The organism is Vibrio sp. 03-59-1, from assembly GCF_013114135.1.
Classification (GTDB): domain Bacteria; phylum Pseudomonadota; class Gammaproteobacteria; order Enterobacterales; family Vibrionaceae; genus Vibrio; species Vibrio cortegadensis.
In genome coordinates, this window is record NZ_VTYA01000001.1 from 230,685 (window position 1) to 346,027 (window position 115,343).

Sequence of the window (115,343 nt, forward strand, 5' to 3'; positions counted from 1 at the left end):
CTCAATCGCCCGCTACGCTGGGGACGAATTCATTATACTGCTCTATGATGTGCGTTCAGAACAAGATTTAAACCAAATACTGCATCGTATTTGTCACCTGTTTGATCATGATTACAATGGCCACGAACGTATCAATAGCTTAACAGTCAGTGTCGGAGCTGCCATATTTCCTCAAGATGCTGAGGATTTACCTGAACTCACTCGTTGCGCAGACAAAGCCATGTACGCAGCAAAACATTCAGGCAAAAACCGCTTTAGTTTTTATCAAAACTGCATTCCTGACAGTCTCAACATTGCTGACAATCACGAAAAAAATTATCACAGTTTGCCCGTGTCCCAAATATCAGAAACACATAATGTGGTATCAATGAAAAAACGCTAACGTGTCATATACATTACCCAGAGAGAGAATGCTGCGATAACCACCAACCAAGCCACATATCTTATGTGATCTGGTTTATTCGGTTTTCGCTTGATAACAGGCCTCATTGCTGTGACTTTTGCTTTCTCAATAAAGCTAGATTGCTCGAATCCGTATCGACGCTTATCCGCTTTATTTGCAACTTGCGCAAATCTCTGCCTTTGATCTGTTGTGAAGTCATTACTCATGTCATAACTGCTGCTACTATCATTGTGTTTTGCTTGTACAGCCATATACGCCTCCTCGAGTCGATTCCACCAATACATAAGTATAGTAAAAAAACCGCCACTCAGTTCATTCAAAAAAGTTGAACAAGATACTCAGAAATCCAACGTGCTCTTCCCTTCATCAATTCTTTACACTTCTTTCATCAAAGAAACATTCAGGAGTGCATCATGTCTACACCAAGAACTATTCAAAGTATCATCCCATCTCAGGCCACTTCTGACGGGGATGGGGTTAAAATTCATCGTGTTGCTGGGTTCAATAATGCAAAATTCTCGCCATTTTTAATGGTGGATGAATTAAAGTCGGATCAACAAGCGGATTACATAGGTGGTTTTCCGCCGCACCCACACCGTGGAATAGAAACTCTCACCTACATGCTCAATGGCCATTTTCAACATAAAGATCAGATGGGAAACATCGGTCAGCTCATGAGTGGCGGGGCTCAGTGGATGGCAGCAGGGCGCGGAGTGATCCACAGTGAAATGCCGATTATGGAAGAGGGACAGTTGCATGGTTTTCAAATTTGGATCAACCAACCATCCCACGACAAGATGAAGCCTGCTCAATACCATGATTTTCAATCAGATTCGATAACAGAACATCAGAAATCAGGCCTCGGACTGATCCGCGTCATTTCAGGAAACTTAAACGCTAATAGCCAACCATTAGCTGGGCCGTTAGATAAAACAGGCGTTCCTGTTACCGTCGCGGATTGGCGTTCAGATAGCGGAGACCAGGTCAAATTAGAAACAAACCCTACACATAACATGATGATTTTTATCTATAAAGGGAAAATATCAATTGGTGACAGAAGTGTAGATCAAGGGGAGATGGCGCTATTGACTCATGGTGAATATGCCCAACTAACGGCCAACGTAGATAGCGGTGTTCTAATTTTCTCAGGTCAACCTATCAATGAACCCGTTGTCCACTACGGCCCATTTGTGATGAATTCATTATCCGAAATAGAGCAAGCCATACAAGATTACAACTCAGGGGCTTTCGAACGCTATTAATTTTATTTTGAGAGTCAATTTAAGACGCATAACGATGACATTCCACTGCCAACGATTATTTACCGTCTTATACCACGCTCGCTATGAGCGTGGTTTTTTTCTCTCTACAAGCGACGCTATCGGCAGAAATTATAAATATTCACACAGATAGGCAGTCGTCACTTCGACTTTCAAATCAAATGATGAATCACCTGTGACATTAAATGATTCGCCTGATGAAAATGTCGTCCATTCATTTTCACCTGCGCGTTGTATTGTTAACGCACCTTTTACGACCGTCATTTTCTCTGGTGCCGCCGTCCCGAATGTATATTTCCCAGGAGCCATCACGCCTACGCTACTTGTCTCATCTTGTTGAGTAAACGCCAATGATTTAACATTGCCCTCAAAGTAGATATTTTCCTTAATCATATGCTTTCCTTGTCCTATTTGAGCGATTGTTTCGATGTGAATTCAGGTTGTATCTGATTTTTTATCCGTAAACAAGTATTTCAATCGACTAATCTTTCAGCGAGACACATTGCGTTACCCTTATTATTGAGCACTATGTCAATATTTTTACAAGGTTATCTTGTTATTCAGCTCAATGATTAACAAGCTATACTAAGGCATCTACCGCACAATACCGCTCTCAACGTCCAGTGCGCACAAGCAGGATCTCCATGACGAAAACACCTAAAACAAAGGCAACGCGCTCATCCATTTTCCTTATTCGCGTCTGCTTCATTTTATTTGGCAGCGCTGTGTTTTCAGTGACTTGTTATTTTCTCTTTTCATCCTATCAGGATCACGTCAATCCTGAACAGATATATGGTGACTGGATTGAAATTGGCGCTCCAAAATATCAAACCGATATACTGAATTTTTCTTCGAAGGGTTTCACACATAACCATCGATTAATCAGCACTAAATTTGATTATGATGGCAAAAAAATCCATATTAAAACCAACGCAGGTGAAACCACCTACGAACTATCAGGCACTTTTTCTTCACCACAACTATTGAGAATTGTTCCTCGTAAACCGAGAGTGACTTTTATTAAAAAAGGCTACGAACATACTATCGAGGATGATCAAAGTAATGCGATACAAAGCAGAGGAAAGGCGCTTTCTGAGCACTTCAATGCATCGAAATAGATCGATTCAAACGTTACAAATGTCCCATCCAATAATGATTGGATGGTGATAGCCTATGAATATTTCAAATTAAAACAGTATCAATTTAGTACCTTTAAATCAGCGATTTATTTTTAAGACCGTCAATTAAACTTGGACTGAAGATAAACTTTCTTATGCAAAAACATGTTTGCAGGTTTCTCTTTTTTCCGCCTCACTCGAAAAGCATTTTAATTTTTCGCCTAAAAAATAAAGTATCTCAAATACTAGCCTTGATGTTCTTCAATATCTGAAAAACAGCTTATGTTTCTTCCAAGAATACCCCTGTATTCCAAGTTCCATTTTTTGGGAATACCGTTTTCTTGGACGTTCTTATTCAAGGGATGAGATAAATATTATGAATCGTTTTACTTTGTGCGCAGCAAGCATTGCCACTGCTCTTTCAAGTGCAGTAATAGCGGCACCTGCTACCCCGAGCATTGATATGTACGGCTCGAATAACCTACAATTTTCAAAAATTGAACTCGCAATGGAAACCACTTCTGGCTACAACCAGATGGTGAAATACCACGACTTAGCCACCATTAACGTTAAATTTAATCAGTGGAGTGGAAGTTCTGGCGATACTTACAAAATCTACTTTGATGGCATTGAAGTCGCGACGGGGCCAATTAAAGGCAGCCAAACAACGGCCAGCTTCCAATACGGGAAAGGTGGTTTGTATCAAATGGAAATTGAGGCGTGTGACGCAACAGGGTGTAGTCGTAGCGCACCTGCTGAAATTACCATTGCAGATACAGATGGATCGCACTTAAAACCATTAACAATGAATACCGATCCGAACAATAAGTCATACAGCACGGATCCAAACACAGTAGTTGGTACTTACTTTGTTGAATGGGGTATCTATGGTCGAGACTATACAGTAGACAACCTTCCGGTCGATAATCTCACGCATATTTTATACGGTTTCATTCCAATTTGTGGGCCTAACGAATCAGTAAAAACCGTGGGAGGGAATAGTTACAACGCCTTAATGACAGCTTGTAACGGAGTCAACGATTACGAAGTGGTCATTCACGATCCTTGGGCTGCATTTCAAAAAAGCTTCAAACAAGCAGGCCACGAATACAGCACGCCGATTAAAGGTAATTACGCCATGATGATGGCGATGAAGCAGCGCAATCCAGATCTTAAAATTATTCCTTCAATTGGCGGTTGGACGCTTTCCGATCCCTTCTTCGACTTTACAACCAAAGCCAATCGCGACACTTTTGTGGCTTCTGTTAAAAAATTCCTCATTACATGGAAGTTCTATGATGGCGTTGACATCGACTGGGAATTCCCTGGTGGCGGTGGTGCCGCGCCTGATCTAGGCGATCCAGTGAATGATGGTCCGGCTTATGTCGCTTTAATGCAAGAGCTACGCACCATGTTAGATGAGCTTCAAACGGAAACAGGCAAGAGTTATGAGTTAACTTCAGCGATCGGTGTGGGTCACGATAAGATCGAGGATGTTAACTACGGTGAGGCGATCCAATACATGGATTATATCTTTGCCATGACTTACGATTTTTATGGTGGCTGGAACAATGTATTAGGTCATCAAACCGCTCTACATTGCGGAAATTTCATGTTGCCAGGCCAATGCGATGGCTCAGGTGTCGATGAAAATGGAGAAGCCTTTAAAGGCCCAGCCTATACGTCAGACAACGGTATTCAACCGCTATTGGCGCAAGGCGTACCAGCGAATAAGTTAGTTCTTGGCGCTGCCATGTATGGCCGAGGTTGGGAAGGCGTAATGCCATCTAGCCTGACAGATCCGAACGATCCAATGACAGGCGTAGGTAACGGCAAGCTCAAAGGGAGCACCGCTCAAGGCGTGTGGGAAGATGGTGTCATTGATTACAAAGGGATCAAAAACCATATGCTTGGAGAAAACAGCCAAGGTATTAATGGTTTTGAGTATGGTTATGATGAAGTTGCAGAAGCTCCCTACGTTTGGAACCGTTCTTCAGGTAAGCTCATCACATTTGATGATGCACGCTCAGTTAAAGCTAAGGGAGCCTACGTTCGTGACCTAGGATTGGCCGGACTATTTTCTTGGGAAATCGACGCTGATAACGGTGACATTCTAAATGCGATGCATGAAGGGTTAGCGGGTGGTTCAACGATTCCTCACAACAAAAAACCCATCGCTGATGCAGGGATTGATCAAACCCTGATAGGTCCAATCACAGTAACTCTTGATGGCTCTTTGTCCAAAGATATGGATGGCACTATCCGCACTTATGAGTGGAAACAGATATCGGGTGAGACAGTAACATTAACGGATGCTAACCAAGCAAAAGCAAAGTTTGCCATTGATGAAGTCAGCCAACAGCAACGCTTAGTCTTTACTCTCACGGTCACCGACAATGAAGGCGCAACGGCCATTGATGAGATCGTCGTGACAGTTAACCCTAAAAACACAACCCCGATCAATACTCCGCCAGAAGCTAAAATTTCGGCACCAGCATCCGTCAACGCTGGTGATTCCGTTATCATTGATGCTTCAGCCTCAAGCGATGCGGATCAAGATGTACTCAGCTTTACTTGGACGATACCACCAAGCATTAATGCGACGGTTCAAGGGGATAAAGTGATTTTCACTGCCGCAGAATATGCCCAAGACACACCGCTAAACTTTACTGTTAACGTGAGTGATGGTGTTGCGAGTTCATCAGCCTCGGTTTCTGTCATCGTTCTCAAAAAGATCACTGATGGTGGCGATACCTGTACCAACCTTTGGGATTCATCAGCGATATATACTGGTGGGAATCAAGTGACACACGACGCGAAAACATGGGAAGCAAAATGGTGGACAACAGGTGAAAACCCAAGTCAATCAGGTAAGTGGGGAGTATGGAAGCTCATTGGGGAAGCAAACTGCTCTGTCTCTAAATAGCGAAATGGCTCGCTAACGTTTTGTAGCGGTCAAATAAAGCCTAACGGCATCACTGTCGTTAGGCTTTTCTCTATTGAGTCGATGAACGCTAAATTAACTTATCGAAACTCTCCATCACCTGTTGGCACTTCATAACGCGCCCATGACCTTGCCCTTGAGTCGTCACAAGCGTTACTTTTTCCATTTCATTGGCTGCCTGCTTCGAGACTTCATGCTTAGTAAACCTATCTTTCTCATCATGGACGATATACGTGTGCGCCTCTCTCTGACGGAGTTTTTGCAGTGGATCGATAGATTGAAGTGGGTAGTGATATTGCTCTTGTAACTCAGACACAATCGCTTCAAATAGCTTCATTGAGTAGCCAGATCGAGCCACACTGCCAAACAAGTTATCCAAATAATCAAGCACAGGCGCAATTAATAACATAGGCACATTTTGAATCTTCGCGTGGCGACACTCTAAAGCCGATGCCGTTCCCATGCTGTGTCCAATCACACCAGCTACGGGTTGTTCTGTTACGCTATCAAGAACAGCTTCAAGTCCATTCACAAATGCGGGAATATGCCCATAAACACCATCGCTGCCGCCATGCGCAGGATGATCATAAGCCAAAGCAGTAAACCCTTTGCTCGCGATATGCTCCATTAGCGGATAAAACTGACTCGCCGTTCCAGACCAGCCATGAGTTAACACCCATACAGGGCCAGCGCCTAGGGTATACGTCTTTAACGTCCCTTCCTTACTTTCGACTTCACTGCATACTAACCCTTTCGGTTGGCTGTTTTTCGCTTCTGTTCTAGCTGGGGTTAACAGTAATTTACGCGCCGTTTTTTTTGCATGACTAGGCGCCACTGTATGATGCAACCGAGTAGTCACGTTGACTAAAGTGCGCTTCAAACTGAACTTGCCTGAGGTGTTAAAATATATTTTTTCGCTCATTTATGTGCCTTATCCTTTCAGCCTATGAACAAAAACAAGATCAATTTAAAAGAACGACCGTGCTTTTTATGAAAATTAAAAAAGGAGGTAAGCCTCCCTTACATTATAATTTATGTTGGATGTCGCAAGTGCCTCTATTGGGGAATTTTCCAACTAGAAATCAAACGCTCTACCCCTTCCCAAAAGTGACGCTGGCTCACGTCTTCTCCTTGCAAAGAGTAAAATAAGTTGGCGCTGAGGTATAAACCATACAATTCAAATGTGGCTTGCTGTGGATCTAAATCAGCACGAAATTGCTGATTATCAACCCCCTTTTCTACCTGAATGGTTAAGTAATGAATCCATGTCGCGATGGATTTTTGCAATGCTTGTTGAATGGCACAAACATCCGCTCCGGCATCTTTCCACGCATCGATAAACATACAGCTACCTTGAAAAGAGTGATTCCATCCCAGCCAATTTTTGAGCAAGCTTTTTAATTTAGCCTCAATATTGTCATCACCCAGTAGCCTCGCAGGCGCTATCACCCGCTGGGTAAAAATCAGATTAGAGAATTCCAACACCGACAATTGCAGGTTTTCTTTAGAATTAAAGTGAGCAAAAAGACCACTTTTAGACATCCCGCACTCTTTGGCTAACTCGCCAATGGTTAAACTTTCTAATCCATTCTTACTCGCCAGTTCAAATGCGCAATTGAGAATATGATCTTTGGTTACTTTACCTTTACTCATCATTATCCAGACTTATGTTTACACTCCATTTTTAGCACGTTCGTTCTTTTTTGCCAATTATTTTTTATCATGATGCTCTAACGACTGTTTCGCATTCGGTTTACGCGCAAGATCTCTTGCTAAGATCAACGCCAAACCAAATATTTGCAAAAACAGAGCGATATTTTTATAAAAAGCCATGTTGTCGCTCGTCACTTGCATCAACTCAGCAACCGCAACATTATCAAGATAGAAGTCATCAATTCGGTCACGCTGAGTTTGTTGTGCTAAGTTAATGAGCGTCATTATTTCAGATAGATTTTCAATGCTAATTTTAGGCACTTCCTTCCCAACCCAAACCGCCAGTTGCCCGCGTAAAACTTCATCCAATACCGAACTGGTAAAGGCAGACTCTAAATCGGTTTTATCCACATGCAATAAGATTGATTCACGCTTGCGTTCTAATGTTTCAATGCTATTCCAAGAAAGCTGAATCGAATACATGTTACTTTCTTTCTGCTCAGCAAGTTGTGCAAGTTCCGCAGATTGTTTATCCAAAACTAAGCTAGACGTAATAATCGCAAGAATGTTAAGGATCAACCCAAAAAGCACTATCACCCATGCTGGTGGTATTCTCATCTGCGTTTTCCTCCTCACTTCTACCACAACTTCTCAAACGGCAAATAAACAATATTCAAAACGATCAAGCTCACCATCGCTAAAAAAGTCAGTTTCATGCCATTCACCCGGCCCGACATCTTCTCTTTCAATAACCCTTTCGCATGCATCACGCGCCCTATCACGAATACCACTCCTACAAGATGCAGCAGCCATGAAGGCGCACCGTTAAACTCAACCAGAGCCATCAAAATAAGCGTAATAGGAATATAGTCCATTGCATTACTTTGCGCCGATCTAGCGATTTGTAACCCTTCTACTCCACCATCCGAATACGCAACTTTGTTGCTGCGTCTCTGTTTAATAACTTCTATCGCCAGCCAAATCATAATGCTGGCTAATATGGAGGCGTAAAGTGCTGTGATCATGCATTAATCCTATCTGTTTTTATGTAAGTTAACGTTAAGTTCTACTTGAGTTATGAATTCGAAGCAATAAAAAACCCAACCGAAGTTGGGTTTTGTCGTCATTCAGATTTAAAGTCTAATACGATATATTTAGCACTTTTTGTAGAAGACGGTCGATAACGGTGGGATACGAAGTGATAGCGACTGCGCTAAGCCTTCACTTTCAATCGCTTCCGTTTGAGCCGTTTGCATCACCTCAAAGCCACTACCATTATATTTCGTGTCATCGGTATTCAGCAGTAATTCGTAGCTATGATCCGTCGGTACACCAAGGCGGAACGCTTCGTGGGGTACTGGCGTAAAGTTACTGATCACAAGTACTCGCTCACCAGATTCACTGATACGTTCGTGAGCTAAAATGCTCGCTTCTTCTGCGTCTTGAAGTCTCCATTCAAACCCTTTTGGGTCAAAATCTTGATCATGCATTGCCGCTTGCTCTCGGTACAACATATTCAGATCTTTAGTCAGCGTCTGCACACCTTGATGGCGAGGGTAATCGAGTAAGAACCACTGCAATTGGTCATCGTGATTCCATTCAGCAGTTTGACCAAATTCCGCCCCCATAAAGTTAAGCTTCTTACCCGGTTGACCGTACATATAACCCATGTACGCACGCAAGTTAGCCGTTTGCTGCCACTCATCGCCAGGCATTTTATTATGGATTGAACCTTTACCATATACGACTTCATCATGAGACAAAGACAGAACATAGTTCTCGCTATGAGCGTAAACAAGCGGGAACGTGATGGTATTATGGTGGTATTTTCGGTTAATAGGATCTTCTTGAATATAAGAAAGGCTATCGTGCATCCAACCCATATTCCACTTAAATCCAAAGCCTAAGCCTCCCATAAAGGTAGGCGCAGAGACACCCGGGAACGCAGTCGATTCTTCAGCAATCGTCATCACATTCGGGAAGTGCTTGTACACTTCTTCGTTCATCCATTTCAGGGTTGCAATCGCATCATAGTTTTCGTTGCCACCATCTTGGTTCGGGATCCACTGGTCATGGCTACGTGAATAATCCAAGTAAAGCATAGACGCTACCGCGTCTACACGTAGGCCATCAATGTGGAACTGATCAACCCAATAGAGTGCATTCGACACTAAGAATCGACGGACATGTTCACGACCTAAATCGTATATGTATGAATTCCAATCTTGGTGCCAACCTCGACGAGGATCTGGATCATGGAACAGTGGCGTTCCATCAAAATTAGCCAAACCATGATCATCCGATGGGAAGTGAGCTGGAACCCAGTCCAGCACAACGCCAAGGCCTGCTTGGTGACATTGATCGACGAAATATTTGAAGTCATCAGGTGAACCAAAACGACTGGTAGGTGCAAATAAACCAACCGGTTGATAACCCCAAGAACCAAAGAATGGATGCTCAGAAACGGGCATTAATTCAACGTGTGTGTAACCTAAACCTGTCAGGTATGGAATAAGCTCTGCGGCAAGATCTCGATAGTTTAAGAACTCTCCATTCGCATCGCGCTTCCATGAACCAGCATGCAGTTCATAAAATGATAACGCTTCTTTGCGTTTCTCAGTTACTGGGCGGTTTTGCCACTGTTCATCTTGCCACTCATAACGGTCATGGTCATAAGTAATAGATGAAAATGATGGGTATTGCTCTGAATAAAAGCCCCATGGATCGGCTTTATGAGGTAGACCTTCACCATTTGGACCTTTCAGCTCAAATTTGTATTGAGCACCTTCCTCAAGGTTTGGAATAAACAGTCCCCAGATGCCGTAATCTAAACGCTGCATTGGAAAACGACGACCATCCCACGAGTTAAAGTTACCCACTAGACTCGCTGCCGTAGCATGCGGAGCATAAACTAAGAAACGTGTACCTGAGATCGATTTACCATCACGCTCAAGAGTAATGAATTGCGAACCCATTTGCTTGTACATCTCTTTAGGCGTATGAAGCGCTTCATACTCGGCATACAATTCATGGTACTGATATGGATCATCGAGAATCTGCTCGGTACCCGACCAATCAATGGCTAATTGATAATGTGTAAAACGCAGATCACGCTTACTCTTAAGAATAAAGCCACTCTCTTGATCGCGTTCTAATTCAATTCGAGGTTCCTTGTCGATGACTAACTCAACTTTATTTGCGCCCGGAATCCAAACTCGTAATGCACCATCCTCTGGCGAAATAAACGGGCCTAAAAAAGAAAACGGGTCAGCAAACGAAGCTTGAGAAAGTTGACTGTATGTTTGTTCTTGCTTTGAAATAGTTGTTATTTTCAAAAACTCTCTCCCTAACCAAACTTCAAAAAATATTAAAATTATATATAAAAAATGCCCGCTAAATGTGCGGGCATTATAACGACAATCCATTTTACAGGACTACGCTTCATGATAGAGTGACCAAAGCGATAGTTTCGCCTGCAACCGCAGGAAACTACTGGTATTTTGTCTTATCGCACTCTATTCAATCATCTTATTTGCTCGCTTTACTGCGCACTTCTGTCAAACGTGAAGAGATACGATTTACGTCTTCACGACTGAACACTTCATCTAGGTTCATTGTTAGCTTACGACGCCAGTTAGGGTATTCATTAACCGTACCCGGAATGTTTACAGGCTTGTCCATTTCTAACCAATCTTCAAGTTGAACGCTAAGCAATGTTGAAGAACCAGCACCAACATGAACTTGCAAAGCTTCACTTAAATATGAATCCATAGGGACTTGGCTTGCATCACGGCCAACACCTTCAGGCAAGAAACCGTGCCATGCTACAGAATCTAGAATACCTTGCTTGCACTCTAAACGGTCACTAAATAGTGTTTCAAGCTGAGCTTCATCTGGATACAAACCGATTTCACGACCAGTTTTCAGATCATCACAGTGCCAGAATCCGCGAAGCGTTGGCATATCATGCGTACATAGTGCCGACATTGATTGTGACGCATAGTGCTCAGGTGAAATAAACCCGCCATCTTCTGCTGTTTCGAAGAAGAAGACTTTGTACGAGTGAACACCGGCATCAGCAAGAATATCAACGATTTCATCAGGAACGGTACCTAAATCTTCGCCAATTACAGAACACTGGTAACGGTGAGATTCAAGAGCAAGGATCGCAAGCATGTCTTGTACTGAGTAGTACATGTATGCGCCTTTGGTCGCGTCTTCACCTTTTGGAATCCACCATAGGCGTAACAGACCAAGTACATGGTCAATACGCAACGCACCACAATGTTTCATATTTGCACGAAGCAGTTGAACGTATGCGTCGTAGCTAGTCTCTTCTAACACTTGTGGGTTTAGCGGAGGTAAGCCCCAGTTTTGGCCTAGTGGTCCAAGAATATCCGGTGGAGCACCGATGCTTGCATCCATGACTAGGTTGCCATTATCAGCCCAAGTTTCAGAACCTGAATCAGCAACACCTACAGCAAGGTCACGGTACAGACCTACCGCCATGCCTTTCTCTTCAGCAAGTGCTTGAGCTTCATTGATTTGAGCGTCAGCAAGCCATTGTAAGTACATGTAAAGTTGTACTTTATCCTGGTTGTCAGCAATGAACTTCTGTACAGCGCTATTTTCAAAGCGACGGTATTTCTCAGGGAAGACAGGCCAGCCCCACATATCCGAATTCTCAGCATGTAATTCAGCATGTAGCGCATCAAACGCTGCTTGATGAATTAGGCTTTCACCACCAAGTTCGATGAAGTCTAAGAATGCCATTGCTCGTTCAGTGTTTTTATCTAAATGACGAGTTTTGAACTCATTAAATAGAAGCGGTAAAACACTCATTTTTAGAGCTGCAACTTCTGTGTAGTTTACCCAATGAGATTCGCGCGCTTTTTGTAAACGCTGTTGGAAATCGGCACTGCCTACTTGTTGCTGAGCTTCTGCACTCAACGCAAATTCAGGTACTGAACTCACATCGATGTAGAGAATATTTAACCAACGACGTGAAGATGGGCTGTATGGACTCGCCCCTTCAGGGTTCGCTGGAAATAGTGAATGAATTGGGTTTAAACCAACAAAATCACCACCACGTGATGCAATGTCGCTAACCAACTGTTTTAGATCGCCAAAATCACCAATACCCCAGTTATGCTGAGTGCGTAAGGTGTATAGCTGAACACTTGGTCCCCACATCTTCTTACCATTTTCAATGGCAGTTTGTTTGAAACAAGATTTAGGTGTAATAATCAGCGTCATCACATAAGGTGTTTTACGACGCTTACGATTAATGATTAATTTATGATATCCCCATGCCAAATCACTTGGCAATGCAAACACTAAAGGGCCACCCTCTGCGCGTTCATCGCGAACAACTTGTGATTGAAGATAGCCTTCAAGTACCTCTCCTTGTTCGGTTTCTAAACGCCAGCTAAACTCACTTTCACGAGCACTAACACCTAGATTCAAAGCCACCTCTACTGGCTCACCGTCACGCAAAACAAGAACTGGGTCAATTACGTCTTTTTTGTGTTTTTTCTCTGCTGATTTCAACAAATTTTGATCATTTGTGGTGTCATAGCCTAGCGCAGCTAACAAGCTCAAAATTGTCTCATCAGATACAGCCGCTTCGTCGCCCCACGCGCTTACATAGCTATCGGCAAGATTCGCCATTTCCGCGACTTGTTTTAATACTGATTGTTCTTTCATCGCTCTCTCCGAAGGTACTTCTTTCGCCTTCACTTTTGTAGGGTTAAAACTATCTATTGGTCTTTCTTTTTATAATGACAATTGAAATCAATGTCAGAAAAGCCAAGGCAACAATGGTTACCTTGGCTTCTTTCTATTAGCGGTTTACTGCTTCTAGTTTCCAGATGTTGTTCACGTAGTCGCGTATTGAGCGATCTGACGTGAATTTACCAACCAATGCCGTGTTAAGAATCGCTTTCTTAGCCCAACCTGCTTGGTCTTTGTACTGCTTGCCCATATCTTCGTGAGCTTGAACATAAGATGCAAAGTCCGCAAGACATAGGTAAGGGTCACCACCATCTAGCAGGCTATCAAATGTTGCACGTAGAAGACCTGGTTGACCTGGAGTGAACTCTTCGCCAGTCAGTAAATCTAACGATGCTTTCAGTAAAGGGTCAGCATTATAGTAATCGTATGGGTTGTAACCCTGAGCTTTCAGAGCTTGAACACCTTCAACTTCTAGGCCGAAGATGTAGATGTTTTCATCGCCAACTTCTTCACGAATCTCAACGTTCGCACCATCCATCGTACCGATAGTTAATGCGCCGTTTAGAGCCATCTTCATGTTGCCCGTACCAGAAGCTTCTTTACCTGCAAGTGAAATTTGCTGAGAAACGTCTGCTGCAGGGATGATGATTTCAGCCATGCTTACACGGTAGTCAGGGATGAATACCACTTTAAGCTTGTTACCGATGCGAGGATCGTTGTTGATCTTCTCTGCAATCTTGTTAACCGCGAAGATGATCTCTTTCGCTAGGTGATAACCCGGTGCTGCTTTCGCTGCGAAGAAACATACGCGTGGCTCACACTCGAAACCAGGTTCGTTAAGAATACGGTGGTACAGAGATAGAATGTGTAGCAAATCTAGATGCTGACGCTTGTATTCATGTAGACGTTTGATTTGCACGTCGAAGATAGCGTTAGTATCAAGTTCGATACCCATGTTTTCAGAAACCCAATCAGCAAGGCGCTGTTTGTTTTCTTTCTTAACAGCCATGAACTCTTTTTGGAATTTCGCGTCTGTTGCAAACTTAGCGATGCCTTCAAGCTGCTCAAGTTTAGCAGGCCACTCAGTGCCGATCTTACCAGTAATTAGCTTAGATAGGCCTGGGTTACAGAACTTCAACCAACGACGTGGTGTGATACCGTTCGTTACATTAGTCAGTTTACCTGGGAAGATTTCGTTGAACTCAGGGAACAAGTCTTTCTTAACCAATTGAGAGTGCAGTGCTGCTACACCGTTTACTTTGTAAGAACCAATCACACATAGGTTTGCCATGCGAACCATACGGTGGAAACCTTCTTGGATGATAGAAAGCTTCGCTTGCTTCTCACCGTCACCAGGCCACATCTTGCGAACTTCTTGCATGAAGCGGTGGTTGATTTCAAAAATGATTTCCATGTGACGTGGAAGTAGGCGTTGAATCAGTGATTCAGACCACGTCTCAAGTGCTTCTGGAAGTAGTGTGTGGTTCGTGTATGCGAACGTGTGAGCACTGATTTCCCAAGCTTGGTCCCAAGATAGACCTTTCTCATCGATTAGGATGCGCATCAATTCAGGAATTGCGATCGTTGGGTGCGTATCGTTAAGCTGAATCGTTTCTTGCTTAGGCAGATCTTCTAGAGAGAAACCTGCTGCTTCGTGACGACGCAGAATATCTCGAACAGACGCTGCTGAGTGGAAGTACTGCTGCATCAGACGCAGTGTCTTACCTTTCTCGTGGTTGTCGTTCGGGTAAAGTACTTTAGTGATGTTACCTGCATCGATGAGCGAGTGTTGCGCTTCGAAGTAATCACCGTTGTTAAAGCTTGCTAGTGAGAATGGTGCAATTGCCTGACATTCCCAAAGACGCAGTGGGTAAACCGTGTTTGATTCGTAACCTACGATAGGTAGATCCCAAGGCATTGCTTTTACTTCCATACCTGGAACCCAAGTACGTACTTCTTTACCGTCAATGAATTCAACGTCTACATGACCGTAAAAACCAATGTGTTGTGCTAGCTCTGGACGAGCAACTTCCCAAGGGTAACCTTCAACACCACGCCATGCGTCTGGTGCTTCTTGTTGACGACCGTCTTGGAAAGACTGTTTGAATAGACCGTATTCATAGTGAAGACCGTAACCTACTGTTGGGTATTCTTGAGCGGCACAAGAATCCATGAAACAAGCAGCTAGACGACCAAGACCACCATTGCCTAGTGATGGGTCGCGTTCTTCTTCTAGAAGGTCAGTTAGATTTTGGCCTAACTCTTCCATAGCACCTGTAATTTCTTCATACAGACCCATGCTGATAAGGTTGTTACCTGTCAGACGGCCAATCAAGAATTCAAGCGATAAATAGTTTAAGCTTTTTGCATTTTTAATCTTTTCATCGTTCTCTGTTTCTAACAAATCGAATGTTGTTAGTTCAGCAAGCGCACGGCCCATTGCTAGATACCATGAACGGCTATCGGCAGTATCTACTGTTGTTGCGTATGTTGCTGATAAATGCTTTTTAACACTTTCTTGGAACGACACTTTGTCGAATTTTTTTTGTTGAGTAGGTTTCATTACCAAAGTCTCACTGTAGTTTTTAATCCATCTGTGCCATATCTTGCACGCTCTCTTATAACTAAGCATCCTCCTAGTTTTGCTCGATACAAGGAGGAGGAGTCAGGGCGTAGAGGGCGTACTAGCACCTAGTTAGTGATCTAAATCCCATGTTGATTACGAATCACTAATATAGGAGTGATTGCGATCACACCAGCTACGATTTCACTCTATTAAAACTTGATGAAATTTCTGATTTGACCTCTAAAAACAATTATTAAATATGCCATTCGGATCACGCTTAGAACTCGGATATTACATAACTTGCATAACTTCTCGCGCAAAAGTAGTGCCCGAATAATATTATAATGCAAACATTAGGTGATAAGGTTCACAATTAAAGGGCGTAGATGCACCAAAAACCACCAAGGCGTCATAATTACGAAGTGGATCAAAGTCTGTAGACTTTTTAATCCAGTAATATTCTAAATAGAACGTATTTTCGAAGTATTTTTATAGACTTTGTCTAACAATAATAACCAACCCTTACAGGCTGAATTAAAGACATGTGGATTCCTTCAAAATTGACTCGTCCCGGACGATTGCATAACGCTATAGTGAGGCCGAGAGTATTAGACCTCCTGCAACAAGCGCCTTTCTATAAGCTTGTTCTGTTTCGCTCTCCTGCTGGTTATGGAAAAACAACCATGGCTGCACAATGGTTGTCAGACAAACCTAATGTCGGTTGGTACAGCATTGACGATAGCGACAATGATACCTTTCGCTTCATTAACTATTTATTGCAGTCGATAAATAAAGCGACACAACAATCCTGTCCTAACTCGCAAGTGTTAGCTGAGCGCCGTCAATTTTCGTCTTTGCATTCACTCTTTAGCGAAGTATTCGCAGAGATGTCCACTTTTCACCAAGAGTGCTACCTCGTACTGGATGATTATCACTTAATCACCAATGACGAGATCCACGAAGCCATGCGCTTCTTCTTGAAACACATGCCAGACAATCTCACTTTAATTGTGACCAGTCGCGCGACCCCACCTCTTGGAACGGCCAATCTACGCGTTCGTGATCTAATGATTGAGATAGGTAATGAGTTACTTGCTTTTGATACTGAAGAGACTACGAGGTTTTTCAATCAACGAGTCACCGATGGGATTGATGATGCCACTGCAAACAATTTACGCACTTATGTAGAAGGTTGGCCTTCAGCACTACAGTTAATCGCTTTACAAGCCCAGCATCAAAAACGCACACTTGCACAATCAGCTGAATCGGTTTCTCAATTTAGCCACGCTCATTTATGGGACTATTTAGTCGAAGAGGTATTTGACCTTTTAGATCAAGATACACGTCACTTCCTAATGCAATGTTCTGTTCTTGATCATTTCAATGATGAACTCGTTTGCGCTCTCACACAGCGTGATGATGCTCTAGGGATGATTGAATCTCTGAACCGCTACGGGTTGTTCATTTACCCATTAGAAGGTGAACATAACTGGTATCGCTTCCATAACCTTTTCGGAGAGTTCTTGTCACACGAACGCCAAGCGCGAATTCCACAACAAGAACAAGATCTACACCGAAGTGCAGCCAAAGCGTGGTTAAAACTCGAAACACCACATCAAGCTCTAAATCATGCGCAAAAAGCCTATGATGGGGATTTGATCGCACATATTTTAACGACTTACGGTTGGAAGATGTTCAACCAAGGTGAGTTAGCGGCTCTTGAGTCTGCAATCAAAAAGCTAACCAAAGACCAGTTATACAGTGATTCTAAACTGTCGATTCTTCAGGCATGGTTAGCGCAAAGCCAGCACCGTTATGATCAAGTTGGGACTCTTTTAGCCGAAGCAGAAGCAGAGAGAAAAGAGCGTAATATTGAGCTAAACACACAACAGCAAGGCGAGTTCAATGCCTTACGAGCGCAAGTAGCGATTAACAGTAATAATCCTCAACTCGCATTAGAAATGGCAGAACTGGCACTCAGCCAACTGGATAGCACCATCTATCGCAGTCGTATTGTTGCAACATCCGTTGTTGGCGAAGTGAACCATGTGCTGGGCAACCTAAGCCGAGCATTGCCTATGATGCAGCAAACGGAAAAACTGGCGCGTCAATACCAAGTCTACCATCAAGCACTGTGGGCAATTTTACAGCAAAGCGAGATATTAATTGCTCAAGGTTATGTCCAAGCGGCATTTGAACTTCAAGAATCAGCATTTAAACTCATCGAAGAGCATCAGCTTCAACATGTTCCTTTGCATGAGTTTCTACTGCGGGTTCGAGCGCAAGTTCTGTGGTGTTGGAACCGTTTAGATGAAGCTGAAGAGTGTTCATATAAAGGACTCGACATCTTAGGTAATCACTCTCCAAGTAAACATCTACATAGCTATTCAATGCTTGCTCGAATCTCAATTGGGCGAGGTGAACTAGACAAAGCATCACGCTTTATCGATCAAATTCTACATTTGCTGAAGCAATCAACCTATCACGTAGATTGGACAGCGAACGCTTCACTCTCTTTGCTTTTATATTGGCAAGCGAAAGGGAATAAGCAAGCGATACAAGAGTGGCTCGATACCGCCGTTCGTCCAGAAAAAGCGAGCAACCATTTCTGTCAACTGCAATGGCGTAATATTGTTCGCGCACACATTAGCCTGGAACAGTACGACCAAGCGCAAGCTGCATTAGACTTTCTCACTCAAGAAGCCCTTGATTCAAATCTGATCACAGATACAAACCGCAACTTAATCGTTGAGGCAGTACTTGCCGTTCAGTTGCAAGAGGAAGATCGCGCCAAGGCGTTGGTGAAAGAAGCCCTGAGCATGACCAATCAAACTGGCATGATTGGCAACTTCTTAGTTGATGGCGCTACGATTGGACATCTACTTGAGAAACTCAGCAATAAACTTGAACTTGGCGATCTAGAACGTCACCGTGCTCAACAGTTAATGAAAGACATCTCGACAACTCAAAGAAGCCGTTCGGTTCACTTTGATGAAGAGTTTATTGAAAAGCTGATCAACCACCCTAATATTCCTGAGTTGGTTAGGACAAGTCCTCTGACCCAGCGGGAATGGCAAGTTCTTGGCCTAATATATTCAGGTTTCAGTAACGAACAAATTGCTCAGGAGCTTGATGTAGCCGGAACAACGATCAAAACCCACATTCGAAACCTATACCAAAAGCTCAATATAGCGAACCGAAAAGAGGCGATCAGTACCGCTGAAAACTTGTTGCAGTTGATGGGATATTAACTCGAAATAAACTAAAGTAGATGTAAACATAAGGCTGGTGCGAAAACATCAGCCTTTCTAATAAGGAGATAAAAATGAAAAAAGCATTGATCGTATTGTTCATGGCAGGACAATTAATGGCATGTACCGAAGTCGGCAGTAAAGAGTGGTGTCAAGATATGCAAGATAAACCTAAAGGCGATTGGACAGCGAATGAAGCTGGAGATTTTGCAACACACTGTATTTTTTAAACAAGCGCACGTCACCCGCTTATTCAATCGATCTTTAAGCAAAAAGCTCTGTTAAAAAATAGTTCTGTTAAAAATAGATCTTTAAGTAAAGCTACAGGCAAAAAAATAGCCAATCGCAAAAAGTGGCAATTGGCTTATATATACTGTGAACAAAATTTATTCACTAACAACGTCAGTTGGCTAGGTGACCCTCGGCTTAAGAAGGGTCGATATAGATTATGCAGTATATGTGCCAATTATTAAATACCCATTTTTAGTAGTATCTCCCAATAAATCAATTTTTCTTATTCTTTTTTTGCAAACTGCATTCCTATTTTGCGAACCGTTTCAAAAAGCAATGCATTCAGTTGCTATGACTCAATGGTGAGCACAAAGCCAACATCCTCACCTTATTCATATTTTTTCTACACGAATATTTGTATACTGCTCAGCACTCTTATTTAACTAGTTAAAGTAATGAACTACTTAACCACTTTTTTTAAAGGTATGGCGATGGGGGCGGCCGATGTTGTTCCTGGCGTTTCTGGCGGTACGATCGCATTCATCACCGGAATATATGACACCTTGCTTGAAAGCATTCGCCGAATAAACCCAAGCGTGTTTGGACTATGGCGACGAGAAGGCTTCAAATCTGCATTTGCTCATGTAAATGGATTATTCCTAATCTCTCTTTTTGGAGGCGTTCTCACGAGTATCGCCACATTAGCAAAATTAATTTCATGGCTACTTGTCACTCACCCAGTGCCCTTATGGTCCTTTTTCTTCGGTCTCATTCTGGTTTCTGTCTTCCATATCCTTAAACAGATAGAGAAAAGAGATGTCACGAGATTTATGTTTCTACTACTCGGTGTCATTTTCGCCTACAGCATAACGGTTATCAGCCCGCTTCAACTTGAGCCAACAAGCCTCAATGTTCTGTTAGCAGGTGCGATTGCGATATGCGCGATGATTCTGCCGGGTATCTCAGGCAGTTTTATTCTGCTATTAATTGGAATGTATACACCTGTACTCGCGGCTGTAAAAGGCTTCCAAATCGACGTACTTGCGTTGTTCTTAACTGGTTGCGTACTAGGATTACTTACGTTTTCTCACGTATTATCTTGGCTATTAAAATCGTTTAGAGATTTCACATTAATATTCTTAACAGGATTGATGATTGGAACCCTACCAAAAATTTGGCCTTGGAAAGAAACCATTAGTTGGCGTATCAATTCGAAAGGTGAAGAGGTGCCTTTAATTCAGCACAACCTCTCCCCTTTTGATTTCGAATCAGTGACAGCTCAGCCTTCCCAATTAGTACTCTCCATTGTGATGATGTGCTTCGCGATAGGGTTAGTTCTTGGACTAGAAAAGTTTGCAGAGCGCAACCAAAATTCATAACCCCAATGATTAAAAACAAGCGGAGCTATAGGCTCCGCTTTTTCTTTCTGACCGTCACCACAAATTTTTCCATAATTACAGTCACCTACAATTAGCTGTGATAGCATCTACTTTTATAGAATTACACGTGATGCTCTAACATGGCTTCTGATTCATCGGTCAACGCTTCCTTCTTACAACATCCAGCGACAAAAATCATCGGCATCGCTCTCGCGGTGGGCATCGGTTTTTTTGCCTCTGATCTCTCTAAACTTGTCTCTCAGCCAAAAACAAAAATGATTGATGACTACTGTATGGTCACGACTCAAACTTGCTTGCAAAACCAAGTAGGTATGACGCTCAGCCGAGACGCTGCGCAACCTTTACTTCCTACGGTGTTTAGAGTCGAATGGCCAAATACTGATGCTTCTCAGCTAGTCCTAAACCTGCAAGGGGTTGAGATGAATATGGGGACTGCTCGATTTAGCCTCGCCAAAATAGCCGACGGAATTTACCAAGGGGAGATTATTCTTCCTATCTGCACCATTGATGAGATGACATGGGTAGGCGAGCTTACCGATGGAAAAACTACCGTTTACCCTGCATTAAGGATGAAAAGATGAGCCGAAATTGGTCACTAATACTCGTTGTTGCGTTTGCTCTTGGCTATGGTGTCAAAGCCTATTTAGATGGACAAGCGTCTATTCGTTTAGAACAGCAACAAGCCGCAGCAGAACAACAAGCAGCCAATACCGTATTATTTGGGAAAGATAATCAAGAAGTCGCTATTTTCGATCCTCAAGATCCGCGCATTCGTATTGTCTATTTTGGCTTCACGCGCTGCCCTGATGTTTGCCCTACATCATTAGCGATGTTATCTGGCGCTCTCAATGAAATAGATCCACAGCAGCAATCCCAACTGCGCCCTATCTTCATCTCTCTCGATCCTGAACGAGATGCCGCTGATGACTCATTCAAATATGCGCAATATTTCCACCCAATGATTGAAGGGCTATCGGCCCCTCTAGAGATCACGACAACTCTTGCTCATCACTATGGAGTGATCTTCCGGAAAACAGAACTAGAAGGTTCTCAACTTGAATATACGCTGGATCACAGCTCTTACTTCTATTTCTTAAAACCCGATGGAACGCTAATCAAAAAAGTGCCACATACGCTTTCTCCGGCGCCAATCGTGGAAGCGATAAACACTCTGACCCAAACCTCTTCAGAAGGATAAATATCAATGAAGCTCAAAACCCTACTTTTGACAGGACTATTACTCAGCCCTCTTGCTCAAGCTAATATGGACATCATGACTCATCACCCTTATGCACGAGCAACACCACCAACGGCTGTGAATAGCGCGGTATTTGTCTCTCTGATGAACCACACAGATATCGATCGTGTGCTTGTTTCTGCCACAACACCTGCAGCAGGAAAAGTAGAACTGCATGATGTGATAAAAGATGGCGACATGATGAAAATGCGTCAGGTTAAGCAGATCACAATACCAGCAAACCAAACTGTTGAACTGAAACCTGGTAGCTTGCATATCATGTTATTCGACTTAGCTTCACCATTAACGGAAGGCAGCAGTATTGATGTTGAACTTACTTTTGCCAATGGTGAAAAACAGACCATGCAAGCTCCAGTTAAAAAAGTAATGAGTGGAATGAAGCACCATTAATACAGTGAAAAATTTCAACAAAGGGCTGGTTTATCCCGCCCTTTTTGCTATGCTTTGCGTGCAATAATTAATCTTAAATTTTTGGAGGAATAATCATGATTGTATTGAAAACGACTAGCCAGGCAGAAAAGCAGAAGTAATTGGTAACGACGCACTCAACCCATGGTTTTTAACTAAACGCTATAACGTGTGCTCAATTTTTAAGCTGTTCAAATCAATCAACAGTTTATAGACATAAAACACTTCACCTCTTCTTTTCTTTGCCCGGTCACTTAACCGGGGTCCGACATATTTCGAATTCGACCCTAACATTTTTCTAAGACGTAAATGTTCGTATTTTCACGTCTGGGGTATACGTAATAATGAATTCTAATCTAAATTTATCTCATCCAATGTCCTTACAACAACTTGGATGGCAGCCTGTTTTTCAGCAACAACTGACGCTCGAAGACTACGAATCAAATGTCATCGCGCGCATTACCGCGCATCACAGAAGCAGTTATACATTAGCAACAGAGCAAGGGGAATTATCCCTTCCAATCCATCAAAACCAGCCACTAATGACGGTTGGAGACTGGATCATTCTGGACGCCAACCAACAATTTCTTAGGTTACTAGACCGACAGTCACTGTTTAGCCGAAAAGCCGCTGGCAGCAAAGTGGCTGAGCAATATATCTCAGCCAACATCGATACGGTCTTCATTGTTGTTTCACTCAATAATGATTTTAACTTAAGTCGAATTGAACGTTATTTGGCAATGACGAATGAAGCTCAGGTCGAATCTGTGATCGTATTGACGAAAGCAGACCTATGCGATGATGTGGAAGCAAAATGCCAACAAGTTCAAAATCTAGACCCTATGCTTATGATTGAAAGCGTGAATAGCCTTGATCACGCCAGCGTTCAAACCTTGAATGCATGGTGCAAGTTAGGACAAACCGTCGCGTTTATGGGCTCTTCTGGGGTTGGCAAATCGACCTTAGTGAATACCTTGATGCAAAGTGATGATCAAGAAACGGGCGGCATTAGAGAGGACGACAGCAAAGGCCGACATACCACCACATCCCGCTCACTCCACTGTATGCCAAACGGTGGGTTACTGCTGGATACTCCGGGAATGAGGGAGCTTCAATTAGCCGACTGTGCTGATGGGGTCAGTGAAACGTTTTCCGATATAGAAGCGTTAACAAAGCAGTGTCGCTTCTCTGATTGCCAACATCAGACCGAACCTGGTTGTGCGGTACAGAAGGCTTTGGAATCAGGGGAACTAGAGCAGCGTCGTTTAAGCAACTATTTAAAGTTGCTCAGAGAACAAGCTCGTAATGGTGCTACACTCGCTCAGCAACGAGCCCACTATAAACAGTTAGGAAAAATGTACAGAAATGTGCAATCAGAAAGCCGAAGTAGGAAGAAAGGCTTCTAGAGCAGCACTCTCTGTCACTATATCGGCTAGCCTTAACCCGCTAGCCGACATTGAGCCAATCACTATTCGGCTAAACCCCATGAATGACGTCTAAATCGACAAACGCCCCTTCAGCGCAATAAAACACTCAAATAAATCATTTTATCAACATTTAACACCCAAAAAATCAACATAAGATAAGCTTTTATCCCATATTCAATAAAATCCTAGACACAAAATTTTGTGTAGTTAATATGTCAGATATTCAGTTAGCAAATAACTGAAATACTATAAAACTTATAAATTAACTTAATTGCAGGGATATATATGCAAAACAACAACCTTATCGCCCGCTTTGCCCGGGGCAATCTGGTACTTCAAATACTCGCCGGTATCGTTCTCGGTGCAGTACTTGCTAGTGCTTCTCCTAGTAGCGCTCAAAGTGTCGGCTTACTGGGTAGCCTTTTTGTCGGAGCATTAAAAGCGGTTGCACCCATTTTAGTCTTCATTCTTGTTGCTGCTTCGATCGCTAACCAAAAGAAAAATCAACACACGCATATGCGTCCAATTGTTGTTTTATACCTTTTTGGCACCTTTGCTGCTGCATTAACCGCTGTTCTAATGAGCTTCATGTTCCCAACCACTTTGACACTGGTTGCGGGCGCAGAAGGCACAACACCACCACAAGGCATCGCGGAAGTTTTAAATACTCTACTGTTCAAACTTGTCGATAACCCAGTAAATGCGTTAATGAGCGCTAACTATATTGGTATTTTGGCGTGGGCAGTTGGGCTTGGTTTAGCTCTTCACCATGCATCAGATACAACCAAAGCCGTCTTTGAAGATTTAAGCCACGGCGTATCACAAATCGTCCGTTTCATTATTCGCCTAGCGCCATTTGGTATCTTCGGTTTGGTTTCTTCAACGCTTGCTACGACCGGTTTTGAAGCACTTGGTGGTTACCTTCAACTACTGTTCGTATTGCTTGGTTCAATGGCGATCATTGCACTCGTGGTTAACCCGATCATTGTGTATGTAAAAACCAAAGAAAATCCATACCCTCTGATTTTCCAATGCATTCGTGAAAGTGGTGTCACTGCGTTTTTCACTCGTTCAAGCGCGGCTAACATTCCTGTCAACATGGCGTTATGTGAAAAGCTTAAGCTAGATGAAGATACTTACTCTGTATCCATTCCTCTAGGTGCAACAATCAACATGGCAGGCGCGGCAATAACAATCACAGTGCTAACCCTTGCTGCTGTTCATACAATGGGTATTGAAATTGACCTACTGACGGCGATACTACTGAGTGTAGTTGCCGCAGTATCTGCTTGTGGTGCTTCAGGCGTTGCAGGTGGCTCACTACTGCTTATTCCATTAGCTTGTGGTTTATTTGGTATTTCAAACGACGTAGCAATGCAAGTCGTCGCGGTTGGTTTTATCATAGGTGTGATTCAAGACTCTGCTGAGACGGCGCTAAATAGCTCAACAGACGTAGTATTCACTGCTGCGGTATGTAAATCAGAGCAAAAGAAAGCGGCTCAATAAGTTAGCCGATAAATATGAAAAAGAGAGCATTTTGCTCTCTTTTTTTGGTTTCTAGTTTGAACACTTCTAATTAGTTTGCGATTTATCTTCAGCCGAATAATCGCTATTGGGTAGAAAATCAAAACTAACATCGAAAGCAGACTTATTAACGTCGTCACTTTCGACAACTACATTATCAACAGGCTGCATATCTTCAGAACTTAATTTTTCAGGGAAGAACTCTTCTCGCTTATACAACTTATTCAATGCTCGAATAATCGAGTGCTTAGGGGCAGCCCCTTCTGTTAACTTTTTCATTAACGGCTTTGAAAGAGTTTGAAGCCCCACGACCGTTTCCACATCAATGATCCCACCAACCACATCCCTTGCTGCCCGTGCTGGTTCATAACCGAAGTGAGCCGAAAGAAATAGCCATATATACGCAATCGCATTGCCATTCGCGCCGTGTTCACGCCATGCCTCACCGGCATGATACATCGCTTCATAACTTCCTTTTTCAGCGGCTAGCTCTAGCCAGTAACACCCTTTTGTGTGGCTTTTTTCAACACCGATACCATGCAGATAGTTCAAGCCTAACTTGATACGACCGTTACTATTCCCTTTATTTGCCGCAAGCTGATACCACTCAGAAGAAGCCACTGGTGATTTATTCATGTTCTCTTTAGACATACTCCAATCGCCCATAAAAAGCATTGCCTCAACATTGCCTTCATCAGCCACTTCTTCAATAACAGAGACACCTTTAGGTATATTTTTATCGGTGCCTCGCCCACCTATTAGGGCTTTGCCTGCTTCATATTTTGCGTGCTTATCACCATCAGCCGCAGCGATGCTTAATCTCCAAAAATTAGCCTGCTCTTTCAAGATAAGGTCATCTTTTACACGATCACTGATTCTAACCACACCGTACATGCCGCTTACATTGTCCAATTTAGCCGCTTTGTTGTACCAGTACAGTGCTTCTTTCAAATTTCCTCGTTCTGCTTCTTTAGCCAAAAACAAAATCGTTGGTACATGCCCAGTTTCAGCTTTGAATACTCGTTCTTGTTGCTCTTGCTGCTTTGCCTTTTCAATCGCTTTACGATAAGCCACTTCTCTCGCTTTGCGTTCTTGTTCGATTCTCTGCTTTCTTAAAGAGAGAGAAACCAACCAAACGAACACCAGCACTAAAGAAAGCAATGTCGCTCCAATCGCAATTCCCATCGTACTCATAAATATCATTCTTTTATGGTTATTCAGCACTACTGCTTAAAATCTCTTAAACAGAACGTAATCATTAGTTTTATAGCGGCTCGATTATATAAAACTTGAGCATTATTCACTCATCTATTTGTACAAACAGCACTCAATTATGCAATAAAAATTGAAAACTGAGACCTCAAAGCTAACCCTACGCCCCTAAAGATGAATAAAGGATGATTTATCCGAGAATAAATTTCGCTAGCCTAAAATCACTAACAACAAACAGTGGCTTACTTTCAATAACTTACCCAAAGATAATGCATACCTCCAGCCTATCCGTAGGCTCGGTGTAATTAATTCATGAAATTGGGTTAAAGCGATGAAACACAAGGTAATATCAAATATGAAAAACAACAAATTCTCGATTTATCAAGTCTTCACTCGTTTATTTGGCAATACATCAACGACCAATCAGCCATGGGGAACGGCGGCACAAAATGGAATTGGAAAATTCAGTGACTTTACCCACACGGCACTATCTGAAATAAAATCGCTCGGAATAACCCATATCTGGTATACCGGAGTACCCCACCATGCTGTGATTCAAGACTATCAAGATTATGGCATCAGCAATGATCACCCTAGCGTTGTCAAAGGACGGGCAGGATCTCCGTATGCTGTCAAAGATTACTACTCCGTAAACCCTGATTTGGCTGACGATCCTGCTCAACGAAATCAAGAATTCGATCAACTCATCGAACGTAGCCATCAACATGATTTAAAAGTGGTCATTGATATTGTACCGAATCACATTGCTCGTCAGTACAAAGGGTTAAATAACCCAGAAGATGTGAAAGACTTCGGCTATGACGATGACACAAGCGTCGAATATAACCGCCATAACAACTTTTATTACATCCCAAAACAAGCATTTCAACTACCTGACATCCCAATGCAATTTTTACCTCTCGGCGGAGAAATACATCCTTCCTTACACACACCGTTCAATGAGTCTCCAGCCAAATGGACAGGAAATGGCTCAAGACTTGCCAAGCCTAACTTTGATGATTGGTATGAGACCGTGAAGATCAATTATGGTGTTCGACCTGATGGAAGCAAAGATTTTGACGAACTTCCAGAGCACTATGAAGAGCTTGGTTATCAAGAGCATTTCGCCTTTTGGCAACAAAAAGAGGTGCCTGACTCTTGGAAAAAATTCCGTGATATCGCGTTATTTTGGCTCGACAAAGGGGTAGATGGGTTCCGTTATGACATGGCAGAGATGGTGCCCGTGGAGTTTTGGAGTTATATGAACTCGGCAATCAAAATGAAAAATCCCGACGCTTTTTTGATGGCTGAAGTCTATCAGCCCGACCTTTATCGCACTTATATTCATCAAGGAAAGATGGACTATCTATACGATAAAGTGGATTTATACGATTCACTGAAAGATATTATCCAAGGGCGTGGAGACACAAAAAACATCTCTGATATCCAATCGGCCATGGCGGATATTGAACATCACATGCTGCACTTTTTAGATAACCATGATGAACAACGTATTGCTTCACCACAATTCGCGGGGGACGCAAACTTAGCTCGCCCAGCAATGCTGATCAGCACTCTCATGAGTAGTTCGCCAACCATGATCTATTTTGGTCAAGAGGTGGGAGAACCTGGCGCAGAAGAGGCCGGATTCGGACAACCGTCTAGAACCTCTATCTTTGATTATGTCGGCGTTCCACATCATCAGCGATGGATGAATGACGGTAAATTTGATGGCCATTTGCTCACTGAGAATGAAAAATCACTGCGAACCTTCTATAAGAGCTTGCTCAACTTTTCTCTCAATGCTTCCTGCATGACTGGGGAATTTGATGATTTATATCTCCGAAACCAGCAGCAACTTGGACAACGAACGTATCTGTTCGCCCGTCATGATCATCACCAAGTTGTTATTGTTGCGGCTAATTTTGATAGCCAATTAAGCTTAGAGCCAACGTTAACCATAAACGGCGATGTAATAGAAAAATGGCAATTAAGCGATGGTGAGTATCACTTCATTGAACAAATCGAAGGGAAACAGTCACTATTATTGACCGTCAAAGAGGGAGTGGGGTCGCTTTCCATTCCTTTACCGCCTCTCGCATCATATGCGTTTAGCTTAATAAAATAGATCTTTAGGGCACTTTTCGAAGTGCCCTATTTTTAGGTCGATATTACTCAAGAAAATATTCCGTTCCTCCTCACACTTCTTTAAATACTTTTCAAGCGCAATTCTGTGTAAATGTTGATTAGCGTCACTCATAATTACTATGAAATAGTTTTTAGCTATATCAGATCACCTTTAGCCTATTTCTCAACCACTATCCAACCTCGTAAAATAGCGAAAAATTCAAATAGTTGTCTCACTTCAAACCTGAGCGAACCTAGCTGTGAATTGGATATCTTTTCGCCTAACGGAACGTTCGATATAACGGAATACATTATGAAACGTGCAATTAAAACTTTATCTGTCTGTGCTCTTGCCACTCTTATCGCATCACCAGTTATGGCGATGGAAGAAGGCGAAATTACTATCTGGATCAATGGCGATAAAAGCTATGATGGCTTATCCCTTATTGGCAAACAGTTTGAAGAAGACACCGGCGTTAAAGTGCGAGTTCAGCACCCAGATTCATTAGAAGCGAAATTCCAACAAGCTGCCGCAACGGGTGGCGGTCCTGATATTATTTTTTGGGCTCATGACCGCTTTGGTGGCTACGCTGAATCTGGCCTACTTTATGAAATCAACCCAAGCAAAGAGTTCAAGAACAAGTTGGCAGACTTCAGTTGGGATGCCGTAACATTTGACGGCAAACTCGTCGGCTACCCAGTTGCGATTGAAACTCCTTCTCTTATTTACAACAAAGATTTACTTCCAAACCCACCAAAAACATGGGAAGAACTTGAGTCCATTCATAAAGAGATGGCAGCCCAAGGCAAAACTGGCCTAATGTGGGATGTTAAGAACGCATACTTCACCTGGCCAATGATCTCTTCTGGTGGCGCATTTGCATTTGAAAAAACGGCAACAGGCTACAATGCAAAAAGCACTGGCGTAAACAACGCGGCAGGTGTCCACGGCCTTCAATTCCTAGTGGATATGGTAAATAAAGGGGTAATTAACCCAAATATGGACTACTCCGTTGCTGAAGGTGCTTTCACTAAAGGTGAAGCAGCAATGACAATTAATGGCCCTTGGGCATGGGGTAACCTAGATAAACTTGGCGTAAATTATGGTGTCGCGGTTCTACCAACCCTAAACGGTGGTAAAGGCAATCCATTCGTAGGCATACTAAGTGCTGGTATCAACGCTGCGAGCCCTAATACAGACCTAGCCGTTGAGTTCTTGGAAAATTACTTGTACAAAGATGAATCACTTAAAATCATGAACGATGATAAACCTCTAGGGGCTGTAACCCTTAAATCGTTCCAAAAAATCTTAGAAAGTGATGAAAGAATCAAGTCAACAATGATCAATGCGGAGAATGGCGAAATAATGCCAAACATCCCTCAAATGACGGCATATTGGTTCGCAGAAGGTGCTGCAATTGATAATGCAATGCAAGGAAAGCAAACCGTAAAAGAAGCCTTGGATATGGCAGCGAAACAAATCACCAAATAATTTAAGTTGTTTAGAAAATAATAATAAAAGGTACACCCAATTGGCTGTACCTTTTTTATTGCCTCTCAAAAACATCATTATCCTGTATATTTAAATCACTTATAACCGCCGCCAGTCTAATATCTCATCCGCCCAATTAAAAATGCAACAATAAAGTCACAACCTTACCCGCTAACCTATCCCCATCCAAAGCACAACCCTACCAACAATAGATAAATCTAAAATAATCATTTATAATCAACAAAATAGATAGAGCATAACTGTTTCACCCATTCAACCAGTCACACAATAATGTTAATTTGCTTCGTAAAGTAACCAGTCGAAAAACAAGCCTTTCATCACTAAATGGAGGCTTAGTACTCATCCCCCTCTTCTCCACCTTATTTCTACGCCCTTATAAAAACAGAAAAATAATTGAGCTATTGATCTACATTTGCATTAAAAAATGCACTACAAAATGTGACTCGGATATTACCAAATGGATAATAACCCAAAAAAAATAACTTTATAAATAAAGTTCACATTAAGTAGAAGGCATATGTTTTTAATATATTAAAATTAAAGTCATCATAATATGGATATGTAACGTGAATACAAAACTCTTTAAACTTTCAACCCTATCAAAGGCAATGATTCCGCTATTGTCCGCGGCCGTAATTACTGGCTGTGGTAGCGATAGCGACTCATCATCACCAGTGGTCCCTGCTCCTTCAACCCCAGGAGAAGTCGAGCTAACACCGAGTGTTAATTTACCAGCAGCGGCTCCAACGCCAACAGCCGATCAAGTTGTTGTCAGTTACATCGCGCCTGCAGTGAGTACTTTCAAAACAGTAACAAAAACGGTTGATTGGAATCTTGTATGCGGTGAGAAAAGTTTCACCGCAACTTCATCGGATGAATTTGGCCCAATTTGGCTTCTAACCGCAGCAGATGTCATTGGAGCTTGTAACATCTCAGATGGCTCGACCGATGTTCCTGTCACAATTGATGCTGATGACGCAGGAAAATCACTGGGTGTCGCTTCAAATGGCACAAAAATCACGGGCTCTCGTCAAGACACCTTCATGGCTTCTCACGGCCTAGATCAAACGGGAACGGATGTAAAATTACCGAAAGTTTCCGCTCCTGATGAGCTTCCTGCTCCAGCGTCAGGCTACTTTGCACTGAACCTTTATGATGCACTTGGTGATTACAAAGAAGAAGGTGCCGATAAAGATGGCTACGGTAACCTAAATCTACATATTTGGAATAACAGTAACTGTAATGCCGTCGACCCTACAGCGGTCAATAATGGCTGGGATGATGTCTCTGTGACTCCAAGCGACTCTGACGAATTTGGTCCAGTGTGGTACATCCCTGTAACGGATGATCCGACTCAATGTTTCAATGTCATTTTCCGTAACTCAAATAAAGACAAGTTGATTAACAGTGACTTAGTTATCGATATCTCAAATATTGCTGATAATCCAAGCGTCACTTATATCCCAGGAAACCAAACGTCTTACGCGACCCGAGCACTTGCGTTTGAAACAGGTGGCCCATCATCTGAATTTACCATTGATACCGTTGGTGCCATCCTCTTAGATGACAACACTATGGTATGGAAAGCTGGTTCAGGTGCCGACTTAGTACAAATAATGTTCACGCCTAATGGTAAATTTGACGTATCGGAAGATGGTGTTGTAAGCGGTACATCTATCAAACTAACGAGTACAGATCTTTCGGATGAACAGAAAGCGAAATTCCCACATTTAGCTGATTACCCTGCGTTTGAAATTCCGACACTTCCTGCTGACTTAGCTTTAGCAAACCTGATGAAAGGTAGCATGGTCGCTATCTCTTCAAGTAATGGCGCTGATGGCGAAGCCTCTGAATTACGTTCATCAACTGCGATTCAATATGCTGGTGCTCTAGACGCAATCTTTGCTGAAGCGGCGACCGACTTAGAGTATGGCCCGATCTACAGCGATGATGGCGTTACTTTCCGTCTTTGGGCTCCAACCGCAACCGATGTTGAACTGGTTGTTTACAACAGCGGCAAGTCCGTTGTATCTCGCCATGAGATGACAGAAGATAGCAAGTCAGGCAGCTGGAGTGTTGAGCTAGAGAAAGATACGGTTGATGGCCAATTCTACCGTTATGCGATGAAGGTTTTCCAACCTCGCGAACAAAAAGGCTACGGCTACGAAGTAACTGACCCATATTCAGTCAGCCTATCGACCAACTCTCTATACAGCCAAGCGGTTGACCTTGATTCTGATGATCTTAAACCAGATGGGTGGGATAGCTTAAAATCACCTCATTCACAAAATGAAGCAAATGGCGATTTATCTGACATGGTGATCTACGAATCACATGTTCGTGACTTCTCTGCTCGTGATGCTAGCACTGAAAACAAAGGTAAATACTTAGCGTTTACAGAAGCGGACTCAAAACCGGTTGATCACCTAAAACAGTTAAGTGAAGCGGGGATGACCCATTTACACTTAATGCCTGTTTTTGACATTGCAACGATCAACGAAGACCCATCGCAAGTCGCAAATATCGATCAACCATTCAGCAAACTGTGTTCACTTAAACCGGAAATCAAGAACGACGACAAATTCAAAGAGTACTGTGACAGTGGCAACACCATCGCAGAAGCCTTTGAAGAACTTCAAACAGAAGACAATAAAGACAACGCTGTTGTTGAAGCATTAAACGAATATGTTCGTGCTGTCGATAGCTACAACTGGGGCTACGACCCATACCACTACACTGTGCCAGAAGGTTCATACGCCACCGATGCAGAAGGTAGCAAACGTATCCTTGAGTTCCGTGAAATGGTTCAGTCGGTTAAAGAAGATGTTGGCATGAACGTTGTCGTCGATGTGGTATACAACCACACTAACGCGTCAGGCCTTAACGACAAGTCAGTACTTGATAAAGTCGTACCACTTTATTACCAACGTTTAGTGCCCGATACAGGTTCTGTTGAAACTTCTACCTGTTGTGACAATACCGCACCAGAAAATGCGATGTTTGCTAAGCTGATTGATGACTCAGTTCAAACATGGACCGAAGCTTATAAGATCGATGCCTTCCGTTGGGACTTGATGGGACATCACCCACTGTCACAAATGAAAGGAACTTTAGCTGCCGCTCGCGAAGTGAATCCTGATGTTTACTTCTACGGTGAAGGTTGGAACTTTGGTGAAGTTGCAGATAACAAACGCTTCGTTCAAGCGACTCAACCAAACCTAGGTGGTACTGGTATTGGTTCATTCTCAGATCGTCTACGTGATGCGGTACGTGGCGGTAGCCCATTCGATAGCGGTGATGCAATTCGTGAAACTCAAGGCTTTGCAACGGGTGCAGCGACGCTTCCTAACGAGCGAATGCTTGATGCGGACGGTAACGTATCGGCAGCAGAAGTTAAGCGTGCTCAACAGCAAGTTGACCTTACTCGTTTAGGCATGGCGGGTAACCTTAAAAACTTCAAGATGGTTGATTTCGAGGGGAACACGCAAGTCGGTTCATCTATCGATTATAACGGCCAAAACGCAGGCTATGCAGAGCAACCTTGGGAAATTCAAAACTACGTTTCTAAACACGATAACCAAACCTTCTGGGACAGCAACATGTTCAAAGTTGCCGAAGAAGCGACCGTTGAGGTACGTGTTCAGATGCAAACCATCGGTATGTCTACTGTTCTACTAGGCCAAGCGATGCCATTTAACCATATGGGTGGTGAACTCCTTCGTTCTAAATCGATGCAGCGTGACTCTTACGATTACGGTGATTGGTACAACCTAGTTGACTTTACTCTAGCGGATAACAACTGGAATAAAGGCTTACCAGCAAAAGAGAAAGATGCGGCGAACTACGACCAAATCACTCGCGCGACAGATGACGTAAACTCTCAGCCAACACCTGCTGATATGGAACGTATGTTTGAGAACTACAAAGAGTTACTGACTCTACGTAAAGCAAGTGATTTGATGACACTGCCAAGTGCTGAAGAAATCATGAACCGTGTCGATTTCCGCAATACAGGTAAAGGCCAAACAACCGGTTTAATTGTGATGACTATTGATAATGGTACGACACAAACGGTGGATTTAGATCCAAGCCTTGATGCTATCGTCGTTATGATTAACGCAACACCTAACGCACAGACAGCTAAAGACTTTAAGGACAATGAAGATAAACTGATCGCACTAACTGGCTTTGAACTGAGCAGCAAGCATAAAACTGATGGCATTGCAGGAGATGCAAGCTTTGCCGATGGTACTTTCACGGTTCCAGCATGGTCAACAGCTGTCTTTGTTCAAGCTCGTGGTGATGCACGCGGTCTAGGTTTACCTGTTGCACTGAAAAAAGCAGACTTACCTCCATTCGGTAAAACCAAGGTATACATTGCTGGTGGATTTGAGCAAGCAAACTGGGACCCTTCAGCAATTGAAGTTCCTTACACTAACAGCGGTCTCTACACTGTCCAACTAGGACTTGGTGCCGATACTGGTTATAAATTCACCAAGGGTTCTTGGGATAATCAAATCAGCTGTGATAACGATAACTGCCCATCAAACTTCACTGACATGGGTATGTACGAGTTCTCTCTGGATGCAACAGACCCAGAAAACCCAGTAGTGGTGGATGCAAAACTAGCAGAAAGCTATAAAGATAAAACGTGGTTTATTCCAGGAACACTTGCTGGAGGTTGGGATCACGCTGATGGACGTCAAATGACAACTGACTCTAAAGATGCAACTTTAGTGACTTTCACAACTGGCGAACTCACCGCTGATGAAGCGACTGAGTTTAAACTCACTTGTGGTGGATGGGGCAATTGTGAACATGGTTTCTCTGCTGTCACCGTCGCTGACGAATCATTACCACTAACAGATAACAATGGAAACATCGCCTTCACTCCAGCAGAAACTGGGGCATATACAGTTACGTTCGATATTCTATCGAAACAAGTATCGATTAAGGCTGAAGGTATCAAGTAATATTAGCTACTAACCGATAAAAAACCCCGAACGTATTGGCGTTCGGGGCTTTTTTTATTTCTGTTGTAAATAGGCTTATGTATTCTCTACCAAAGAATCAGACACCTACAACGCCACTATCGTTTATTGGTTCACTTGCGCCAATATCTCAGGGTCATCACTCTTTCCGGCTTGCATTTCTTTTAGTTCAACAACTTGGTTTGAAGAAGCAGGGTGAGTCGTTCCGCTAAACTTACCGCCTTGTTCAATGCTTAAGTTGTCGCTGTAAATGGTACCACTCACTTGACCTTGACTGAGCACTTCAACACTATTGGCATGGCAGATACCATCAAGAGAACCGTTCACAATGACTTTGTCTGCAAATATTTCCCCTCGGATACAACCTTCTTGGCTGATCACTAGAGTCTTGGCGACATGAATTTCACCTTCAATCTCGCCATCAACTTGGATATCACTCTCTAGCTTGAATTGTCCGCTAATTGCACAACCTTTTGCGATGAGAGTTGTAGCTGAGCGCTGACTCTGTGCTCGACTTTGTTTACTAAAGATTCCCATCGGATACCTCGTTCTTTACTAAATATTGATTCAAATTCATTTACTCCCCAATCGACAAACGGTCGAGGATCTAACGCTCGGCCAACAAAACGAATTTCATAATGCAGATGTGGACCAGAAGACAGGCCACTATTTCCTGAGTAACCAATCAGGTCGCCTTTCTGTACAAAATTGCCCCTTTTCACTGCAAACTTTTTCAAGTGAGAGTATGAGCTCGAAAAGCCGTAAGAGTGTTGCAAGCGTAAAAAATTACCGGAGCCTTTATTACTAGGCCTAGTCACTTCTACGACACCGTCTGCTGGTGCATAAATAGGAGTGCCTGTATTTACGGCAAAATCTTGTCCGCGATGAGTCTTTATTTTGCCTGTGATAGGGTGCTTGCGTTTACCATAACCTGAAGAAATTCGCGCATTATGTACAGGAGCACCACTTGGAATCTGGGTGAGCATCACCATTCTGACAGAAGAGGTAATGGCTGCGGTATCTAAGCGTGATTCTAATTCTCCGCTACTCTCTTTCATTCCGAGAACTTTTTCTAAGTCCCCTAAGCGGTCAGAGACAATATGCATTCGCTCTTCACGCTCTAACAGATCGCTCTCTAAATCCAGTTTAAGATCTTTTAAAGAAGTCACTTCTTCAGTCAACGTCATTGATTGACTGACGAGCTCTTGTTGCTTAGATTTTGCAAAATCAACTTCGTTCGACAAGTAGTAAATCGCACCACCAGCCGAAATCACACACGCAATGAACGAATACCCGACACATTTCAGGCAATGGCGATACCACTTATTTAAATGGTAATGTTTTGTCCCTCGCACTGAGGATACTGAAACAATGACTCTCTCTTTCATAACTACCAAAAGTCGCTAACCATTAGAAGCCGCCGATTCTAACAATCTTAAGCTCTATCCCGTAATGAATCGCTCATCAATTCCACACTATTCACATTGTTATTGTTCAATTTGTGATTTAGCGCCAAACTAACGTACCATCGAATTGTTCCATTATTGCTTAAAGAGATGGCATCAATTCATGATATAAATATCAGCTCTTAACTCACTGCGCATGACACGAAATACATTATTGATTGGAGATAAACCATGATCAAAGCACTACTTTTTGATATGGATGGACTGATTTTTGATACTGAATGGATCTATAAAGAGAGTTGGCAATACGCAACCCACCTTCAAGGTTTCGAGTTAAGTGACGAACTGTATTACGCATTTATTGGCGTTCAAGATAAAGATTGTGAGCGGTTACTGACTCTGCATGTCTCAGACAAAATAGATTTGGATATGCACCGAAAAACTCGTGATGTCTATTATAACTCCATACGAGACAGTGGAGGGGTCAAATACAAGTTCGGGTTCCATGCCCTATTTTCCACATTAAAAAGCAAAAGTCTGAAATGCGCCTTAGTCACTTCATCTCCGCGATCAGAAGTTGAACTCCATTTTGCTGGTACTCATTATTTGGGGCAATTTGATGCCATCATCACCGCAGACAGTGTTGCTCAAGGAAAACCAAGTCCTGATTGTTATTTAAAAGCCATTCAGAAGATCGGCATTGCGCCAGGCAATTGCTTAGTGCTTGAAGATTCTAATAATGGTGTAGTTGCGGGTCTAAAGGCCGGGTGCATTACCGCAATGGTACCCGATCTTCTAGGTCCAAGGCCGGATATAGAGCCGCATATCCACTATATTCTGAGGGATCTCGAATCTGCCATTGGCATCATAGATTCAGATTCAGATTCAGATTCAGTATTAATTTGCGAGAATTGAAAAAACGGTTATTAATAAACGATAAAACGATTTTTAAACCCCTCTATTTGCTTCCTATTATTTGTGGGTATAACGTCAAAGAACAATTATCACCTCTCTATGCGGTGGTTTAAGAGAGACAACCTCCGATCAGCCTCGATGCTCCTAAACAAGAGCCAGCACTTCGCTAGCTCTTTTACATTCAAATCTAAAACTGTTCTAACAACTTCAAATCAAAATCTTCCAACGAGATATCAAGGTTCCACATCTTTATTTTATCTTGGATTTCATCTAGCTGCTTTTGCACTGTCGACATCGTCAACGTATTGTTATCCAACCAAAAAACCTGTTTCTGAGTGGTATAATAAAAATTAAGAATGATCAATGCGGTCACGTTCTGTTCTTCCGCCGCAGGCTTAATCTTACGCACTTTGCGATAAATTTTGTTATGTATCTGCTTCAATTGCCAGACATAAAATATTTCGGTCAAAAACGGGTGTGTTTTGAAGTGGTTCATTATTGAAGCCGAGACCACCGCTGATAAAATTACCCCCATTAAATTCAGGTGAAAATTCCCTGTCGACTCAGATGAATTGACTGGTCCAGACCCAAATAGTTGAATTAAAATCGCACCGAATACCAAGGCTAGAATCGCAAGACACGCGACAAATGAAATGATGACCAGATTGGAACGTTTACGATAGGTCACTTTATCGATATCTACTATTTTCATACTTTTTCGTACTCTCTATTTATAATCGAAATGCGTTCACATCCGTATGCAGTCACCCATTTTACGCAGGTTTCAGAGAGTTAGGGGGTGAATTTACAATCGAGTTCAAAATTTCGCGATCTCAAATACAATTAATAAAAAAGCAGTACCATCTCAATACTGCTTCTATTAACGGTATCAATCCATTTGAACGACTAGAACAAATAGCTATACAAGAATCCTGCACCTATCGCCATACTTAAAATCACCGTTAAGAAAGCTATGATCATCGGGTTTTTAAAGATTGATTTCAGCAAAATCACTTCCGTCAAACTGGCTCCTGCGCTACCAATAATTAATGCCATTACAGCTCCTAATCCCATGCCTTTGGCCGCTAATGCCGCACTCAGTGGAATCACCGCTTCTGCACGGATATACAGAGGAATACCAATCACAGCGGCAACTGGAATCGCAAATGGGTTACCATCGTTAGCGATGCGAGCCACAAACTCCGTAGGCATGAATCCGTAGATCATCGAACCTAATGCAATACCACCAATTAGATAAGGCAAAACCTTTTTAAAATCAGACCACGTTGTGTTCCATATTCTTACCCATTTGCTTGCAGGGACTTTTTTGCTGCCACAGCTTGAGCCACAACCTTTTGATTCCGGCGTAATGTAAGCTTCTTCTTTAACGTATTTTTCAAAGCCCAATTTTTCTAAACCATAACCCGCAACAACAGATACCCCCATAGCAATAGTAAAATAGAATACCGTCACTTTAATTCCGAAGGTGACGGCAAATAAGCCAATAATGATCGGGTTAAGGAGTGGGCTGGCAAACAGAAAGACCATCATCGTACCAAACCCGGCTTTCGCTCTTAATAATCCTTTAAGGAACGGAATGGTAGAGCAAGAGCAAAATGGGGTAATCGCACCTAAAAACCCTGCAACAATATAGCCTTTACCTTTTTTACCACTCAAAATACTTTGGATTTTTTCTGGTGGAATGTACTCCTGCAGTACACCAACGATATAACTGATCGCTAAAAACAGTACCGTGAGTTCTACCGCAAGAAACGCAAACATATTAAGCGTTTCCATGAGCATTTCGGTCGTGAAGTAAGTTGAATCAAACATAATTTAAATCTCTACATTTCTGGAATAATCGAAATGTAATCTAATAAAGTAGCGTGATCAAGTTATTTCTAGTAATATCGAAATATAAATTCAATACCAACTATAAGAAGCACTCATATGAGCATTGAGATAATCGCTAAAGCATTGAAAGAACTTGGCCACCCAACACGGTTAAGCATCTACAAAAGTATGGTTCGCGCTGGGTATCAAGGAATTGCGGTTGGAAGTTTGCAGGAATCTTTAGATATCCCGGGATCGACTTTGTCTCACCATATCTCAAGCCTAGCTTCTGCCGGATTGATCTCTCAAAGACGTGAAGGAAGAACCCTATACTGCGTCGCTGAATTTGAGCAACTACAATCAGTCATTGCCTTCCTACAGGATGAATGTTGCATTGATGAAGAGTGTTAATACTCTTCATCATTAGCACTCGCAAGCTAGTCTACCGACCAAACATCACGGATAGCTGGCCAGCCCCAGTTCGTCAGGGCCACATTCTTCAGTACGCCTTTAAACCTTAAGGTCTGTCGGTGATGGAACATCGGTAATAGGACATACTCAGAAATAATAGATGTGGAGATTGACTCTAACTGTTCAAGGTACTCTTCTAAAGGTGTATCCGCTCGAAGGCGTGAAAGCTCTTCCACCAGCCATTGGCTATGGTGGTGACCAAGACAATAATGCAACACCGTATTACTTAATAGGCCAATATAAGCTGAAGAGTGACGATTATCATCGAGATTAATATTGGTCAAAACCATCTCTTCAACTAACTTTTTATCTATCGCCTTTTGGGAAAGTTCTCGATAAGAGTATATATTGACGACTACGTTAACCCCGATTTTATTTAAGATGGCAACAATGGCATCGGCACTGTATTCAAGAGCCGTATGTTGATAAACCGCTATCGATAATGAATGCGGTAATGCTGTCGGCATCGAATCAGGCCGGCGAATATGGCTCCATTCAGGTAACAGATTTTGTGCGATTTCAGCACCAAATTGATGCGATGCTTGGTTCAATTCTTCCCATAGTTTTTCAGGATGAAGTAACGTGGACAGATATCGTTGCTGCTCTAATGAGAGAGCTCCAGAGGTCGCTTGATTAAATAGCAGATACAAGCAACCATCTTCTACTCGACTCTGCTGGTTATCTGCTTCCCCCTCTTTTTGCTCATTAGACATAGTGGCGATCCCTTGAGCATTATCTAATGTGGGACTCGCCTGTTGTATATCTTCTGTTTGAGAAACATAATGTTCACAAGAGCCCGATGACTGAGCGACACTTTCCCCCAAAGCTTCTGTATTTAGAGCGTTTTTGTCTAAGTTTGAGTCCGTTAAGTTTAATCCCGCTAATTTTTCATCCAAATGCCAAATCGTCACCTGATCAGTCAATGCTCGGCAACCGTAAAATCGCTCAAAAGCTTTAAGCGTGATCTTCTCTTCACTATGCTCGACAACCTCAAAAGGACCACTCCCTACCACTTTTTCTATCGACGACTCAAATAACTGGCTTGGTGGCTGAATTGAATATTTCACGTCCGCTAAAAGCCCAGCAAAACCAAAATCAGGTTGAGAGAGCTGAAAAACAACACAATGCGGCTGAGGGGCGGTAATGTCGATAACATGCTGCAATTCTGCTTGATATTCATGCTGTTGTGTCAATCTGGCGAACAAGGTAACAACCGTATTGGCATCAATCGGTTGATCATTATGAAACGTTAAACTTGGTCTTAAATAAAAGGTCCATGTCAGTTGCTTAGGATCATATTCCCAATGATGAGCCAACTCAGGGTTCACCTTTCCAAGAAAGTCGCAACTCACCAACCCGCTATAGAGCTGGCGAAGCAGAAAACGTTCACTATTTCGGTGTAAAAGGTGGGGCACCAACCGTTCAAATTGGCGTTTATATGTCAACTGTATGTGTAAGCGCCCCTCACGGATGGATGCTCCAGAAGTACTATGCAGTAGCTGCCTAAACTTCGATTGGTCATGATCCAGTATCGACAACGCTTTTTCGTATTGCCCAGAATGAATTCGCTCTGTTGCCAATGTGGCTTTCAAACGATCAACGCTTAAATTAAGTAATAGTGTCGATCTTTGGTTTCGTCCCGCTTTCGGTAACCAAGTTAACCATCCACAATCTTGCATTTGACCAAGTAACGTCCGCGCATGTCTTGGGCTGGTAATAAAGCTTTCCGCCACTTCGCTAAGTGGGATCTTAAGTTCCTGCTCTACCCCCAAATCCGCTAAGCGTGAATAGTATCTTAGTAAATTTAAATCAGACATTTCATGAACCCCTAAGGAAAATAACTTCCCTATTTAACTGAGATATAGATAAAACATACCTTACCCAACGGTTTTATAACTTAAACCAGATATAAAACCTAATATAAGGAACAAATAAATTAAACACCATCTCTTTTTTACTTCCTATTTGAACAGCATACTAACACCAACAAATACAGCCTAAGGGCTAGTAATAACAGCGATTTAACTCGATATGCTCCTCACCCCCGAATCATCCTGTTAGATCGCTGTTATTACTGCCCCTTATGGTGATACATAACCCTAAGTACGGAGCAACATTATGAACATTGAACACATAGCGATTTGGACACAAGATCTTGAGCGAATGAGAGATTTCTACCTAACTTACTTCAATGCAAATTCAAATGATAAATACACCAATACGAAAAAGGGCTTCAGTTCGTATTTTATTCATTTCGATAGTGGAGCAAGAATCGAATTAATGAAGATTGATTCCATCCCTACTTTAGAGATAGATGTGTACCAACAATTTATCGGCCTCACCCATATTGCTTTTAGTGTCGGCAGTGAAGCGAAAGTTGATGCTATGACACAAGCGTTTATTGATGATGGATATGAAGTGCTTGATGGGCCACGAAGAACAGGAGACGGTTACTATGAAAGTGTGGTGCTTGACCCAGAAGGCAACCGACTAGAGTTAACCGCTTAGCCTTTTTGTTTGCATCAATGAGGGGGAGGATAATCAATTACCTTCGCCTCAATCCATCATGATTCTATGCTTTGAGGGAGTACCAGCTTGGCCCCCGGTTTTTTAATACCGCGAGAATCTTCAGGGTTATAAAGCGCACACTTTTCTAATGACAAGCAACCACATTGAATGCAACTTCCAAGCTGGGTCTGAAGGTTTTTTAAATGTGCGATCTTCTCTTCCAATGCTTGATGCCACGTTTTAGCAAGTTGCTCCCACTCTTCTCGCTTTGGCGCTTTATGTTTAGGTAGATGCCCTAACGCTTCTGATATTTCTTGAAGCGTCAGCCCCACATTTTGAGCGGCTTTTATTACGGCGATCCTTCTCAATATCTGGCGATCATAACGGCGTTGGTTGGATTGATTCCGAGAACTATAGATTAACCCCTTCTCTTCATAAAAATGCAATGTAGGCACACTGACCCCAGCCCGCTTAGCAACTTCTCCAATTCTCATGTCCATATAAACCTCAAAAAGTCGTTGACCTAAAGTTAACTTGAGGTTTTAGAGTAGCAGCCAATGGACTCAATCACATGGAATATTTGATGGAAAATAAAACAATTACCTATTTATCTGGCCGATTCTTCGATGGTATTAGTTCGGGCTTATTTATGATGGCTCTACCTTGGATCATGCTACAACAGCCAGATATGGGCACGTTTGTCGCGCTAATCGCCCTTTTTTGTACTGGCTTATCCTTTTGCTTAACCCCCCTTTTTTCAGTCCTTATCGACAAACACTCTCGGAAAAGCATTCTAATACTCGTTCAAATCATTCAAGCGCTTACTGCCGCTATCGTTTGTATCATCTATTGGTTAGGTATCGAGTCCAATGGGTTGCTCACCTTATCACAGATAATTTTTTGGCTATCCAGCAACGTCGCTTGGGCATCCAATAATGCATTCACTCAAGAAAACTATACCAAGGATCAATATGCAAAAATCTCGGGGTATCAAGAAATTGTTATGCAAGGGACCACTCTTGGCGCTGGCGCTTTAGGTATTCTTCTTTTAGAGCTATGGGGTATGGTTGAATTTGCTCTATTTGCGGCTGTCGCCTCTTCCCTCGCCGCGTTAAGCTATCTCATCACGCCATACCACCGCCAAGTTAGCCCTTCCACCAAACGTTCCTTTTTAGGCCAAATCAAAGAGAGCAAAGTCCTTCTTACTGAGCAACCCATATTTTATGGCTTCATTCTCATATCTTGCCTCTCATACCCAGTACTGACTTTTCTCAGCAAGTTAGTTCCCATCTGGTTCGCACGATTGGGGGTCTCTGGAGATTGGTTTGCGATGTACAATGTCGCGTTTGGTTTAGGCTCATTAATGACAGGGCTGGTTATTTCCAAAATTCTCGCCCTATACTCGCAACAATCTATTATGCAGTATTCAGTGTTCGTGCTTTCCCTCACCCTATTAGCGATGAGCTTAGTGACACAGCCCTTATATATAGTGATCTTCACCGCTTTCTTTGGTCTGTTTAATGCGCTGAATCGAATCGCCCGTACCAATTGGATGCACCATGTGGTTCCAATGGCACAAAGAGGCCGCATTGATGGTGGGCTTGCGATGTTTTCCACTCTTGCACAGAGTCTGAGTTACGTCTTGATTGCATTTCTAGCCCATACAGACAACATTGGCTTGGGCTTTACTATTGTGGGTTTCATTATGTTTTTCGCTAGCTTAGGCATGCTCAAGTTAGGAGGCAAACTGGATAAAAATCGAAAACTCGCGCTCTCTCACTAGCCCATCAAATCGAGAAAAGTGTCATCAAACGCAGCAATATATCAGGCCGTTTTCTGTTGCTGCGTTTAAATTTCAACGAAAAAATTTCAACGAATAGCGTTACTAACCTTCGACCAATATGATTGAAGCCAGCTTTTTCAATGCTCTTCACTATCAATAAAATATTCTTGTCGATACCACAAAAACTATTCGTTTCTCTTTCCATTTGATCTGCCCTAAGTTGCGCCTAAATCATCTCCTACGATGATGTTTCACAATATTCAGCCACTGTCATAGTGGCTAATTTTCGCAATAACTCGGTGAGCCTTTCTGGCATTGCCGTTAATTTCGCAACTACCTAGGAAAAAAAAATGCGTATTGCAATTCTTTCTCGTAACGAAAATTTATACTCAACTCGCCGTCTTAAAGAAGCGGGTGAGGCTCGTGGTCACCAAGTAGATATCATCGACACACTACATTGCTATATGGATATCACGAGTAGTAACCCGAACATCCGTTACATGGGGGAAGTGTTGCCGAAATACGATGCTGTTATTCCACGTATTGGGTCATCGATTACGTTCTACGGCACGGCGGTTGTGCGTCAGTTTGAAATGATGGGCACATTCTGTGTGAACGAATCGGTTGCGATCAGCCGTTCTCGTGACAAATTACGTTCATTGCAGCTGCTTTCCCGTAAAGGTATTGGTCTGCCACGCACTGGTTTTGCAAGTCGCCCTGACAAGATCCAAGATTTGATCAAAAACGTTGGTGGCGCACCACTGGTGATCAAGCTTCTTGAAGGTACACAAGGGATTGGTGTGGTGTTGGCGGAAACCAACAAAGCAGCAGAAAGCGTCATTGAAGCTTTTATGGGCATGAAGGCAAACATCTTGGTTCAAGAATTTATTGCAGAAGCTGGCGGTGCAGATATTCGCTGCTTTGTGGTTGGCAATAAAGTGATTGCAGCAATGAAGCGTCAAGCGGGCGAAGGCGAGTTCCGTTCTAATTTACATCGTGGTGGTACCGCTCATTTGGTTAAATTGAGCAAAGAAGAGCGTGCAACCGCGATTAATGCAGCAAAAGCGATGGGACTAAACCTATGTGGCGTTGATATTTTACAATCTAAAAATGGGCCTGTGGTTATGGAAGTGAACTCTTCTCCAGGCTTAGAAGGCATTGAAAAATCAACCAACAAAGATGTCGCAAATATGATTTTTGAGTTCATTGAAAAAAACGCGAAACCAAATGCAACTCGTACTCGTGGAAAAGGCTAATGCCAATTTCTAGCAACGATTTTAAAAAGAACAGCAACGGAAAAAAGATGAAAAAACTTATTATTGGCAATGTGGAAGTATGTAGCTTACCGGATTTTGGGGTCAATCACCTTCAAGTGAGAACCGATACAGGCGCAAAAACATCGTCACTGCATGTTGATAATTTGGTGTGCTTCAAAAAAGACGGTCAGAAGTTTGTAGAGTTTGAGTTACACCCAGACATCTACCATTTAGAAGAGATTGTAAAATGCCAAGCGCCACTCAAAGCTTGCCGAAAAATAAAGTCATCAAATGGGGATGTCGAACATCGTTGTGTGATCATGACCAGACTACAGTTAGGCAGCGAAATTTGGCCCATTGAGTTAACGTTGAGTAATAGACAAGAGATGACTTATATGATGTTGCTTGGTAGGCAAGGCATGGCAGACAAGATTTTGGTTGATCCGAGCCAAGAGTTTATGCTCGGTAGTTAAGTAACTTCAACAAACGAAATCTTATCTCAAGCTTCGCTTATCTCGACTTTTATAGGCTTAGATTTCTGTCTAAGCCTAATTATCGTAATCTTATGACCCAGACACTAACAACGTATCATCAGGCTCATAATCATCGTCATTGACAGTATCCATGCTAACTGCATTTGCAAATTTCTTTGTACTGTTCAATGTGAAGAATCGTTTACGGCCACGAGCCAATTGAATGTACTTTAACCATACTCTCTCAAGCTTGGTTTTTGCTTTCCCAGGATGAGAGAGTACCTTGATAAAGTGTTTTTCTTCAGCATTTTCAGGGGTTATTTCACCAAGTTCTAACCCTAGCATTGTGTCGCCGTAAGTAATGAGGATATCTTCTTCAACCAAGGTGAATTCTCCGGACTTTGCAAAGCCACGGGGAAATTTTACATTATCATAAAAACGTTTTTTGCCATTACGAAAAATAATTTCTGACATGTCAGCCTCAAGCACTCTTTAAGTAAGAACATTAGTGGAATAAATCTTGAGTAAAATTACCGCTAAACAATTAAAAATAAAAACAAAACGTTTTAATCGTAACCACAATAATTCCTTGCTACTCTTTAGCAAACGCACATGAGGATTTTCCATGGATGTTAAAGTTTTTAGAACTTTTTTAGAGCTTGCTAAAATTAAACACTTTGGACGCACAGCCGAAAATTTATACATAACACAAGCTGCTGTTAGTGCTCGAATAAAACAATTGGAAAGCTATTTCGATACTAAACTGTTCACCCGCGATAGGAATAACATCAAACTAACGAGTTCAGGCGAACGTTTGATTGGGTATGCGGAAGTGATGGTGTCAACCTTACAACAAGCTAAATTTGAACTCTCACTTGAAAGCAGCAAGGTTCTACAACTAACACTGGGTGGCACCCCAAATATTTGGGACGCTTACCTGCAGAACTGCCTTAGCATTGTGACCGACTCATTCGAAGGTTACGGATTCATGGCGGAAGTGTTAAGCAGAGAGCAACTAAATCGGAACCTTCTTGAGCGAACTCTGGATATGGCTTTCGGATTTGACCCACTCAAAGCGGATGAATTTCATTGCCATAAAGTCGCGGATTTAGATCTTGTTTTAGTTTCAACCGATCACTCTAGTTTAGAAGAAGTGATGCAAGGTAAGTATGTTTATGTTGACTGGGGATCTCGTTTCTCATCTGAGCACGCTGAGCGCCATCCAACTTTTCCGCCCGCCTACTTAAGAACATCCACCGGACGTATCGCACTAGATTTTATCTTAGAAAAAAGAGGAAGTGCTTACCTGCCAGCCTCTATGGTTGAGCCTTTTATTGAATCTGAGCAGCTATACCGTGTCTCTGGTGTTGAGCAATGGAAGCGACCACTCTATTTAAGCTATCGTAAAAACAGTGGCTCCATAGACGCGATTTGCGAAGTTGAAAAACTCGTCACTCAAATCGACCCATCCAATGCCTATGTTTTACAGCAAGCAGGTGAACTGACCATCAATTAATCTGTCATTGCACCTTTTAAGCCTCTTCACTGTTAAGTGATAAATACCGAGACAGTGAAGAGAGAAAAGGCACTCGTCGCATCTACCCTATCAACGTTTCCAGCCTACTCTTTCCTGCCCCTCGTTCTAAATAACTTAAAGCAGTCATAATGACTCAACCAAAGAGTGTCATTATGACAAAGTCCATCCGGTAATTATCAAAAAACCTCAATTGATAAGCATTCTCGCGTATGGCATGAAAAGTGCTATCTTTATATAGACACTAAAAATAGTGGTTGGTATTGGTTAACTTTCATAAGGAACACAATATGACAGACATTCCACACGGTTTAGTATTAGGAAAGGTGATGAATAGAGTTGAGTGGAACAATCAACTGTTTAGTTTACATGTTCAAGCTCCAGTTTCACCCTACCTTGCTGGTCAATTTACTAAACTGGCTGTGTTAAATGGTGACGAATTGATACGTCGCGCTTATTCAATGGTCAATCACCCTGAGCATAAAGCAGGTCATCAAAATTTGGAGTTCCTTATCATAAAAGACGCCGATGGCCAGCTCTCGCCGAAGTTACACAAATTAAGTATTGGTGATGAGGTATATGTAGGAAAGGATCCCAGTGGCTTTATGACACTAGATGAAATACCAGCGACAGCAAAAGATTTATGGCTTCTTTCAACAGGCACAGCAATTGGTCCTTTCTTAGCTATGTTGGAGACCCAAGGACTAGAAGATCGATTTGACCATTTAATTTTGGTTCATGCCGTTAGAACAGAAAATGACCTTACTTATTCACAGCGCATTTCTCAACTCACCTCTCGACTAAAGGGAAAACTACAATATGTGCCAATTATTTCTAGAGAACATGTCTCCGGAAGTTTACGGGGAAGAATCCCAGCGTTGCTACTTAGAGGCGAGCTCGAACGCGCTACGCAACTGCCCATCAGTAAAAGACACAGTTTCTTCTATCTTTGTGGAAATCCAGCAATGGTTCGAGACACAAGCGACGCCCTAAAAGAACTTGGATTAACCAAACATTTACGTAAAAAATCGGGACAATTCAGTAGTGAAAATTATTGGTAGCGACAGTAAATAGGTAAGCGAGCTTTAGATAAGTTAAATAGTGCCAATAATAAAAAAAGGAGTGCACATTGGCACTCCCATTTCATCTAACGGTAGCGTGAACCGTTGTTTTTATTGTCGGGCATGGTCTTATAGCGCCGATGCATCCACATCCACTGATCCACACCTTTCATGATCACTTTTTCTACCGCCTTGTTCATAACAACAGCGGCTCCTGTAGTATCTCGCCTTGGGAATAGCTGACTAATATCTTCATCAATATCTAGGGTATACAACTCATCCGTTCTGAAGCTAGAAGCTGTCACAACAGCGCATTTCGTTGCATCGACTAAAACACCTGTGCCCATCGTCGTACTCGCCTGTTCTACTGCAAAAAACGGAACGAAAACAGAATTTTTAAATCCATAATCATGGTCAGGAAGATACCAAAGTCGCCCACCTTTGCGGAGAATTTTCATCATCCCTTTTACATCTTTACGATCCACCATTTGGTGCCCGAAGCGTGTACGCCCCCAAAACTGAATGAAATCATAAGCTGGATTATTATGAGGTCGATACACTCCGTAGCCAGGAGCAAACAAGCTGAATGCGCGGGCTGTCATCTCTAAATTCAAGGCATGGACACAAACAACCAAAACACCTCGCTTTTCAGATTCAAGCTGTTTCATCTGTTCTGTGTTCACTAACTTAACGTGATTTCTTACTCGCCAGTCCGGCCAAAACCAGGCCATACCCGTTTCAATGATCGCTAAACCAGAATTGTTAATATTACTTTCTAATATCTTTTTCTGCTGATCTTTCTGCATATCAGGAAAAGCTAAAGAGAGGTTCTTCTCTGCAATCGACACTCTTTTCTGTGCAAATTTTTGAGTCAGTGAGCCAATGTAAAATCCCAACCGTTTTAATAAGCGATAAGGTAAAACGGTAACGGTAAATGCCAATAAACCAAACCCAAGCCAAACTCCCCAATATTTTGGAGATAACAGTTTGATGGTGAATTTAGGGGCTGAATAAGATTTCATAATAGACAAGTGTTTCCTTATTATTCGTATAACGCACACAATAACAGTAGAGCCATATTACTCCATAACAGAATTGAACCAAATGCCTGATATAAAAAAAGCCACTTCCAACACATAGATATCTATGGTTAAAAATGACTTCAATATCTTCATTATTGACTAATTAGAGGGGTAATTAACTAAAGCATAGCCCAGAGCATAATAAACAGCATCTCTCACTGCGGTACGATCACCCTCAATAATAGTGAGGAGATCAGAAGCGGCTCGTTGCCCACCCATTACACGATCAGAGTTCACTAGCATTTTTCTATATGCCTGATCTTCATCAATAACCTTAATCCAAGAATCTAAAAACATTTCAGGTGATGATATATCTAATGGCTCTAAGATCATCCCCTTTAAAATAGGTCTTAGCTCCTCATAAATGTTTTCTTTACGTTTAAAGTGAGCATTTATTCCTGATCGGCTGATTTTAGCTTTCTTGGCTATGTTAGCAAATGATAACTCTGCAATACCGTCTTCAACGACGATTTTCAAAGAGGCGTTGATGATTCTCTGTCTAGTTAATTTCGCTTCCGCTTGACTGACTCGTGGCATGTTGAACTCCTTAATTAGCTCAATACTACCCGAATTTTATCCCATGATGCAATCATATGAATTAAAAGATATTTACTTCTATTTTGTGATGAATAACCTTATCCGATTCGAAAGTAAACGTACATCTAGCTTACAGAATCAAATAATACCGACTCGAATAGACGCAATAATAGAACGGTCCATTAAGCGACAACTAAACTCATATTGGAAGATATGAGTTATAAAATATCCAATCGAACAAGCATGAAGCGGCTTCCATTTGCAAGCAGCACACTTTGTCATCAAGCCAATGAAAAAATGTACAAAAATAGTCTCAATTACGACTCTGCTTTCTACTGCAAGTATAGCGTTACGTCAGTCAGTGTTGCTTACTATACAACCATACTCTTTGTGATCCTCTCAACGATATTATAGTGACCTTTTTCGGCTAGCTCCCAAGACGCATAATTCTCTTGAGATCGATCGAATCGACCACCATGTACGTTCGTTTCAAATAATGCCGGGGCCGCACCACTATCTGAGCAATCACGCCCAAGAAAAATAGTGCTGACAAGTATTGGTTGAGCTCTAAAGTGGTTAATTTTACGTATCATCTTAGCGCTGCCTTTTTTAAAGGGCTTACGTGCTGGAATTTCTTTAACTTCAACATGCCTAGTGCCTTTGCGAACACTCTCTTCAAACCATATAGCCCAGCGAACATAGTCTTCAGTTAAAACTGGCTGTTTTTCAACCAAAATGTAATTTTTAGTATTCATATTCATCATTGCGCCTTGATTAAAAAGTATCACTACATACTTATGCTTCAGTTAAATGTAAAAACTATCCTGTAACCCTATACATAGGTAAATTACATCGCATCCTAGCGCCACTTGCTTTTCAACAGTAGCAATATGGTACCAACAAAAACTAAACCATTAAAGTACAACACCCTTTATCATGACTTTACAGTATATCATTTAACTTAGATATATAAATGTTACAACTAAGAGTAAATAGTTAATTTATTTAATTTGCACTTGATATTCGCATTTTATAAAGAGGGATTTTTATTCAATAAACCTTACAACAGCCTAGTAAAAACCCGCTCCTGAGGTAAATTAAATAGAAGCATACTGAATATAAATTCAAAAACACAAAAATAAACCATTAACATACTGTTAAGAAAAAAGCGTTTGGTGTTAATTTTGGATCTGTTTTTATCGTTTTTTTTTATTCCAAATAATTTTTTACAAAAACAAAAAAGTATAAAAACCATCGCTTCCGACAAGAACAACAATAAAGGAAAGCTTCCTTTTCTGGTTGGATTTTACCGTACGGTTTCTATTTTTATCAGATTAACAGTTTGTGATAAACGGGGAGAAAACAGATGATGATATGTAGGACCAAACCATATGCGAGTTACATTACTTGCTCTACACTCGTTGGTTAAGAAAATTACCTTTGAAAGTGTTTTGATTCATTGTTGAAAGCACATCACTGGCCTTTATTCGCTTTAATACAACGCCTGATTCAGTATCTTTAACTGAAATAACTTTACCGCTGTACTGATTTTCTACCTTAGTTTCAATATTTTTTGCGTTAGCACTGATGGCTTGATCAATATAGTTTGCAGCAGAGTTTATTTTGACTTGATTTCCAATTGCATATTGATTTGAGTTATTACTTTTGAAAGCACCCCCAACAGAGGCAAAGTTGTAATAATTTCCACTAACTTGCATAGAGCTCTCCTCGGTTGAATCGAACTTTGATTGTATTAAAAACCATGTGAATTTAATGTCGAATTAGAGGGGCTTATCTTCTATAAAGATGAGAAATAAGACGGAAAAACTTTCTGATGAGCATCACGTATTTACAAATCATCCATCACGCAGAGTGAGCGATCAAAATCTTCCGCAACAAAGACCACATATCTAAGTTATTGAATAATAATAACTTCACAACTTGAATATACCGATATTTCATAATCGACATCTAACACTAATTTGATATCAATAATTCCAATATCAACAACGGTTTTAGCTATTTCTTATTCCATCAAGGTTTCGATACTCTTCACCAATAACTTGAGGATTATTAATATGATAACAACATTGCCTACCCTGTATATTAAGGGCACTTTTAATGGCTGGGGACTCGATTCACCGCTATCTGAAACCGCTACTGGGCAGTTCAGTACCACAATTTGCCTCTCATCGGATACACACGCATTTAAGATCACAGATCAAGATGGCACAGCATTATGGACTTTTTCCGGCCACCCTATCGATACAACATTACTGGTTGTGAATAAAGAAATACCGCTCGTAAACACTCAAGGAATTGGTAACGACCTTCATTTCAAACCACAACAAACAGGGCGTTTTGATGTCGTTGTCACTTTCACAGGGCAGCACGCTACCGTAGCAGTAAGCGCAAGCAAAGAGAATATTGAACCAACAGCATTGCGTGATCACCTTACTTATCAGGTAGACGCCGTTCACTATTTACCTCGACAACCACCAGCTCCAGTTCACAACTGTTTAGCTAGTGATCAACTTTTTGCTCAAATAGAAATTAGCAAATCGTCCCCCTTTCCGTTTGTATTTGGGGACAACCAAGATGGTTATTACGAAGGTAAAACGCATACTTTTGCCAATGCAGGAAAATATCGCCACTCCCAAGGCTGGTATTTAGGCACATTTGCGAGCTTTATTGACGGTAGGATTAACGATAAAACAAAAGCACTTGACGCTAGGTTACAGGCATACGGGCTTGAGCACCGTTACGAGTCCTCGGCAGATAGGTTCACGCTTATCTCAGGACAACGTACAGCCTGCCTTTCGGTACAAACTCATCAACCAAAAGCCTTGTCCATCGTTCCAGAACTCAATATTGCATTCAACCAATCTGAGATCTCCACGTTTAAGCATGGCATCGTTTACTCTTTGCCAACAAGCCTTTGTCCAGACGGCGCTCCTCAACACATTGCAATAACAGCCAATAAACCATGTACATTCAATGAAGTAAGTTTCAGCGATCACCCAGAGCTCGACTCGACTCTTCATCTGTCCGGTGACAACGTTAAACTCTTCATCCACAGTTTGAACAACGAAACACAGTTCGACGTATACCTCTGCTTTGCTGAATCAAAATCTGCTGCCATTCATTTAGCAGAACAAGCGATCGATTCAGACTTGGTCAATTTAAACCGATACTCGATTTATCACTTCTTATGTAAAAATTATCTCTGGACCAATGATATTGAGTATAACCGTGCAGTAATGTGGGCACGACTAGCCAGTCGTACCTTTGTTAACCATGAATTTGGGGCTGGCATTTGGGCAGGGTTACCTTGGTTTAAAGATTGCTGGGGAAGAGATACTTTCATTGCGCTTTCTGGAACGAGCCTAATTAACGGCCAATTCTCGGAAGCGAAGGAGATCATCACCAATTTTGCTTCAATGCAAATGACAGATGAAAATTCGATAAATTATGGCCGAGTCCCCAACCGAGTGACCAGCCTTACCAATATGATTTATAACACCACAGATGGTACTCCGTGGATGATCCGTGAGGTTATGGAATATCTAAACTACAGCGGTGATTTAACCTTTGCTCAAGAGATCTACCCTGTTGTAAAACGTTTTGTTGAAGGCATCGAAAAACGTTACTTAGATGAAAATGGATTAATGACGCATCGAGATCCAGACACATGGATGGATGCAAAAATCGACGGTCAAATTCCTTGGTCGGCGCGTGGAAATCGCGCTAATGATATCCAAGCCTTATGGTATGCGAGTCTACAGTCGGCCATTGTACTTGCCGAACTCAATCAGGATGTAGCCGCTAAAACGCATTGGGCTTCCCTACTCCAACAAGTTCGAAGTAATTTTGAGTCCCTATTCTGGAATAAAGAAACCCAAATACTGGCGGATCGAATTGAAGCCGACGGCCAAGCTGATTATAGCATTCGCCCAAACCAGCTCATGACGCTAACCGTTCCGCTACAAGAGCCACTACTAAGCCCTGAAATTGGATCGAATGTTGTATCGAATGCAGTTTCTGAACTTCTCTTTCCTTGGGGCATTTGCTCTCTGAGCCAAAGTGATGAGCTGTTTCACCCATATCACGATAAACAGAACCAATACCATAAGGACAGCGCCTACCATAATGGGACAATTTGGGGCTGGAATGCTGGCTTTACTGTATCTAGCCTAGCCATGTTTGGTGGTGAAAACTTAGCATACCAACTGAGTAAAAATCTCGGCCAACAAATAACCGACCAAGGTCATATTGGAACAATGAGTGAAAACTTAGACGCTTGGCAAAAAAACGACGCAGATCTAGTCGAAAGTGGGACTTTTGCTCAAGCTTGGTCTGTCTCTGAATATGCTCGAAATGCACAACAAGATTATCTTGGCTTTAAACCGAACCTGTTAAACAACCAACTTGTTTTGCACCCAAAACTGCCTACAGCATGGCGTGAATTCACTGCCACACTCCCATTTGGTTATGGTAACAACTTAAGTCTAAGCTTTAATCGTTGTGGTGATATTCAACATTTCACATTCCAATCAACACAGAAAGAGTCAATGGCTCTGAAGCTGATATTAGAGTCTCAACCAGGCAGTAGAGTAACGGTGAGTGGTGAATTAGTTGGAACGATCAAGATTGAGTTTAATGCTCAAACGGGCGGGCTCAAATCGGATATCAATAACCTAGAAACAAAGATAGAGGCATCAATTCATTCTGATTCAGTGGCTAACCTTAAGTTCACTCAACCGAATTGGGAAATAGAACCGACATCAATGTCTCAACCTAACTACCTAAAAGACAAAATTGAGAATCAAGCCCACCAAGTAGCAACAGACTAGAGTAGATTCTCGATGTCATACTGTTCGATATAATACTTCTCAATAAAAAACGCAGCGGTAATTCGCTGCGTTTTAATTTATGCAAAGATGGCTAAAAATGAATTATGTTGTCCTTGAAAAGCCTTCAAATAAAATCTATGTTATTTACATTTAGACACCATAACATGGCGAGGCTCCCCTTTCCCACCAAGCTCTAAACTCCATACATATTGACCATCTTCAGGAATATTAACGGCTGTATCTGCACCGTAACCACCAAAGGTGAGAATGGTAAACTCATCAACATTCATTTTCTTACCTTTAGCCGTAAATTGTGGGAACCACAATTCCGTAGCATACTGCATCGTATATTTACCTGCTTTTTCATCTACAACTGCTTGATAAATATTATGTCCTTTATAAGAGTACTTACGCTTTGGTACGTGCTTCCAGTTTGAGTCCTTGAACGTACCAACAACAAATAGTGGTTTGTTCACAGGTCCCTTATCTAAACTATCCACATTCATACAAGAAGACATAAACTTCGATCCATCTTCGGCAGATAGATTTACGACAGGTTGTAACTCTTCTTCAGCGGTAGACTGGCATCCTACAACTGATATAAGTAACGTGGCGGCAAGTGATAACTTAAAAATATTCAATGTCAATTCCTTTTAATTTGTATTTGTTGGTTATGTATCATCTCATTTTGAATAAATATTCAAACGTAAGTAGTGATTATTTTTCATTAATAGCTTTAATAAAAACTTGCTGAACATTTTCTACATTCAGTGCTTTAGCTTCATCAAGTAAACTAAGTGCTTTAGGTAGATCATCATTTGCCACTGCTTTCTTAATGGCATCGTAATAATAAGTTTCTGTTTCTGGTTGAACTTCAGCTGCATTTTTTATTTTATTCGACTCAGGAATAATTGGGGCTGAAGGTGATTTGGACTCACTAAATAAACTAAAACCAGAACGAGTTTTCAACACAACTGATACAGTCCCATATTTACTATGACTTGCTATAGGGTCCTCTATTGCAGGAGGGTCATTACGCTTAGAAATTGCCATAGCTTTTGCTGGATGCAGAATAGTCGTTGTTTCTCTTAAATCGTCTTGAGTGGTGTAGATCATTACAAACGCTTTAGATACAGACAAAGGTAAATTAAGTTCGACTTCCCCAGAAAACATCGCTCCCTTTACAAAATCATTTTTATCATAATCAAAAGCATTTGATGAATATTGCTTAATTATCTGCATATTCTGATCATAAACAACGACACTTGGTGTAAATACAGAAAGTTGAGCTATCGGGGAGTTAATTTCAAGAGTGATTGGGACTCCATGGTTATCAAATGAAAAGCCTGAAATAGGAGTCTCAAATTTATCATTGGATAAATATTGAGTTTCTGTTGAGAATGTAAATAAAAATGAACTTGGAATGTCCACATGATTCCATTGGACATCTTTTACATTTGAAATAACTTGAACGTCTTTGCTACCAACGTTATTTGGCATATGTTGCGTTGAAGAACAACCCGATACAAAGAGTAGCCCTAAGAGTGCAAACCATGTTTTTTTATTCATAAAGTAACCTATTTATTTACACAAATAGCCAGCAAGTGCTGGCTATTTGATTTCTTACTTAATTTGAGGCTTTCTTTTTACCACCAAGCTTCAACTTGAGCACCAACCATCATGTCATTTTTGTCAACGGCTTGGTCACCATTGTACATGCTTGCAAATACACGAATTGCAGGACGAGCCCAGAAGCTAGAACCAGCTTGCCATTGCTGCGCCAAAGTAACTTTGTTTAAGTCTTCTTTTTCAGCACCCCAGTCAGATCCAAAGTCTTGTTGGAAATAACCAAGCTCTACAACTGTGCTCATTGATTCTGACCATTTATATGAAGGACGCACTACAACACTCAATGCCGTAGCATCATCAGCACCACTTGCTGCGCCTACACCTTTATCAAAAAGCTGTGCGTAAACAACAGAGTAACCTAGATCCCATTTATCACCTTCAATAACACCCCAGTCAATAAGACGCATTGATTTACGACCTTCTTGACCTTTCTCCATATTGTATGAATCACCTAGGTGGTTACCAACAAAACCAGACCATGCATAACCTTCAGTATTATACTGGATTACCGCTTTGTTGAAGCCCATGCTATGGCCTTGCGTATGTTCCGCTGTAAACGAGATACCAGTTTTATCTAAACCGTAATCTCCAGCGTTACCAACACCAGCATCAACTGCTTTTTCTTGAGCATCAGTGTGAGAAGGCTTTGCAGCTAATAGAATGAATTCCATGCTGCCTTTATCATTTGTTTGTAGGCCTGTGTATCGAAGATCTACTGTATTTGCTGTAGAGTAAACTTGAGTACCCTCTAAAGCTTGTGTCTCATCTTCAGGTGTTGAAGGATCATCTTTTGTTAAAAGTGGAGCTTTCCATTTATGCTGAATGACTGCTGCATGGAAATTACCAGGACCAACTTCGATATTTTCAATACCAACACCGTTGCCGGAGTTATTCAGATAGTACATATCTAGAATATGAATATCTTTACGACCATAAAAACGATTACCAGCCCATAGTTTCATACCATTAGACATAGAGTAATCAGCCCAAGCTTCACGGAATGATGCTCGTTGACCATTCCAAGGGCTATCAGGATCTGTCCCAATACTTTGGAAAGAGTTACCGCGGTTATCTAGGCCACCATCTTCATAAGTACCGTATGCAACTAACGTATGAAGGTTAAATGCATCACCTTCTGCACTTTCCCAAACTTTATTTACATTTACAGATAGCTCAGCATACGTATCACACTCATCACCTAAGCGACCTACTGCATGGCCGAAGGTCGTTGGACCACCATTACCATAACAAAACTGAGAACCACCATCAGCATTAGCACCGAAGCCTGCACGCATGTATCCATGAAAATCTGTTTCTGCAGCGAATGCAGAGCCCGCAGCTAATGTTGTAGCCACTGCAGCAGCAATTAAACTTACTTTATTCATTCTTAACTCCATCAAGGATGATTTATAATTTATGGACGACTTATAATTTTTTGGTTCTTTTTGCGATGCATCCTGTAAAGGCAGTAAACAGGTCGCATCGAAAAAAGAGGTAAGATGGGAACAAGTCCCCGGTTGTTTCAACGAGGTCCATAATAGGCAAGGATGAGAAGGCTGACTTCCTCCACCTTAATTAAATTTAAGGGGGATGATTAGGGATGAGATAAATTACAGAATGACGTTTATTTAGCTTTGATCACACAAACAGGGGGGAGGAGGCGATCGATTTATATCGGATACCCTGACAAAACGATAACTAAGTCATAGTTTTGTTAAACCCATTAATAAAAATGTAATTTAATTACATAAACATTTATCTAAATAAGGTGCTTGACCTTGTTGAGACAAAGCTTTTTACTAATAGTTCTATCCGTGTAGTAAATGAAAAAGAATTCCTAACATGACAAAAACGCTCTCTCGCCCTTATCCACTTGGCGCTACGCTCAACAATAATGGCTGTAATTTTTCCATCTATGCTCCGGAATGCAAATCGATAAAACTTGCTCTATTTGATGAGCAAGATAAGTTTGAAACCTTCCCTTTAGAAGGTGAATATGCAGGGATTCGTTATACCCATATTCCAAACATCAAAGCACAGCAAAAATATGGTTACATTATTGAAACAGAAAAGGGATTACACCTTTTATCTGACCCTTATGCTAAAGCCATTGATAAAGCACTCCACTACGAGACACCTTATAGCTCAGAAAAAAGCTTCTCTATGCCAAAATGTGTTGTCATTGACGATAAGTTTGATTGGCAAGGTATTGAGCAACCAAGAATTCCCAAAGAAGACACCGTTCTTTTTGAAACTCATGTAAAAGGCTTAACTAAGCTGAATCCAAATTTAAATGAAAGCGAAAAAGGCACTTATTTAGGCTTATACAGCCCCGAAATGCTCGCCTTTTACAAACAACAAAATATTAACTCTATCCAACTATTACCCGTTGCGGCATGCATGCATGAGCCCCATCTATTAGAGATGGATAAGGTTAATTATTGGGGATATAACCCATATTTATTCATGGTTCCTGACCCTAGATATGCTAAAAATGATGCGGTAACTGAGCTAAAAACAGCCATTCGGGAACTGCACAAAAATGGCATCGAAGTCATTTTAGATGTGGTGTATAACCATACGGCGGAGAGCGGTGAAGGTGGGCCAGTATTCAACTGGAAAGCTCTAGATTCACGTGTATATATTAAACACGGTTGCCATTATGCCAACTTTACAGGCTGCGGTAATACCGTTGATTTAACATACCAACCAGCACTCAACCTTGTGATGGATACTCTTCGCTATTGGGTCAAAGAGTTCAAAGTTGATGGTTTTCGCTTCGATTTAGCCGCAACTCTAGGTAGACAAGGGGACAATTTTAACCCTGAAGCAGCCTTTTTCAAAGCTGTTGCCCAAGATCCAACCCTACGCGAAACCAAACTTATTGCAGAACCTTGGGATATAGGCCCAAATGGTTATCAAGTAGGCAATTTCCCTCTTGGCTGGAATGAATGTAACGATAAACTGCGTGACATTACCCGTAGCTTCTGGCGTGGTGATCAAGGCTATTTAAAAGAGTTTGCCACTCGACTAATGGGTTCGCGCGATCTCTACAGTGCCGCCAATTGGCCTCATAAACTGACCGTCAATTACATTACCTACCATGACGGCTTCACTATGCAAGATCTTGTTTCCTACAAGCATAAGCACAATGAAGAGAATGGCGAACACAACCGAGATGGGCATGGAGATAACCGCTCAGAAAACTACGGAGTAGAAGGTCCTTCTGAGAACATGCTTATTATCGCCACCCGTGAAAAACAAAAACGTAACTTCATGGCGAGCTTAATTTTTGCGTTTGGTATTCCTCATATATTAACGGCTGATGTGCTATCACATACCCAAAATGGCAACAACAACGCTTATTGCCAAGACAGTGAAACCAGCTGGTTAAATTGGGAGATCAATGAAAGAAAAGATTATTTCAAAGGCTGGCTATCGGAAATGATCAGGGCACGCCAAGAGTTTATGGTGCCTTTCATTAAAGCGTTTAGTGGAGAAGGTAGAAACAATAACCGCATTTTTTGGCGTCGTATTGATGGAACCTTAATGGAACATGATGATTGGAACCGTTTGAGCTCTGTTGCGCTGCATTTGGGTATTGATAGCGATGGTGCTGAAATGGTTTACTTAATCAACCAAACCAGCGCTCCTGCGAGATTTAAGTTACCAAATGATAAAAATCAAATTTGGGAAACCATATGTGATACCAACTTGAGAAATGTACAGCATGGACACGCAGAAGGAGAAGTTCTGTTGTCGCCAACCTCAATGGCTATATTACACTTTCGACCTAAAAATTAGCAGGGTCAGTACTATCAGTCTGTTCGAATAGTATCAGTCTAAACATAAAGGCGAGATGATTTATATCTCGCCTTTTTTACATCTTTAAAAACGGGTAAACAGCAACATTCAACGACAATTAAAAACAAACGACAACTCTCGTAAAAAAGCACTTTTATGATTTTAACGAGTTCTTAGATATGGAAGGAACACCAGAGTCAGTGCCACTTCCATTTATCCAGCTGGAAGACTAAGGTCAATTTATTTAAAACCAGCTTCAGCCTTCTGCTTAGCAACTAAATACGCATCAATATGCTTTTGTATCGCCGTTTTTGTTCCTTTAATTAACCGACCGTTGAACATGCAGTACCATGCCTTTTCATCATCACTGTCGTTTTTAATCAAAAAACCGTTGTAGTGTTCATTTCTCGACTGAGCTTTGGTTTTTTTGTACCGTTCATTTTGGATCGCAAACTCTTGAGGGTCGACAACAGATGCCGTATCGCACCACCAATCAATACTCTTCTTTAATTCAGAAATATTACCAGTCAGTATCTGCCCTTTGATCTTAACCTTCCATACACTTGCTGACTGATTAGCAAGCTTAAAATTAAAGCCCCGATAGTTTGCAATGGCCATGATATATAATCTTTTAATTCTAATAACGGATATTGGTTGGATTATATACCGTACAGCAGAACAGAAAAAGATCTGTACCACGGTTTTTTATCATATTGCATTTGTCATATTGACCTGGTCATTTATTACCCACCCTCACGTCAACACCAGTCGTTCAATACAAAAGCAGAAGTTCGATTACGACGTAAATCAATACCAAGAATAATGCAATCAAATGGTTACATTCCGAACATATTGCATATAGGATAAGCCTATCTAATTTACGAAAATCCGCGCGATTCCTTTGCCTCTTCCATCTTGAAGCCAATTTGAACGTTTTCGTAATAGTAAAAATAACGTTAGGAATTAAATATGTATAAGTTATTTGAAAGCTTTACTCAGGCTTTCCCACAAGATGATCCTAAACAGCCCCCCAATGGGATTCTGGCATTTTGTCTTCATTACACCAAAGGATTCGAAAAACCGTTAGCTATTCTCGCAGTAATGAGTATGAGTATTGCGATAATTGAAGTATCACTTTTTGGATTTATGGGACAATTAGTTGATTGGTTATCGACGAGTAACCCCGACACCTTTTTAGAGCAAAATAGTTCCACATTGATTGGTCTTGGCATTTTGCTGCTCGTGATCATGCCAATCATGATCACCGCTTACTCATTGCTTATCCACCAGACGTTGCTTGGCAATTACCCAATGTCGATTCGATGGTTGGCTCACCGTTATTTACTAAAGCAGAGTCTCTCTTTCTATCAAGACGACTTTGCCGGGCGCGTTGCAACCAAAGTAATGCAGACATCGCTCGCCGTTAGAGAAACGGTAATGAAAGCCGTCGATGTTTTTATCTACGTAACCGTCTATTTCACTGCCATCATTTTTATGCTTGCGCAATCGGACTGGCGACTTATGGCACCAATGCTGATATGGCTAGGGATTTATCTTGGGATTCAATTCTATTTTGTTCCTAAGCTTAAAGCCGTTTCGTCAGAACAAGCGGATGCCCGATCACTAATGACTGGGCGAATTGTCGATAGTTACACCAACATTGCGACCGTGAAATTGTTTTCTCACAGTAAACGTGAAACAGAATACGCAGAAGAGGGAATGGAAGGATTCTTAGATACGGTTCATAGACAAATGCGCTTAGTCACAGGTTTTAACGTCTGTGTTGAACTAGCGAACTATCTACTTGTGTTCTCCATCTCCGCGATTTCTATTGCTCTGTGGATGGACAGTGCGATCACTATCGGTGCCATCGCGATCGCGATCAGTTTGGCCTTGCGTATTAACGGTATGTCGAAGTGGATCATGTGGGAAGTTGGCGGACTGTTTGAGAATATGGGTACGGTAATTGACGGTATGAAAACGCTATCAAAGCCTATCGATATACAAGACAAGCCCGATGCTCAACCTATCGAAGTACCTCAGGGTGGCATTGTATTCGATAACGTCAGCTTCAATTATGGCGAGAATAAAGGGGTGATCAATAACCTTAACCTCAATATTAAGCCCGGAGAAAAAGTCGGTTTAGTGGGACGTTCAGGCGCAGGTAAATCCACCTTAGTTAACCTATTACTCCGATTCCATGATGTTGAAGGCGGTCAGATCCGTATTGATGATCAAGTGATCTCTGATGTCACTCAAGATTCACTTCGTAGCAATATCGGAATGGTCACTCAAGATACCTCTTTACTGCACCGTTCGATCCGAGAAAACATTCTATATGGCAAACCCGATGCCGGAGAAGATGCTTTACTTGCTGCGACGAAACAAGCTCACGCTCATGAATTTATTGAAACGCTGACCGACCCATTCGGAAATATTGGCTATGATGCTCAAGTGGGTGAACGAGGTGTCAAACTGTCTGGCGGACAACGTCAGCGAATTGCGATCTCACGAGTTCTTCTCAAAAATGCACCACTGCTCGTCCTAGATGAAGCAACCTCAGCGTTAGATTCGGAAGTCGAAGCCGCCATTCAAGAGAGCTTAATTGAACTTATGGAAGGCAAAACGGTTATCGCCATTGCTCACCGCCTATCGACAATTGCCGCAATGGATCGCTTAATCGTGCTTGATAAAGGAAATATCGTAGAACAAGGTTCACACCAAGAGTTAATCAACCAAGGTGGCATCTACGCCCAACTTTGGGCTCATCAAACGGGTGGTTTTATTGGCGAGAACTTAGATGTCAGTGGAAGCAACTAGTAATGCAAACCATTAGTTAGTGCTAATTGAAATGGCGACCCGTTTATGGTCGCCATTTTTTTACCTTTTAGTCAGCCACTACTTTTCGAGTTCAGCCTCACCATGACGCTTTTTAAGTGTTTGGAACAGCCACCCTAGACCAATAAGAGCTAAGCCTAGCCCTAAGAAACTTGCCGCTCGCCAAATACCATCCAAGTAACTAACATCAGAAATGAAGACTTTCACCACCGCAAGCCCCACAACAATTAAGCCATAAGTTTGTTGAGCAGATTTTTGACGAACCACACCAATGTAGGTCCATAACGCTCCCAAAATGACTAATGCAGCAGAGTAAGTTAACCATTCCGCCATGCTGGTTGTTTCCAATATCGACATGCTTTCTGTTTGCCAAAATTGGCGAATTGATAATGCAAGCCATAACGCGAGCAACCCACCACCTACAACATATAACCAACGAGGTTGTATCGGTTCAGGGCACCAATTTCGGTAAGCTAAAATAATAAGCGCGGCGCCTGGAAGTAACCAACCCAGAGATAAACCATTAAACAGTGGTATCGCTGTAGCCGACACGGTATCTGCCGATAACGGCATAAACTGAGTGTTGAGTAAAAACATACATATCAGAGCGACCAATAATAGAGCGTAACGGTAGCATAGATAGAAATAATGCATTGTATGACTAAACTGCTGGCGGTAACTGTAGACACCAACTAATACAAGCGCCTCTATTAACCAGAAGCTCACACTCGTTAAATCAAGTTTATCGAATATTACAAAGCTACCAGTCAGCCAGTAATGACTTTGCATCAAGACAAAGATAGCAATGACATGAACGAGTGCGCCTTCAAACCAATCCGCTAATGCAATGCTTTTCTCACGCATCATTTTTAATGCGAAACCTAAAATGACAATCGCAGGTAAGCAATTTGCTACCGCAACCCAACCTTGTGGCGAAAGCCCTTGTTGCCACGACTCAATCACAGGTAATAAGCTTAAACGAGTGAGCAATAGTGAGACGGCAATCTTAACGACAACATCACGCAACACAGCGTAAGAAAGAACCATTTGAAGAGTCATTGCCAAAACTTGTAACGCTAATAAAGCAGTGAACACCTCGCCATAGAACCAAATATAATTAAGTACCAACAGTACAGCATGAATTGACGCTGAAAGGTCCGAACGCAATCTTGGTTCCATTTTTGCCAATCCACCGAGTCCTAAGCATCCGCCAAGAGCAAAAAGGCTTGTTAGCCACAATCTGTCTGGATAATTTCCTTCCACATAAACCAATACACCAATTAGCATTAATGCACCGCAAGATACCGCCCACCAATAACTGAATGTGGAACGATAACTGGCTGAAAACTGTCTATAAGAACGCAATACAAGAAGCACAGTCCAGAGAGCTAACACCCCAAGCACTGATAAAAGGGACTCTGGCGTATTCAATAAATGTAGATGCAATACAGCAGTGAGAATGACCGTTGAAACCAATGATAATAATTGGGACTCACGGCTTGAATAGCCTCGACGAACAGCAGGCAATAGCAACATGACAAAGGGAGTGATAGCTAAAGAAAAGAGCGTAAAATTACTCAGTGGAAGATGTGATTCTGCAATAAGTATCAGCGCGCCAATCATCCCCGCAATGATTGCAGGGTGATACCAAGTCCGCGGTACTCTTTGGCGAAACGGTACTTTTAGCGCCCAACCCTGACGAGGCACAAGCACTAATAAATAGGTGGATAAGGGATAAAATAGCGAAACCCAAAGTGTTAAATTATCGGTTTCAATGGCGGAACTCATCAGCCCAAGCCATCCAATATGAGCCAAGCTAATAAACAAAGACAACCAAGGAACATTCACTCGTGGCCGCACATATAATCCAGCAGCCGTTACCATGCAGATATAGCTCATGAACACATAGAAATTAGGCGTCCCTTCACCAACCCAGAAAGGAGCCGTATAACCACCAATTAGCCCTAAGATCGCCATTAAGCTTCCAAACCGATAACTTAAAGTCAAACAGACCAAAGCGGTTAATGCGATAAGCCCCAAAGCCCATGACTCTGGAACAAGTTGATACATCACCGTTGCGAACACAATCGTGAGATAAATACCGGTCATCCCTGCGGCTGCAAACGTTGCTGGGATATAATTTTGATTAGGAATATCAGCAAGACGCCACCTCTTCGCCTGTATTTGTCGATGTAACCACTCCGCAAAACCAACAATAGCCACTGACAATATCAAGCTTCCGGTAATGCGCCCTTGAGGTGAGATTTCAATTCGACTTCCAACAAACTGCACTAAATACCCGATACCAAATACAAGAGCTAACCCACCGATCCATACTAACCAGTTCCGTTTTAAGTGGGCGACAATCTGTTGTCCAAATCCAACTTCCGTTTGATTGCAATTTTCTAATGGATTGAGAGGACGACGTGAATTGTTAGTGGTGTTTGAAACGATAACTTCCGATTCTAGATTAACTTCAGGAGTGTCATTGGCGGCGGATTGCAATGATTCAACGATAGGCGAGCTTTCATTCTCTCCTAAGTTATCAGCAGTATCTATCGATGACTCCGCTTCTCGCTGATACACATCGTCCCCTTTAGTGGTTGAAGGTTGCCTCTCTGTATACACGCCACGTTTCGGCTCCGTTAGTCGATCCACTTTTTCATTCAATTGAGACAAAGCCGATCTTAAGCGTTTTGTTTCTATCAAAGCTCTAATGGCAACGATAGGGCTCACAAGCAACGCTATCACCACCAATCCGATAATCAGCACAACTTCATCCATGTTAGCTTCCTATGACGTATCACGATTAATCATTTAATCCACGAACTTATTAGGCTGTACATCAAACGACTGATATTAATATTTCATTGTACCAATATAGTTTAGCTTTAATATGTCTCGGCATAGAGAATTGAATAAATACCGAACTACAACCGCTATATCTCTTCATATCAACCTCGATATCAATAAATTAATTATTCTAATAAAAAGAATAACGATAGCGTGATCCTCTAGACAATATTTATATCAATAGAGATATACACTCCAAACCGAATATTAATCGAAACAATCAACATTAAACGCATATTTATCAACAGTAATGAATTTTTATTCGTTTGGGCTTTTCCACATCTGGAGATTTACAATGAACAAAATATCTTTATCCATTTTATCTGCTGCCATTCTTTCTACATTTACTATTAGCGCTGACGCGTGTACGGGTTTAATTGTTGGAAAAGGCGCATCTATTGATGGCAGCATTATGATCGCACGTAATGAAGACTTCGGAATCAATAACTGGAACAAACACTTAGCATACCGTCCTGCTCAAAAAAATGAGGCAGAGATCTGGAAGTTAGGTAATGGTCTAGAAGTTCCTATGCCAAAAGAGTTCTTCGCATACTCCGCGATTCCAGATTGGGATGCAAATACTGTTGATAGCCAAAGTAAATTTTATGAAGAGCGTGGTATTAATGAATATAACGTTGCAATATCAGCAACCACCAGCGCTGAAATAAATGAAAAGGCATTAAAAGTAGATCCACTAATTGATGACGGTGTCATTGAAGCCATAATTCCAACATTAATATTACCTCAAGCTAAAACAGCAAAAGAGGGGGTGACATTATTAGGTGAATATATTGAAAAATACGGCGCAGGCGAAGGTAATAGCTTATATATTGCCGACATCAATGAAGTTTGGTTAGTCGAAATTGGTTCTGGACATCACTGGATCGCGGTTAAAGTTCCAGATGACAGCTATGCGATGATCGCCAATGGCTTACGAATTCACGGAGTTAACCTTAATAGTAAAAGCGTCATGCACTCGAAAGGGCTAGTCGAATTTGTGAACCAGCATAAACTGCTCGACAATCCTGATGCCAAATCATTTAACTTTGCCAAAGCATTCGGAGTCACGGGGGATGTTTATAACATCGATCGCGAATGGCTAGGTCAGAAGATGTTAACAGAGTCAAAAAGCCAGCCGACTCGACAAGATCAGTACCCGTTATTCATGAAGCCCGATGAGAAGATTTCCGTTCAAGATGTAGCAGAAGTACTTAGTGCGACATACAAAGGCACATCATTGGAAGAGAAAGGCCAACGACCAATCAGAGTAGAACGCCAACTTGAATCTCATATCATACAGTTACGTCCAGAGATGCCATATGAACTTCAAGGGCTAATTTGGCAGAGCTTTGGTGTGTTACCTGAATCCGTTCTTGTGCCTCTTTATTCGAGCCTTCAAGAGTACCCAACGCCTTACTTGACTGGTGGTGACACTTACACAGACAACTCCGCTTACTGGCAATTTAGAAGCTTAACCGCCCTTGCTTCAGCTAATCAAAGCAAGTATCTGCCAATGCTTAAAGAAATTTGGGATAAAGAAGAGACTAAACTCTACAAACAAGTCAGCCAATTAGACACCACATTGAAATCGCTCTACAAAACAGATAAACAAGCCGCATTGGATATGGCATCTGATTACTCTTTTGGGCAGTTACAGCGCACACTCACAATGGCGACTGACATTCGTTATAAAATGATGACAGATCTAACAAAAAGTACAGAGAAAAAATATTCAGATGAGGAATTCAAAAAGATAATGAATCTATAGATAAAATGTAACAGAGGCGGTCAAATAACGACCAACTTCAAAATGTTGGCCTATTGTTTATAGTATCGTACGCTTGTTCGTTTACATGCTCATCTTCAGCGACTAAATTGATAGACGCAAAAGAGACCAAACGCCCTTTGCTTGCGCGTTCTGGATGGTCAGATTCCGAAAGGGATCTGACCTTTTTCATCGATTCTATTCGCAGTTATCCATCTTCTCTTTCCTACGATTCTTTTTTTCCTTAAAATCTCACTTAATAACATCTATCGAGATTTAAAATGAACAAAAGTTTACTGACCAACCTGATCTCCATATCGCTTCTCGCGGCTGGATACCAACTAAACAACACGACTCTACTTTATGCTGGGTTATTCGCTTTTTCTGGAGCAATAACAAACTGGCTTGCCATTCATATGTTATTTGAGAAAGTACCGGGTCTATACGGGTCAGGGGTCATACCCGCTCGTTTCGAAGAGTTCAAAGCGGCGATCAAACAATTAATGATGGAGCAATTTTTCACAGAGTCGAATATTGATAGATTTTTAAACAAAGAGATGGCGAGCGGTAAAAGTTTAAATTTGCAGCCCGTGATATCAAAAATAGATTTCAACCCAACCTTCGACTCACTTATTGATGTGATCGCGAACTCTTCTTTTGGTGGCATGTTAGCAATGGTTGGTGGTACGGAAGCACTACAGCCACTAAAGCAACCATTTGTAGAAAAGATGCAAGAATCAGTCATTGAAATCAGCCAAAGCGAGTCAGTAAAAGAAGCATTGAAAGAGCAGCTAGAATCTCCAGCCATGATGGACGAGATCAAAATCAATATTGAAAACATCATCGATCAGAGATTAAATGAACTCACACCGAAATTAGTCAAAGAGATGGTCCAAAAAATGATTAAACAGCATTTAGGTTGGTTAGTGGTTTGGGGAGGGGTGTTCGGTGGTCTAATCGGGGTCATTTCTTCACTCGTCGCTTAATCAAAGTACACTCGGTTTTCGGTTTATAATTAGAGGGGCAGCAATGTTGCTCCCTTTAAGATCCATTACAACCGCTTCTCTTGTTCCTACCCTATCGCAAAAGAGTTTGTATATTAAAAGACTGTCTATATTAGAAAGGCTAGGTATAACAGCACACCTCTAAAGAGTCAGCATACAACTGTGAGCTCATCTGAAAATGAAACTCATACCCACTTTAATGCTGTTCAATTCCCTCATGCTCTCTAACAAACCTAGTACGCATTCAAATATTTTACAAAACAACACGTTATGACACGGTCAATTTATCAAATGATCATCAACCTGTTCATTACCTTTATTTACATTGAACCTTTAAAGAACGATTTTGAGCTAAATTGAAAAGAGCAAAATAGGAAAAGCATGAATAATGAAGCAAATAGCAGTTAAGGAAGAATCAATGGTTACCTATATAATATCTTACAAACCTTTTGGAATTGGGAATTGGACTAAGGCAACGGTATCAAAGGACATCGCTGAAACGCTTTATAAAGAGTACACCGAATATGGCTGGCCTGTATCAATTGAACAAGTAGAGGTTGCTACTGACTCAAAAGATGAGAGTACAACCACAGCTTAAACTAATTGAGTACGACTTTATCGCTTCATAAGTGGATTTCATGATTAGCAAGTCGTGCATACGTCGAACGATCCGCAGGTGACACTGACTGACAATTGCAAGAACGGCAAAACAACTGCTGCTCTAATTTATAGTAATGCTCACCATTAATAAATTGATTCATTAACTGTTGAAATGACTGTAAGACACCGCCATTAGCACTATCGTGGTCCGTATTGCGTCGCATCAACGCCTTGTGTGCTGTCACTTTTTGGCATGTCGAACAATATGTATCAGGCATTTCCTTCCCCTAAATATGTCAATCAGTTAATGATAATTGACATATTCTGTTCAATTTTGTTCCTAGTTAAAAAGTTAAAATATAAAAAACGTGCGTTATGTTCAAAAAACAACCTTGTTTTTTCAAAGAATGAGACTTACGTGCAACCTACCCTTCCCTTGATCATACTTCTGAAATAAAAAAGCCCTCGCGATCACTCGCAAGGGCTGATATGCAACAACCTCAAATATTAAAATTAATCTAATTCAATAAGGTTTTTCTTAAACTTCTTATGTTGTTCGATGACTGCCTCCTCTGGCTCCGCAGTCATTAAGCTCACAACAACAATCGCTAATGTTGAGAAAATAATACCCGGTACGATTTCGTAAACATCAAACCAACCACCTGAAATCTGCTTCCAAACCACAATAGTAACGCCGCCAATAATAATACCTGCTAGCGCACCGTTTCGGTTCATACGATCCCAGTATAGGCTCAATATAATGGCTGGACCAAATGCCGCACCAAAGCCTGCCCATGCATAAGAAACAAGACCAAGAACCGAGCTATCAGGAGTCATTGCAAGTACCAATGCGACAAGTGAAATACCGATGACAGCGATACGACCAACACGCACAATCTCTTCAGATGATGCATCTTTCTTAAATACCTGTTTATAGAAATCTTCCGCAAGCGCTGAAGAAGAAACAAGCAGTTGAGAATCCGCAGTACTCATGATGGCCGCCAAAATAGCTGCAAGTAAAATACCCGCAATCACAGGGTGGAAGATAGCATTCACCAATAGCATGAAAATTTTCTCGCCATCAGCCAATTCACCCGCGCCTGAATTTGTCACATACACCAATCCAACAAGACCAACGAGCATAGCACCAGCCATAGATAACGCCGTCCAAATCACCGCAATACGACGCGCTGAAGTAAGGTCTTTGTTAGTACGGGTTGCTTTGAAACGCGCTAAGATATGCGGCTGACCAAAATAACCCAAGCCCCAAGCAACAAGCGAAATAATCGCGACAGCCGTTAAAGGCTCACCTTTCGAATCATTCCAGAAAGTCAGTAACTCAGGGTTAATTGCATACAGATCATCACCAAGTTGACCAAGGCCCCCTTGCATCGCAGCAATTGGGACAATCAGCAGAGCAGCAGACATCAGCAAACCTTGCACCAAGTCCGTCCATGATACGGCTAAGAAACCACCGAACAAAGTATAAGAAACCACGCATACTGTGCCAATAATAACGGCTGTCGAATAGTCTAGGCCGAATACTGTTTCAAATAATTTTCCGCCTGCAACCAAGCCTGAGCTTGTATAAAAAAGGAAGAACAAAAGGATGAAGAAAGCAGAAATCACTTGAATCTGTTTTGTACTGTCATTAAAACGGCGAGAAAGGAACTCAGGCAGTGTTAATGAATCCGTTGTAATACTGTAAGTACGAAGGCGTTTTGCACTGATTAGCCAGTTTGCCCATGTACCAATTAATAAACCACCCGCAAGCCAAAATGCCTCGATACCTGCCGCATAAGCGTAACCCGGTAAGCCAAGCAATAACCAACCACTCATGTCTGATGCGCCAGCAGAAAGTGCAGCAGGCCATGGCCCTAGTGAACGGCCACCCAAGAAATAATCACTTGAGTTTGACGTACGCTTGTAAGCGATAACGCCTATCGCAAGCATCATAATTAGATACGCGATAAATGTGGTAGTGATAGCAAAGCTATTTTCTATCATTTGATGGTCCTCTTCTTAAAGATCGCTTTCCATGCCCCCTCCTCTTCTTTAGATTGTTTGAAGAGGAGAGGTAATAAAGAAAGTTAGTGAGCGTCACTTCCAAGTTCTAACAAGGTCGCGTTACCGCCCACAGCTGTTATGTTTATAGTTCTCGTACGTTCCGTTATGAAGCGCAGCGATAAGTGTGGATCATGAGCAACAGTCAATGTCGCCAGATCCTTTTCCGACGCTAAGTGATTAGAGACCAATACTTGTGACACTAAGTTCACGATGGCCCCCTCTCTCTTAGCTAATTGAAGATTGATGCTATGTTCAATCTCCGAGTTTCCGACATAACCCACCGATCGCACATCGCATGCGAGCAGTTGATGATAGGCATCGTAAGAGACGACTTGAATCAGGTTATTAGGGAAACGAGACTGCTCTATGGCAGTTTGAATTCCTTGGTTTAGCGCCATATCATCACTGCATAACATCACGCTGTTTCCAGCAATCAGTGCCGCAGTAAATTGAGCAATTATGGCTTGTTGAGCTGTCGTATCCCCATTGAAATCTTGTTCAAAAACAAGAGCCGCGACACCACGCCCAGCGGTGTAAAGTTCGTTTGTTTCACCCGTAGGCCCAATTAATTGGTGACTCTCTGCGAGCAAGGTCGAAGCTTGTTGAATGTGAAATGACATCACTGGCGCTAAGTTAGGTAAAACCTCACTTAATTGAGCCTTCAGTGAAAGTAACTGCTCACACTTATAATCAAAGTTGGTTAAATTCCACTGTTCCCATGCTAAAAAAGCATCTGAAAAACCTGTCACTTGATGAACCATGATATTTCTCCTGTGCTTTCTTAGTGAGACGCTGATTGATCAGCAAATTTAACCTGAGTGAAACGGTACAAATAGTGCGGACCGCCAGCTTTTGGCCCTGTACCTGATAGTCCTTGGCCTCCAAATGGTTGAACACCAACGACTGCTCCTACTTGATCTCGGTTGATATAACAGTTTCCAACACGCGCATGTTTTTCAATCCAACGGTAAGTCGTTTCATTCCGGCTATGGATGCCCATGGTTAGGCCAAAGCCCGTCTGGTTAATTTGTTCGACCACATTCGTTAATTCGCTCGCTTTAAAGCGAACAATATGCAGGATAGGACCAAACTGCTCTTCTTTTAGACACGAAATATCATCAATTTCAAAAGCACTTGGCGGGACAAAGTCTCCATGCTCACAGACGGCTCCCAGTTCTAACTGAGCCACTTTCTTCTGCGAGTTATTCATGCTCTCTAAGTGGGCCAATAACTTAGTCTTAGCGGTTGCATCAATCACAGGACCAACATCCGTTTTGTGTAGGTGTGGAATACCAACACTTAACTCATTCATCGCACCTTGAATAAGCGCCACAATGCGATCTGCAATATCTTCTTGTACAAACAAAACGCGAAGCGCAGAACAACGTTGGCCAGCAGAAGCAAATGAAGAGCGAATAACATCACGGACGACTTGTTCAGGTAATGCCGTACTGTCGACGATCATCGCATTTTGACCACCAGTCTCGGCAATGAATGGAACTGGCGCAGCATCACGCTCTGCCAATGTCACATTAATTCGTTGCGCCGTCGCCGTAGACCCAGTAAAGGCAACGCCAGCAATTGAAGGGTGAGATGTTAACGCAGAGCCAATCTCAGCACCGCGTCCAGGAAGTAACTGAATAGTCCCTTCAGGAAATCCTGCTTGCTGCATCAATTCAACCGCGCGAGCAGCAATTAAGCTCGTCTGCTCCGCAGGTTTTGCAACAACCGTATTTCCTGCAACCAAAGCAGCGGTGATCTGGCCTAAGAAAATAGCCAGAGGGAAGTTCCACGGGCTAATGCACACAAACACACCACGACCCTGACGTGAAGCGATGCGTGTTACACCATCAAATCCTTCAATGCTGAATTGCGCGAGATTATCGACTTGCTTCGCGTAGTAACGACAGAAATCCACCGCCTCACGAACTTCATCAATACTGTCATGAATGGTTTTGCCCGCTTCTTGATGACAGATCGCCACCAACTCCGCCAAATTCTCTTCGAGAAGATCGGCTAAACGTTCTAATAGTGCGCTCTTATCTTGAATACTCGCCAACTGCCAAGCCGCGAAAGCCGTTTCCGCACCTTCGATTGCAGCGGAAACATGATCAAGGTTTGCAAAAGCAACCTGCCCAACCGTAATTCGACGATCGTAAGGTGCAGTGATCGTTTCAATATGATCTTCTGCCTTGATCATGCTTTCGAAATGACTTGAACCATTGATCACAGGGCCTGCCGACCACTGTTTATCTAAGAAGCTTGTCACTTGCGCTTCAAACACCGAGGCTTCACTTTCAATATCAACGTTCACCCCATAGGCATTTTTCCGCTCGGGGAAAACATCTGTAGGCAATGGGATTTTTGTATTGTTCAATGTATCGAAACTTAACAGCATATCGACAGGATGCTGAGTCAGCTCACTAATTGGGCAGCGAGCATCAACCAAACGGTGAACAAATGAACTGTTCGCGCCATTTTCTAATAAACGACGAACTAAATAAGGAAGCAAATCTTTATGGCTACCGACTGGTGCATAGATTCGTACTGACTGTTGGTACGCTTCCATCGCATGGTTATAAAGCGAGTCGCCCATGCCATGTAAACGTTGAAATTCAAACTCTTTATGCTGTGCCATCACTGCGATAGCCGTTACCGTGTGTGCATTGTGACTTGCAAACTGAGGGAAAATATTGCCGCGAACACCTTCGCTAAGTAGGAAGCGAGCACAAGCTAAATATGCAACATCCGTTGATTCTTTACGAGTATATACTGGGTAGTTGTCGTAGCCTGCTTGCTGCGACCATTTGATTTCGCTATCCCAATAAGCCCCTTTTACCAGGCGCAATGGGATCTGATCACCCTGCTCTTTTGCTAACGCATTAATCCAAACCAACACCGGAAGGGCACGTTTAGAGTAAGTTTGAATAACCAGACCAAACTTGCCCCATCCTTTGACCAAATCGCTGCGATACACTTTCTCAAACAGTTTCAGCGACAGTTCTAAACGGTCCGCTTCTTCGGCATCAATCGTAATCGCAACATCTAACTCGACGGCGCGGCGTAATAGTTGCTCTAAAGTGTCGGCTAATTCCGTTAGAACTCGGTCTTCGTTCGCCACTTCATAGCGTGGGTGTAAAGCGGATAGCTTAATAGAAACCGACGGGGCAGGACTTTCCATCTTTGCCGATGCCTTTGACTGATAGCCATCGCGGCCCACAGCCTCAATCGCCATCAAATAATCTTTGAAGTACTTATTTGCATCGGCAGTGGTCAATGCCGCTTCACCCAACATGTCATATGAGTAAGTGAAGCCTTTATCGCGCATGGCACGGCCATTTTTTTGCGCTTCAGCAATGCTGCGTCCCAATACAAATTGGTGCCCCATAATTTTCATTGCTTGATGCATGGCATTTCGAATTACAGGCTCTGATAGCTTGTTAACTAAACGGTTCATCGCTTGTGCTGGGCTTGGAGAATCTTGGTCTGATAACCCAACGACTTTGCCTGTTAACATTAAGCCCCAAGTGGATGCATTAACGAAAACAGAATCTGAATTTTTGAGGTGAGATTTCCAATCTGCAACGGTCAATTTATCTCGAATGAGAGCATCAGCGGTTGCCGAATCAGGAATACGCATTAACGCTTCCGCTAGACACATCAATAGAATGCCCTCTTGCGTATCTAAACTGTACTCAAGAAGTAGTGCATCAATCATTTGGATCGACTTTTTATCCGCTCGAATAGATTCAATCAGTTGAGTCGTTTTAAGTGAAATCTCTGATTTTTCTTGTTCTGAAGGGATAGCTAGCGGTAAAAGTTGCTTTAGCCATTGGGACTCATCCACCATATATAATGGCGAGATCAGTGACCACAGCTTATCAAGCGGTTGCTCAATAAACTCTGGTTTTAACACATCAGTAGCAGTAAACATGCGTTTTCCTCAATCTCACATCCGAAAAAGTATCGGAGTTTCTACAATGGCTGGCAGTGTATTTTGAGCAGAAGAGGATTACTTGTCAAAAACTCCGAGTTTTTTGCTAAAAACTCGCTTTTTTAACAAAGTATAAACAATATCACATAAGAACTGGCAATATATTAATCCGTAACTAATGACTTATTTAACAGAAGATTGCTTTTTGTATCGAGATGGAGAGATCCCTTGAAGGCGTGTAAAAGTATGAGTGAAAGTGCTTTGTCCAGAGAAGCCTGTCAATTCCGCGATCTGCCCTAAACTTAACGACCCCTGCTCAATCAACGTTCTTGCCATATCAATTCGCTTACCTAAAACATATTGATGAGGGGTGATCCCCATCTGATCTTTGAACAACATATGAAATTGGCTCTCTCCAAGGAATACGCTACCAGCAAGCTGGGCGACAGAAATTTTGTGACTGAGATGGAGTTCGATATAGCGGTCGATCGCTTCAAGATCAAAACGGGACTCTTTAGCAGAGGTTTCAAATACTGAAATATGCCTTTGTAGCAGCGCAACAACCGTATCGTTACAAGCTCGGCTAAGCAAAAGATCATCCGGGCTAGATTGCATTTCAAGCACTAACATTCTGATCAACTTCTGAATTTGGCTATCCAATTGAAAGTAGGTATCAGCTCGAGATAGCTGGTTGATCTTATCAAGCATTAAAGGATCATCACTGGTGGCAACAGGCATGTTTAACACCAAAATATCCGACTGCCCGATCACCCCGCCAAAGGCATGATCAGAACTTGCGGTAACCACACAACCCTGTCCTGGCCCAACTAGGTTACCCCGCCCGCTGACTTCAAACTCCGCTTGCCCTTTCAAGCCGATAACCACTTGACTGTAAGAATGCTCATGACAATCCATGTGTGAAGGTAGCGTAACTATCTCTGCTGGCCTAGGTGCCAAATCTTTGGCGATATCGTCAATTAAAGAAGGTGATTGAGTCGCAGGGGTTTTCATCTGTTTCGATTCCAATGTGGCGTGCTTAATAGATAATATAACAAGAAGCTTTGTAGCACTAAAAAATCGATCCTTTTCCACAAAAATACGCATCAACACACTTATAGGCTCACTGATTTCTGATCACCAAATCTCTCGGAACAATGATCAAGTGCACATTAATTACGGTTAATGTGCAATCAACTAATTATAAATCCATTAATTTAATCGCTGACACTTGCATAATTTTGCGTACAGCTCAAAATAGCACTAGAAAAATTTATGCAGATTCAAGCACCTTACACTTTTTGTGCGTTCTGCTGCATTTTTTAGCGTTCATATTTGCCTAAACTATGGGCTTAAATACATAGTCGTCAAAATAATATCTTTTCGCCGATGTAACTATCTGCGTATTTTTCAATACAACTTACTGCAGGGACCTATGAGCACATTTCGCATTTCTACGCTTTTATTAGCGTTAACTCCTTTCTGGGTATCTACATCGGTATCAGCTGAAGAGCTAATTCAAGTCGATCCTGTTACGGCTATCGATGAAAAGCTAGACATAAAGCAGAACGAACTTAATACCCTTTCATCAGAGTATTCTGCTGAGAATGAGAATCTTAAACAACTTCTCAATCAACAAGCTAAATTAAAACGTGATGGTGAAGATTTTAACGCGAAACGTAATCGTGCTAAATCAGCGTTAGACAAACAGTACAGCCGTTTACTTGAAGATCCAGACACCGATCTTGTCTCTTTTCAGAAGAAATACCAAGAATCTTGGACCAATGTAAAAGAGAACCAAGCTCAGTTACTAGAGAGTAAACAGTCAATCGTTGAAAATGAGATGCGCTTATCTCAACTGAAGCAAAAGCAAGCACGAAGCAACAATGAGCTAGCGAACTTACAAGAGTCGAAAGTAGAAGCTCGTGTTAAGCGTTTAGCAACAGAACTGCGTGAAAGTGCCGTTCTTGAAACAAGCTATACAACAACGTGTTCAACGACCATGACACTAGGTGAATGTGCTAACCAAGGTAAGCACCTAACCAAACAGAAAGCGGTGAAAACGTTCCGTTCAAACATGCTTTCAAAGCTCACCGAATCCAATATAGCGAAACAAAACCTTCAAGGTGTGCAACTTAATATTCATGTTCAAGAGAGCCAAATCATCAAAAGTGGCTTCTCAGGAAACAGCGCTTACTTCACTCAAATGCAAGCACAACTGCAAGCGAAACCTGAAGCAATCGCAGCCTGTAAACTTCTGAATGTCTCTCCGCGTTACTGCTTAAAAGGCGACCAAGCGGCAAAAACTGAAAAAAATGATAAGCAATGGGCCAATGTAAAGGTTCGTTCTGATCAATATAACGATTCAGTAACCATTAATGGCGTCGACTACGGCAGTACTCCTGTCGAGATCGTACTACCAAATGGCCGCCATCAGATTACGGTATCAAAACAAGGCTACGAAACATACAATCGGGTGATTACACTCAACGGTAACGACACTGTTTGGGTAAAACTACTCCCTAATAAAGAGAGTTAAACCCAACTAACCCAATATTTATGTATTACAAGTGAGTGTTTAATTAGCAATTTTTGTTCAATTATTTGCCAAAACTCACAAAGCTGACGTTAAAACGCCATTTTGTCACGAAGATATCTCAGATGACTTCAGACAAAATGGCGTTTTCGTTTAGAATAACCATATATTCAGAAATATGACTTAAGTAGAATGATAATGCGCCAAGGTTTACCTGCTCTCTTATTTGCTCTTGCACCTTGCCTAGTAATGACCTCCACTTATGCTCAAGCACCAACATCGAATGTGCTTAGTATAGAGAGCGAGTTATTTACTAAGCACTCTGAACTTGAAGCAGCTCAAAAGCTCGTTGCTGATAAAAGTAATCAAGTTTCGAATCAGCAAGAGCTGGTTAATCGACTTATCGAACAAAACAATCAATACAGTTCAATATTGGCAAAAGCCAAACAAAACCTTGAACGTGATTATGCCAAAATGATTGATGAGCCCGAGCTTGACTTAGAACCAACACAATCGGCTTACCAAGAAGCTTGGTCAAAAGTAAAACGAAACCAAAGCGAACAGTTAACAGCCGCACAAGATAAACAGGCACTTGAACTAGAGCTTGCACAATTAAAGGCCGAGCAAGCCGTGATTGAGCAGTCTATCGCCCAGCTAGATAATGAACAGCTACGATCTCGAGCTGATCGACTTAAAAGCGAGTTGCACCAAAGTGGCAAGCAAAAAGTAAGCTTTACTAACACCTGCCAATCAAATATGACACTGGCGCAGTGTTCAGGGCAAACGACAGATTTAGCCCTGCAAAAAGCAGTAAAACAATTCCAAAACGAGTTAGTTGAAAGCACTTCAGAACCCGCGCTTGTAAAACAAAATATCGCCTCGGCTTCTCTAAGCATTCACGTATTACGCCATAACGTTGTGAATGCTAGCTTCTATGGTGATAACAAACATAAGACAGTTGTCGATGTTGAATTAGAAGCTCGTCCTGCAACCAACGCTCCCTGTAAATTGTTAAACATCGATTCTCAGTACTGTTTTGCGCCAGGAGAAGAATCCGCTAAAGCACCTGAAAAAGAGGTTGCTTGGGTTAGCTTATCGATCCGCTCTAATCAATATAATGATTCCGTGTCGGTGAATGGCGTGAAATATGGCAGCACACCATTGGAAGTGATGCTACCTGTAGGGCCACACATGATCACCATAGAGAAAGAGGGCTACCGCTCTTTTAATCAAGAACTGAGAATTAAATCAGATCATACGCTGCGTGCCGTCTTACGTGAGAAAGAGAATGTGTTAAAAACAGGCCATAAATTCGCAGACGCCATTGGTAGCAACGCCAAAGCACCTGAAATGGTCGTCATTGAGCCTGGACAATTCCTATTAGGGGAGCATGGAGAAAAGCAATTTAACCTTGATCATGCTTTCGCTATTGCCTCTACCCCAATCACAGTGATGCAGTTTGAAACTTTCATAAAACGAACGAATTATCAAACAGATGCAGAGTTGCAGAACATTTGTACTGCTGTAGCCCAATCAGAAGTCACTCCTATTTCTGATAGCTATTGGCGTAACCCTGGCTTTAAGCAATCAGCAAGCTCTCCTGCTGTATGCATCAGCCGCAATGATGCAACAGCATACACTCACTGGCTTTCACAAGAGACGGGCTTTACTTACCGTCTACCAAGCAGTGACGAGTGGGAAGTAGCCGCTCGCGCCGGTTCTAAATCCAATTTCTGGTGGGGAGATAACTTTGATGAAGGCCAAGCCAATACAGGTTGGAGCGGAACACCATGGTCGAATGTAAGCACCTCGCCTGTGAAATCATTCCCAGCCAACCGATATGGCTTATACGATGTCGTGGGCAACGTTTGGGAGTGGACACAAGATAGCAAAGGTGTCGCAAAAGGTGGCGCTTGGAGCTTCTCTCCAAATGAAGCTCAAGCACAAAGCGAACTCTACTTAGCACCTACGATGGCAGCCAATTATGTCGGATTCCGAGTGTTACGCCAACTCTAGGCAACCGTAACGCTCACCCTTCCCAGAAAGATAGCCAAAGGGGGGATTTCCCCCCTTACTTCAATATAAAACTTGTTTTACATTACCCACATGGGCAGGTAATGAATGTTATATCGCTCATGGTGTCTAATAGATACCTCTACATTTTTTGCAATACATGTGCTAGGAATGTGGAACCTCTTCTACACGTCGACAAGATTAATTCTTGTATTTGCCAGCCCCTCTTCAGGCTGGCTTTTTTTTGTCCAAAATGGGCCATAATGTTCAAATAATCACCATCAAGACATTACACTGTAAAAATTGCATTTGACTGCATACAATAACTCACTGATTTTGATACAATAAGTTAAATTTTCCAACGGTATTTTATTGTGTCTACAGATTTCGATTCCACTCTCATCTCTCTCTTTTACCAGCTTCCAGGATGCTGGGGGTGTAAGGATCTTAATTCTGTTTTTGTTTATGCTAATGAAGCTTATGCAAAGCTTATTGGTGTAGAGGAGCCAAACCAATGTATTGGCCGCAGTGATTTTGAAATGCCAAGCCCAACCATAGAGTGTGCAGCAGAGTTCCAACGTCAGGATGCTTTTGTTATCGCGACAAGAAAGACAATAAAGATTTTAGATATTCACCCTTACCCTGATGGCCGCTGGCACGCTCATATTTTTACCAAGAAACCTTGGTACAATGAAAACAATGAGGTGATAGGAACTATTTTCTTTGGCAAGGAGCTAACGGATACTGCCATCTTAGAAGTAGGCCATTGGATTTGTCGTGCCACTGGAATTCAACGCACAAACCGCCAAGCTGTGGGGTTTAATGTCATAGATGAGGGGCAGATAGAGCATCTAACACAGCGAGAGTCCGAATCTCTATTTCTATTGCTGTATGGCAAAAAGCCTCAATATATCGCTCGTGCGATGGCGATTTCAGTTAAAACGGTTGAAGGCTATATTGCCAAACTTAAAACCAAATTTAATGCCAAAAGCAAAGAGCAACTCATCGATAAAGCCCTCGATGCTGGCTTTGGCTCTGTCATTCCAAAAAGTTTATTGAAAACCCAGTTATCTGTCGTTCTAAACAATGAATGCCTCAACGAGCAATTAAAAGGCTCATAAACGTTATCAGTTCCGCTGATATGTTCGCTTTTGAATCTGACGACAGACCTGACTATGATGACTTTGACGAATATATTGATGAACATAGCTTCGATTTGCATCGCTATTTCCTACCGTCAAACTGATCTCCTATTGAACTACGATACAGTGACTCATATCACTGTATCGAATGTCACACACGCTTCTTATCTCTTGAAATCAGACTCGATTTCTCACTTCAAACAATACTCCTACAACTTTAGTTAAAGTTACATTTCCTTCACATCTATATTACTTATAACTGGGTAGACTATATTTAAAATATAAAAAAACAGCTCATTGATTGAGTAATGTCAGCCTTATTGCATTTTTCAGGAAGCAGTTATGAACCTCACTATACGCAAACGCCTTTATATCCTCTCCATGATTCCATTATTTGTTATTGCTATCAGCATGATGTCTCTCACCTACAACGAACTTAATAAGCTAAATCGACAGCAAATTGATTTGACCCGAGACAGCATGATGAATATGAAAAAAGCGGAACTAAAGTCCTATATTCAAATAGCTCAAACAGCAATCACGCCCATCGTAAATTCAAATGGAACACTTGAAGAAGTTATAGCAACGTTAAAAGAGATCAAGTTTGGCAAAAGTGGTTATATCTTCGGGTACACCTCTAGCGGGATCCGAGTCATTCAAGGTCAATCCACAAAAGGACTTGGAGAGAATTTTATCAACCTTCAAGACAAACAAGGTAACTACCTTATTCAAGATTTGATTAAAAATGCTAAGCGAGAACAATTTACTACCTATTACTTCCCTAAACCGGGAGAGACACAACCTCTACCGAAACTCAGTTTCTCTGCTTATTTTCCACAGTGGGATCTGATAATAGGTACTGGGTTTTATACTGACGACGTCGATAGAGCGGTTGAAGAGATGCAACTTCTTTCGACTGCCAGCATGAATCGAAGCATTACATCCATTGGGTTATTCTGCCTTGTTATTGCCATCATTGTCGCGCTATTCGCAGTATTGGTGAATCGCAGCATAATGCGTCCATTAGAGCAGTTTGATTCCTCAATTCGCTCATTTGCCAGTGGTGATGCCGATTTAACAGCCCGCATGCAGGAATCTAATGTTCCAGAGTTTTCTGAACTCACTAAAAATTTCAACACCTTCGTTGCGAGCCTTCAGTCAATCATCTCTAGAGTGAGCCAAGTCGGCCAAGAAGTCGTCGATGAAACGAATAATATGAGCAATCGTGCAGCACAAGTGGATGAACTCGCCTCAAGTCAACATACCGAAACCGACCAAGTCGCCACCGCAATGACTGAAATGACGACGACAGCTCATGAAATTTCTAACAATGCACATCAAGCAGCTCAGTCTGCTAAAAACGCAGAAGATAATGTCGATCAAGCAAGTGCGATTGTCCTTTCAGCAGCCGATTCCGTGCAAGCGTTGGCAAACGAAGTCGCTGAAGCAAACAATGTGATCTCTAGACTTGAAGGTGATGTGCAAAATATCTCATCTTCTTTAGAGGTGATCCAAGATATAGCAGAACAAACGAATCTCCTTGCTTTAAATGCCGCTATAGAAGCAGCACGAGCAGGCGAACAAGGACGTGGATTTGCCGTAGTTGCCGATGAGGTTCGGAAATTAGCCAGTCGCACACAAGATAGCACAGGCGAAATCCATACGATGATCCAACAACTTAAAGCGGCGTCAGACAACGCAGTCACAGCCATGGATTCTAGCCAAAGCCGAAGTGTCAAAGCCGTTGATGAAGCGAATTCTGCCAGTCTAGCGTTGGCCAAAATCAAAGAGTCAATTGATACCATCATGGATATGAATTCATTGATCGCGACCGCCACAGAAGAGCAAAGTGTTGTCGGACAAGAGATATCTGAGCGTATAGTGGTGATTTCTGACCAAAGTAACCAATCAGCGGAGCTTGCTAATGAAAATCGCTCTGGCAGCCAAGAATTGAATGGTAAAGCGCATGAGTTATATAACTTGGTTGACCGATTCACCGTTTAGAATACTGAATAAAATATGCTGATATAACAAAAAGTCCAGATCTGAAATTCATATCTGGACTTTTTTATCAAACCCGGAACATTGAAGGAAAAATTAGATTTGAGATAAAACCAAAGTTGCTTATTCATCTCTTCAGGTTCTCTTTACAGCTGATATCAACCTATTCTCATTTGAATTAATGGTAGTATAGTGCTCATATATTAATCTTTCTTTGTATTTTAATGGAATAAACATGAAAACCAGAGGATTTACCCTTATTGAGTTAGTCGTCGTTATTGTCATTCTTGGTATTATTGCAGTCACAGCACTACCTCGATTTTTGAATATTCAAACCGATGCAAGAATCAGCACCATCCGTTCAATGCAAAGCAGCATGCAATATGCCAATGAGCAGGTTCATGCCAAAGCTTTGTTAGGCTATGTAAAAGTGAGAGATCCAAGTTCATCAAGCACTCGACTCACTTTTCTTGATCTCAACAAAGATGGGATTCAGCAAGAGCACCAAGGTGAGTGGGACTTAATCTATAACTACATAGACAATACACACATAGACGATGCAATCATTATTGACGGTAGCTTCTCAACCCAAGAAGAGGGGTCGGCTAACTTGTATGTAGGTTATGATAAGAGTAGCTCTGGGGATGTAAAAAGTGGTAATTGCTGGGTTTTATATACTCAAGCAACGGCTGGAAATAATGAATTACCAGAGTACCAACGCGAAACTTCTGGATGTTAGTTCATTCCAATCGATCAAAAAAAGCCACAATAATAGTGGCTTTCAATAAAGCGTCATTTCTGTAACCAATCCCGTCAGTTAAAACAGTAAGATCACAGAAACTCCCCCTCTTATTTCCATTTTGAATGCTACTGAACCGCAATTATGCTTATCACAATTTAATCACGGTTCAGCAGTCATAAAATACAGATTATGCTTGTGGAGGCGTACCTTCACAGTTAGAAACAACAGCATCAATTTGTACTAGAGCATTCATTGGAATTGCTGAAACACCAACAACGGTTCTTGCAGGAAGGTCGCCTTTGAAGAACGTTGTGTAAACTTCATTTACAGCGTCGATATCTTCGATGTTTTGAAGTTGGATGTTAATTTTCACAGTGTCGTCCATTACATGGTCAACACTTTCAATGATTGCTTGAATGTTTTTCAGGCACTGTTCAGCTTGAGCTTTTACATCACCAGCAACGATTTCATTTGTTTTAGCGTCAACAGGTAATTGACCAGCAATATGATTGTAGTGAGAGAATGCAACAGTGTGCGAGTATGGTGCTGCTGGAGCATTGTCTGTATTGTTCGCTTCGATAACAAGAAGGCTTGTATCTTCAGGAAGTTGTGGTGGAGTTCCGTCGCCATGTGACACAGAAGTATCGATTTGAACCAATGCGCCCATAGGTAAAGCTGATGCATTAACAACAGTGCGTGCTGGAACGTAGCCTGGGAAGAATTTAGCACAAACTTCATTCACGATAGCAGCATCTTCGATATCTTTAAGGAAGATTGTTGTTTTAACGATATCACCCATCACATGACCAATGCTTTCTAGGATTGCATTGATGTTGTTCAAACACTGCTCTGTTTGCTCTTTAACGCCACCAGCAACCAATGCGCCTGTTTTTGGATCAACAGGTAATTGTGCTGCTAGGTTGTTGTAGTGAGAGAATGCAGCCGTTTGAGAGTATAAACCCTTAGGTGCATTTTCAGTATTTCTTGATACTTTAATTAGCGCGCAAGGTGCTTGAGGCGTTGTGCCTTCACCGTTTGAGATAAGAGCATCAATCTGTACCAAAGCATCGCTCAGAGGTAATGCGGCGACTTCAACTGTTACACGAGTTGGAAGATCGCTTTGGAAGTAAGATGTGTAGATTTCATCGATAGCTTCAATATCTGCGATATTCTTAACGAAGATATTCAATTTTACTACGTCGTCCATTACGTGGTCGATACTTTCTACAATCGCTTTAATATTGTCTAAACACTGTTTTGCTTGATCTTTTACAGTGCCAACTACAATGTTACCTGTTTTTGGGTCTACAGGTAATTGAGCTGAAATATTATTATAATGAGAAAAAGCTACTGTTTGAGTAGATACAGAACTTTGTGGTGCATTTTCAGTGTTTCTTGAAAACTTAATGATATCGCCGCTCATTAGACATTTATCCTTTTTATAGAGTACAGAAATACGTCTTTATTTTTAATAGATCGTATTGGAATGAATGATTAAAGTGGCGCTATGTTAAGTAAAATTATCTAGGGGAAATGTGATAAATGTCCGAATATCATTTCACTAGAATGCCTAGAAATATGGAATAAATAGTCATTATTCGATTAATTATCCGTAGTTTCACTCATATTCGAGCTTTAATGTCAGTTTTCACTGTGAACGATTCGCTTATTGTGAATATAATCTCAGAGAGATAATGGCTTCTTCTTATGGTTTTTGTTCATTTTTGATAATTCGATCACGATAAATTCCATTTAATCCAAAATAACACTCAATTAATGCGTAGTTTATGTCGTTTTAAGTGAATAAATTCCCCAACGCGTCTAAAAATTATATTTATGTTAATAGAATTCATTCGTTAATTAAGTAATTATTCATGTCCATTATTATCAAAGTGTTGATTAATATTTATTAACTGGCTATTAAGTCGACATCTATATTTATTATTAGATGTGGAAGGAGATAATAGAAGAGTATAAGGATGTAAATATAACAATATATAAACATCAAACTATAAATAAGCCGAACATTTAACACATAGCGCTAAATCTCAGTACCTAATGAAACACATTAATCAGGGCAAGGTCGCCGCTCACCCCGATTCAACTTTTTCATTCATCCGCCAGTTAAGTTTGCTAACAGTTGCTCACAGTCCTTCTTCAGCTTAAGAAGATCATCAATATTCATTTTGGACATGCACAGCATTTCGCTAGGAACACTTTTAGCCTGCTCACGTAACTCCGCCCCCAAATCGGTCACTGATATCACTCGAACTCGCTCATCTTCCAAACTACGTGTTCGAGTGACGTAACCTTTCACTTCTAAACGTTTTAGCAGTGGCGTCAGTGTTCCTGAATCTAAATGTGTTTTATGGCCGAGCGCTTTAACATTCATCACTTGATCTTCCCACAGCACCATCATCACTATGTATTGCAAGTATGTGAGATCTAGCGCTTTTAGAAGAGGTTGGTAAGCTCGCCCCATCGCGTTAGAAGCACTATATAAAGCGAAACAGACCTGATTATCCAAACTTAGGTACTCATCTTTTCCTTGCTCACTCATGTAATCACCAATAAAAATTAATTAATTGTGCGCAATATACTTGCGCACTTATATTATTTCAATTAGTATTAATGAAAATCAAGTTGTGCACAACCTAATTGCTAGCAATTAAAATGACTATCTATCATAGGACTCAAAACATGACAGCACTATACACAACTTCAGCAACAGCAATGGCAGGTCGCAGTGGTCAAGTAAGCACAGATGACAACATGCTTTCTCTAGCTCTTAGCTACCCAAAAGAGATGGGCGGATCTGGCGACGCGACGAATCCAGAGCAACTATTTGCAGCGGGCTACTCGGCATGTTTCTCAAATGCAATTTTACACGTAGCCCGTGAAACAAAAGTGGCGATCAAATCAGCACCAACAACGGCTACAGTAGGTATTGGTCCTAATGAAAACGGTGGCTTTGCGCTAACGGTTAGCTTATCTGTTGAGCTTGATCTTGACCAAGAGCAAGCAACCGCTTTAGTTCAAACCGCTCATCAAGTATGCCCTTACTCAAATGCAGTGCGTGGCAACATAGATGTTCAACTGACGGTTAACGGTTTCGCAATTTAGTCGACATTACCAAAGTACAAAATCAGATACGGGTGCTTTTCTTTGCATACCACTCGTATCAGTAGACTCACGAAAAAATGTTAAAGGGAATAATCTATGCGCGCAGTCCGAATTCACCAATATGGTGGCACTGAAACACTAAAGCTAGAGAACATTACTAAACCAAAAATCAATGATGATGACATTCTGATTGCCGTAAGATCAGCAGCGATTAACCCGGTGGACTGGAAAATCCGCGAGGGCTACTTGCAAGCATTCATTCCATATGAACTACCTGTAACGCTAGGTTGGGATGTCGCGGGTATTGTGGTGGAAGTCGGTTCGAAGGTCAGTGAATTTAATGTTGGTGATGAGGTATTCAGCCGCCCAAACATTGCTCGTGATGGTAGTTATGCTGACTATATTGCAGTAAAAGCAGACGAAGCAGTTTTAAAATCCCCTAAACTGAGTTTCTCAGAAGCCGCCGCTTTACCGTTAGCAGGGATCACGGCTTGGCAATGTCTTGTAGATGTTGCCAATGTGCAACCGGGTCAACGAGTTCTCATCCATGCTGGTGCTGGTGGTGTGGGTCACTTAGCCATTCAAATCGCAAAAGCAAAAGGCGCGACGGTGATTGCTACGGCTTCTGCTGCGAATCAAGATCTGCTAATAAACCTCGGAGCTGATCAAGCGGTTGATTACGCAAAATCATCGCTGAAAGAGCAAATTGAGCCCGTAGATATTGTTGTTGATACCATGGGTGGCGATGTTCAAAAGCACTCGTGGGAATTACTGAAAGAAAATGGCATTCTTGTTTCTGTGGTTGATCAACCTGATGAAGAGTTGGCACAGGCACATAATGCTCGCGCTGCCTTTGTCTTTATTGAGCCAAGCAGTCGCATATTAAAAGAGCTAAATAGCCTAGTCGAAGCCGATCTTCTTAAGCCTCTGATCGAGCATCATTTTACTCTTGAGACGATTGTTGATGCGCACTTGCAGAGCCAATCAGGCCGAACTCGCGGTAAGATAGTCATCGATATTAATTAGAGTCACACCTCTGCTTTTTAATTAATTCAGATAAGAATTTGATGACCACTCCATCTCCCTATGCAGTATGCAATGGAGGATGGAGTGACGACCTTCCTTCATTTTTCCTTCTCTTCTCTCTCATCAAAACCCTAAATTCCTTCGATAATAAATTAAGAAATGTGAACTGCCACTCTCTTAATAGAAGAAAACCCTCCACTGACGCGATACATTAAGCACTCTTTACATTACCTGAGATATTTCATGATTCTAATTACTGGAGCAAGTAGTGGGTTAGGCGCGGCACTGGCTAGTTTATATAGCGATGATAATGAGAAATTAATTCTAACAGGACGCAATCAACAACGATTAGAGCAGATAAGTGCACCACTAAACGCTCAGGTAACCACTCATGCGAGTGACTTATGTGATCCTCAAAGCGTTGCCGAGCTATTCGATACGATAGAAGAGGCTCCTAATACCGTGATCCATTGTGCTGGTAGTGGATACTTTGGAAAGATTGAAGATCAAGATCCAGCAGCAATCAAACAGCTCCTTGATAACAATGTCACTTCGACCATTCTTTTTTTGCGAGAGTTAATTCAACGCTATCGTGATCATAAAGTTAATGTTGTCGTGGTGATGTCCACCGCCGCCCAAGCAGGAAAAGCGGGAGAGTCGACATATTGCGCGGCGAAGTGGGCTGTCCGTGGGTTGATCGAATCGCTACGGCTTGAACTCAAAGGTTGTCCGATGAAGATTATTGCCGTGTATCCAGGAGGTATGGCGACAAGCTTCTGGGAAACCAGTGGTAAAGATCTCAACACCTCAAGTTTCATGACCGCAATAGAAGCCGCATCCATGCTAAAACAAGCCTTAGTCGGTACTGAACATGGTTACATCTCAGACATAACGATAAACCGAGGCTAGTCCAAATCTAAGCTTTCAAAAGCATCAATGGCTAAGCGAGCTTCAGAAATGGTGCAGCCAGACACTGTCATTAACTGATTAAGCGTGATATTTGGGTTGCACTCTATTAACTCGGCAAGACAAATATCCCGTTTTGGCAGTGCCTTATCGATTGCTTGCTTCACCCATAGATAGTGATCATCTGATAACTCATTTCGAAGCTGGGTGAGCCGATGTTCTTTACCTAAAAGAGTCCAGTGGCGAGAGCGTCTGATCCGTTTTAAGCTACAGTCTAAATTTGATACGAGATCAGAAAACCATAATTTATCATGGACTCGATGCACGAAACTGTTCAGCGGGACGCTAATTTCGCTCTCCAAAACGGACCTCTCATATTCGTAATCGCGCCTATTCTGACGCTTGCTCACTGACGCTCTGATTCATCTCTGAACAATCACTAATTCATCTTGGAAATACACGATGTACTTTCCTTTACATCAATAGTGATGGTTTACTGTTAAGGTTTCGCTGCTAGCATTTCATTGAGTCCACCACCATTATGCAAATTGGTAAAGCCAGCAGCTTGTAAGTGTGCTTCTGCTTGCCCTGAACGATTACCGCTACGACAGTAAAGCACGATTAATTGATCTTTATCGATGTGGGCAAAAGATGAATTAATGGTATTTAGTGGGTAATTCACCGCAGCATCAAGATGACGAACATTAAACTCTTGAGGTGTTCGAACATCTACCAACAAGGCTCCATCGCCAATTAACGCCCATGCAGAATCTGCACGCTCAGATGCAATACTGGCGCTTGTGGTAAACAAAATCGCACACAATGTCATTAAGCTAACTAAAAGTCTCTTCATAAGCCTCGACGCTCCTTCAGCAAGTACAGGTAATTATTGGTGTTGTTTCTCTAACACCAACTATAACGTTAACCATGATTTAAATATATCAGGCAGATTAAATATCTGTTGCAAAAGAAAATTATAACGGCTGAACTTCGGAAGGAGAGAATTGGAAGTGATCATCAAGGTTTGCACCTAAAAGCGCTCAATATTGTTAAGAGTACGATCAAATAGGGCGAGTTGTACTTTCAAACTGACTATCGCAGTAAAAGTTCAACACGCCCTAGTGGTCAAGTAAATTAAAATGAATACCTACATTCAGTAATCAGTTCATCAATGCTATGACGCTTTCTCGACATCGGGTTCTGATTCACTCGTTTCAGAAAAGATATCGGCAACGGCACTGCGCTCCAACTCACCTTTTAAATTACCCTCTTCATCAACCACTGGTAACGAGTAGTCGCATGACATCGTATCTGGCAAGATCTCTTCAATAACGGCATCAGGTAATACAGCCGGAACTTCTTCATACATCTCATCGCTAAAATCATGTACTGTCACATCTTCAACAGCATCTTGTAAGCTCTCTTGAGTGACCAAGCCTTGATAGCCTTCATCGGTAACATGATAACCATAATCATGCTTCGATTTTTTCATTTCACTTAACGCACCTTCAATGGTTTCAGCAGTAATACGCAACGCAGGTGGCTGCATCACCGTTTCAACCGTCAACGCTCGCGCTCGGTTGACATCTTTTACAAACGCCTCAACGTAATCATCAGCTGGATTAAGAAGAATTTCATGTGGAGTACCTTGTTGTACCAATACGCCATCTTTCAAAATTGCAATGCGATCACCAAGTCGTAAGGCTTCATCTAAATCATGGGTAATGAAAACAATAGTTTTATGCAGCTTCTCTTGTAGTTCAATCAATTGATCTTGCATTTCACTACGGATCAAAGGGTCGAGAGCCGAGAAAGCTTCATCCATCAATAAGATTTCAGCATCAGTACAAAGTGCACGAGATAGACCAACACGTTGCTGTTGCCCACCAGAAAGCTGCGATGGATATTGTTGTTCATACCCTTTCAAGCCTGTTGTTTCTAGCCACTCTTCTGCTTTTGCTAAACGTTCACTTTTATTAATGCCTTGAATCTCTAAACCATAGGCAACATTTTCGATCACCGTACGATGTGGCATCAACCCAAATCGTTGAAACACCATCGACATTTTATGGCGTCGAAACTCTTCAAGCTCTTTCGTATTCAGGCTCATGACATCAATGCCTTCAACGATAATTTTCCCTTCAGTGGGATCAATCAATCGGTTGAAATGGCGAATCAAGGTTGATTTACCCGAACCCGATAACCCCATGATAACGAAGATCTCACCTTTTTCGATTTCAAGATTAATATCTTTCAGACCAACAGTATGACCCGTATCGGCAAGGATTGTATCTTTGCTTTCACCATGTTTAATACGGTTCATAACTGATAAAGGCTTCGGCCCAAAGACTTTAGATAAGCCACTGATTTCAATTAAAGGTTTAGTCATGTTTAAGATCTCCCAAATGGGCATTGGTACGTTTTGCGTATGCTTGTGATGCTCGATCAAACAAGATGGCCAGTGCCACTATCGCGAAACCATTGAGTAATCCCAAAGTAAAATACTGGTTGGTAATTGATTTTAGTACTGGTTGACCCAAGCCTTTAACTCCAATCATTGAAGCGATAACGACCATAGAGAGCGCCATCATAATGGTTTGGTTAATACCAGCCATAATGGTTGGCATTGCAAGTGGCAACTGAACGCCCCACAAGCGCTGTTTCTGACTAGCCCCAAATGCAGTAGCCGCTTCTAACACTTCTTTATCAACCAAGCGAATACCAAGGTTAGTCAAACGAATAACTGGAGGAATCGCGTAAATAACCACAGCGATCAAACCCGGAATTTTACCGATACCTAACAGCATCACCACTGGGATCAAGTATACGAAGGCGGGCATGGTCTGCATCACATCAAGCATCGGAGTAACGATTGATTGAGCGCGGTTAGAACGAGCCATCGCAATTCCAATAGGAATACCGAGCAAAATTGAGACCAGTGTACATACGGTGATAATGCTCAAGGTTCTCATCGTATCTTCCCACATGCCAAAATATCCAATCAGCAGTAGAGAACCAATACAACCAAGGGCAAGTTTCCATGAACGACTTGCCGCATAGACCAGCCCAGTACAAATGGCTAAAACGATAAACCAAGGTGTCGAAAGCAGGAGTTTTTCAAACCAAACAAGAAAAGTGAGGAGCGGATCGAATAGTGACTCGATGAATTCACCGTACTCACGAGAAAATTCACGATAACCGCCATCCAGTGTTTTTTTGATTGTTCTTAGAGTAGAACGATCCATTTCTGGAAAGCTAGTGAACCAATTATTATCAGACATGTTATATCCTTTTATACCGGAGCCACGATTGGCTCCGGCTTACTACTAAAACGGTACTTCCTGTAACGCTGCTAAAATGATTCTTTAAACCGGTAAGCTATAACGCACTTTCAATTTTCTTCGCCACATCGGCAGGTACCCATGCATGCCAAATTTCAGGTGACTCGGTTAAAAAGTGTTGCATCGCTTCCACACCATCGGCTTGGTTGTCTTCCATCCATGCAAGAAGTTCATTCATTTTTGCATTGGTAAAGCCACGTTTAGAAAAATAGTCGTAAGCTTCTGGAGAACGTGAAGCGAATGCTTCGGTTGTAATGGTATGAACAGGAGAAGGCGGGTACATTGTGACGGTTGGTGTTTCACAGTCTTCTTTCGTCACGCAGTTAGTAAAAGCATCTACATCGACACCGCTACCAAAATCAATTTTAACCATGTCGTACTTACCTAATACCGCAGTTGGTGCCCAGTAGTAACCAAACCACGCTTCTTCACGTCCGTACGCTTTCGCAATGGAACCAGATAAACCAGCACTAGAACCAGGGTCAACAATCGTGAAACCGGCTTTTTCTAGGTTCAGAGCTTCAAACAAGTTTCCAGAGCTAATCTGACAGTTCCAACCAGCGGGACAAGTATAGAATGCAGAAGTATCTGGATCTTCTGGGTGCTTAAATAGTTTGGCATGTTTACGTACCCCTTCAATGGTTGCCATTTCAGGGTATTTATCTACCAAGTAAGCAGGGACCCAAAAGCCCTCTTCACCACCATCGACAAGCGCCGAACCAGCGAATCGAAGTCTCTTCTCTGCGACGCCCTTATCCAGAGCATCTTTCATTGAGTTACTCCAAAACTCAGGAGCAACATCAGGTTGACCTTTTTCGATCATTGATGTGCCTGTTGGCATCGTATCACCAGGGATCAATTCAGCATCACACCCGTATCCGTGTTCTAAAATAAACTGGTCAACATTGGCAATTAAACTAGCAGAACTCCAGTTCATATCAGCAATCGTTACGCTTCCACATTCACTTGCTTGTGCGCCACTCGCCGCTGACATTAATAGCAACATTGCACTTAGTTTGTATTTCATTTTGAGGCATCCTTTCTCTTAATAACATATATAGGGTAACTGAATAAGTCATTACTACTCAAACCATTTTTTATTACTAGTGCAATTTAAAACCTGTAAAAACAGTCTAACCCTCGATACAGAACAAACACAAACGACTGATTTAAAACAAATAAAGTTACTGAGACATATTCACAAAAATCCATTAACAATTTCGTAAACGACAAAAAATACTTAGAGTTCGATGTAATTTTCAGGTGAATTTTATCCACTAAATCGTAATTAGGTTAATTAATAAACGAGCATTCAATATCTGTTTTGTTTGCGATAACTCTCACAAACTTGCAATGAAATACATCCCATTGCATAAAAAAATAGACCACAGTCGACTCAATTATCTTTAATCAGAAGTATCATTTGCCAACTCTAATTCCGATAAAATAAGCAATGATCCCTATGATTAAAAAACACTTTTTAGCGTCAGCCATTCTCCTTTCCCTTGCAGGCCAAACTTTAGCAGCCGATGGCGATATGGTCGATGTCACCATTTTAGGTACTTCTGATATTCACGGACACTTCATGCCGTGGGACTATGCCGCAGATAAACAAAACATGCGTGGCAGCTTGAGCCAAATTGCAACCAAAGTGAAAGCGATTCGTAACGACCAAGATAATGTCATTCTTGTTGATGCTGGCGACACTATCCAAGGCAACTTCGTGGAGACATTTAAAGATGAACCCGTCGATCCTATGATGCTTGGCTTTAATGAAATGGATTATGACGTCTGGGTGTTAGGTAATCATGAATTCGATTTCGGCTTAAAGGTACTTAACCGCTCACTCTCTCAATTTGAAGGTACCGCTCTTGCGGGAAATATTGAGCGAGCTGATGGCAACCCGTTCTTACCTTCTTATAAAATCATTGAAAAACAAGGTATTAAAATTGGCGTTATCGGCATGGACACTCCGATGACTCAGGTGTTTGCAGAAGGAACGAACCGACTTGAAGGTATGACGTTCACCAATCCTTCATTGGAAGTAAAAAAAGTCATCAAACAGATTGATGAACAAGTCGATGCGATTGTTTTAGTTGCCCACATGGGCTTAGATAATGAGAACAATATTGAAGCAACAGGCGTCCGTGATATTGCCAATGCTAATCCGGAACTCGATGCGATTGTGGCTGGACACATGCATACGCGCATTGATAAAGAAGTAGTGAATGGCGTAATCGTAACGGAACCAGATAAATATGGTCGTGCGCTTTCAAGAATTGACCTTCAGTTTGAAGAGAAAGGCGGCCAATATACGCTCGTCAATAAAGACAGCTTCACCTATAAGATAAAAGGGATTGAATCAGATCCTAAAATGGAATCTCTGTACTCTCCTTATCACAAGCGTTTACGTGAGAATGCAAATCGTGTTGTCGCACAGCTAACAGGAGTTGATCTTGTTCCTGAAAATGAAATCAAAGGCATTCCTCAAGTTCACATTCAAGACACTGGCGTTAGTGCTCTCTTCCAAGAAGCTAGTATGTACTATGCGCCAAAAGCAAATGTCATCGCACTTCAAATCGACAATGATCGTGCAGAGTTAGATGTAGGTGCAATTAAAGCGAAAGATATCGCTTACAACTATCAATATGCTGGTGGCGAGATCACCGTTTACGAAATGACGGGCAAAGCACTCAAAACTTACATGGAGTGGTCCGCAGGGTACTTCAATAGCGTAAAAGAAGGCGATGTTACTTATAGCTTTAATCCAAAGCGACGCGCTTCCAAATACTCGACCAATGATTTTTTTGCTGGAGTGACTTACACCATTGACCTTACTCAACCGGCAGGTAAGCGAATTACTGATCTTAAATTCTCAGATGGCAATATGATTACTGAGGCGACTCCAATTCGTCTTGGGATGAACAGCTATCGTATGGGCCACCTAACCAAGTCGGGTGGTGTATTAGAAGGTCAAAAATTCCCAGTAATCTTTGACACTGAAGTCGAATACGGTGAAGACGAAGGCACGATCCGTAATTTAACGATCCGTTACCTAACTGAAGTTAAAAACGGCCAGTACCAAGGTAAGCCAATGAAACGCTGGTCACTGAGTGGTTTAAAAGGGTTTGAGCAACAGCGCGAAGTGGTAAAAGCATTGATTAATGATGGCACTATTTCAGTTCCAACCAGTGATGATGGCCGCTACACAAACATCTCATCGATTAATGTGAAAGATAAGCTTTTCGCTACTTCAGGTGAGTTGGACCAATATCTGACTCAGATGAAACAGAAGCTATCAAACGCAGGTTCAGAGAGTGAAAAACTGAACATTCAACGTGATATTGCTATAGCAAGCGCACTGAATAAGTAACTATTCTTTCGCTTAATTGTTTAGACGCCTCTTTTAGTCATATAGAAGAGGCGCTTTCATTTCTGATACCTGTCGAGGAGCAAACGTTAAATGTCGATATGAAAATATCGCCAGTCACATCCCTTTAAATAACCCTTGAGATGCGCGACTGACCGGAAGTTTTTTTCCAGCAATAACCACATTCATTCTGCCTGCTAAATCTTTTTTCACTTTATCAATCGCAGCAACATTCACGACTGTCGAGCGGTGAATTTGCCAAAACTGATGAGGATCTAACTGTTGTAATAGCTCTTTTAAGGAAGTTCGAATAATGAACTCTTGGCATTGTTGATCCGCTTCTCGCTTGAACACAGAAACGTACTTATCTTCTGCTTTGAAATACAACACATCAGAGATTGAGATCAGATGTAAATCATCTCCCGCGTTCGCTTTAATCCACGTTAGATATTCAGGCACTGCCGGGGTTGAAAGTTGCTGTAATTGAGTCATCAAAGCGGAGAGATCGGAATTATCGGCTGGTGGCTCTTTTGCCGATTGAATCTCCGACAAACGTGCCTTTAACTTTTCGCAGGTGGCAAGCAGCCTTGATTCAGATAAAGGCTTGAGTAGGTAATCCACGGCACACTGTTCAAAAGCTTTAACCGCATATTCATCATAAGCGGTAACAAACACCACCAGCGGGGACTGAGGCATCTTCTGAAGTTTTTCGGCAAGCGCAATGCCATCAAGCTCTGGCATACGAATATCAAGGAAAACCACATCAGGTTGATGATCCTCTATCTGACGCCATGCCTCTTTACCATTTTCAGCACTGGCAACAATATTCAGTTCAGGCCACGTTTCAGCAAGAGTCTTATTTAAGTGATGCCTAAGCAAAGCTTCATCATCAGCAATAATCGCGGTATAAAATTGTGGCATGTTTGCTTTTCCTTAGCAGCCGAATGGTGTGATTAGGTAATTAAAAGTGTGGGCTAACCATCTAACTTATCACAGGGAAGTACTAATATTGCGCTCACGCCTCCTGAACTTTGTTCTTTCACACTCATTGAAGCTTGCTCTCCAAATAAGGTCGTAATACGCTGACGAATATTGTCTAACCCTACTCCATTTCCTGCAGTATTGAGATTTGGGCTCAGCCCTGCCCCATTATCACTCACGGTAATGGTTAATTGATCATCAGATTGGCGAATACCCAGTGAGATATGCCCCCCTTGAGCCAATGGTTCAATACCATGTGTTAATGCATTTTCCACTAGAGGCTGGATTAAAAGTGGAGGTAAGGATCGGCTTACATCTACGGTTTCTGTTTGAATAGAAAACGTTAAACGTTGCCCTAGCCTAACTTGTTGAATCTCTAAATACGCTTGTACCAATGCCACTTCTTGCTCGATAGTCGTCTGCTGGTGGCGAGTGCTATTGAGCGTAGCGCGGAGCAACTCTGTCAGTTTTTGCAGCATCAATTTAGCTTTATCGCTGTCCGTTTCAATTAAGACACTAATGGTTGCTAATGTATTAAACAAAAAGTGCGGTTCAATCTGGCTTTGTAACTGCTTTAGCTGGCTGATCACTAGTGCTTTTTCTTGTTCTGACTGTTTCCTTTTCATCGCTTCGAGTTCGCGCTCAGCAACCAACTGCTGTTCTTTGGTGTAAAAATAATAAAAACAGACGATGGTGAAAATGAAACCTAAAAATACAACGGGTCTCAACTGAGCAAGTCCAGTTTCTGAGCCGATGACATCCTGAATCCAATACTGAGCATTCCAAGTACCAAAAAGCATAGAAAAACCCAGAGAACAGATCACTTCGATGCGACGAGGTAATGCAGGGAAAACAACATCAATAAACTTGGCTGCAAAAATGGCACTATAGCCAAAGCCACAACTGATCATCAAGTGCTGATAAATTAAGCCTCCCCATACCGATTGAGTTGCAAACGCTATCACGACACAAAATAGTGTTGTGAATAGTGCCGTTCTTAGCCATGTTTGGCCACTTGATTCTCTATCCACTTTAGCGTTGATCATTAAAATCGTCCTTTTAGATTAAGTAGAATCATATGTTTATCTGGCAAGTTAGCGTAAGCAGAACTCGACTTTCCATTTAAGAAGCGTGCTGCAAGTTCCAAATCAACCGATGCCTCCCCCGTATCCATCAAACCAACGTTCAACCATTGTGTGGCGATAAAACCCGTATCTTGCGGAGAATAAAGTAGATCAAATGTAGGAGTCACATCTTGCAACCAGTTATAACCTTGACTCCACTCCCACTGTGACCACGCCGAAGAATCAAGTGTCCAGTGAAACATGACATTATGTTGAACCAAATTCGCCTGTTGATACGCTTGGGTATAAGAGGCACTAATTGGCGCGGTTAAAGGACTCTGATTCAGTATGTTTGCTTTATTCATTGCCTTTTGCCAATCAGAATGACTCCATGCTCGACTATCGTACCAATATTCCAAAACAACACTATTGCCGACCTCATTTGCCCAAGTCAACCCCACTAAGGCTTGCACGGCTTCCCCTTGTTGATCCAAATATACTGACTGAGTCAATGATTCAGGTTGGCTGTACCCTAAACTATCACGCTGATAAACCAGCGAACCGTGAAACTCCCAAGCCAAACTGAGTACCGATACAACACTAGCCCCCAGCAAGCCGTGACGAACATCATCATAATACGCGAGCCACTGATACTCGGTTTCATCCAACATCGCGTATCGACGGACCCCAACGCCTTGCTGCTGCGATTGACGCTCAATATCATTGGTTGGTTGAGAAGACCAAGATGAATCGGTATATAACAGAGTCCATTCACCTGTCGCATCGAACAAAGAGACAGAAGCGACTCCCGTGCCCTCTTCAGCGACAATACCAACCGGGTTTCGACGGTAAGGTTTGAACACATCAAGTGGCCGATAACCGTAGCCAACCCCCCAATCGAGTCGAATTTTCCCAAGCGTGATATCAGCGTACTGTTCACTCAGCCCAATAGAATCTAATGAGAGTTCACCTTGCCAAAAGAGCTCTCGCACCACGAACTCAGCGTCAATATCATTGGTTTCGATTCTTGAATCATTCGAGTGGGCATAAATATCCGTTGCCTTGATTGCAAATAACCCCAACCATTGCTGGTACGTCGCTTCAACATCTAACATGGCATTGAGGCTTTGATGCTTACCTGTCTGTACCGCTGTCGATAGCGTATCTTGGTGATCAATAAGTCCCTGTAAAAAAATGGAATCCCGAGACTGCACGCTTTCAGCACTCACTTGCCAATCCCAATCAAAGTTAAGCTCTGAATCGTTAGCACTCACCCCTGAACTGAGCAGCATCAAAGCACAGGTTAAATTTCGCCCTAATAGATAAAAACATGAATTCAAGTCCCTACTCCTTACACTTCATTCGCTATAGATCCGATACACTATTACGAGATAAATAAGCGGGGTTGTAATACTTATCATCAAGGCTCTGAACTGAGATATCTTGGTACTCAATGACCGTTTTTTTACTCGGTTGGATCTTATCAAGTAAGGTCATCGCGACCACGCTGGTTAACCCATCACGTAACCCTTTCTTAAACCATGCTTGCTTCGCCATTTTTCCCGATCTCAAGTACAGATCAGCCTTGATTGGAAAATCACTTTCCGCGCTTAACCAAAGAGTAATCACTTGATAGCTTGCCCCTTTAGTGATGGCGGTAAGTTTGAGTTGGTGTGCGCTCACTTCTTGTCCTGAACCTGTTTTTATTTGCTCAGCATTGACCCACTCACCTTGATAATCTTCACTCCACGTTAGCGTAGAAATATCTCCGACAGAGGCTTCTCCAAGCAATTTTTGCATAGGTGTAATCCGAATTGGGCGACGACTTTTCGGCATGAGAAGCCAGTAATTGTCCTCTTTCATCAGCATTTTTTGCCCCGCTTCTACTGGCGATTTAAATACCACCAGAGACTCTCGGTTTGGTCGCGTATAGACATTGTACTGGCGAGTACTATCAAGCTCGTCATGTTTATAAAGGCTGACAAAAGAGATCACTTTAGACGCGCCAGGCTGAATTCGATACTGATCAGCATTCGCGATCATAGTCGTGACAGCTTGCTTGTCTGGCGTTGACGCTGCCAGTGCATGTCCAGAAATCAGTAGCGTACTCATCAGTAGTACAGATGAATAATTAAACATAAGTTAACGCCTCCGTGATAGGTTTATTGACACCTTTTCTTGCTGACAAAAATGCCGCAATAATACAAATGGCCATCACCCCTGCGGTTGCCATCAGCACAAGCTCATAGGAGAAGTAAATATTCAGTGGATAGCCTTCCGTTCTTCCCGGTGGTGGCGGCATTTGAACATCGACCACCAGCAAAATAATACTCACTGCGGCCGTTGATATTGCGCCAACCACACTGCCGATTAAGGCCAGTAATCCCGCCTCGCGTAAAAAGCCACGCACAATTTCTGATGGGTAACTTCCTAGAGCCGAAAGCGTACCTATTTCACGGGTTCTTTCGGTTACGGACATGGTCATGGTGTTGAACAGTGCAACAAAAACGACTAACGCCATCACCGCTCCCATGATCCCAAAAATACGGTCATAAAGATCTTTCACTTTCTTATAGAAAAAAGCGCGATCTTGCCAAGGGGTGATCTCAAGATCTTGACTCAAAGCGATGTCTCCTTGCTCCTGAGATCTCTCTTTTAAGTTATTTAATTGAGCATCTAAACGTGCTTGTACGGCTGCTGTTTGAGAAGTTTCAAATAAGAACACAGACAGAGTGCTGACCTTTTCTGATGCTAAGAGCTCTTGCGCACTCGTAATATGCACATACAACTGGCGCTTATCGAGATCCGGCACGCCAGTGGAGTAGACACCACGGACTTTAAAATCGAACGCATTCAACGCCCCATCGCTGGTGGTCGCGAGCAGTGTTACCCAATCCCCAATCGACACTTTCAAATTACGCGCCAAATCGACACCAAGCATCACTTCAGGTTCTGCTGCATCATAACGACTTGAATTCACATCAGAGAGCGTGCTTCCCGCTCTCATGTCCAAAAACGGCCCTTTCATATCAAACTCACGCTCGTTCACGCCGGTTCCCATGAAGATGGTCGACTTGGTGCCATTCGAGACTAAGCCACTAAAATAGACCCGAGGTTGAACACCGCGTACCGCTTCATCGCCGATGATATGTCTGATTAAGGCTTGCGTATTCTCCAAACCATTACTCAATGGCATCTCTTCATCTTGTTCAAAATAACCCGGTAGACTCAAGGTTAGATGACCAGTGTCTCTTGCGGTCGATTCTTGCAAAGATTCGTAGGTATACAAACCAAAGCCACCAGCACTAGTAAGAGCAAACACAGCAATCGCGATGATCAACACGGATAAAAGGCTACGACGACTATTCCTGCGTAAATTGAGCCACGCAAGTCTTAAAGAGGTAGGGAGTAATTTGATCCTCTTCGGAGCAACATTAATGGTTTTTGTCCGTTCAGAATCCGTTGATTGACTCATAACATCCCCTCCATTACATTCACTTGATGTTGATCTAACTGACGCTCGACGCTCTGAGCGTTCAATGATTGGTGACTCATCAGTGAGGGCTCACCATGGTTAATCCTTCCATCCAGCAATTCAATACTTCTATCGCAGCGTTGCGCCATGCGAGGATCATGAGTAGCGACAATGAATGTGGTGCCCATTTCATGGCACAAGGTCTTCATAATATCGATTATCAAATTCGCGGTTTGGCTATCTAAGCTTGCTGTCGGTTCATCGGCGATCACTAAAGCAGGTTTATGAACCAATGCGCGGGCAATCGCCACTCGCTGCTGCTGCCCTCCAGATAAGTTATCTGGACGATGGTGGATGAATTCCCCAAGCCCCACCTTTTCTAACATCAACTTCGCCTGTTCATCTTGCTGTAGCTTATTCACACCATTCAGATGCAAGGGATAAGCGACATTTTCCAACGCTGTCATTACGGGTATTAAGTTGAATTTTTGAAAGACAAAACCGAAATTATGACGGCGGATCTTGGCGGCGGCTAAACGCTCTTTCGGGTAATCGATCCCGTTTAGAGAGAGCTCTCCTTGGTATTCCATATCCAATAAACCTAGGATGTTCAGTAGCGTACTCTTGCCTGATCCGGATGGCCCACACAGTGCAACCATCTCACCTTGATTAATGAGCCCATCAACGCATTGCAATGCCGCAACTGATTGACTGCCTAGCTGATACTTTTTCGCAATTTGATTAAATTGAATCATAGTTAACTCCCAATATATGCCAATGACCCTTAACCACGACTTTGACCGACGAGTGCTCTTGCAGTCTCAGTTTCTAAATTCTGAGGATCCTTAGACTCCATCAGTGCCATCCACTTTTGTGCTTGATCCAGATCATTTGCTCTTAATGATGCTTGAATCGCATAACGATAGATCCATGCCGTTGCCGCAAAAGGTTGTTGCTCAAATTGAGGCTCCATCAGTAGTGCTAAATAAAGATCGTAACCGCGTTCAAAATGATTAAACATGTCTGGTAAAGAGGAGTAAGTAACCGCTGCCATTGCGCGAGTCAGATAGCTCTCAGGAATCCCCTGAATACGTTCTTGCTGCACAAGAGGGATAAGTTGACTATCGAGTAAGGTAAGTCCCTTATTTATCGTTGCGAGCCCTTTCTCAACGTATTTCATTTTATTCCAAGGCAAGAATGCATCCCGTCCTTGTAATGTTTCAGTGCTGCCTAAATAGACCAAATTGAGTGGTGTTGCGCCTTGCTGTTTAATCAGCGAGTTCAGTTGCTTGTGTACTTGCTCAACTTTTTCTTCATCCCCTTGTGCGGCTTGGTTATATAAGTTAATTAATTCCGCTGGTGGATTCGCCTTCGCAAGGTTGCTTCCTAACAATACAAAGCAACTTGCACCAATAACGGTTGCTGTCAGTATTCGGCGAGCCATATTTCTAAATGGTGAAAATATTGAAGATGATAAATTGATGTGATTAGCCATGATTGCAGTCCCTTTCAAATATTGATGTTGAAAGGTTACCGACAAAAATGGAATGCCGCAGTACAGTGCGACGAATGGCAATAAATGAGGATGAACGGATTGTATTAAGCGCGAATGGGATTCTAGGGAAGTAAATACGCCCCACCCTACATATTACCCCTGATGGCTCTGCCACATATGCAGCTTGACGATCTCATAGAAGGTATTCAGACAGAAGCATGATCAAGGTGAAAGTGAGACACAAAAAAGCCGAGCAAATTGCTCGGCTAAAATAGAGATACGTTATTACAGCTCAGCGTTATGGTAAACCTGCTGAACGTCATCACAGTCGTCTAGCATGTCTAAGAATTTTTGGAACTTCTCAGAATCTTCTTCAGCAACTGGCGCTGTAGTTTGAGGAACGAAAGTGATTTCCTCAACATCTAGAGTTAGGTCTGGAAACGCAGTGTTTAGTGCTGTCTTCGTTTTGAAGAACTCAGTCGTTGGAGCGAATACAGTGATCACACCGTCTTCTAGCTCAACGTCTGTTACGTCTACATCTTCCATCATTAGCGTTTCTAGGATGATCTCGTCATCTTCACCAGCAAACTGGAATACAGCTTGGTGAGCGAACATGTGAGAAACAGTACCTTCAACACCGATTTTCGCACCCGTCTTAACGAAACATTGGCGAACATCTTGGAAAGTACGGTTGCCGTTGTCTGTTAGGCAGTCAACGATTACGCTTGTGCCACCAGGGCCGAAACCTTCGTAACGAGCTGGCTGGAAGTCTTCACCACCACCACCGTTCGCTTTATCGATCGCTTTGTCGATAACGTGTGCTGGAACTTGGTCTTTCTTCGCTTTTGCGATTAGGTGCTTAAGAGGTAGGTTCATGTCCGGGTCAGAACTGCCGTTCTTAGCCAGTACGTAAATCTCTTTACCGTATTTAGAATAAACTTTAATTTTTGCGCCTGCAGTTTTCGCCATTGAGGCCTTGCGCACTTCAAAACTTCTTCCCATCGGGATCTTCTCTCTGATTCAATTTAACAGGGCAGATTCTAGCAAAAAGTTAGATCATTAAATTCCAACTAATGCAGAAGAAAAAGCGTTTCGCTTATGCGACGCCCATTACTCGCTTGTATTTGTCAACAGACTGCGCAAACCATACTTTTTCTTGCTCATCGACAATTTTGTTGGCTTGCTCGGTGATTGCTTCAGGACCCGCTTTAGCTTGTTTTAATTTCCAAACTAAAAACGATGCCTGTTTATCCAGCTCGATCTTATTTTTCTCATCGGGAGGAAGCAATGACAGGTTAATCGACATAGGCAGCCCATTCAGTAATACATTTGGGCTGGAAATATAACATAGAGCAATTAAGATTTCAGAGTAGAAAATACGATTAACAGCAAGAAAACCGCACCTTTTCCACTTCTTTTTATTCTAATCGCACTCAATTGAACAGCAAATCAACAGAATGAATCTTAATATCACTGCACCATTACACGGCATCAGGCTGATGCCTTTTCCTTCAGGCAACAAAAAAGGTGGACTCGGCCACCTTTTGAATTCTCGTTTACTGCAACGCGGTATCTCTATATTTGATTAATGAAGTAATCCTAATTCTCTCGCCTCATCCATACTCAAACCACTTTCTCGAATCTCTCTCATCGCTTCAATGCGTCTGCGAGCTTCCGCTGATTTTAGTTGACGTTCAGGCTTACGGTTCACTTCTTCTTCCGTGATATCCCACGTATTTGCAATATTTGTCATTTCGTCATGGTTGATTGAATTGATCGACATGTTTTCCTCCGAAGCACCATGTAGCGGACAGGTAATCTGTAGCAAATGTGGTTTTCGTTGTTAAGACAATCTGTACTGAAATGTGATGATTCCGACGCTTCACAAACCTAATTAATAAATGCCTCATTTAAACTTTGCCAAAAGCATTTTCTGCAATTACATTTAAAAGATTCCCCATAAGAAATGTGGTTTGATCCAACTCTCATTTTCCCTCTCACCATTCTTCTTCTCCGCTGAAAATTCGTGTAACAACTCAAGATAAATTTCGAGCTACTTCATTATTTTTGTGCTCACCGCTTTCACTAAATTCAACACATGCTAATGATAATGGTTATCAATATCATAACTGAGTATTTATCATGTCTGTGGGAAATTCAGATACACCACTTCTCGAAGTGAAGAATTTATGCGTCGACTACATCACCGATGATGGTGATTTCAACGCGGTCAAATCCGTCAGCTTTAGCATTGGCCAGGGTGAGATTTTTGGGTTAGCTGGAGAGTCTGGCTGTGGCAAAAGTACCATCGCGTTTGCTATTAACCGTCTGCATAAGCCGCCCGCGTTCATATCTGGTGGCCAAATACTCTTTGGCGGACAGGATCTGTTGAGCTTATCAGACAACCAATTGAATACCTTGCGTTGGAGCGAGATTGCTATGGTGTTCCAGAGTGCGATGAATTCACTCAATCCCGTGTTAACCATTGAAGAACAATTTGCCGACGTGCTGCGCCATCATAAAGGAATGGACAATAAACAAGCGAAAGATCGCGCAGAAAAGTTACTCGACTTGGTCAACATTCCGCGCCACCGACTCACCGAATACCCTCACCAATTCAGTGGGGGAATGCGTCAACGTTTAGTCATTGCCATTGCCCTCGCACTTAACCCTAAACTGATCATCATGGACGAGCCGACAACGGCTCTAGATGTGGTAGTACAGCGTGAGATTTTGCAGCAGATACACCAACTCAGAGAGGAGTTTGGCTTTTCGATACTCTTCATTACCCACGACTTGGCATTAATGAGTCAACTATGCGACCGCATTGCCATCATGCGTCACGGCCAAATCGTTGAAGTCAACCAAGCCTATAAGATTCGTAACAATCCACAGCACTCCTACACCCAAAAACTATGGAGTTCTTTCCCTAATATTCACGAACATGCTCACGCGACAGCCTGCTAGGAGAGCTCTATGTCACAACCTATTTTTCAAGTAAAAAACCTCGTTAAAGAATTCACTGTCGGCGGTGGATTTGGCAAAGAAGAAATATTCAGAGCCTTGCACGGCGTTAGCTTTGACCTATATACAGGAAGAACATTAGCACTGGTTGGCGAGTCTGGGTGCGGGAAAAGCACATGCGCGAGGCTGATGACCAAGGTTTACCCTGCAACTGAGGGAGGGATCCTATTCAACGGCAAAGACATTTCTACACTCAACAGCCGCAAAGACATCTTGGATTACCGCAGCCGTGTGCAAATGGTGTTTCAAGACCCATTTGGCTCACTCAATCCTACTCACACCATAGAGCACCACTTAACGCGCCCGCTTAAGATTCATAAGCAAGTCGCCAATAAAACGGCTCTAGAAGAACGCCTTAAAGAGTTATTAACGCTGGTGGAGTTACCCGTCGAAACTCTCGCGAAATACCCTCATGAACTCAGTGGCGGCCAAAGACAGCGGGTTAACCTAGCCAGAGCGCTTGCGGTTGGGGCTGAAGTCATTCTTGCCGATGAACCGACCTCGATGTTGGATGTTTCAATTCGACTTGGCGTGCTCAATCTCATGCAAAAAATGAAGAAAGAGCTTGGGATAGGCTTCTTGTTCATTACTCACGACCTTGCGACCGCACACTACATAGCAGAAGAAACCGCGGTAATGTATAAAGGACAGATCGTCGAATGGGGCTCAACCCAGTCGATCTTAACTAACCCGCAACACCCATATACGAAATTGTTGATCTCTGCGGTGCCAGATCCCGATCTGCCATTTGGTGAACTCGTAAAAAATGAGTCAAACTATTCCATAGACGCAGATCGTATTCGAAAACAGAGCAGCGAAATACAGCATGAAATTAAGCAAGTCGCAGATAATCACTTTGTTAAACAGTGGGATAATGTTGCATGAATGAACTAGACACTTGGTTAGAGCCCGTCGGAGATTGGTACAAAAACCGAAAGCATGATCAAGTGGAATGGTTAGAACCTTTGATCTTAACGCCTCCAGATGCACTCTGGGGGCCTTTGATCACGGATGAACAAAGCAAAGGCATCGCATGTTGGTTAGACGGCTGCCTGCGTATCTTTACTTTCTACCGAAATTCAAACCAAAATCCACATCATCAAGAAAAAGCCTACCAATATCTGATGTTCGCTTACAGCAAGCTTCAGGCGGTATGTTGTGACACGAGAGCGGAGCCGGATTTACAAGAGTGGTGTACGCAGAGAGTACAGCATTTGTGTGTACTCGCTTTGGAGTTTGCGAATCAACAGCAAGGGTCGCGCTGGTTACAAGAGTCCGAAAAATTGATCGAATCGCATGTCCGCTTTATGACAAGCCAGTCTCAGAACGATGATCAAAGCAGTGTGAAACATCAGATTCACTGATCATCCCCTATCGATCCAATATCAACTCATCAAAATAACAGTCCACTTAAAACAACAAGATCCATTGAAAGTATGATCTGAACTTGATCATGCTTCGGCATCTAATAATGTAAACTTTTGATTTTTAATGGTGAATGGAATTTAGGGCAAAAAAAAGCGAGCTCCGAGGAACTCGCAAAATCAATTCAGAATGAATGTAACAATATGAGCCAATCTATTAATTCATCAGAAAGGACAAAAGGTTGTCTATTCGGGATAAATAATAAGCAAGTATCACATTTACTATGTCAGTTCATCGTCAAGGTTATGTCTGATTATCATCAAATACCAATCGCCACTTCATCCAATGCGCGGAAAACGGCTTCATCTAAATGTCCATCAAAGACTTGCTTGCAAATTTTACGTCGAACCGCCAAGCCAGAAATTAAGCGTTCAATAGAGAGGTGCTTGTTTTCACTTTGATCATTATAAAGTTCAATCATCTTACTCAATGTTTCGTAAGGAATAACTTGTTCTCCTACGCGAAGCCAATCTAACTTATCAATAAGCTCTGAACATTCATCTTTGATTGAGTTAGGTGAATGGCCTGTCATCGCGGCTAAAGCCATTATGCTGCGTTCTAGCGCCTCTGGAGAGGTGTATTTAGAGAGTGTGATCGTAATTTCGTCAGCGTTGATTTCAACCAAGTGTTTTCTTTGCTTAACTCGACGACCAAGTTTGCCGCGTGGAGATGGCGATTTACGTTGAATTGGTTCAAACTCTCCATCAATGATCTCTGAAAGCTCTTCGAGTTTCTGCTTAGACACCATTTCATTTCGCAGCGGATTTGGTAGGGTTGGCGCCATGTTTCGCTTACCTGCATTCGTGGTACGAGCTCGTGAATAACGCAATACTTCTTCCACATCGCATTTGATATCGACTTGATAATCTGTTGGCTTGCCTTTTTCTTCGATCGTCTCGATCGTTAAGTGGTAACCCCACAAATTTACGACAAATAGATCATCTGACTTTTTACCTTCAGACAGCCTTTTCAATTCACGGATCAAATCCATTGAAAAACGACGCCATTCGATATTTCTAGCCAGTTTTTGGTTCAGTTCGCTGAGTAACATACTGTCAGTATGACGACGTGCCATACGAGTCCTAAAGTACGAATACAATTGGAAAACAAGCGTATGTTGTCTCAAGATTTCTGGTGGAAATAGGAAGAAATAATCACGAGTCATTAGCTCTTCATAGAATGATGGCTCCCAAACTAAGATATATAGGTTCGGTTTAATGCGTATTTCGCCGTCAGAGCCTTCTGTAGGGGCTTCTTCTGATGCAGTAATAGTACGAGCTAGAAATCTAAAACGATCGCTCTTAAAGCCTTCTGGCATGTTTTCACTTAACCATCGGCCAGTGAGTTCATGCAGTTGAAAATCGGTGAATTCAATTCTGTCGATACTGTCTCGAATCGAATCACGTGCAGGACCACTATCCTTCTTACCTCTAAGAGATAAAATATCAGTAATATATAGGGGCGTTTTATTTGGCGTCGGTTTCGCATCAAGGTGGTAGTCATCTTGATGATGATCGTGATATTGAACAGTGAGTGTAAACAACGCGAAAAGCGTCATAAGATCATCAACGGTCATAATGTTTTTAGATGATCTTGTTTCGATCACAGCTCTAGTTCCTGAGATCGATACCATCGATTTCTGGTAACTTTTTCGAGTTCTTGGCGGAGCAAGTGCTTGATCTATGATTCCGGCCCAATTCGTTGGAGATACAACAAATTGATCGGCCTCATCTTTCATGCTTGGTGGTGTGTTCAACCCATGTTCATTGAGTAAACGCTTGTTCACCTTCGTTTGGGCTAGTGCTTTAGAACGTTTCTTTTTTTCGTTAAATTTAGCAGATTCAGTGATCAAGCTTGTTGCACCCAAAACAGAAATCAACTGATTTGGATTTACAAATTTATGTAACATCGTCTTACCAGCAAGGCCCTCTTCGAAGCGAACTGGTGTTTGTGAGAATAAACCGATATTCACCGCTGCTCTTAATCTTTGCTGTAAAGCTGCTCTTGTTAGTTGACCTTCGGTTGCTTCAACAATGTCTGTTGTTGAAACATAACCATCTTTGCTGGTAAAACTCCTTAAAGAGATCAAATTAAGCAATTCAATAATGCTTTTAGTTACTCCTTTGAAGTGTTGATATTGTTCTATCCAATCAACAGCAGCTTCAGAAACTTCAAACATGTGACCATCTTTATGGCTACGCGGGGCTTTAATTAGAATTTTTTGCACAGAGGTCATGATTAGATCCGTATCACACTAGCCGTAATGTCATTATAGTTCCCAAAGAATAAAGAAAAATAGATCATAAATAAAGAAAAAATTTATTGTTTTTAAATAACTGATCTTTCTGATTAATATGATTATATTGATAATATGATCTAATGATCTGGCCGTGGATTTGCTTGTAAGTCATTGTAAATAAAGATGTAAAATAAATGGCTCTCAGAAGCATGATCATAAGATGATTGAAACGATGATCATTTAAACCGTGAAAAGATGATCACCTAAATCTAGAAGCATGATCATTAAAGCAAGTAAAGAATGATCAAGGTGATTTCGAAACAATGATCATCTGCCCTACACATGTTATCCACAGATCTTTTTTATCCACGGCAGATATTTTTTACTTATCCAACGCAATTGACCCCAATTTTCATTAAAACCGATTTAAATGCCTAGGAAACATGATCATGATAAGTGGATTGGAGGGGATTTCCATTCTAACTGGTTAAGTTTACATCAAATTTGACTTTGGATTTCTGATTTTTGGTTAACTCGATATTTGTCTTTATATAGAAAGCATGATCAAGGACTTATTCTATTGATTTCTGGTGAGGTAACTCTACGTTGATGTGCGTATTATCGAGGCGATTTACCATGAAGCCTTATTCTATCTGCATTTGCCCGTAGTTTGTGGTCAAAAACTCATGCTTCCGTATATTTATATGGTGATCATTGTTCCGAATGTTGATCATTAAGTTATATGATCAACGTTCTGTGTGTGTTAGGTAATATTTCCCTTGATCATCGTTCGATAATGCCGTTAAACCCCCGTAAGCATGATCAAGGAAGCTTTCATGATCATGCTTCCTAATTTTTGACAGGATTTACACGGTTTAAAGCTGATCTTAGTTGTCGTTGTCTGACTATGACGTTGCTGTTTTTTTAGATTTCTTGTCGTAATCTTTAGGTTTTTTGGTCTGTTTATTATGAAAATGATGATATTTTTACGAGTAACGAAGCGGTTTATGATTAATTTATTAGGCTTGTGACATGCTATATTTTATAGCTTGTGTGTTTTTGTGTGAAAATTCACCAGGATAGTTTCTTATGCCGATGACTGAATGTGCGACATATTGTTAGCTGGCGGTTCTTTCATGCTTAAAGTGAAAAAAGTTAGAAATACATTAGCCGTAAGTTGTGAAGGAAAAGTAATCGTTCCGATGATTGTATGTTTTACACTGTAAATGAGTGACGCTGTAACACTTTCGTTTTATGAGTTTTTGGAGCTTGTTCTCCTAGTAAATTTGTGCATAAATAGTGAGATTTCACAGTATTTGACGTTAATGTTTAATATTTATTGTGATTAAGCTCAAAAATGTATGTTCACCTTTTTGTTGTTTTGCTTTTAATTTGCTGTACAATTTGTTCAAGGTATTTTTAACGGAATTTGGCAATGAAAAGAGAACAAACAATAGAAAATCTCTATAGGCTAGCCGAGCAAACACAACAGGTTCAAGCTGATCGCATTGAAATTGTGCTAGAAGAGCGTAGTGATGATCGTTTTCCCCCGATGTCTAAGGCATTAATGGAGACTCGTTCTGGGTTAACTCGTCGAAAATTGGATGATGCAATCAGTAAATTAGAAGCTCAAGGGCATCAATTTACGAAAAATAATGCCAATCACTACTCTATATCACTGCAAGAAGCGCACATGATAATGGATGCTGCTGGCGTTGATAAATTTCACCAGCGTAAAAAACATGGCAATAATAAGCCTTGGGTTATTAATGTTCAGAATCAGAAAGGTGGGACAGGCAAGTCAATGACCGTCGTTCACCTTGCTGCGTGTTTGTCTCTGAATTTAGACAAACGTTACCGTATTTGTCTTATCGATTTAGATCCACAAGGCTCTTTACGTCTATTTTTGAATCCACAAATTAGTGCTTCTGAGCATGAGAATATCTACTCTGCTGTCGATATTATGCTGGATAATGTTCCCGAAGGTGTCGATGTTGATGCTGAATTCCTACACAAAAATGTGTTGTTGCCAACTCAATATCCGAACTTGAAGACGATTTCTGCTTTCCCTGAAGATGCGATGTTTAACGCTGAAGCTTGGCAGAACCTTTCTCAAGATCAATCACTAGATATTGTTCGTCTGTTAAAAGAGAAACTCATCGATAAGATTGCGGACGATTTTGATGTCATCATGATCGATACCGGTCCTCACGTTGACCCGCTGGTTTGGAATGCGATGTATGCCTCTAATGCACTGCTTATTCCATGTGCGGCAAAACGACTGGATTGGGCATCAACTGTGAACTTCTTCCAGCATCTACCTACGGTATACGAGATGTTCCCTGATGACTGGAAGGGCTTAGAGTTCGTTCGTTTAATGCCTACCATGTTTGAAGATGATAATAAAAAGCAACTTTCAGTACTGACTGAAATGAACTATTTGTTGGGTGATCAAGTTACGATGGCAACGATTCCACGTAGTCGAGCATTTGAAACTTGCGCGGATACTTACAGCACCGTTTTTGATTTGACGACAAGTGATTTTGAAGGTGGTAAGAAAACCTTAGCGACCGCTCAAGACGCAGTCCAAAAGAGTGCATTAGAAATTGAACGCTTATTGCATAGTAACTGGTCGTCATTGAATCAAGGGTAATTAGAATATGGCTATTAAAACTTCTGACTTGAATGCTAAATTATTTGGTAAAGCAAATAAGCGCCGAGTTGTCACTCCTCAAGAAGCACAAACCGCAGCAAAAGATAAGACTCAGATTATTGAGTTGGCGGTGGCCGGAGAGGAACTTGTTTCATTCGAATTGATCCGAATCCCAGCGAATAGCATCACAGAAAAGACGGTTGTTTTTGCGGAAAATGCCCGTGAACAATCATTTTTAAATGAACATGCTTTGTCTGATGTTTTAACGACATTGCGTGAACGTGGACAGCAATATCCTGCTGTTGGTCGTAGAACTGAAGATGGAAGAATCGAAGTACTAGACGGTAGTCGTCGTCGCATGTCATGTATTCTTGCGGAAAAAGAGTTTTTAATCTACGTTGCTGATGATATCAATGCCGAACGCGCTAAGTTTTTGTCTGATGTTGCAAATGCTCATAAGCCACTTTCTCTGTATGAGAAGGGTAAAGAGATGCAAGCTAAGCTCGATAGTGGTGAAGTGGAAGATCAAAAAGCATTAGCAGCAATGTTTCAATGTAGTGAAGCATTAGTGAGTGGGGCACTGAAAGCAGCGTCATTGCCACTCGAACTGTTGCAAGCATACCCAAATGTGGGTGACTTGGGGCGTCCTACAATCGTTAAGTTACACAAGCAATTTGGCGAGTTAAGCACACAAGAACAGTCAACTCTACTTGATAAGTGTTTATCTGAAGACGGTTTTGTTTGGCAACGTAGCCAAGCTCAAGGTGTCGCTCGCTTAACAAAAGATGTGACTGAAACGATTGAAGCATGGATCTATCAGTTATCGCCACCTAAGAAAAATGCGACGACAGCAAAAGTTGAGTTTGTAAAAGGCAGAGCGAGCTATAGCCGCAAAGGTGCTAATTTAGCGTTGAATTTGAAAAAAGTTGACGATGCGACCATGCAGGAAATTCTAGATTTTGTTCAAACAAAATTAAACTAGTTTCAATATTTTACTATGTTCTCAAAAGCCGCCAAGTGCGGCTTTTTTTATGTCTTGTGATAATATTATCGTAGACTAACTTGAGAACCCTTATGAATTCACAACAATCCTTTCTAATTGATCTTGTCGATATCGCGAAGAAAAACAATCACCGCTATGGTGTTGTGTTAGATGGCGACGCCCGATGGCAAGATACGCTTCTTTCATCCCACTTGGCGGATACTTTACAATCCACTCAGTTAAACGAACCTACATTTTTTCAGCTCGGTGGATCAAAGAGAACAAATTGCAAATCTGTTAGTTTTAAACAAGGTAAACGCTTTTTAGGGAGAGAGTGTCAGCGGTTGATCTGCGATTTTCGCGATGGGTTTGATGCCAATAGTTTTAGCTCTGCGCTCGGTTCGTTAGTTGGGGGAGGGCTGTTATTCATCTTAATCGCAGAAAATGAAGAACAGTCTATCGCGCAGCATTGGTTGAAGGGTTGTTTGTCTCAACTCTATTTGATTGATTCAGAGGGGGGCTTGCCAGCTCTTCCTTCTGTCATTGTTGATGATGCCCTAGGTGATACTCCTCTTTCTATTCCTACGCCCTTTCGCCAGCAAACGGAAGCGATCGACATGATAAAAAATGTCGTGTTCGGGCATCGTAAGCGGCCACTCGTATTAACAGCAGATAGAGGCCGTGGTAAGAGTAGTGCACTTGGTATCGCTGCATCTCAGTTGATGAGGGAACGCCCTCTTAAGATAATGGTCACGGCTCCTAATTCTCAAGCTGTTGCTCCTATTTTTGAGCATGCTTTTAAGGGCTTACCAAGCTCCACTTTTATCACAAAGCATCATTTGCAGACCTCATCGTCATCACTTGAATTTATTGCGCCCGATGAGCTTCTAAACCGAATTAACGAATGTGATGTATTGTTTGTTGACGAAGCCGCGGCCATTCCATTACCCATGCTCAAAAGGTATGTTCAGCGTCATCACCGAATCGTTTTTTCTACCACAGTTCATGGATACGAAGGGAGTGGACGAGGCTTTGGACTAAAGTTTCAAGCGTGGCTTAATGAGGTAAGACCGGGTTGGAAGCCATTTTATTTAGAGCAGCCTATTCGTTGGAATGTTGGTGACCCTTTAGAAAAGTGGCTCTTTGATAGTTTTCTTCTCAATGTCGAACTTGAGCCGATAGATGTTGAGCGCTCTAAGCGTTGGATTGAAGAACAGAGTTTAGAGAAGATGAGTTGGCTACATTTGGATAAAGCTAAGTTAGTTGGGGCTAAGTTAGTTGAAGCTGCGCTTAGCCGTCATGCTGTTCCTGAAGTTGATATACTGAATGAACAGTGTCATGGAATCCATAATCCTCTACGGGCGTGTTTTGCATTGTTGGTTAATGCCCACTATCAAACAACACCAAATGATTTGATCCAACTTCTAGCCGATGACTCAATTCATCTATTTGGACTTTTTTCTGGCACAGATTGTATTGGCTGCCTTCTTGTTGTTGAAGAGGGAAATCTCTCTGATGATTTAATCGATGATATTCAACGTGGCAAACGACGACCTAAAGGACACTTAGTCCCAACGACTCTTGCTAACCATCTTGGAGCCACTGTAGCGGCGAAGCAGAAGTGTTTGCGTGTCATGCGTATTGCGGTTCATCCTGAGTTGCAAGGATTCGGATTGGGTTCTTTCATGCTTAATAAACTCGAATCTTCAACTCTCGATTTTGATTATCTTGCGACGAGTTTCGGGGCGACTCAGCAACTTGTCTCATTCTGGAATCTGGCTGGATACGAAGCTTTACATATTGGTCATCAACGCGATCAAGCAAGTGGTTGCCACTCTTTACTCATGGTTAAGCCGTTTGGTGCAGCCACTGAGGTTTGGTACGAAAAATTACATCAACGGTTTATTCAGAATCTGAGTTATCTTGTTTCCGATTCATTATCTGCAATGGAAGTGGATCTGGTTCTCACTCTCCTACCATCCCTTTCTATTGATTCAATTTCATCTGATGAGATTCATCTTCTTGATTGCTATATTTCAGGCGGTGGTAGTTTTGATGGGATTGCAGTTATCGCGTCTAAGTTCATTATAGAGATGTCGCTGAGTCACAAAGATGAAATCAGTGATTTGCTCATACTGAAAGTGATCCAAAAACGTAGCTGGGTTCAGTGTTGTGATATGTTGGATCTGTCAGGCAGGAAACAGGCTGAGCGTTATGTTCGAGATCATCTCCAGTTATTGCTCAATTTACACTGTAAATAAATAGCCGAAGGGGCGATTTACACTGTAAAACGCCTCGTTATTCTAGAACGTCACTGCTGCCAATAATTAACATCAAAAGTTTACCTTATTCTTATCTCATCTTGATGCCACTTCAGTACTAACCTACTCAAAGATTCACCGATGCCGAATGCCACACTGGATACCTAGGTGACGTTTATAAGGTTGAATAAAAATCGAATGTTCACCGACAACGAGCGGATGTACATAAAAATGCCTAATGATCTATTGGCATATTTATGACGTCAATAATTTGTAAAAAATACGACTACTCAATAAGTTGA

At 41.9% G+C, this 115,343-nt stretch carries 94 protein-coding genes (1 of these 94 only partly in view); 45 read left to right on the plus strand and 49 right to left on the minus strand.

From position 1 onward, the window contains the following. Positions 1–382, plus strand: the 3' portion of a protein-coding gene (locus tag F0249_RS00995; protein ID WP_171755548.1) for a GGDEF domain-containing protein. 815 nt of this gene lie to the left of the window's left edge; 382 of the gene's 1,197 nt are visible here — the last part of the coding sequence; its start codon lies off the left edge, out of view; it ends in the stop codon at positions 380–382. On the opposite strand, the gene F0249_RS01000 is transcribed toward F0249_RS00995, so the two are convergent. Next, positions 379–654 carry a hypothetical protein gene (locus F0249_RS01000; RefSeq protein WP_017053821.1) on the minus strand — a complete coding sequence of 92 codons (276 nt, stop codon included), beginning with the start codon at positions 652–654 and terminating at the stop codon, positions 379–381. The genes F0249_RS00995 and F0249_RS01000 overlap by 4 nt on opposite strands. Before the next feature lie 162 nt (positions 655–816). On the opposite strand from F0249_RS01000, the gene F0249_RS01005 reads away from it, so the two are divergent. Next, positions 817–1,665, plus strand: coding sequence for a pirin family protein (locus tag F0249_RS01005; protein WP_171755549.1), 849 nt, complete (start codon positions 817–819; stop codon positions 1,663–1,665). A 129-nt stretch (positions 1,666–1,794) separates the two neighbouring features. On the opposite strand, the gene F0249_RS01010 is transcribed toward F0249_RS01005, so the two are convergent. Next, positions 1,795–2,076 carry a pyrimidine/purine nucleoside phosphorylase gene (locus F0249_RS01010; RefSeq protein WP_171755550.1) on the minus strand — a complete coding sequence of 94 codons (282 nt, stop codon included), beginning with the start codon at positions 2,074–2,076 and terminating at the stop codon, positions 1,795–1,797. 251 nt (positions 2,077–2,327) lie between these two features. Here F0249_RS01010 and F0249_RS01015 point away from each other — a divergent pair, with 251 nt between their 5' ends. After that, positions 2,328–2,801 (plus strand): DUF2850 domain-containing protein, encoded by a 474-nt coding sequence (locus tag F0249_RS01015; RefSeq protein WP_017053824.1) that lies wholly within the window; start codon positions 2,328–2,330, stop codon positions 2,799–2,801. 376 nt (positions 2,802–3,177) lie between these two features. Beyond that, positions 3,178–5,727: a glycosyl hydrolase family 18 protein gene (locus F0249_RS01020; protein WP_171755551.1), complete on the plus strand. Its 2,550-nt coding sequence runs from the start codon at positions 3,178–3,180 to the stop codon at positions 5,725–5,727. 88 nt (positions 5,728–5,815) lie between these two features. On the opposite strand, the gene F0249_RS01025 is transcribed toward F0249_RS01020, so the two are convergent. The 7 genes from F0249_RS01025 to F0249_RS01055 all read right to left on the minus strand — a co-directional run bounded on the left by F0249_RS01025 (position 5,816) and on the right by F0249_RS01055 (position 15,694). After that, positions 5,816–6,667 carry an alpha/beta fold hydrolase gene (locus F0249_RS01025; protein WP_171755552.1) on the minus strand — a complete coding sequence of 284 codons (852 nt, stop codon included), beginning with the start codon at positions 6,665–6,667 and terminating at the stop codon, positions 5,816–5,818. Positions 6,668–6,801: 134 nt separating this feature from the next. Continuing rightward, positions 6,802–7,398 carry a TetR/AcrR family transcriptional regulator gene (locus F0249_RS01030; RefSeq protein ID WP_113798772.1) on the minus strand — a complete coding sequence of 199 codons (597 nt, stop codon included), beginning with the start codon at positions 7,396–7,398 and terminating at the stop codon, positions 6,802–6,804. 57 nt (positions 7,399–7,455) lie between these two features. After that, positions 7,456–8,016: a DNA mismatch repair protein gene (locus F0249_RS01035; protein WP_171755553.1), complete on the minus strand. Its 561-nt coding sequence runs from the start codon at positions 8,014–8,016 to the stop codon at positions 7,456–7,458. Between the two features lie 20 nt (positions 8,017–8,036). After that, on the minus strand, positions 8,037–8,423 hold the full coding sequence (locus F0249_RS01040) for an MAPEG family protein (RefSeq protein WP_171755554.1): 387 nt from the start codon (positions 8,421–8,423) through the stop codon (positions 8,037–8,039). 129 nt (positions 8,424–8,552) lie between these two features. After that, positions 8,553–10,733 (minus strand): 1,4-alpha-glucan branching protein GlgB, encoded by a 2,181-nt coding sequence (gene glgB / locus F0249_RS01045; RefSeq protein WP_113798552.1) that lies wholly within the window; start codon positions 10,731–10,733, stop codon positions 8,553–8,555. A gap of 193 nt (positions 10,734–10,926) precedes the next feature. After that, on the minus strand, positions 10,927–13,104 hold the full coding sequence (gene malQ, locus F0249_RS01050; protein WP_171755555.1) for a 4-alpha-glucanotransferase: 2,178 nt from the start codon (positions 13,102–13,104) through the stop codon (positions 10,927–10,929). A 136-nt stretch (positions 13,105–13,240) separates the two neighbouring features. Continuing rightward, complete coding sequence (locus tag F0249_RS01055; RefSeq protein WP_017052248.1) at positions 13,241–15,694, minus strand: glycogen/starch/alpha-glucan phosphorylase; 2,454 nt, start codon at positions 15,692–15,694, stop codon at positions 13,241–13,243. A gap of 545 nt (positions 15,695–16,239) precedes the next feature. On the opposite strand from F0249_RS01055, the gene malT reads away from it, so the two are divergent. The 8 genes from malT to sstT all read left to right on the plus strand — a co-directional run bounded on the left by malT (position 16,240) and on the right by sstT (position 25,178). After that, a complete protein-coding gene (gene malT, locus F0249_RS01060) occupies positions 16,240–18,948 on the plus strand; it encodes an HTH-type transcriptional regulator MalT (protein ID WP_029203330.1) in 2,709 nt (902 codons plus the stop codon). A gap of 74 nt (positions 18,949–19,022) precedes the next feature. After that, a complete protein-coding gene (locus F0249_RS01065; RefSeq protein WP_017052246.1) occupies positions 19,023–19,178 on the plus strand; it encodes a DUF3012 domain-containing protein in 156 nt (51 codons plus the stop codon). Between the two features lie 456 nt (positions 19,179–19,634). Then, positions 19,635–20,558 (plus strand): DUF368 domain-containing protein, encoded by a 924-nt coding sequence (locus F0249_RS01070; protein ID WP_171755556.1) that lies wholly within the window; start codon positions 19,635–19,637, stop codon positions 20,556–20,558. Positions 20,559–20,698: 140 nt separating this feature from the next. After that, positions 20,699–21,160, plus strand: coding sequence for a hypothetical protein (locus F0249_RS01075; RefSeq protein WP_113798558.1), 462 nt, complete (start codon positions 20,699–20,701; stop codon positions 21,158–21,160). Beyond that, a complete protein-coding gene (locus F0249_RS01080; RefSeq protein WP_113798560.1) occupies positions 21,157–21,777 on the plus strand; it encodes an SCO family protein in 621 nt (206 codons plus the stop codon). Before F0249_RS01075 ends, F0249_RS01080 begins: the two co-directional genes overlap by 4 nt. A 6-nt stretch (positions 21,778–21,783) precedes the next feature. After that, positions 21,784–22,227 (plus strand): copper chaperone PCu(A)C, encoded by a 444-nt coding sequence (locus F0249_RS01085; protein WP_113798562.1) that lies wholly within the window; start codon positions 21,784–21,786, stop codon positions 22,225–22,227. Between the two features lie 362 nt (positions 22,228–22,589). After that, positions 22,590–23,651 carry a ribosome small subunit-dependent GTPase A gene (gene rsgA, locus F0249_RS01090; protein WP_171755557.1) on the plus strand — a complete coding sequence of 354 codons (1,062 nt, stop codon included), beginning with the start codon at positions 22,590–22,592 and terminating at the stop codon, positions 23,649–23,651. 306 nt (positions 23,652–23,957) lie between these two features. Continuing rightward, entirely contained in the window at positions 23,958–25,178 is a 1,221-nt protein-coding gene (gene sstT, locus F0249_RS01095) for a serine/threonine transporter SstT (protein WP_017052239.1), read from the plus strand. Between the two features lie 66 nt (positions 25,179–25,244). On the opposite strand, the gene F0249_RS01100 is transcribed toward sstT, so the two are convergent. Beyond that, on the minus strand, positions 25,245–26,390 hold the full coding sequence (locus F0249_RS01100; protein WP_171755558.1) for a tetratricopeptide repeat protein: 1,146 nt from the start codon (positions 26,388–26,390) through the stop codon (positions 25,245–25,247). Positions 26,391–26,763: 373 nt separating this feature from the next. Between F0249_RS01100 and F0249_RS01105 the strand changes: the two genes are divergently transcribed. The 3 genes from F0249_RS01105 to pulA all read left to right on the plus strand — a co-directional run bounded on the left by F0249_RS01105 (position 26,764) and on the right by pulA (position 35,021). Next, positions 26,764–28,536, plus strand: coding sequence for an alpha-amylase family protein (locus tag F0249_RS01105; RefSeq protein WP_171755559.1), 1,773 nt, complete (start codon positions 26,764–26,766; stop codon positions 28,534–28,536). 312 nt (positions 28,537–28,848) lie between these two features. Further along, positions 28,849–30,027: a maltose/maltodextrin ABC transporter substrate-binding protein MalE gene (gene malE / locus F0249_RS01110; protein ID WP_017052235.1), complete on the plus strand. Its 1,179-nt coding sequence runs from the start codon at positions 28,849–28,851 to the stop codon at positions 30,025–30,027. A 587-nt stretch (positions 30,028–30,614) separates the two neighbouring features. Next, positions 30,615–35,021, plus strand: a complete 4,407-nt coding sequence (gene pulA, locus F0249_RS01115) for a pullulanase-type alpha-1,6-glucosidase (RefSeq protein ID WP_367613429.1) — start codon at positions 30,615–30,617, stop codon at positions 35,019–35,021. Positions 35,022–35,144: 123 nt separating this feature from the next. Here pulA and F0249_RS01120 read toward each other — a convergent pair whose 3' ends face one another. Together F0249_RS01120 and F0249_RS01125 are read right to left on the minus strand one after the other, a co-directional pair. Beyond that, the gene (locus tag F0249_RS01120) at positions 35,145–35,576 is read right to left on the minus strand and encodes a polymer-forming cytoskeletal protein (protein ID WP_216599480.1); all 432 of its coding nucleotides are present in this window, start codon (positions 35,574–35,576) and stop codon (positions 35,145–35,147) included. Then, the gene (locus F0249_RS01125; protein ID WP_113798572.1) at positions 35,480–36,427 is read right to left on the minus strand and encodes a M23 family metallopeptidase; all 948 of its coding nucleotides are present in this window, start codon (positions 36,425–36,427) and stop codon (positions 35,480–35,482) included. Before F0249_RS01125 ends, F0249_RS01120 begins: the two co-directional genes overlap by 97 nt. 249 nt (positions 36,428–36,676) lie before the next feature. On the opposite strand from F0249_RS01125, the gene F0249_RS01130 reads away from it, so the two are divergent. Next, a complete protein-coding gene (locus F0249_RS01130) occupies positions 36,677–37,360 on the plus strand; it encodes an HAD family phosphatase (RefSeq protein ID WP_171755560.1) in 684 nt (227 codons plus the stop codon). 187 nt (positions 37,361–37,547) lie between these two features. Here F0249_RS01130 and F0249_RS01135 read toward each other — a convergent pair whose 3' ends face one another. Continuing rightward, entirely contained in the window at positions 37,548–38,072 is a 525-nt protein-coding gene (locus F0249_RS01135; protein ID WP_171755561.1) for a DUF3087 domain-containing protein, read from the minus strand. A gap of 194 nt (positions 38,073–38,266) precedes the next feature. After that, positions 38,267–39,193: a permease gene (locus F0249_RS01140; protein ID WP_171755562.1), complete on the minus strand. Its 927-nt coding sequence runs from the start codon at positions 39,191–39,193 to the stop codon at positions 38,267–38,269. A gap of 117 nt (positions 39,194–39,310) precedes the next feature. On the opposite strand from F0249_RS01140, the gene F0249_RS01145 reads away from it, so the two are divergent. Further along, complete coding sequence (locus F0249_RS01145; RefSeq protein WP_113798580.1) at positions 39,311–39,604, plus strand: helix-turn-helix transcriptional regulator; 294 nt, start codon at positions 39,311–39,313, stop codon at positions 39,602–39,604. 26 nt (positions 39,605–39,630) lie between these two features. Here the strand turns inward: F0249_RS01145 and F0249_RS01150 are convergent, their stop codons facing one another. Next, the gene (locus F0249_RS01150; RefSeq protein ID WP_171755563.1) at positions 39,631–41,481 is read right to left on the minus strand and encodes an SgrR family transcriptional regulator; all 1,851 of its coding nucleotides are present in this window, start codon (positions 41,479–41,481) and stop codon (positions 39,631–39,633) included. A 301-nt stretch (positions 41,482–41,782) separates the two neighbouring features. Between F0249_RS01150 and F0249_RS01155 the strand changes: the two genes are divergently transcribed. Beyond that, on the plus strand, positions 41,783–42,172 hold the full coding sequence (locus F0249_RS01155; protein ID WP_171755564.1) for a VOC family protein: 390 nt from the start codon (positions 41,783–41,785) through the stop codon (positions 42,170–42,172). Between the two features lie 56 nt (positions 42,173–42,228). Here the strand turns inward: F0249_RS01155 and soxR are convergent, their stop codons facing one another. Then, positions 42,229–42,672, minus strand: coding sequence for a redox-sensitive transcriptional activator SoxR (soxR, locus tag F0249_RS01160; RefSeq protein WP_113798586.1), 444 nt, complete (start codon positions 42,670–42,672; stop codon positions 42,229–42,231). Positions 42,673–42,755: 83 nt separating this feature from the next. Between soxR and F0249_RS01165 the strand changes: the two genes are divergently transcribed. The 3 genes from F0249_RS01165 (at position 42,756) to F0249_RS01175 (ending at position 45,684) form a co-directional block, all read left to right on the plus strand. Then, on the plus strand, positions 42,756–43,955 hold the full coding sequence (locus F0249_RS01165) for an MFS transporter (RefSeq protein WP_171755565.1): 1,200 nt from the start codon (positions 42,756–42,758) through the stop codon (positions 43,953–43,955). Positions 43,956–44,305: 350 nt separating this feature from the next. Beyond that, a complete protein-coding gene (gene rimK, locus F0249_RS01170; RefSeq protein ID WP_017052403.1) occupies positions 44,306–45,211 on the plus strand; it encodes a 30S ribosomal protein S6--L-glutamate ligase in 906 nt (301 codons plus the stop codon). A 47-nt stretch (positions 45,212–45,258) separates the two neighbouring features. Beyond that, the gene (locus F0249_RS01175) at positions 45,259–45,684 is read left to right on the plus strand and encodes a RimK/LysX family protein (RefSeq protein WP_171755566.1); all 426 of its coding nucleotides are present in this window, start codon (positions 45,259–45,261) and stop codon (positions 45,682–45,684) included. A 90-nt stretch (positions 45,685–45,774) separates the two neighbouring features. Here the strand turns inward: F0249_RS01175 and F0249_RS01180 are convergent, their stop codons facing one another. Continuing rightward, a complete protein-coding gene (locus tag F0249_RS01180; protein WP_017052401.1) occupies positions 45,775–46,158 on the minus strand; it encodes a DUF413 domain-containing protein in 384 nt (127 codons plus the stop codon). Positions 46,159–46,309: 151 nt separating this feature from the next. Between F0249_RS01180 and F0249_RS01185 the strand changes: the two genes are divergently transcribed. Further along, positions 46,310–47,200: a LysR family transcriptional regulator gene (locus F0249_RS01185; RefSeq protein WP_171755567.1), complete on the plus strand. Its 891-nt coding sequence runs from the start codon at positions 46,310–46,312 to the stop codon at positions 47,198–47,200. Between the two features lie 308 nt (positions 47,201–47,508). Further along, positions 47,509–48,279 (plus strand): ferredoxin--NADP reductase, encoded by a 771-nt coding sequence (locus F0249_RS01190; protein ID WP_171755568.1) that lies wholly within the window; start codon positions 47,509–47,511, stop codon positions 48,277–48,279. Positions 48,280–48,365: 86 nt separating this feature from the next. On the opposite strand, the gene lpxL is transcribed toward F0249_RS01190, so the two are convergent. From lpxL to F0249_RS01210, 4 genes are all read right to left on the minus strand, one after another. Continuing rightward, the gene (gene lpxL, locus F0249_RS01195; RefSeq protein ID WP_171755668.1) at positions 48,366–49,301 is read right to left on the minus strand and encodes an LpxL/LpxP family Kdo(2)-lipid IV(A) lauroyl/palmitoleoyl acyltransferase; all 936 of its coding nucleotides are present in this window, start codon (positions 49,299–49,301) and stop codon (positions 48,366–48,368) included. A 159-nt stretch (positions 49,302–49,460) separates the two neighbouring features. After that, positions 49,461–49,898, minus strand: a complete 438-nt coding sequence (locus F0249_RS01200; protein ID WP_017052397.1) for a TetR/AcrR family transcriptional regulator — start codon at positions 49,896–49,898, stop codon at positions 49,461–49,463. Between the two features lie 371 nt (positions 49,899–50,269). Then, positions 50,270–50,653: a hypothetical protein gene (locus F0249_RS01205; protein WP_141707842.1), complete on the minus strand. Its 384-nt coding sequence runs from the start codon at positions 50,651–50,653 to the stop codon at positions 50,270–50,272. Positions 50,654–51,310: 657 nt separating this feature from the next. After that, complete coding sequence (locus F0249_RS01210; RefSeq protein ID WP_171755569.1) at positions 51,311–51,616, minus strand: hypothetical protein; 306 nt, start codon at positions 51,614–51,616, stop codon at positions 51,311–51,313. A gap of 360 nt (positions 51,617–51,976) precedes the next feature. Here F0249_RS01210 and F0249_RS01215 point away from each other — a divergent pair, with 360 nt between their 5' ends. Further along, positions 51,977–54,751: an amylo-alpha-1,6-glucosidase gene (locus F0249_RS01215; RefSeq protein ID WP_171755570.1), complete on the plus strand. Its 2,775-nt coding sequence runs from the start codon at positions 51,977–51,979 to the stop codon at positions 54,749–54,751. Between the two features lie 140 nt (positions 54,752–54,891). Here the strand turns inward: F0249_RS01215 and F0249_RS01220 are convergent, their stop codons facing one another. The 3 genes from F0249_RS01220 to F0249_RS01230 all read right to left on the minus strand — a co-directional run bounded on the left by F0249_RS01220 (position 54,892) and on the right by F0249_RS01230 (position 57,765). Then, entirely contained in the window at positions 54,892–55,392 is a 501-nt protein-coding gene (locus tag F0249_RS01220) for a glycosidase (protein ID WP_171755571.1), read from the minus strand. Between the two features lie 76 nt (positions 55,393–55,468). After that, on the minus strand, positions 55,469–56,320 hold the full coding sequence (locus F0249_RS01225) for a MalM family protein (protein ID WP_171755572.1): 852 nt from the start codon (positions 56,318–56,320) through the stop codon (positions 55,469–55,471). 77 nt (positions 56,321–56,397) lie between these two features. Next, positions 56,398–57,765: a carbohydrate porin gene (locus tag F0249_RS01230; RefSeq protein ID WP_171755573.1), complete on the minus strand. Its 1,368-nt coding sequence runs from the start codon at positions 57,763–57,765 to the stop codon at positions 56,398–56,400. 457 nt (positions 57,766–58,222) lie between these two features. On the opposite strand from F0249_RS01230, the gene glgX reads away from it, so the two are divergent. Then, on the plus strand, positions 58,223–60,184 hold the full coding sequence (gene glgX / locus F0249_RS01235) for a glycogen debranching protein GlgX (protein ID WP_171755574.1): 1,962 nt from the start codon (positions 58,223–58,225) through the stop codon (positions 60,182–60,184). A 240-nt stretch (positions 60,185–60,424) separates the two neighbouring features. Here glgX and F0249_RS01240 read toward each other — a convergent pair whose 3' ends face one another. Continuing rightward, the gene (locus F0249_RS01240; RefSeq protein WP_171755575.1) at positions 60,425–60,802 is read right to left on the minus strand and encodes a DUF3319 domain-containing protein; all 378 of its coding nucleotides are present in this window, start codon (positions 60,800–60,802) and stop codon (positions 60,425–60,427) included. Here F0249_RS01240 and F0249_RS01245 point away from each other — a divergent pair. Beyond that, entirely contained in the window at positions 60,801–61,007 is a 207-nt protein-coding gene (locus F0249_RS01245; RefSeq protein WP_141707841.1) for a hypothetical protein, read from the plus strand. The two genes, F0249_RS01240 and F0249_RS01245, sit on opposite strands and share 2 nt — an antisense overlap. A gap of 146 nt (positions 61,008–61,153) precedes the next feature. After that, positions 61,154–63,004 (plus strand): ABC transporter ATP-binding protein, encoded by a 1,851-nt coding sequence (locus F0249_RS01250; protein WP_113798621.1) that lies wholly within the window; start codon positions 61,154–61,156, stop codon positions 63,002–63,004. A 78-nt stretch (positions 63,005–63,082) separates the two neighbouring features. Here the strand turns inward: F0249_RS01250 and F0249_RS01255 are convergent, their stop codons facing one another. Then, positions 63,083–65,806 carry a DUF2339 domain-containing protein gene (locus F0249_RS01255; RefSeq protein ID WP_171755576.1) on the minus strand — a complete coding sequence of 908 codons (2,724 nt, stop codon included), beginning with the start codon at positions 65,804–65,806 and terminating at the stop codon, positions 63,083–63,085. Between the two features lie 364 nt (positions 65,807–66,170). Here F0249_RS01255 and F0249_RS01260 point away from each other — a divergent pair, with 364 nt between their 5' ends. The 3 genes from F0249_RS01260 (at position 66,171) to F0249_RS01270 (ending at position 69,242) form a co-directional block, all read left to right on the plus strand. Next, positions 66,171–67,643 carry a C69 family dipeptidase gene (locus tag F0249_RS01260; RefSeq protein ID WP_171755577.1) on the plus strand — a complete coding sequence of 491 codons (1,473 nt, stop codon included), beginning with the start codon at positions 66,171–66,173 and terminating at the stop codon, positions 67,641–67,643. Between the two features lie 278 nt (positions 67,644–67,921). Beyond that, positions 67,922–68,626 carry a hypothetical protein gene (locus F0249_RS01265; RefSeq protein ID WP_017052384.1) on the plus strand — a complete coding sequence of 235 codons (705 nt, stop codon included), beginning with the start codon at positions 67,922–67,924 and terminating at the stop codon, positions 68,624–68,626. A gap of 436 nt (positions 68,627–69,062) precedes the next feature. Further along, on the plus strand, positions 69,063–69,242 hold the full coding sequence (locus F0249_RS01270) for a hypothetical protein (protein WP_113798776.1): 180 nt from the start codon (positions 69,063–69,065) through the stop codon (positions 69,240–69,242). 25 nt (positions 69,243–69,267) lie between these two features. Here F0249_RS01270 and F0249_RS01275 read toward each other — a convergent pair whose 3' ends face one another. The 5 genes from F0249_RS01275 to F0249_RS01295 form a co-directional block, all read right to left on the minus strand. After that, positions 69,268–69,522 (minus strand): hypothetical protein, encoded by a 255-nt coding sequence (locus tag F0249_RS01275; RefSeq protein ID WP_113798629.1) that lies wholly within the window; start codon positions 69,520–69,522, stop codon positions 69,268–69,270. A gap of 235 nt (positions 69,523–69,757) precedes the next feature. Beyond that, a complete protein-coding gene (gene putP, locus F0249_RS01280) occupies positions 69,758–71,248 on the minus strand; it encodes a sodium/proline symporter PutP (RefSeq protein WP_113798778.1) in 1,491 nt (496 codons plus the stop codon). Between the two features lie 86 nt (positions 71,249–71,334). Further along, complete coding sequence (locus F0249_RS01285) at positions 71,335–72,072, minus strand: 1-pyrroline-5-carboxylate dehydrogenase (protein ID WP_113798631.1); 738 nt, start codon at positions 72,070–72,072, stop codon at positions 71,335–71,337. Between the two features lie 20 nt (positions 72,073–72,092). Next, complete coding sequence (putA, locus tag F0249_RS01290; RefSeq protein ID WP_171755578.1) at positions 72,093–75,245, minus strand: bifunctional proline dehydrogenase/L-glutamate gamma-semialdehyde dehydrogenase PutA; 3,153 nt, start codon at positions 75,243–75,245, stop codon at positions 72,093–72,095. Between the two features lie 183 nt (positions 75,246–75,428). Further along, positions 75,429–76,256 (minus strand): AraC family transcriptional regulator, encoded by an 828-nt coding sequence (locus F0249_RS01295; RefSeq protein WP_040887187.1) that lies wholly within the window; start codon positions 76,254–76,256, stop codon positions 75,429–75,431. 421 nt (positions 76,257–76,677) lie between these two features. On the opposite strand from F0249_RS01295, the gene F0249_RS01300 reads away from it, so the two are divergent. From F0249_RS01300 to F0249_RS20315, 5 genes are all read left to right on the plus strand, one after another. Continuing rightward, positions 76,678–77,781: a PEGA domain-containing protein gene (locus F0249_RS01300; RefSeq protein WP_017052377.1), complete on the plus strand. Its 1,104-nt coding sequence runs from the start codon at positions 76,678–76,680 to the stop codon at positions 77,779–77,781. A 195-nt stretch (positions 77,782–77,976) separates the two neighbouring features. Beyond that, the gene (locus tag F0249_RS01305) at positions 77,977–79,794 is read left to right on the plus strand and encodes an SUMF1/EgtB/PvdO family nonheme iron enzyme (protein WP_171755579.1); all 1,818 of its coding nucleotides are present in this window, start codon (positions 77,977–77,979) and stop codon (positions 79,792–79,794) included. A 371-nt stretch (positions 79,795–80,165) separates the two neighbouring features. Further along, positions 80,166–80,912 carry a PAS domain-containing protein gene (locus tag F0249_RS01310; protein WP_171755580.1) on the plus strand — a complete coding sequence of 249 codons (747 nt, stop codon included), beginning with the start codon at positions 80,166–80,168 and terminating at the stop codon, positions 80,910–80,912. Between the two features lie 363 nt (positions 80,913–81,275). After that, positions 81,276–82,937 carry a methyl-accepting chemotaxis protein gene (locus tag F0249_RS01315; protein ID WP_171755581.1) on the plus strand — a complete coding sequence of 554 codons (1,662 nt, stop codon included), beginning with the start codon at positions 81,276–81,278 and terminating at the stop codon, positions 82,935–82,937. A gap of 232 nt (positions 82,938–83,169) precedes the next feature. Continuing rightward, positions 83,170–83,673 (plus strand): prepilin-type N-terminal cleavage/methylation domain-containing protein, encoded by a 504-nt coding sequence (locus F0249_RS20315; protein WP_113798693.1) that lies wholly within the window; start codon positions 83,170–83,172, stop codon positions 83,671–83,673. A gap of 190 nt (positions 83,674–83,863) precedes the next feature. On the opposite strand, the gene F0249_RS01325 is transcribed toward F0249_RS20315, so the two are convergent. Next, positions 83,864–85,099, minus strand: a complete 1,236-nt coding sequence (locus F0249_RS01325) for a RidA family protein (RefSeq protein ID WP_017052372.1) — start codon at positions 85,097–85,099, stop codon at positions 83,864–83,866. A 690-nt stretch (positions 85,100–85,789) separates the two neighbouring features. Beyond that, positions 85,790–86,236 carry a MarR family winged helix-turn-helix transcriptional regulator gene (locus tag F0249_RS01330; RefSeq protein ID WP_171755582.1) on the minus strand — a complete coding sequence of 149 codons (447 nt, stop codon included), beginning with the start codon at positions 86,234–86,236 and terminating at the stop codon, positions 85,790–85,792. Between the two features lie 140 nt (positions 86,237–86,376). Between F0249_RS01330 and F0249_RS01335 the strand changes: the two genes are divergently transcribed. The 3 genes from F0249_RS01335 to F0249_RS01345 all read left to right on the plus strand — a co-directional run bounded on the left by F0249_RS01335 (position 86,377) and on the right by F0249_RS01345 (position 88,734). Then, positions 86,377–86,799 carry an organic hydroperoxide resistance protein gene (locus tag F0249_RS01335; RefSeq protein WP_017052370.1) on the plus strand — a complete coding sequence of 141 codons (423 nt, stop codon included), beginning with the start codon at positions 86,377–86,379 and terminating at the stop codon, positions 86,797–86,799. A gap of 96 nt (positions 86,800–86,895) precedes the next feature. Continuing rightward, entirely contained in the window at positions 86,896–87,825 is a 930-nt protein-coding gene (locus tag F0249_RS01340; RefSeq protein ID WP_113798690.1) for an NADP-dependent oxidoreductase, read from the plus strand. Positions 87,826–88,068: 243 nt separating this feature from the next. Next, the gene (locus tag F0249_RS01345; protein ID WP_171755583.1) at positions 88,069–88,734 is read left to right on the plus strand and encodes an SDR family NAD(P)-dependent oxidoreductase; all 666 of its coding nucleotides are present in this window, start codon (positions 88,069–88,071) and stop codon (positions 88,732–88,734) included. On the opposite strand, the gene F0249_RS01350 is transcribed toward F0249_RS01345, so the two are convergent. The 5 genes from F0249_RS01350 to F0249_RS01370 all read right to left on the minus strand — a co-directional run bounded on the left by F0249_RS01350 (position 88,731) and on the right by F0249_RS01370 (position 93,099). Beyond that, positions 88,731–89,093, minus strand: a complete 363-nt coding sequence (locus F0249_RS01350) for a ribosome recycling factor family protein (RefSeq protein WP_216599482.1) — start codon at positions 89,091–89,093, stop codon at positions 88,731–88,733. The genes F0249_RS01345 and F0249_RS01350 overlap by 4 nt on opposite strands. Before the next feature lie 137 nt (positions 89,094–89,230). Then, positions 89,231–89,584 carry a rhodanese-like domain-containing protein gene (locus F0249_RS01355; RefSeq protein WP_113798686.1) on the minus strand — a complete coding sequence of 118 codons (354 nt, stop codon included), beginning with the start codon at positions 89,582–89,584 and terminating at the stop codon, positions 89,231–89,233. Positions 89,585–89,905: 321 nt separating this feature from the next. Beyond that, positions 89,906–91,120, minus strand: a complete 1,215-nt coding sequence (locus tag F0249_RS01360; RefSeq protein ID WP_017052366.1) for a glycine betaine/L-proline ABC transporter ATP-binding protein — start codon at positions 91,118–91,120, stop codon at positions 89,906–89,908. Beyond that, positions 91,113–92,012 (minus strand): proline/glycine betaine ABC transporter permease, encoded by a 900-nt coding sequence (locus tag F0249_RS01365; protein WP_017052365.1) that lies wholly within the window; start codon positions 92,010–92,012, stop codon positions 91,113–91,115. Before F0249_RS01365 ends, F0249_RS01360 begins: the two co-directional genes overlap by 8 nt. Positions 92,013–92,109: 97 nt before the next feature. After that, positions 92,110–93,099, minus strand: coding sequence for an ABC transporter substrate-binding protein (locus F0249_RS01370; RefSeq protein ID WP_017052364.1), 990 nt, complete (start codon positions 93,097–93,099; stop codon positions 92,110–92,112). A gap of 438 nt (positions 93,100–93,537) precedes the next feature. Between F0249_RS01370 and F0249_RS01375 the strand changes: the two genes are divergently transcribed. Beyond that, positions 93,538–95,445 carry a metallophosphoesterase gene (locus F0249_RS01375; RefSeq protein ID WP_171755670.1) on the plus strand — a complete coding sequence of 636 codons (1,908 nt, stop codon included), beginning with the start codon at positions 93,538–93,540 and terminating at the stop codon, positions 95,443–95,445. Positions 95,446–95,559: 114 nt separating this feature from the next. Here F0249_RS01375 and F0249_RS01380 read toward each other — a convergent pair whose 3' ends face one another. The 10 genes from F0249_RS01380 to F0249_RS01425 all read right to left on the minus strand — a co-directional run bounded on the left by F0249_RS01380 (position 95,560) and on the right by F0249_RS01425 (position 104,240). After that, complete coding sequence (locus F0249_RS01380) at positions 95,560–96,363, minus strand: LytTR family DNA-binding domain-containing protein (RefSeq protein WP_171755584.1); 804 nt, start codon at positions 96,361–96,363, stop codon at positions 95,560–95,562. Between the two features lie 53 nt (positions 96,364–96,416). After that, complete coding sequence (locus F0249_RS01385) at positions 96,417–97,469, minus strand: sensor histidine kinase (protein WP_171755585.1); 1,053 nt, start codon at positions 97,467–97,469, stop codon at positions 96,417–96,419. Next, positions 97,469–98,779: a hypothetical protein gene (locus tag F0249_RS01390; protein WP_171755671.1), complete on the minus strand. Its 1,311-nt coding sequence runs from the start codon at positions 98,777–98,779 to the stop codon at positions 97,469–97,471. The genes F0249_RS01385 and F0249_RS01390 overlap by 1 nt, the downstream gene beginning before the upstream one ends. Before the next feature lie 73 nt (positions 98,780–98,852). Then, on the minus strand, positions 98,853–99,626 hold the full coding sequence (locus tag F0249_RS01395) for an outer membrane lipoprotein-sorting protein (RefSeq protein WP_171755586.1): 774 nt from the start codon (positions 99,624–99,626) through the stop codon (positions 98,853–98,855). Beyond that, a complete protein-coding gene (locus tag F0249_RS01400) occupies positions 99,619–100,962 on the minus strand; it encodes an ABC transporter permease (protein ID WP_171755587.1) in 1,344 nt (447 codons plus the stop codon). Before F0249_RS01400 ends, F0249_RS01395 begins: the two co-directional genes overlap by 8 nt. After that, positions 100,959–101,717, minus strand: coding sequence for an ABC transporter ATP-binding protein (locus tag F0249_RS01405; RefSeq protein ID WP_171755588.1), 759 nt, complete (start codon positions 101,715–101,717; stop codon positions 100,959–100,961). Before F0249_RS01405 ends, F0249_RS01400 begins: the two co-directional genes overlap by 4 nt. A gap of 29 nt (positions 101,718–101,746) precedes the next feature. Further along, positions 101,747–102,406 (minus strand): hypothetical protein, encoded by a 660-nt coding sequence (locus F0249_RS01410; RefSeq protein ID WP_253825266.1) that lies wholly within the window; start codon positions 102,404–102,406, stop codon positions 101,747–101,749. Positions 102,407–102,742: 336 nt separating this feature from the next. Further along, positions 102,743–103,459 carry a YebC/PmpR family DNA-binding transcriptional regulator gene (locus F0249_RS01415; RefSeq protein ID WP_113798670.1) on the minus strand — a complete coding sequence of 239 codons (717 nt, stop codon included), beginning with the start codon at positions 103,457–103,459 and terminating at the stop codon, positions 102,743–102,745. Between the two features lie 94 nt (positions 103,460–103,553). After that, positions 103,554–103,763, minus strand: a complete 210-nt coding sequence (locus F0249_RS01420) for a DUF3283 family protein (RefSeq protein ID WP_017053874.1) — start codon at positions 103,761–103,763, stop codon at positions 103,554–103,556. A 279-nt stretch (positions 103,764–104,042) separates the two neighbouring features. After that, the gene (locus F0249_RS01425) at positions 104,043–104,240 is read right to left on the minus strand and encodes a PA3496 family putative envelope integrity protein (RefSeq protein ID WP_113798668.1); all 198 of its coding nucleotides are present in this window, start codon (positions 104,238–104,240) and stop codon (positions 104,043–104,045) included. A 359-nt stretch (positions 104,241–104,599) separates the two neighbouring features. Between F0249_RS01425 and F0249_RS01430 the strand changes: the two genes are divergently transcribed. Genes F0249_RS01430 through F0249_RS01440 form a run of 3 tightly spaced genes read left to right on the plus strand, consistent with a single transcriptional unit; the run spans position 104,600 to position 106,845 of the window. Then, entirely contained in the window at positions 104,600–105,424 is an 825-nt protein-coding gene (locus F0249_RS01430; RefSeq protein WP_171755590.1) for an ABC transporter ATP-binding protein, read from the plus strand. 9 nt (positions 105,425–105,433) lie between these two features. Continuing rightward, positions 105,434–106,366 (plus strand): ATP-binding cassette domain-containing protein, encoded by a 933-nt coding sequence (locus F0249_RS01435; protein ID WP_171755591.1) that lies wholly within the window; start codon positions 105,434–105,436, stop codon positions 106,364–106,366. Further along, positions 106,363–106,845 carry a transcriptional regulator gene (locus tag F0249_RS01440; RefSeq protein WP_171755592.1) on the plus strand — a complete coding sequence of 161 codons (483 nt, stop codon included), beginning with the start codon at positions 106,363–106,365 and terminating at the stop codon, positions 106,843–106,845. Before F0249_RS01435 ends, F0249_RS01440 begins: the two co-directional genes overlap by 4 nt. 320 nt (positions 106,846–107,165) lie before the next feature. On the opposite strand, the gene F0249_RS01445 is transcribed toward F0249_RS01440, so the two are convergent. Continuing rightward, on the minus strand, positions 107,166–109,142 hold the full coding sequence (locus tag F0249_RS01445) for a replication initiator protein RctB domain-containing protein (protein ID WP_171755593.1): 1,977 nt from the start codon (positions 109,140–109,142) through the stop codon (positions 107,166–107,168). 1,438 nt (positions 109,143–110,580) lie between these two features. Between F0249_RS01445 and F0249_RS01450 the strand changes: the two genes are divergently transcribed. From F0249_RS01450 to F0249_RS01460, 3 genes are all read left to right on the plus strand, one after another. Next, positions 110,581–111,798 carry a ParA family protein gene (locus F0249_RS01450; protein ID WP_171755594.1) on the plus strand — a complete coding sequence of 406 codons (1,218 nt, stop codon included), beginning with the start codon at positions 110,581–110,583 and terminating at the stop codon, positions 111,796–111,798. A 7-nt stretch (positions 111,799–111,805) separates the two neighbouring features. After that, positions 111,806–112,780, plus strand: a complete 975-nt coding sequence (locus F0249_RS01455; protein WP_113798656.1) for a ParB/RepB/Spo0J family partition protein — start codon at positions 111,806–111,808, stop codon at positions 112,778–112,780. 92 nt (positions 112,781–112,872) lie between these two features. Next, complete coding sequence (locus F0249_RS01460) at positions 112,873–115,041, plus strand: GNAT family N-acetyltransferase (RefSeq protein ID WP_171755595.1); 2,169 nt, start codon at positions 112,873–112,875, stop codon at positions 115,039–115,041. The last annotated feature ends 302 nt before the right edge of the window (positions 115,042–115,343 follow it).

Bases quoted from the DNA above. Each gene is read 5' to 3' on its own strand.
- F0249_RS01000 (WP_017053821.1), bottom strand. From the start codon at position 654: ATGGCTGTACAAGCAAAACACAATGATAGTAGCAGCAGTTATGACATG.
- F0249_RS01005 (WP_171755549.1), top strand. From the start codon at position 817: ATGTCTACACCAAGAACTATTCAAAGTATCATCCCATCTCAGGCCACT.
- F0249_RS01010 (WP_171755550.1), bottom strand. From the start codon at position 2,076: ATGATTAAGGAAAATATCTACTTTGAGGGCAATGTTAAATCATTGGCG.
- F0249_RS01015 (WP_017053824.1), top strand. From the start codon at position 2,328: ATGACGAAAACACCTAAAACAAAGGCAACGCGCTCATCCATTTTCCTT.
- F0249_RS01020 (WP_171755551.1), top strand. From the start codon at position 3,178: ATGAATCGTTTTACTTTGTGCGCAGCAAGCATTGCCACTGCTCTTTCA.
- F0249_RS01025 (WP_171755552.1), bottom strand. From the start codon at position 6,667: ATGAGCGAAAAAATATATTTTAACACCTCAGGCAAGTTCAGTTTGAAG.
- F0249_RS01030 (WP_113798772.1), bottom strand. From the start codon at position 7,398: ATGAGTAAAGGTAAAGTAACCAAAGATCATATTCTCAATTGCGCATTT.
- F0249_RS01035 (WP_171755553.1), bottom strand. From the start codon at position 8,016: ATGAGAATACCACCAGCATGGGTGATAGTGCTTTTTGGGTTGATCCTT.
- F0249_RS01040 (WP_171755554.1), bottom strand. From the start codon at position 8,423: ATGATCACAGCACTTTACGCCTCCATATTAGCCAGCATTATGATTTGG.
- malQ (WP_171755555.1), bottom strand. From the start codon at position 13,104: ATGAAAGAACAATCAGTATTAAAACAAGTCGCGGAAATGGCGAATCTT.
- F0249_RS01055 (WP_017052248.1), bottom strand. From the start codon at position 15,694: ATGAAACCTACTCAACAAAAAAAATTCGACAAAGTGTCGTTCCAAGAA.
- malT (WP_029203330.1), top strand. From the start codon at position 16,240: ATGTGGATTCCTTCAAAATTGACTCGTCCCGGACGATTGCATAACGCT.
- F0249_RS01065 (WP_017052246.1), top strand. From the start codon at position 19,023: ATGAAAAAAGCATTGATCGTATTGTTCATGGCAGGACAATTAATGGCA.
- F0249_RS01070 (WP_171755556.1), top strand. From the start codon at position 19,635: ATGAACTACTTAACCACTTTTTTTAAAGGTATGGCGATGGGGGCGGCC.
- F0249_RS01075 (WP_113798558.1), top strand. From the start codon at position 20,699: ATGGCTTCTGATTCATCGGTCAACGCTTCCTTCTTACAACATCCAGCG.
- F0249_RS01080 (WP_113798560.1), top strand. From the start codon at position 21,157: ATGAGCCGAAATTGGTCACTAATACTCGTTGTTGCGTTTGCTCTTGGC.
- F0249_RS01085 (WP_113798562.1), top strand. From the start codon at position 21,784: ATGAAGCTCAAAACCCTACTTTTGACAGGACTATTACTCAGCCCTCTT.
- rsgA (WP_171755557.1), top strand. From the start codon at position 22,590: ATGAATTCTAATCTAAATTTATCTCATCCAATGTCCTTACAACAACTT.
- sstT (WP_017052239.1), top strand. From the start codon at position 23,958: ATGCAAAACAACAACCTTATCGCCCGCTTTGCCCGGGGCAATCTGGTA.
- F0249_RS01100 (WP_171755558.1), bottom strand. From the start codon at position 26,390: ATGAGTACGATGGGAATTGCGATTGGAGCGACATTGCTTTCTTTAGTG.
- F0249_RS01105 (WP_171755559.1), top strand. From the start codon at position 26,764: ATGAAAAACAACAAATTCTCGATTTATCAAGTCTTCACTCGTTTATTT.
- malE (WP_017052235.1), top strand. From the start codon at position 28,849: ATGAAACGTGCAATTAAAACTTTATCTGTCTGTGCTCTTGCCACTCTT.
- F0249_RS01120 (WP_216599480.1), bottom strand. From the start codon at position 35,576: ATGGGAATCTTTAGTAAACAAAGTCGAGCACAGAGTCAGCGCTCAGCT.
- F0249_RS01125 (WP_113798572.1), bottom strand. From the start codon at position 36,427: ATGAAAGAGAGAGTCATTGTTTCAGTATCCTCAGTGCGAGGGACAAAA.
- F0249_RS01130 (WP_171755560.1), top strand. From the start codon at position 36,677: ATGATCAAAGCACTACTTTTTGATATGGATGGACTGATTTTTGATACT.
- F0249_RS01135 (WP_171755561.1), bottom strand. From the start codon at position 38,072: ATGAAAATAGTAGATATCGATAAAGTGACCTATCGTAAACGTTCCAAT.
- F0249_RS01140 (WP_171755562.1), bottom strand. From the start codon at position 39,193: ATGTTTGATTCAACTTACTTCACGACCGAAATGCTCATGGAAACGCTT.
- F0249_RS01145 (WP_113798580.1), top strand. From the start codon at position 39,311: ATGAGCATTGAGATAATCGCTAAAGCATTGAAAGAACTTGGCCACCCA.
- F0249_RS01150 (WP_171755563.1), bottom strand. From the start codon at position 41,481: ATGTCTGATTTAAATTTACTAAGATACTATTCACGCTTAGCGGATTTG.
- F0249_RS01155 (WP_171755564.1), top strand. From the start codon at position 41,783: ATGAACATTGAACACATAGCGATTTGGACACAAGATCTTGAGCGAATG.
- soxR (WP_113798586.1), bottom strand. From the start codon at position 42,672: ATGGACATGAGAATTGGAGAAGTTGCTAAGCGGGCTGGGGTCAGTGTG.
- F0249_RS01165 (WP_171755565.1), top strand. From the start codon at position 42,756: ATGGAAAATAAAACAATTACCTATTTATCTGGCCGATTCTTCGATGGT.
- rimK (WP_017052403.1), top strand. From the start codon at position 44,306: ATGCGTATTGCAATTCTTTCTCGTAACGAAAATTTATACTCAACTCGC.
- F0249_RS01175 (WP_171755566.1), top strand. From the start codon at position 45,259: ATGAAAAAACTTATTATTGGCAATGTGGAAGTATGTAGCTTACCGGAT.
- F0249_RS01180 (WP_017052401.1), bottom strand. From the start codon at position 46,158: ATGTCAGAAATTATTTTTCGTAATGGCAAAAAACGTTTTTATGATAAT.
- F0249_RS01185 (WP_171755567.1), top strand. From the start codon at position 46,310: ATGGATGTTAAAGTTTTTAGAACTTTTTTAGAGCTTGCTAAAATTAAA.
- F0249_RS01190 (WP_171755568.1), top strand. From the start codon at position 47,509: ATGACAGACATTCCACACGGTTTAGTATTAGGAAAGGTGATGAATAGA.
- lpxL (WP_171755668.1), bottom strand. From the start codon at position 49,301: ATGAAATCTTATTCAGCCCCTAAATTCACCATCAAACTGTTATCTCCA.
- F0249_RS01200 (WP_017052397.1), bottom strand. From the start codon at position 49,898: ATGCCACGAGTCAGTCAAGCGGAAGCGAAATTAACTAGACAGAGAATC.
- F0249_RS01205 (WP_141707842.1), bottom strand. From the start codon at position 50,653: ATGAATACTAAAAATTACATTTTGGTTGAAAAACAGCCAGTTTTAACT.
- F0249_RS01210 (WP_171755569.1), bottom strand. From the start codon at position 51,616: ATGCAAGTTAGTGGAAATTATTACAACTTTGCCTCTGTTGGGGGTGCT.
- F0249_RS01215 (WP_171755570.1), top strand. From the start codon at position 51,977: ATGATAACAACATTGCCTACCCTGTATATTAAGGGCACTTTTAATGGC.
- F0249_RS01225 (WP_171755572.1), bottom strand. From the start codon at position 56,320: ATGAATAAAAAAACATGGTTTGCACTCTTAGGGCTACTCTTTGTATCG.
- F0249_RS01230 (WP_171755573.1), bottom strand. From the start codon at position 57,765: ATGAATAAAGTAAGTTTAATTGCTGCTGCAGTGGCTACAACATTAGCT.
- glgX (WP_171755574.1), top strand. From the start codon at position 58,223: ATGACAAAAACGCTCTCTCGCCCTTATCCACTTGGCGCTACGCTCAAC.
- F0249_RS01245 (WP_141707841.1), top strand. From the start codon at position 60,801: ATGATATATAATCTTTTAATTCTAATAACGGATATTGGTTGGATTATA.
- F0249_RS01240 (WP_171755575.1), bottom strand. From the start codon at position 60,802: ATGGCCATTGCAAACTATCGGGGCTTTAATTTTAAGCTTGCTAATCAG.
- F0249_RS01250 (WP_113798621.1), top strand. From the start codon at position 61,154: ATGTATAAGTTATTTGAAAGCTTTACTCAGGCTTTCCCACAAGATGAT.
- F0249_RS01255 (WP_171755576.1), bottom strand. From the start codon at position 65,806: ATGGATGAAGTTGTGCTGATTATCGGATTGGTGGTGATAGCGTTGCTT.
- F0249_RS01260 (WP_171755577.1), top strand. From the start codon at position 66,171: ATGAACAAAATATCTTTATCCATTTTATCTGCTGCCATTCTTTCTACA.
- F0249_RS01265 (WP_017052384.1), top strand. From the start codon at position 67,922: ATGAACAAAAGTTTACTGACCAACCTGATCTCCATATCGCTTCTCGCG.
- F0249_RS01270 (WP_113798776.1), top strand. From the start codon at position 69,063: ATGGTTACCTATATAATATCTTACAAACCTTTTGGAATTGGGAATTGG.
- F0249_RS01275 (WP_113798629.1), bottom strand. From the start codon at position 69,522: ATGCCTGATACATATTGTTCGACATGCCAAAAAGTGACAGCACACAAG.
- F0249_RS01285 (WP_113798631.1), bottom strand. From the start codon at position 72,072: ATGGTTCATCAAGTGACAGGTTTTTCAGATGCTTTTTTAGCATGGGAA.
- putA (WP_171755578.1), bottom strand. From the start codon at position 75,245: ATGTTTACTGCTACTGATGTGTTAAAACCAGAGTTTATTGAGCAACCG.
- F0249_RS01295 (WP_040887187.1), bottom strand. From the start codon at position 76,256: ATGAAAACCCCTGCGACTCAATCACCTTCTTTAATTGACGATATCGCC.
- F0249_RS01300 (WP_017052377.1), top strand. From the start codon at position 76,678: ATGAGCACATTTCGCATTTCTACGCTTTTATTAGCGTTAACTCCTTTC.
- F0249_RS01305 (WP_171755579.1), top strand. From the start codon at position 77,977: ATGCGCCAAGGTTTACCTGCTCTCTTATTTGCTCTTGCACCTTGCCTA.
- F0249_RS01315 (WP_171755581.1), top strand. From the start codon at position 81,276: ATGAACCTCACTATACGCAAACGCCTTTATATCCTCTCCATGATTCCA.
- F0249_RS20315 (WP_113798693.1), top strand. From the start codon at position 83,170: ATGAAAACCAGAGGATTTACCCTTATTGAGTTAGTCGTCGTTATTGTC.
- F0249_RS01325 (WP_017052372.1), bottom strand. From the start codon at position 85,099: ATGAGCGGCGATATCATTAAGTTTTCAAGAAACACTGAAAATGCACCA.
- F0249_RS01330 (WP_171755582.1), bottom strand. From the start codon at position 86,236: ATGAGTGAGCAAGGAAAAGATGAGTACCTAAGTTTGGATAATCAGGTC.
- F0249_RS01335 (WP_017052370.1), top strand. From the start codon at position 86,377: ATGACAGCACTATACACAACTTCAGCAACAGCAATGGCAGGTCGCAGT.
- F0249_RS01340 (WP_113798690.1), top strand. From the start codon at position 86,896: ATGCGCGCAGTCCGAATTCACCAATATGGTGGCACTGAAACACTAAAG.
- F0249_RS01345 (WP_171755583.1), top strand. From the start codon at position 88,069: ATGATTCTAATTACTGGAGCAAGTAGTGGGTTAGGCGCGGCACTGGCT.
- F0249_RS01355 (WP_113798686.1), bottom strand. From the start codon at position 89,584: ATGAAGAGACTTTTAGTTAGCTTAATGACATTGTGTGCGATTTTGTTT.
- F0249_RS01360 (WP_017052366.1), bottom strand. From the start codon at position 91,120: ATGACTAAACCTTTAATTGAAATCAGTGGCTTATCTAAAGTCTTTGGG.
- F0249_RS01365 (WP_017052365.1), bottom strand. From the start codon at position 92,012: ATGTCTGATAATAATTGGTTCACTAGCTTTCCAGAAATGGATCGTTCT.
- F0249_RS01370 (WP_017052364.1), bottom strand. From the start codon at position 93,099: ATGAAATACAAACTAAGTGCAATGTTGCTATTAATGTCAGCGGCGAGT.
- F0249_RS01380 (WP_171755584.1), bottom strand. From the start codon at position 96,363: ATGCCACAATTTTATACCGCGATTATTGCTGATGATGAAGCTTTGCTT.
- F0249_RS01385 (WP_171755585.1), bottom strand. From the start codon at position 97,469: ATGATCAACGCTAAAGTGGATAGAGAATCAAGTGGCCAAACATGGCTA.
- F0249_RS01390 (WP_171755671.1), bottom strand. From the start codon at position 98,779: ATGCTGCTCAGTTCAGGGGTGAGTGCTAACGATTCAGAGCTTAACTTT.
- F0249_RS01395 (WP_171755586.1), bottom strand. From the start codon at position 99,626: ATGTTTAATTATTCATCTGTACTACTGATGAGTACGCTACTGATTTCT.
- F0249_RS01400 (WP_171755587.1), bottom strand. From the start codon at position 100,962: ATGAGTCAATCAACGGATTCTGAACGGACAAAAACCATTAATGTTGCT.
- F0249_RS01405 (WP_171755588.1), bottom strand. From the start codon at position 101,717: ATGATTCAATTTAATCAAATTGCGAAAAAGTATCAGCTAGGCAGTCAA.
- F0249_RS01410 (WP_253825266.1), bottom strand. From the start codon at position 102,406: ATGGCTCGCCGAATACTGACAGCAACCGTTATTGGTGCAAGTTGCTTT.
- F0249_RS01415 (WP_113798670.1), bottom strand. From the start codon at position 103,459: ATGGGAAGAAGTTTTGAAGTGCGCAAGGCCTCAATGGCGAAAACTGCA.
- F0249_RS01420 (WP_017053874.1), bottom strand. From the start codon at position 103,763: ATGTCGATTAACCTGTCATTGCTTCCTCCCGATGAGAAAAATAAGATC.
- F0249_RS01425 (WP_113798668.1), bottom strand. From the start codon at position 104,240: ATGTCGATCAATTCAATCAACCATGACGAAATGACAAATATTGCAAAT.
- F0249_RS01430 (WP_171755590.1), top strand. From the start codon at position 104,600: ATGTCTGTGGGAAATTCAGATACACCACTTCTCGAAGTGAAGAATTTA.
- F0249_RS01435 (WP_171755591.1), top strand. From the start codon at position 105,434: ATGTCACAACCTATTTTTCAAGTAAAAAACCTCGTTAAAGAATTCACT.
- F0249_RS01440 (WP_171755592.1), top strand. From the start codon at position 106,363: ATGAATGAACTAGACACTTGGTTAGAGCCCGTCGGAGATTGGTACAAA.
- F0249_RS01445 (WP_171755593.1), bottom strand. From the start codon at position 109,142: ATGACCTCTGTGCAAAAAATTCTAATTAAAGCCCCGCGTAGCCATAAA.
- F0249_RS01450 (WP_171755594.1), top strand. From the start codon at position 110,581: ATGAAAAGAGAACAAACAATAGAAAATCTCTATAGGCTAGCCGAGCAA.
- F0249_RS01455 (WP_113798656.1), top strand. From the start codon at position 111,806: ATGGCTATTAAAACTTCTGACTTGAATGCTAAATTATTTGGTAAAGCA.
- F0249_RS01460 (WP_171755595.1), top strand. From the start codon at position 112,873: ATGAATTCACAACAATCCTTTCTAATTGATCTTGTCGATATCGCGAAG.